Consider the following 99,972-nt stretch of genomic DNA (forward strand, 5'->3'; position numbering starts at 1 on the left):
GGGTCCCCTTGGTTTGTTACGCGTGTTCGGGGGGGGGGGGGGGGGGGGGGGGGGGCCCCCCCCCCCGGGGGGGGGGGGGGGGGGGGCCCCGGCCCCCCCCCCCACCGCGGCGGTCAGGTGGTCAGGCGGTCAGGCGGTCGGTACCGGGGCGTCGGCCGCGATCAGGCGCTCCTCGCGCAGCTCGGCCCAGAAGCCTGCCGGGATCCGCTCGCCGAGCGCGGCGACGTCCTCGGCGATGCGGCTGGGCCGGGTGGCGCCGGGTATGACCGCGGCGGTGGCCCGGTGGGCGAGGGAGAACTGGAGCGCGGCGGCCTTGATGCCGACCCCGTGGCGCTGCGCGAGCGCCTTGATCCGCTCCACCTTCGCGATGATCTCCGCCGGTGCCTGCTGGTACTCGAAGTGGGTGCCGCCGGCGAGGATGCCCGAGCTGTAGGGTCCGCCGACGACGATGTCGACGTGCTGGTCGGCGGCGGCGGGCAGCAGGCGCTGCAGGGCGCGGTCGTGGTCGAGGAGGGTGTAGCGGCCGGCCAGCAGGAACGCGTCGGGCTTCGGCTCGTCCAGGTCGAGGGTGAGCTCCAGCGGCTCGACCTTGTTCACGCCCACGCCCCAGGCCTTGATGACGCCCTCGGCGCGGAGCTTGTCCAGGGTGCGGAAGGCGCCGGTACGGGCGCTCTCGTACTGAGCGAGCCACTCGTCGCCGTAGAAGTCCTGGGCGATGTCGTGCACCCAGACGATGTCGAGCCGGTCGGTCTTCAGCCGGGTGAGGCTGTCCTCGACGGAGCGCATCGTGGCGTCGGCGGAGTAGTCGTTGACGATCTTGTTGGGGCGGCCGTGCTCGAAGAGCCCGCCCTTCTCGCCGAGTTCGCGGGTGGCCGGGTCCTCCACCTCGTCCAGGATCACCCGGCCGACCTTGGTGCTGAGGACGTAGTCGTCACGCGGCTGGGCGGCGAGCACCTCGCCCAGGCGGATCTCGGCGAGACCCGCTCCGTAGAACGGTGCGGTGTCGAAGTAGCGGATGCCGTGATCCCAGGCGGCCTGGACGGTGGCAGCCGCCTCCGCGTCGGGGATGGCGCGGAACATGTTGCCGAGCGGGGCGGTTCCGAAGCCGAGCGGACCGGACAGGAGCGGGGCGATGCCCATGGGGGGATTCCTTACGGAGAGTGCGGGGCGGCACCGTTCCGTACGGCTCTCGGTGAGAGCCTCGGCGGGCCGCCGGTCTGACTTATCCGACATTAGGAGCGATACTTGAGACTGTCCAAGACACGCTTGGACTGACTTGAGTCCCCCGAGGTCTTACATGCTTGACCTGCGACAACTTCGCTATTTCGTGGCCGTGGCAGAAGCGGAACACGTCGGCCGTGCCGCGGAGGAACTGCACATCTCGCAGTCGCCCCTCAGCCGGCAGATCGCCCAACTGGAGAAGAACCTGGGCCTCACCCTGTTCGAGCGCAGCCAGCAGCGTATCCGCCTGACCGCCGACGGGCGGGTCTTCCTCAGTGAGACGCGCGCGCTGCTGAGGCACGCGGACCGCCTGGAGAACCTGGGCCGCCGCCTGGGGCGCGGGGAGGAGGGAGGGCTGTGCATCGGGTACGTCTCCGACGCCATGCACACCGGTGTCCTCCCGGCGGCGCTGCGCACCCTCCAGGGGGAACGTCCCGGCATCCACGTGGCGCTCTACAGCCTCGATCCGGAGGAGCAGTTCGTGGGACTGCGCCAGCGCAGCCTCGACATCGCCCTCGTACCGCGCCCGCCGGCCGAGGACGACCCCGACCTGACGGCCGCCCCGCTGCTTGAGGACCCGCTGCTGCTCGCGCTTCCGGCGGGCCACCCGTTGGCGGACCGGGCGGACATCACGGCCCGGGATCTGGACGGTCAGCCCTGGATCGCCGTCGAGGGTTCGGGCGAGCCGGCCGCCAGGGACGGGTTCGTGGCCGACTGCGTGGCGTCGGGCTTCACCCCGGACATCCGTCTCAGCGCTCCGGAGCCGCTGACCGCCCTGGGGCTGGTCGCCTCCGGTCTGGGGCTGGCGCTGGTCCAGCGGAGCATGGTCCGCGGCGCCACCGAGGGGGTCACGGTCCGTGAACTTCCCTGGCACCGGGGATCGGTGCACCTGTGGGCCGCGTGGCACCGGGTCGATCTGCGGCCGGTGGTGGCGTCCTTCCGTACGACCGTGCTGGACGGCCGCGGCCCGGCGTCACCGGCCGGGTGACCCTGCCGGAGCGGAGCGGGACTTCCGTGGTCACCGCCCGCCTTGGCCCCCGTCCGCCCTCGGCTTCTCCGCCCGTCCGCCCCCGCCTTCGCCGCACCGCCTCGGACGCTCCCGCGCGGGGCTGGTGCGCGCGGCTGCCGGGCAACCGGTCAACTCCTGCGCTTGGAGAGGCTGTACAGCAGCACCAGGACCGCGATCACCATCACCGCGACGTGTAACCACGCGGGGGCGGCCGACGCATCGGCGGCGTTCGTCAACGAGGACATCACTTCTCCGTCCCACTCCCCCGTGTCGAGGGAGGAATACCGGTTCATGTCCCGCGAGCCCGCGGGACCTTGACGTACTCCTGCCCCCGTCCGCCGGATGCAGGCTCCCGCGCCCCGTACTCCACCCCTGCGAAGGACGCGCGCCGAGAATCCCGAAAGGGTTTTCGCGACGGCCGAACGTGCGGGGGCGGACGGACGAGGGTCACGGTCCGGGAGAGCGGGCGACGGCCCGCGTACCCTGTCCGCGTGCCCGCCTCACCCCTGCATCACGTCGCCGTCCTCGTGCTCGAAGGCGCCAAACCGCTCGATGTCGGCATCCCCGCACAGGTGTTCACGACCCGCGCGAGCATGCCCTACGAGGTGCGGGTGTGCGGGGCGGCGCCGGGGCTGGTGACGGGTGGCGACGGGCTCTCGTACCACGTGGCCGACGGCCTCGACGCGCTCGCGTGGGCCGACATCGTCTTCGTCCCCGGATACCGCTTCCCGGACCGCGACGAGCCGCCCCGGGCCGTCCTCGACGCGCTGATCACCGCGCACGACCGGGGGGCCCGGCTCGCCGCCATCTCCACCGGCGCCTTCGCCCTCGCGGCCACCGGCCTGCTCGACGGCAAACGGGCCACGACCCACTGGCACTACACCCGGGCGCTCGCCTCGAAGCATCCGCTCGTCCGCGTCGACGAGAACGTCCTCTTCGTCGACGACGGCAGCGTGCTGACGTCGGCCGGGGCCGCGTCGGGCATCGACCTGTGCCTGCACATCCTGCGCGGCGACCTCGGGGTGGCGGCCTCCAACCACGCGGCCCGCCGGCTGGTCGCGGCCCCGTACCGCAGTGGCGGCCAGGCCCAGTACGTGCCGCGCAGTGTGCCCGAATCCCTCGGCGAGCGGTTCGCCTCCACCCGCGAGTGGGCGCTGCGCAGGCTCGGTGAGCCGCTCACCCTCGACGCGCTCGCCCGGCACGCCGCCGTGTCCTCGCGCACCTTCTCGCGGCGCTTCGTCGAGGACACCGGGTACACGCCGATGCAGTGGGTGATGCGGGCCCGTGTCGACATGGCCCGGGAGCTGCTGGAGCGTTCGCAGCGGGGTGTCGAGCAGATCGCCGCCGATGTCGGGCTCGGTACGGGCGCGAACCTGCGGCTGCACTTCCAGCGCATCCTCGGCACCACCCCGAGCGAGTACCGGCAGACGTTCGCGCGGGGCGAGTAGCGGCTCCCCGCCGGGAGCGGGCCGGTCCATCACTCCCTCCTGCGCGCTGGCACGATCCTTGCGGACCGTGGCGATCGAGCCGCTGTCACCGGCCCGCGCGGCGCGCGAACCTGGTGGTGAACCGCACGACGGACAGCACCGAGGGACAAGGGACACCGCTCATGACTCGCATCGCCATCAACGGATTCGGCCGCATCGGACGCAACGTGCTGCGCGCGCTCCTCGAACGCGACAGCAAGCTGGAGATCGTCGCGGTCAACGACCTCACCGAACCCGCCGCCCTGGCACGGCTGCTCGCCTTCGACTCGACCTCGGGACGGCTGGGCCGCCCGGTCTCCGCCGACGGCGACACCCTCGTCGTGGACGGCCGCCGCATCGCCGTGCTCGCCGAGCGCGACCCGGCGAAGCTGCCGTGGGCCGAGCTCGGCGTCGACATCGTGCTGGAGGCGACCGGCCGCTTCACCTCCGCCGGGGCTGCCCGCGCCCACCTCGACGCGGGGGCCGAGAAGGTACTCGTCAGTGCCCCGGCGGACGGTGCCGACGTCACCCTCGCGTACGGCGTCAACAACGACGCGTACGACCCCGCGACGCACACCATCGTCTCGAACGCCTCCTGCACGACCAACGCCCTCGCGCCGCTCGCCGCCGTACTCGACGAACTCGCCGGTATCGAGCACGGCTTCATGACGACGGTGCACGCGTACACGCAGGAGCAGAACCTGCAGGACGGCCCGCACCGCGACGCCCGCCGGGCCCGCGCGGCGGCCGTCAACATCGTGCCGACCACCACGGGAGCGGCCAAGGCGATCGGCCTGGTGCTGCCGAATCTGGACGGCAAGCTGTCGGGCGACTCGATCCGGGTGCCGGTGCCGGTGGGCTCGATCGTCGAACTCAACACGACCGTCGCCCGTGACGTGAGCCGCGAGGACGTGCTGGAGGCGTACCGCGCCGCGGCGGCGGGTCCGCTCGCCGGGGTGCTCGAATACTCGGAGGACGCGCTCGTGTCGTCCGACATCACCGGGAACCCGGCCTCGTCGATCTTCGACTCGGCCCTGACCCGTGTCGACGGCCGCCACGTCAAGGTGGTCGCCTGGTACGACAACGAGTGGGGCTTCTCCAACCGCGTGATCGACACCCTCGAACTCCTCGCGGCGGGCTGACCCGCGAGCGAACGCGGGCCGTGGACACCCCGGTTGGCCGCCCGGGCCGACCGGGGCGTCCGGGGCGTCCGGGGGGTCCGGGGGGTCCATGACACGTCAACCCGCGCGGGTAGCATCGGATCATGGTCGACGCATGCTTCGGACATCCGCGGCTCGCCGCGCTCTACGATCCGCTGGACCCCGACCGGAGCGATCTCGACGCGTATCTCCGGATGGCGGAGGAGTTCGGGGCGCGCAGGGTGCTGGACATCGGCTGCGGCACGGGCGTGTTCGCGCTTCTGCTGGCGGATCGCGGGATCGAGGTGACCGGAATCGACCCGGCCCGGGCGTCCGTCGATGTCGCCCGCGCCAAGCCGGGCGCCGAGCGGGTGCGCTGGATCTGCGCGGATGCCTCGGAACTCCCCGCGCTCAATGTCGACTTGGTGACGATGACGGCGAACGTCGCCCAAGCCGTCGCCGATCCGCAGATGTGGCAGGAGACCCTGCGCGGCGCGTACGGAGCTCTGCGGCCGGGCGGGCGGCTCGTGTTCGAGACTCGCGATCCCGCCGCGCGCGCCTGGGAGGAGTGGACCCGCGAGAAGTCCCACGGGGTCACGGACGTGCCGGGTGCCGGATCCGTCGAGAGCTGGGTCGAACTCGTCGACGTGCGGCAGCCTTTGGTGACGTTCCGCTGGACCTATGTCTTCGCGGCGGACGGCGAGGTCCTGACGTCGGACTCGACGCTGCGCTTCCGGGAGCGCGAGGAGGTGGGGAAGGACCTGACCGCGCTCGGCTTCACGGTGGAGGCCGTCCGCGACGCGCCCGACCGCCCGGGGAAGGAGTTCGTCTTCGTCGCGAGGCGCCCGTAGGGCGTGTCGCCGAAGGGCCGTCGCCCGGCCCCCGCTCCGGACACCCGACGGAGCCGGCGCACATCCGCCCCGTTCAAGGCGTACGATCGTACGCATGACGACGACGGACTACTTCGCCGACGACCCGCGCACCCAGCTGGAGCGCATGCTCGCCGGGGACCTCTACATCGCCGACGACCCCGAGATCTGGAAGCGCCAGAAGAACGCCATGCGGCTGACGGCCGCCTACCAGGAGGCCTACCTCTCGGACGGCGGCCGGCACGGTGCCGTCCTGGCCGAGCTGCTCGGCTCGGTGGGCGAGGGCGTCGACCTCAGGCCGCCGCTCTTCGTCGACTACGGCAGCAACATCTCCATCGGGGCCCGCACCTTCGTCAACTACCATCTGACCGCTCTGGACGTCGCACGGATCACCATCGGCGAGGACTGCCAGATCGGACCGAACGTCCAGCTCCTCACCCCCACGCACCCGGTGGAGCCGCAGCCCCGCCGGGACAAGCTGGAAGCGGCGCTCCCCATCACCATCGGCGACAACGTCTGGCTCGGCGGCGGCGTCATCGTCTGCCCGGGTGTCTCGATCGGCGACAACTCCGTCATCGGCGCGGGCTCCGTGGTCACCAAGGACATCCCCGCAAACGTCGTCGCGGTCGGCAACCCGGCCCGCCCGGTGCGCAGCATCTGATGGCGACCGGGCAGGCGGATCCGGGGCGGCGCGAGCGCATCCTGGCCGCGACCCTCGATCTGATCGCGGACGACGGCGTGCCCGGCGTCTCCCACCGCAAGATCGCGGTGCGTGCGGAGGTCCCGCTCGGGTCGATGACGTATCACTTCGACGGCATGGACGAGCTGCTGCGCGAGGCGTTCACTCTCTTCGCGAGTCACATCGTGGCCGTCTTCGAGCACCATCTCACCGGTGTGGAGACCGTCGAGCAGGCCCGGGAGGCGGTCACCGACCTCATCCACACCCTGTCCGAGGGCCCCCGCCGCGACCTCGTTCTGGGCCAGGAGCTCTACACCCTCGCCGCCCGTCGGCCCGAGTACCGCGAGCTGACCCACGCGTGGATGCTCCGCAGCCGCGCCCTCCTGGAGCGGTGCTTCGACCCGGAGACCGCACGCCAGGTCGACGCCCTGATCGAGGGCATGACCCTGCACCGCGCGTTGGACCAGGAGCCCCACCCGCGCGCGCTGACGCGCGAGGCAGTCGGCCGGCTGACCGCGGACAGCCGGTAGCGCCGCTCCGTTCGCCCGGACCGGACCGGAGACCGAGTCCCTCGACCCGCCCGGAATCCGAGCCCCTCGACCGCCCGTGAGGCGCGACCTGACGCGCGCCTCACGGGCATTTCCCTGCCCGCTCTCCCCCACTCCTGGTGGGTGGCGGGCCGCGGCCTGCCCCGACGACTTCACCGGACACACCGCCCCTCGCGCCGCCAGGTCCTTCGCCTGGATCACGCCGGCCCGCGCGCCCGGGTGCCGCGCCTCGCTCCCTGATCCAGCCTGATCCACCCCGGCCCGGACTTCGGCATTCAATTGTTCTGTCGAGATGACGGACGGAATTTTCCGCCGGAGCCGGAACACCCCCTTGCAGGCAATCAGCAGGCAAAGCTATGGTTTTCCGGGAAGGGCGGACGAATCCTCCTGGATCACCCCTTCTCCGTTCGTCGGAAAAATCAATCAACACTTGACCGATCATCCGACTGTGCGAAGTCAACCCCTCGCCCCGGACTCCCCCGACGGGCGGTCGCGCCACCTTGACCGGCAGCTCCAGGCCATCACCCCACGGAGAACCAGTAATGACGTACGGAAATGCCCTGCGCCAGGAAATCCAGGAGTCCGGCACGACGCCGCTCATCGGAATTTACGACATGTACTCCGCATCGGTGGCCGCCCAGCATTACAACGGCTTCTTCGTCTCCGGATTCGGATTCGCGGCGTCCTATTACGGCCTGCCCGACATCGGGTTCATCGCCTGGCCCGACATGGCGGCATTCGTCGAACGGCTGCGCGGGGCGTTTCCCCGTCAGCATCTCCTGGTGGACATCGACGACGGCTACGTCGACCTCGAGGTCGCCTGCCACGTGGTGCAGCGCCTGGAGCGCGTCGGCGCTTCCGGGGTGATCCTGGAGGACCAGAAGCGGCCCCGCAGGTGCGGTCACGCGGACGGGAAGGAGGTGCTCCCCCTCGACGAGTACCTGGAGAAGCTGGAGCTGGTGCTGGCCACCCGCAGGGACCTGGTCGTGGTCGCGCGTACGGACGCCACAAAGGAGGCCGACATCCTGCGCCGGGCGGAGGCCCTCGCCGCGACCGACGCCGACGTGGTCCTCGTGGACGGGGTACGCAGCGTCGAGTGGATCAAGCGGATCCGCCGGGTGGTCGGCGACAAGCCGCTGCTGTTCAACCAGATCGCGGGCGGCAAGTCCCCCCGTCTGTCGCTCACGGAGCTGACGGAGCTCGGGGTGGACGCGGCGATCTACAGCACTCCCTGCCTGTTCGCCGCGCACCGGGCGATGGACACGGCGCTGACGGAGCTGCAGTTCGCGGACGGGCGGCTGCCGGAGGCCGGCGCCACCGGCGAGGTCGGGGTCCGCGAGTCGACCGAGCTGCTGGCGCGAAACATCAGCCGCCACCACGCCGCGCGGGAGGCCGTCTCCGCGTGACCGTACGGCCGGGCCGGGGCGGCGGCGCTGACCGCGTCGCCCTGCGACGCACCGCTTCCGACGCCGCGCACTGATCCACCACGCGTCGCAGGACACCCCACAGCACGCGCGTCGGGCCGGAGCCGCGTCAGTCCACCGCGAGAGACCTGTACGGCCTAAAGAAGGCGCGCAGTTCCTCCGCGTACAGCTCGGGCTCCTCGAACGCGGCGAAGTGTCCGCCGCGCGGCGGTTCGCTCACGCGCACGACGTTCGCCGTGCGTTCGAGCCAGGCGCGGGGCGGGCGGACGACGTCACCGGCGAAGAGCGAGAAACCGGACGGCACTTCCACCCGGCGGGCGTGCTGCGCGGGCGCGATCGCGGCGTTCGCACCGTACATCCGCATGGACGAACCGATCGTCCCCGTGAGCCAGTAGAGCGTGACGTTGGTCAGGATCTCGTCCTTGGTGAAGCTTCGCTCGACGTCTCCGCCGCAGTCGCTCCACCCCCTCAGCTTCTCGACGATCCACGCGGCGAGCCCGGCCGGTGAGTCGTTGAGTCCCACGGCGGCGGTACGGGGTTTCGTACTCTGCATCAGGGCGTAGGCCCCCTCGGACGCGCCCCAGGCGGCGGCGTCCCGGAGCCAGGCGCGCTCCTCCGGCGCCAGTTCCGCCGGGTCGCCCGCGTGGCGGGGCAGGCCCGCGTCGGTCCGGTGGACGGCCACGACCCGCTCGGGGTGGTCGAGCGCGAGGTAACGGCTCACATGGCTGCCCATGTCCCCACCCGCCGCGCCGAACCGCCGATAGCCCAGTACGTCCATCAGCTCGGCCCACAGGCCGGCCACCGCGATCGCGTCGAGGGGCGGCCCGACCGGACGGTCCGAGTACCCGTAGCCCGGCATGTCGGGTACGACCACGTCGAACGCGTCGGCCGGATCGGCTCCGTGGGCACCTGGGTCGGTGAGGAGATCGATGACCTTCGTGTACCGCCAGAAGGAGTCCGGCCAGCCATGGCTGAGGACCAGCGGCAGCACCGGTCCGGCCGGGGCGACGGCCCGCGCATGCACGAAGTGGATGCCCAGCCCGCCGAGGGGGATACGGAAGTGCGGAAGGCGGGCGAGCGCGGCCTCCTGGGCCGGCCAGTCGAACCCGTCCGCCCAGTGGGCGACGAGCTCCCGGAGGTAGCCGAGGTCCGTCCCGGTGGCCCATCCCGCGTCCTCGGGCATCTGCGGCCAGCGGGTCGCGCGCAGCCGCGCGCGAAGGTCTTCGAGTGCCCCGGGAGGGGTCTGCGGGGTGAACGGTTCAGGGCGGCGCGGACCGGCGGGGGCGGATGGTGTGGTCGGCATGGACCGCATCCTAGGCAGCCCCGCGAGGGGGCCGCGGGTGCCTCGCGGGGGCGGGGCACGGCTGCGGCGCCCGCGACGGCGTTCCCGGTCTCCGGCTCGGCAGGGGGCCACGCCCGGAGGTTCCGGCCTCGCGTCGGTCACTGCGGCAGATCCGCGGAGAGGAAGGGAGCGAGGAGCGCGAACAGAGCGTCGGCCCGGTCGAGAGGGATGATGTGGCCGCAGTCCTGTATCTGATGTCCCGTCAAATTGTCCGTGATCGGGCGGAGTTGGTGTTCTAGCCCGGCGCCGACGGGGTGTGAGCCGACAGCCAGGGTGGGCACGGTCAGCCGGGTCGTCGCGACGGCCTCCTGGATCTGCTGTGCGCTGGTGGGCAGGGCCCGGTAGTAGGAGAAGGCGCAGCGCAGGGCCTCGCTCCCGGTGTATGCGTGGACGAAGGCCGCCCGGATGTCGTCGGGGACTCCTCGCCCGAGCGTCCCCGAGTCGAGGAACCAGTCGACGTACGGGGCCTCGTTGCCGGCCAGGACGGTCTCGGCGAGGCCGGGGACGGCGTGGAAGCCGAACCACCACGGGGCGCCGCCCGCGAGGCCCTGCTCCGCTCCGGGCAGGCGGCCGAGCAGCGCCTCCATCACGACCAGGCGCCGGACGAGGCCGGGTCGGCGCAGCGCGAGCAGGACGGCGGGGGCGGTGCCCGCGTCGATGCCGACCACCGCTGCCGAGGGCTCGCCGAGTGCGTCGAGCAGCCCTTCGGCGTCGGCGGCGAGCGTGCCCGCGTCGTACCCCCCGGTGGCACGTTCACTGGCGCCGAAGCCGCGCAGGTCCGGGGCTATGACCCGATACCGTCCGGCCAGCCGGCCCATGATCCCGCTCCAGAGTCGCCACGTATGCGGGAAACCGTGCAGCAGGAGAACCGCGGGCCCGTCCCCGGCGACGGCGACATTGAGCCGGACGCCGTTGGCCGTGACGCGGCGCAGTCGGGGTGCGGTGCTTGCGGACATGATGGCTCCTCCGGCTGGTTACCATGGGTGACCACAGCACGATAGGCAACCGTCCGGCCGCTTCCCAGACGGCACTTTCAGGGAAGGTGGTGAGCCGCAGGTGACCACCCGAGGAGCGCGGACCGCCGGTCGCGGGATACGCGGCGACCTGTTCGATCCGCTGTGCCCGACACGGCAGTTGCTGGACCGCATCGGCACGAAGTGGACGTCCATGGCGGTCAAGACGCTCGCCGACGCCGCACCGGACGAGGTGCGTTTCGCGGAGCTGGGACGCCGGATGCCCGGCGTCTCGCCGAAGATGCTGTCCGTGACGCTGCGAAGTCTGACCCGCGACGGGCTGGTGTCGCGCCGGGTCGAACCGACCGTGCCGCCGCAGGTCTTCTACCGGCTCACCGGACTCGGGCTGTCCCTGGAAGCCGCGCTCTCGGGGCTGCGCACCTGGGCGGAGGAGCACATGGCCGAGATCGACCGCGCCAACGAAGCCGCCGATCAGGAGGCCGGGGACGCCGAGCCGGGGTAGGCGGGCCGGTGCCGGGACAAGGCACAGCGGACCTGGGGCGGTCCCGCGACCGCGCGGCGACATGGCCGCGATCGTGCTGGTTCTCACGCGCGGAGCTGCCGTGACGTGGCGGATCGGTGCGCGGATTCGGATACGGTGCATCGCGGCCAAGGCCGTCCCGAAATCCCCGGTGGCTCCGTCTGCGGCGTCGGATGCGGTGCGTCGCGAGGCGGAGGGACGTCCGCGTACTGGATGTACGCGGTGCGTCCCGGCCACGCGGAGAGGTGCCGCGGCTGACGTCGCGCAGCCGCCGGGAGTCGCGGGACACCTTGAGGTGCCGCGGCTGCCTTCGCACACCCGCCGGGGAGTACGGGGGCAGCCCCGGGTGGACACGAGTGACGGGAGCGCAGCAGATGGGCCGGACACGCACGTACGACTGGGAGGACCCGTCGATCTCGGCCGGTGCCGTGGGCACGGCGACCGGACTGGAGGTGCTGCGCGATCTCGTGGCCGGGCGTCTCCCCAGCCCGCCGATCAGCCGGATGATGGGCTTCCGCATCACCGAAGTGGACGTCGGGCGTGCGGTGTTCACGCTGGAGCCGGGCGAGGAGCACTACAACCCGATCGGCAGTGTCCACGGCGGTGTGTACGCGACGCTGCTCGACTCGGCGGCCGGCTGTGCCGTCCACTCGGTGCTGCCCGCCGGGGTGGGGTACACCACCCTCGACCTCAACGTGAGGTTCCTCCGGACGATCACGTCGGACACCGGCACCGTGCGGGCGGTGGGCACGGTCCTCAAGAACGGCCGCACCACTTGTCTGGCGCAGGCGGAGCTGCTGGACGCGGAGGACCGCCTCCTCGCCCACGCGACCAGCACCTGCCTGATCGTGGCTCAGCGAGGCTGAGGGCCCGCGGAGCGTCGGCGTGCCGAAGAGGGCGGGCCCGGCACCGTGCTCCGCCGGACCGTTCGGGGGCGGCCCCGCCCCGGCCGGCCCCACCGCCGGGTCAGCCCGCTCTGACCGCCCTCGTCGCGAAGTAGTGCGACAGGTAGGGAGCGGACGCGTTGGACTGGTGCGGCGCTTCCGCGAAGCCGGTGAGGACGAACCCGGCGGCGAGTTGCCCGCCGATCTGGCCGGTGAGGGTGTGGCTGTATTCGAGGGCGGCGTCCGCGCCGAACTTCGCGGCGCGTTCCTCGGCGGAGTAGTGCGTGACATCGCTGTAGGGCAGCGTGTGCACGACGACCAGCTCGCCGCGCTCGTCGAGCGCCTCGTGGTCGAACAGGTACGCGTCAGGGTTGAGGAAGCCCGCGAGCAGGGTTCCGCCCGGTCGCAGGATGCGGTGGCACTCGCGCCAGACCGGCGCCACGTCGGGTACGAACAGGTTGGAGACCGGGTGGAACACGACGTCGAACGTCGCGTCTCCGAAAGCGCTGAGGTCGCACATGTCGCCCAGGACGGTGCGCAGCCGCAGTCCGTCGCGTGCCGCCACCATCTCGTCCTGGCCGAGCTGGCGGGGTGAGTTGTCGAACACGGTGACCCGCGCCCCGGCGGCGAGGACCGGACCCTGCTGGCCGCCTCCGGAGGCCAGGCACAACACGTCCTTGCCGGTCAGGTCGGCCGGCAGCCAGGAGCGGTCGACGGGCTCACGCCCGATGAGAACGACCGACCAGTCGCCCCGACGGGCGCGCTCGACGTCCTCGGCGCTCACCGGCCTCGACCACTCGTTGCCTTCTTGGACATATCTGTCCCAGGCCGCCCGATTGTGGGCAACGGGGTCGACGACATCGTCCCGCACGTTCAACTCCCTGCTACGGCCGGGCGGACACCCGCGGCGCCGGCGGTCCGGTACTTCCGGGGGGCCCTCAGCCGCGCGACGGCCGCGGGCTCGGGCACCCCCGTCAGAGCTTGCTGCCGCCCGTGGCGTCGATGTACTGACCGGTGATCCACCGGGAGTCGTCGGACGCCAGGAAGGCGACGATGTCGGCGATGTCCTCCGGGCGGCCGATCCGGTCGAAGGCGGAGAGCGCGGCGATCGCGGCGCGCGCCTCCTCGGTGGCGCGCCGGGAGGCGTTCATCTCGGTCTCCACGAACCCGGGCGCCACGGCGTTCACCGTGATGCCGCGGGGGCCGAGTTCCTCCGCCAGGGTGCGGGTCAAGGAGTCGACCGCCCCCTTGCTCATGGAGTACGCGAGGGTGCGCGGCAGAGCTCTCCTGCTCGCGGCGGAGGAGATGTTGACGATGCGGCCCCCCTCCCCCATGCGCGTCAGCGCCTCCTGGATGACGAACAGCGGGGCCCGGGTGTTGACCGCGATCAGCCGGTCGAAGTCCTCGGCCCGCAGGTCCGCGATGCGCGCGGAGATGCTGACGGCGGCGTTGTTGACCAGGATGTCGAGCCCCGGTCCGGCTCCCTGCTCGCGGGCTCCGGCGTCGAAAGCGTCGAACAGGGCCCGGACGTCTCCGTCGACGCCGAGCTCGGCCCGTACCGGGAAACAGCGTCCGCCGTCGTCGCGGATGCCGGCGACGGTCCGCGCGGCGGCCTCCTCGTTGCTCGCGTAGTGGACGGCGACGAGTGCGCCGTCCGCCGCGAGGCGTCTGGCGATCCCGCGTCCGATGCCGCGGCTCGCCCCGGTCACCAGCGCCGTCCTGCCCTTGAGGGTTCCCATGCGTGCCCAGCTCCGTTCGTCCGGCGGCCGGTCCGCCGGTACTCCTGAACCGTACAGGCAGGAGTCGGACGGGTGGTCGCAGAGGGGGAACGGCCGCTCGGACGGGGTGGTCGGACCCCATGGCGGCGGGCGTCGGCCCCGCCCTCGCGCGGGAGGTGCCGGACCGTCATATGCCCTGCCGATCAAGGGAGTCAGGGCCCCCGAGCAGGGGTAACATACCGGCGCGCCTGTTTCGCGCCGTCCTCCTCGCGAGACGCGCCGCGCGCGGCAGGGGACCGGGGGAACGGACCGAAGGAGTCGGGGCATGGCACAGCAGGAGCGGGCCATCAGAACGCGCTACACCGTGCTGGAGGCCGCGGCGGTGGTGTTCGCGTCGAACGGTTACGAAGCATCCACCATCAGCGAGATCATGTCCCTGGCCGGAGTCACCAAGGGGGCCTTGTACTTCCACTTCTCCGGCAAGGAGGCGCTGGCGCACGCGGTGCTGCAGCACGCGGTCATCATCAAACCGGACAATCCGGTGAAGATGCAGGCCATCGTGGACCTGGGCCTGCTCCTCGCGTACCGGCTGCCGCGGGAACCGTTACTCCAGGGGGCGGCGCGGCTGGCCGCCGACCAGAACGCGCGGCCGTTCTTCGGCGGACCGTGGCCGCAGTGGCGGGACGTCATCGCGACCCTGCTGACCGAAGGGCGCTCCCAGGGCGAGGTGTTCGAACACATCGACCCGCTGGAGACCGCGAACGTACTGGTGGGCGCGTTCACCGGATTACAGCTCGTCTCCACCACCGTGGACAGGCCGGACAGCCTGCTCCTCTTCGCCTCCGACCTGTACCGGCTGGTCCTGCCCGGCATCGCCGTACCGGGGGTGCTGCGGGCGCTCTCCACCGATCCGGACCGCGCCCACCGCGTGTTCGACGACCTGGGGCGGCCGAGCTGGGACCTTTCGGTGACGTTCGATAACGTGCCCGGTGCCTCGTTCCCGGCGCTGACCGGGCAGGTGGGCGTTTCTGTCCCCCCGTCGAAACGGTGACACGCATGCACGCGATCCAAGTCCGCAGATCCGGTGGCCCCGAGGTGCTGGAGTACACGGAGGTACCCGACCCCGTCGCCGCGGAGGGGTGGTCGTTGCTCGACGTCGAGGCGGCCGGCGTGAACTTCGTGGACACCATGGTCACCGACGGCACGTACCCCACCCCGGGAGGCCACCCGTTCGTTCCCGGTACGGAGGTCGTCGGGCGCACCGAGGACGGCCGCCGGGTCCTCGCGAGAGTGCGGTCCGGGTACGCGGAGCGGGTGAGCGCGGATCCCGCCGCCATGGTCACCCTCCCCGAGGAACTCGACGCCGGGCAGGCACTGGCCCTGCTGACACAAGGGCTCACCGCCTGGCACCTGCTGAAGTCGGCGGCCCGGCTGGTACCGGGCGAGAGCGTGGTGGTGCACGCCGCCGCGGGCGGGGTGGGCAATCTGGCGGTGCAGCTGGCCCGCGAGTTCGGCGCCGGGCGTGTCGTGGCGGTGGCCTCGACGCCCGAGAAGCGTGCCGCCGCCCTGAAGGCGGGGGCCGACGAGGCGGTGGAGTACCCGCTCGCCGGGAAGGCGGACATCGTGCTGGACGCCTCCGGGGGCGCGCTCTTCGACCAGGGGCTCGCCTCGCTCGCGGAACACGGCAGGATCGTCACCTACGGCAACGCCTCCAGGTCCGCGCCGGCGCCGCTGGACACGACCCGGCTCCTGATGCTGAACGCGTCGGTGACCGGATTCCAGCTGGGCGGCTGGCTCTCGCCTCCGGGCGCCTTCCTGACGGCGCTCGGCGAGCTTCTCGACCTGACGCTCCGGGGCAGGCTGACGCCCCTCACCGGTGGCGTCCACCCGCTGGCCGAGGCCCGGCGCGCGCACGAGGACCTGCTCGCCCGCCGCACCGTGGGAAAGCTGGCGCTGCGGCCCTGAGCCGGAGTGCGCGCGGTCCCCGGCGCGTGACCCGGCGCACGCGCGATCGGGGGCCGCTGCCGCACCGGCTCCGCGCGAGGGTCCTGCCGCCCGTCGGCGCCACGGACATTCACGCCAATTCCTGGCTCCCCAGGCATCGCATGTCGGCCGTTTTTGATTGCTTCCGCACAAGGGGAGGAGGCGTGCCCCCGGGAGAGGCAGGATGACCCCGTGATGGGCAACCCACCCGCCGTCACGACCAGTTTCATCGGCAGAAGCGGTGAGCTGGCCCGGACCGAGCGGGCACTGGACGAACACCGGCTGGTCACTCTCACGGGTCCCGGCGGCATAGGCAAGAGCCGGCTCGCGCTCCATGTCGCGGACCGGACGGCGGGTCGCTTCGCCGGTGGGGTCTGCTGGGCCGATCTCTCGCACCTGCACGGTGACGCGTCGCTGACGACCGCCGTCTGCGACGCGGTCGGTCTGCTGGACCACAGCCGGCGGCGTCCCGTGGAGGCGCTGAGCGCGTGGCTCGCGGATCAGCGGCTGCTGCTCGTCCTGGACTGCTGCGAAAGGGTCCTGACGGCCTGCCGGGATCTGGTGGAGCGGCTGCTCACCGCCGCGCCGGGGCTCACCGTGCTCGCGACCAGCAGAGAACCCCTGGACGTGGCGGGCGAGTACGCCGTGGACGTACCGCCGCTGGCCACCGGGGGCGACGCGCAGCGCCTCTTCCGCGAGCGGGCCGCGCTCACCGCCCCGGCCCGGCGGCTCGACGCGCCGCGGGCGGCGGCGGCCGTGGGAGAGATCTGCCGACGCCTGGAGGGCATCCCGCTCGCCGTCGAACTCGCCTGTGCCCGGTTGCGGGAGTCGGAGGTGGAAGAGCTCCTCGACGCGCTCGCCTCCCGGCTCGACACGCTCGTGGACGACACGACCTGGCCCCGGCGTCACCGGGCGCTGCGGACGACGATCGGCTGGAGCCACGAACTCTGCGCGCCGCTCGAACGGCTGCTGTGGGCCCGGCTCTCCGTCTTCCACGGCGGCATCCGGCTCTCCGACGCGCAGGCGGTCTGCTCCGGGGGGCCGCTCACCCCGGACGAGGTGGCGCGCGGGCTGGAGAGGCTGGCCGCGCAGTCGGTGCTGCAGCGGGACGGCGCCGGCTACCGCATGCTCGACACGCTGCGCGAGTACGGGGCGATGTGGCTGCGGGAACTGGCGGAGGACGGGGTGCTCGCCGACCGGCACGCCGCCCACTTCGCCGAGGTCACGGACGAGTCGCACCGGGGGTGGCTGAGCCCCCGGCAGCTCGCGCGCTACCGGCGCATGGACGAGAGCCACACGGACCTGTCGGCCGCTCTGGACCACCTCCTGGTGGCCTCCCCCGCGCTGGCCCTGCGCATGGCGGGGCAGGCCGGACTGTTCTGGAGCTGCTGCGGCCACCTCCACCAGGCGCGCTCCTATCTGGAACGGGTCCTCGCCCTGCACCCGGGCGGTGGACGGGACCGGACCCGGGCCCTGTGGGCCCTCGGTGTCACCCTCACCCTTCAGGGGGACCACGGGGCGGCGTCCGAGGTCGGGGAGGAGTGCGCCCGCTGCGCGCGGGAGGACGCGGATGCCGAATCGATCCTGTCCGCCGCGCACACGGTGAGCTTCAACCACCTCATGGCGGGCCGCCCGCAGGCGGCGCTGGCGGTGAGCGACGGCGCGCTGCGCGAGCTGCCGGTGGAACCCGCCGTCGCCCCGTCCGTCCTGCGCTGCCGGGTGATACGCCTGTTCGCACTGACGGCCCAGGGCCGGCTGGAGGAGGCGTACCAGGACGCCGTCGGGCTCCAGCGGATCAGTCTGGAGTACGGGGACCGCTGGGCGCGCGGCTACGCGGACCACCAACTGGCGCTCATACACATGATGCGCGGCCGGCCGCGGGATGCGGAGACCCATGCCCGCGCCATGCTCACCAGCAAGCACCAGCTCCAGGACAGCCTGGGGATCGCGCTCGCGCTGGACCTGCTCGCGGGTGCCATCGCCGCCCAGGGCGACGGCGTGGGCGCGGCGCGCACCCTGGGGACGGGTCAGACGTTCTGGCGGATGGTCGGTCACCCGCACCGCGGCACTCCGGAACTGGGCGCGATCCGCGACCGGTGGGAGCGCCTCGCCCGCGAGGCGGCGGGTCATTCGGCGTACGAGACGGCCTACGACCGGGCGCTCAAGGACACCGCGGAGCACGGCCTGGCCCACGCGTTGCGCCCCGAGCGGCGCCAGGCCTGACCTGACCGGCGGTCCCGGGCGTCGAACGGCGGCGAGCAGGGTGCGGAAACAGCGATTCGGTGGTGTGCACGGGCGGCACACCACCGAATCGGGGGTCACGGTCGGGGCATCAGTTCTCTTCGGTCTCCTCGGTCACCTCACCGACGATCGTCCCCTTGGCGGCGTCGATCTCGAAGTCGGTCTGGTTCCAGTCGGAGTCGACGACGTCGACCTGCCAGACGAGGACGTCGTCGTCGTTCTCTTCCAGCCCGATCGACGTCACCCAGCCCTTCTGCTTGTCGGTGGCCACCTTCGCCGCCTGCTCCGGCGTCTGGGTGGCCTTGCCGATCATCCCGGCCAGCCGGCTCTTGTCGTCGGCGGACTGGTTGTCGTCCTCGGTGGTGTCCAGGACCTTGCCGGTGACCGCGTTGATTCGGACGGTGTGCGCGGTGCCGTCCTTCTCCGCGACCTCCGCGACCCACTCGGGGTCGCCGGGGCTCGCGCTGGGACTGGCGCTGCCCGTGGGGCTGGGGCTGCCGGTCGGGCTCGGGCTGCCCGTGGGGCTCGGGCTCCCGGTCGGGCTCGGGCTGGGGCTGGCGTCCTCGTCGTCGTCGAGCCCGCCGAGCTCCAGGTCGACCAGCTTGCTGCCGGAGACCGCGTCCACCGCGGTCCCGGCCGCCTTGTCGAAGGTGATCTTCGTGGCGTCGAGCACGTCCTTGCGCTTCTGCTGCTCCTGCGTCAGCTTCGTCGCGGACGGGCTGGGAGAGGCCGGCGTGGTGGTCGCCTGGTGCGGTACGACCTTGGCGGCCTCCGAAGTCGCCGACGCCGACACGGAGTCACTGTCCGATCCGCAGCCCGTGACCACCGCCGAGGCGAGGACGGCGCACACGACGGCGCCGACCGCGCGGAGCGTGCGGGCACGCGAGAAGACACGGTTCGTCTGTGGGGGATCAAGTCTCATGTGCGCATGCCTAGCCCGGGGGGCGACCAGACATGTTGTGTCCCGGCGCCGAGTCACCCGATCGACCGGACCGCTCCGCCCGTTGGGCTCGCCCGCCGTCCCGTGCCCCGGGCCACGGCGTCGCCGCCCCGGCCGGAAGCCCACTGAGCGGCCGAACCTGCCCTTCCCTTGACCGGGCGCGGAGGGCGACGCTGGGAAACAATGGAATCCAAGGGGTCCGGCGTCCGTCGTGCCCGATCGGGAGGCCCACATGGACTATCCGGAACGTTTCGAGCTGATCTTCCAGACACTCGGCGCGGAGGACGACGTCGTCGTCGTCCGGATGACCGAGCGTGCGGGGGCGGGAGGGCATCCCGTGTACGAGGACGAGACCGGCATCGTCCGCGCCGAGATCAGCGCCAGGGGCGAGGTACGGATGCTGGCCAGCGGCGGCCACCAAGTGCCCGGCGCCCCGCTGCTGGCACGCCCCCTGAGCTCCGAGGTGCCTCCCGAGGAGTGAATATGGGGGCATGAGCGAAGGATGGGACCCGGCCGACCCGGGCATTCTGCGGCTGCCGTCTGGACGCCTCGTGCGGGGCCGGGGGCTGCGTAGGCCGCTGCCCGAGGGCCGGTTCCCACAGTTCTCCGTATGCCTTTTGGGCCGTGAGCCCGAACCGGTGGCGTGGGAGTCGCGCTGGCTGCGCTGGCCCGACTTCCGCCTCCCGGCCGACCGCGGGGCGGCCCGGGCCCTGCTGGAAGAGGTGTGGGCCCGGGCCGCCGACGAGCGGGTGGAGGTCGCGTGCACGGGCGGCCGGGGGCGTACGGGCACGGCCCTGGCGTGCCTCGCCGTCCTGGACGGCGTCAGCCCGGACGAGGCCGTCGGCTTCGTCAGGAGGCACTACCACCCGGGTGCGGTGGAGACGCCCTGGCAGCGGCGCTACGTGCTGCGCTTCGGGGAGTCCGGGTAGCTCGCCCCGCCGTTCGTTCCGTCCTCCGCCGTCCTCCGCCGCCGTCGCACCATCAGGAGCGGGAGCGCGCCGGCGACGGCGAGGCCGCCGGGGACGGCCGCCGACTCGATGCCGGGCCGGGTGAAGGTCGCCGGAATCGGCAGGGTCGCCCAGCGGCCGACCGGCCAGGCGACCACGACGGCCCGTCCGACCACCTCGTCCTCGGGGACCATGCCGCCGTTCTTGTCGTGCTGGTGGTAGCGGGAGTCGGCGGACGCCTGGCGGTGGTCGCCCATCACCCAGATCTTCCCGTCGGGGACGGTCACTTTGAACTCGCCGTCCCCGCCCGGGCTGCACGCGGTGTTGCCGGGGTAGACGTACGGCTCGTCCAGCGCCTCCCCGTTGAGCCGGAGCGGGCCGGTTCCGGAGCACTCGACGGTGTCTCCGCCGACTCCGATCACCCGCTTGATCAGGTCCTTCTCCTGGGCCGACGGCATCAGCCCGACGAAGGTCAGCACCTGTTGCACCACGTTGGGCTGCTGGGCCTCGACGCCCGTGAGCCAGCCGTCGGGGTCGTGGAAGACGACGACCTCACCTCGTCCGGGCTCCGAGCCGAACCAGGGCGTCAGCTTGTCGACGAGGACCCGGTCCCCTTCCTGCAGGGTGTTCTGCATGGACTCGGAGGGGATGGAGAACGCCTGCACCAGGAAGGTCTTGATGAGCAGCGCGAGACAGAGCGCGACGACGACGAGCAGGGGGATCTCCACCCTGAGGGGGCGCTGCTTCTCCGGCCGGGCCTGCCTTCTCGGTTTCCTCCGCAAGACGTCCGTCCCTGTCATCGCACCGCTCCTCGACATACTCACTCTCCGTACCCGCTCGATACGGATGCGTGAGCAGCAACTCTAGTGCCGCGACGGCGTGGACCTCGCCGGTCGCGGCACTGAGCGGTGTCCGGTGGACGCCGCTACGCGACGGATGGTGGCGCCGGTGCGGGTGCGCCCTGCGGTGAGGGCACCATCGCGCCCCTGCCCGCGCGTACGGCCTCGACCACGGTCTGATGGAAGGTGCGGCTCTCTTCTTCGGAGAAGCACGGAACGGGGCTGCCCGCCATGGTGAACCAATCGGAGGATCCGCTGAACTGCACGGCCACGGCCGCCTGCTCGTCCGACCACGTCGTGTGCACGGTCAGATCCCCGGTCACGATGCCCACCTCGGCGGTGCTCACTCCGCCGGCTCCCGCGAAGACGCCACTGGTTGTCCACGATGCCCAGTTCATGACGCCTCGCCTTTCGACAATGCCAAGCCTGCCTACTGGCTCCTTTCGAGTATGGCACCGCGACCCGGAGCTCGCACCGGTGTGCGACGCCTGGGATGCGCACGCCTCTGACCTGGCCTTTATGCCGCACGGGCGATCGATCATCCGCGGTGTGCGCGCCCGAGCGCTCCGCGCACGAAGGCGGCCTGGCCGGCGTGCTGGAGGTCGTCGGCCACCACGCTGACGAGCCGGACGCCGAGGGTCACCGGCGGGGACCACGCCTCGTCGACGATCCGGTCCAGCGCCTTGCCGGTGAGTCCGCCGACGAAGGCCAGGGTGCGCGCGTGGACGGCGTCGTGGTAGCCGAGCAGCAGGTCGGCGGAGGCCACCCGCACGGCGCCCACTTCTTTGCCGGTGTGCCCGTATCCGGTGGCGGCTCGGTCGAACGGGAGGTCGAACCGGTCGGCCCAGCCGTCGGTGAACCAGACCTGGTCCCCGCCGGAGGCGTCCGCGACGTGGTCGTCCTGGACGCGGGTCAAGTGCCAAACGAGCCAAGCGATGGAGTTGGCGCCCTCGTCGGTCCGGGCGTTGAGTTCGTCGGCGGAGAGCCCTTCGGCGGCGGCGTGCACCGCTTCCCGCACGCGGCCGAAGGCGTCGGTGAGCAGATCGGATGTGTTCATCCGTCCACTCTGGCAAGCGGGCCGCCTCGCCGCACCATGACCCGGCCACTCTTCTCGTACGTGAGTACGGCGGGCGGTCCGTCGATCCGCACGTTGACGACAGAAGGACGTCGGCGCACGGATCGGCGCCTCGGTGCGGCCGGCCCACGCGGACCGGCCGCGTGGGCCGGAAGCGTGGGCCGGAGGCGCGGGCCGGAAGCGTCAGGAGCCTTGGGGGGGCGCGTAGGTGACGGTGACCTTCGTGAATCCGAGCGAGGTGAGCAGGCCCCTGAGCATGTTCGCGGTGTTCTTCTCGGCCCGCGCGGTCAGGCCGCTCTCCTTCGCCGCTTCCGCGATGTGCTGGGCCGCCAACTTGTTGACCGCCTGCTCGCTGCCGGGGTTGTCGGAGAAGAAGTCGCCGAGGCGGTCCAGCAGACCGCGCTGCTTGGAGACCGAGTAGGACCGGTCGGGGTCGAGCGCGGGCTTGCCGAGGACCGCGTGGGGCAGGGTGAGCGTGGCCTCCGTACGGTCGTCGTTGACGACGACGCCGTCCTCCGCGACCTTGCCGAGGTCGACGGAGGCGCCGACGGTACCGGCGCCGACGTAGAGGGTGCGCGTCCCCCGGATCGCGTCGGGGAGGAACTTGGCGTCCTTCTCCAGGTCGACGACCACCTGGAAGTTGCCGGAGGCCGCCTCGTACGCGCTCATGTCCTGGATCGACTTGAGCACGGCGGGCCCGGACCGGTCGTTGGTCTTCTCGCCGAAGAGGTCGCCCAGGCCCGGCACGAGGCTGAGCCGGGTCCCGGCGAAGAGGAGGGCCAGCACCACGGCGCAGATGCCGAGGGGCTTGACCCATCCCCGCTTCTTCGCGGCCGGGCGGACGGCGGGCCCGCCGCCGTGCCGCTCGGAGCTGTCTGGTTCCGTACCGGTGGACGTCATACCGTTCGTCTGACCCGTACGCGCCGGTTCAGTCCACCCGCGCGCCCCCAACTCCGGCTGTTCCCGGGGGAGTCGTGCGGGTTTCAGTCACCGGTCACACCGTCCAGCCGTTCCCGCAGCAGGTCGGCGTGGCCGGCGTGGCGGGCGTACTCGGCGATGAGGTGGACGTGTATCAGCCGAAGTGAGTACGTCTCCCCGCGATGGACGAAGGTGTCGTCGAGCGAAGCGGCGGCGACCGTCTCGTCCGCCAGCCGGATCTCCTCCAGCAGCCGTGCGTAGTCCTCCTGGGCGCGCTCGGGGACGAGGTCCTCGAAGTCGGCGTCCTTGCCCTTGGCCGGGTCGTACATCGGGGGCAGTTCCTGGCCGGCGAACCGCTCGCGGAACCAAATGCGTTCGACCTTGGCCATGTGCCGTACGAGGCCGAGCAGGCTGAGGTTGGAGGGTTCGGTGGTCTGCCGCGCGAGTTGCTCGCCGGTCAGCCCGGCGCACTTGCGCAGCAGGCCGGCACGGTAGGAGTGGAGGAACGAGGTGAGGGTCTCGCGCTCCGGCGCGTTCAGCGCGTCGGGGGTGGCTGCCGGTTCAGGTGCTGTCCATGTCATCGGGCGATGATGCCTGGCGGCGGACCGGATGGCGACCTTCTTTTTCGGAGGTCACCGTGCAGCCGGTAGGTGTCCGAGGGCTCGTCGTCGTACGGGGCGGTGGACCAGGTGACGCTGCTCGCGAGACCGAGCACGAGGAAGAGGACGACGAACATCGCGCCCGCCCGGCTCATGATCAGGGGGCGCGTCGCGGAGCCGGTGCCGTACGGGACGACCGGGAGGCTGTCGTCGCCGAAGAGCCCCTTGGGGTAGGCGGGGGTGAGCATCGCGGCGTAGGCCTCGAACCGCATCTGGTAGCGCAGGGTGGCGGCGGTGGCTTCGAACAGGGGCTTCGGCATGCGGCCGAGAATCAGGGTGACCAGCCACCAGACGAAGGAGAGGGCGAACCAGCCGGTGACGGCGAGGGCCTGGACGACCAGCGCGGGGATCATCAGGAGCAGCCGGAAGAGGACGGCGAGCCGGTTGAGCTCGGTGGGGCGGACCTCGACGCGTACCGGGTAGTCCCCCGGCGGGCTGAAGGAGAAGGGCGGGTAACGGTCCACCAGCAGCATCTCGTTGGCGAGGACGCGCGTCTGGTAGCCGAGCCGACCGGCGAGGAAGCGGAAGACGGGTTCGGGCAGGCGGCCGAGGACGAGCGCCGAGAACCAGCCGACGACGACCATGACGGCCGCGACGATCGAGAGGAAGAAGAGGACGACGAAGTGCGGCAGGAGCAGCAGGAACCGGAACAGTACGGTGAGCCGCCGCTGCCGCGCGGGCTCCACGACGTCCAGGACGGGCTGGAACTCCGCCGCCTCGGGCGGGACGTGGCCCGGGCTCCACCGGCCGTCGGCCATACGGCTCCTCCTCAAGCGGGCTGCGAAAGTGGCGTCGTCCGCCCGGAGGCCGGGTCGACCGCGCTGCTTCCGACACACGCCCCGGCGGGTACGCGGCACGCCTCCGGCTCGGTGGACGTCACCGCCAACCTGGCGCGGCGCACCCGTCGGGGCAATCCGCCGGGGTCCGAACGGGTGTCCCCGGCGGGCCAGGGGCGGGCCCGCCGGGGGGTGGAACGGCAGAGGTGCGGGGCGTCCCGTTCAACCCGCACCTCCGCCTGCTCTGATCTCCGCCTGCTCGGATCACTCACTCCGGCAGGTCGGACGGAATCGAGCACAAGGCTTGAACAGGTGGGAGCGCTCCCATCATGGGGAGACGGAAAATCGGAGTCAAGGGACGTGAAGAGTCGAATAAATTCGACTGCTCGCGTGCGGAACTGGCCTGTCGACCTACACCAGTTGACGCTCCAGCGTCGTGGCCGACCAGTGAGAGCGGTTGCGTCAGCCGACGTGCCGTGGGGGGCACCCGGCTGACGGGTGCCCCCCACTTCCCTCCGCACTTCCCTCCGCTCTCCGTTCGCACGCGGTCCGGTCCGCGAGCACGACCCACCCGGCTCCGCGGCACCTGACGGACCGCGGAAACCGCCGACCGGGACGTCCTGCCGCCCCGTCAGCGGCTGCGGAGCCTCTCCAGCAAGGTGCGCCCTCCCCCGGACCGCGCCGCTCCGGCGTTCCCGCCGTCGACCGGAGCCTTCCCGGGGCGTCTGCCCACGACGCCGGCCGCCTTCCCGGCACGCCTGTCCGCCGTCTTCCCGGCACCCTTGTCCGGCGTCTTCCCGGCCCGCGTGCCCGCGGCGGCGGCCGGAGCCTTCGCCGGGCGCCCGGTCCCGTCGGCGGACCGCGCCTTCGCGGTGGTACGGGACACGCCCGCGCGCGCCGATGCCGCCGCCACCCTCGCCCTGAACCCCTTGGCCTCGGCGGGCCGTCCGGTGGATCGCCTGCCGGACGCGTCCCCGGCGGCCGGGGCGACCGCCGAAGCGGGCTCGGTCCGGACCGTCGCGAAGGAGTGGTAGTGGTGGCTGATCCGGCGTCCCACGAACAGGTAACCGAGCAATGCGCCGGTGGTGTTGAGGATGACGTCGTCGATGTCGAAGGCGCGGCCCTCCACGACCGCCCCCTGGGCCAGCTCGACGACCACCATGACCACACCGGTGAGCAGGATCATGCGGAGCATCCGGAGCCGGCGCGGCACGAGGACCGGCAGCAGCACCCCGAAGGGCGCGCCTAGCAGGATGTTTCCGCCCGCCTGCTTGCAGGCCGCGAGGAAGGTGTAGTCCTCGGCGTACTGCCTCAGCGAGCGCCCCGGGGTCATGTTCGAATGGGCGATCCCGGCCGACGCGGGTGACGGAGTGAGCGTCACCTTGGCCAGGACGACGGAGAAGGCGACGAGGCCCACGAAGGCCACCACCAGGATGCCGGCGCGCAGCAGCGTGTGCGCCCAACTTCTCTTCCGCACAGTGCGGTTCGCGTCAGCGGTCATGGCCCTCGAATGCCCCCGCCCCGCCCGGCCACACCCTGATCCGGCCACCCCGCCCGACGAAGTTCGCCCCGGCAGGGCGCGCCGCCCCGGGGCGCCCGCGGTGGGGCGGACGACGGCGGCCGGGCGGCGCCTGACACGATGTCGCCCATGAGCTCATCGAAGAGGGACGAACTGCTCGCCGACGCCGTACGGCTGCGGACCGAGGGCCGCGCGGAGGAGGCCAGGGAACACCTGCTCGCCCTGACCGCGCGATTCCCGGAAGACGCCGAGATCGCCTATCAGACGGCGTGGGCGCACGACACTCTCGGCCTGGAGGCCGAGGCGGTGGCGTACTACGAGCGCTGCCTGTCGGGCGGCCGGCTCGGCGAGGAGGACCGGCGGGGCGCGCTCGTCGGCCTCGGGAGCACGTACCGGGTGCTCGGCAGGTACGGGCAGGCCGTCGAGACGCTACGCCAGGGAGTGGCGGAGTTCCCCGAGGACGGGGCGCTGCACACCTTCCTGGCGATGGCGCTGTACAACACCGGTGAACACCACGAGGCGATGGGCCTGTTGCTGCGGCTCGTCGCGTCGACCAGTGAGGACCCGTACGTGAGGCGCTACCGCACCGCCATCGAGCACTACGCGACCGGCCTCGACGGGACGGTGTGACCGGACCGCCGCCCCCGCACTCCCCGGACACCGCTCCGCCGGGCCGCTCGCCGCGGCTGCCACTCCGACAGCCGGTGCTCCCCGAACGGCCGGTTCGCGTACTCCTGAAGGTCATCCGCGCCTCCTATCGTGCCCATGTTGACGCGTCCGCATCAACTTCGACGACGTGGGTGAGGGTGAGGGTCCATGAAGCAGGGATGGCGCCGGTGGGTGACGGCCGCCGCGGCCGGGTTGTTCTGCGTGGCGGTCTCGGCCGGCAGCGCGCAGTCCGCAACGGGCCAGGGCGGCGGCTCGTACGGCGCGACGACGGGCGTCGGGGTGCACAACGCGTACGAGAAGTCGACGTTCACCTACTTCGCCGACGCGCTCGACTCCGGGGCGGCGATGCTCGAACTCGACGTCTGGACCAACGTGTTCGGCAGTTCGTGGCGCGTCTCCCACAGCAATCCGCTCGGCAACGACAACAACTGCGAGAACGCGGCGAGCGCCGCCGAGCTGCGCAGCAAGCCCCGCAACCAGAACCTCGCCGGCTGCCTCTCCGACATCCGCGCCTGGCACGACGCCCACCCGGGGCACCGGCCCATCGTGCTGAAGGTCGAGCTCAAGGACGGATTCCTCGGCACGAGCGGACGCGGTCCCGCCGAACTGGACGCGCTGCTCACGGCGAAGCTCGGCGACGCGCTCTACCGCCCGGCCGACCTCGCGGGCTCCCACGCCACGCTCGACGAGGCCGTCACCTCCGGGGGCTGGCCCACGCGCGACGCGCTGGCGGGCCGTTTCCTGGTGGAGCTGATTCCGGGCACCGTCGAGGAGGGCAACCCGCTCGACACCCTGTGGACGGACCGCGAGTACGCCACGCGGCTGCGCGACCTGGCCGCCGCGGGCCGGCTGCGCGAGGCCTCGGCCTTCCCCGCCGTGCACACGGCGCAGGCCGGCGACCCCCGCACGCGGTACACCGACGCCTCCCTCCGGCCCTGGTTCGTGATCTTCGACGGTGACGCCTCCGTGTACGCGGGCGGCTCCGTCGACACCGCCTGGTACGCCCGCAACCAGTACCTGGTGCTGATGACGGACGCGAACAACGTGGCACCCGCCATCGACGGCACCAATCCGACGCCCGCACAGGCCCTCGACCGGCTCGGCCTCCTCGCGGGACGGCACGCCAGCATCATCTCGGCGGACTGGCACGCGCTGACCGACGTGCTGTCCACGGTGGTCCCGCGCGCGGCCGGCTGACCGGCCCCCGGACACACGGCCGTACCAACCCCCCCGGCGAGTCCCCGGCGGGTGCGTACGGCCGCGCCGCGTACGCCCCCCGGCACGCCCGGACGCGGGGGTTGCGCGGCGTCCGGGCGCCCGCGCGCCGAGAATGCCCGGGTGTCCTCCTCCTCCCCGCCCCCGCACGGCCCGCCGACCGGGGACGCCCCGTACGGCCGTACCGCCTGGGCCCTGCTGCTGCTCTCGGGAGCCTCCGGGGCGGCCGACGCGTTCGTCTTCCTCTGCGCGGGGCAGGTCTTCGCGGGCGTGATGACCGGAAATCTCGTCCTGCTGGGCGCCTCGGCGACGGGAGCGGGCGAGGAGGGCTCCGCGGCGCACGTGGGCGCCGCGCTCGTGTCGTACGTGGCCGGGGCCGGGTGCGGCGCTCTGATGGCGCGGCGGTGGGGGTGGCCGGTGGCGGCTCTGCTGCTGGTCGAGGTGGCCCTGCTGGGCTCCGCCGCGACGGCGTGGGGGCTGGGACTCGTCGCGTCGGGGACGGACCGGACCTGGCTGCTCGCCGCCGTGGCGGTGGCCATGGGAATCCAGGGCATGGTCCGGGTGACCCCGACCAACTTCTTCACCGGCACGCTGACCTCGCTGGCGGGCCGGCTGGCGCTCGGCCGGCCGGTCCGGGACGACATCCGGGCGCTCGGGCGGCTGGCCGCCGTGGTGGCCGGGGCCGCGCTGGCCGCTGCGGCGACCCGGTGGTGGCCGCCGGGCGCCGCGTCCGTGGCGGTGTTCCCGGCCCTGGGCGCGCTGGCCCTGGAGGCTGCCGGGCGGCCCGGCGGGACGCGCGGTTGAAGGACTCCCCGGACAGCGGAAAGCCCCGGCCGGATCGGGGGAATCCGGCCGGGGCCGTTCAAGAGGTACGAGGGGCGGTCGCCTCTCGGCGGGTTGCTCCATGGGGCTTCAGCCGAACGATCTTCCCCATGGGCGAAAGGTGAGGCCCGGGGACACTGTCCCCCTCGCACCACGTATTGATGAACGATAAACCACTCGCGGGTGTTCCCGTACTCCGGCCTCCGCGGTGTGATCCGGGGCACGGAGACGGCGAACGGCGGGCGACGATACGGGGGACGGAGGCCGACTGGCGCCGGGCCGGTCCGGGACGGCCCGGCCCGGACCCGTCCGCTCCTGGACGGCCGGCACGGAAGTCCCGGCCGTCCCGTCCCGTCAGCGTCCGGCCGCGACGTCTCCGTAACGGCGGTGGAAGCGGTCGATCCGCCCCGCCGTGTCCAGCACCCGCTGCGTGCCGGTGTAGAACGGATGGCTCGCCGATGAGGTCTCGACGTCGATCACCGGATAGCTCCGGCCGTCCTCCCACTCCACGCGCTCGGTCGCGTCGGCGGTCGAGCGCGTCAGGAAAGCGACCCCGGCGGCCCGGTCACGGAAGACGACGGAACGGATGGTGGGGTGGATCTGCTGCTTCATGGAGGTGTTCCTTCCCGTGCGGTACGGCGGATGGTGCGGCTCGCGGACCGTGCGCGGACGCGGGCCGTGCGGTTCGGCAGGCCGTGCGGTTCGGCGGGGCCGTCCGGTGGGGCGCCGCGAGGTTCATCGGGCCGACGGACTCATCGGGCCCTCCCCCGGCGCGCCCCGGTGGTCAGCGCGCCCCCGGTTTCAGCGGGCTTCCCGGAAGACCACGTGATGGCCGGCCACCGGGTCGAACTTGCGCAGTTCCAGCCGGTCCGGGTCGTTGCGGCGGTTCTTCCGCGTGACGTAGCTCTGCCCGGTCCCCGCCGTGGACCGGAGGGTGACGACCGGCCTGAGTTCGCTGCGTGCCATGAATGCCTCCTCCGCTGGACGACTCCCCAGCCCTTGTCCGGGACGGGTGTCGTTTTCATTCTGGTCCGGTAACACGAGCAACCCGACCGGCATTCCCGCCCCCGGACGCCCCTGAATTCCCCCTCGGACCACTCCCCCGACACCCGCGGAACGCGCCCTCCCCGCAGCCCGGGGGCGCACATCCTCCCCGATGCCCCCCGGCGGGCCATTTCACCTCAGACCAACTCCCCACCCACGAAAGGGCGTTCGAAGCACACCCCTTCGCGTCAGCCGCTGGCATATGCCAGACGCAAGAACGCGACGAGTACCGGCAAACCCCTTACGAGCCCCACTCCGCTGTGTCACAGTCATCCTCGGTTCCTCTCCCGTTCCTCCCCGAGAACCGGCAGCAGCGTCTGTATCGGAGTTCGAGATGCCGTCCCCCCTCTTCGCGGACCGCCCGGCGGTACGACCGTCCGAGCGGGACGCCGTCGACGCGATGATCGACCGGGCCCGCCGGCTGCGCGGAGACCTGGACTCGGTGTGCCGGTCCGCGGTGGTCATCGACGAGGACGACCCTCACCAGCGCTGGCAGCGCGCACTCTGCGAGCTCGCCGCCCACCACCTCGACGACCTCGGCGCCCGTCTCGGACAACTGAGGGAGGGACCTCCCCCGGTGACCGCGGACGGCGTTCCCGCCGACGAGGATCAGGGCCCGTTGTCGGGCCGGGCGGGCAGCGCCGAGTGGAACCTCCTCACCGACGACGTCGAATGGTCCACCGAGCTCTTCGAGATCTTCGGCAGGGACGTCGACGCGGGTCCCCTCTCCCTGGACGAGCTGCCCACCGTCCTCGTCCCCGAGGACCAGCCCCTGCTGACCTCCATGGTGACCAACTGCCTGATCGACGGTAAGCCGATGGACGGCGAGTTCCGCATCCGCCGTCCGGACGGCAGGACGCGGACCCTCCACGCCATGGGTGAGCCGGTACTGGATCCCGAGGGCCGCACCGTCTCGCTCTGGGCAGTCCTGCGCGACGTCAGCGCGCTGAACGACAGCCGCCAGCTCGAAGTCCGTACCCGCGACTCCCTGCACCGGCAGGACGACATCGCGCGGACCGAGCACCGGATCGCGGTCGAACTGCACCAGGCGGTACTGCCGTCCCCGCCCGACTCACTGGGACCGGTGCGCGACGGCGGATCGGGCGCCGTCATGGACGTCGCCGCCCGTCTCCTGCCGTCACGGGCCTGCGGCCCGACCGGCGGCGACTGGTACGACGCCATGGCCCTGCCGGACGGCCGTACCCTCCTCACCATCGGCAGTCTCACCGGGCGCGGTATTCCGGCGGCCTCCTCCATGGCCATGGTGCTCGGTGCGCTGCGGGGCATGGCGGTGGCGGGCATCGAGCCCCGCGCGCTGCTGACCCATCTGAACCAGCTCCTCCAGGCATCGGCCCAGCCGACGCTGGGCACGGCCCTGTGCGGGCTCTTCGATCCCTCCGACCACCTCCTGACCTGGGCGCAGGCGGGGCACCCCGCACCCGTGCTGTTCCGTGGCGGCTCCGGGGCCCCACTGCCTCCTCCCGACGGGGCGCTCCTGGGCGCCGCACCGGGAATCGCCTACGGGCAGGAGACCGCGCGGTTGCTTCCCGGTGACGTGCTGCTGCTGCGCACCGACGGACTGGCTCCGGCCACGGAGCGCGGTGCCGCCCCGGAGAAGCTGCTCGGGCTGTCACCGCGGCTCTCCCGGTCCCGTACGGCAGCCGAGTGCGTACGGACCGTCGCCGAGGAGTTCGGCGGGGACGACCGCCCGGTCGAGGGGTGCGTGCTGGTCGCCCGCATCGCCGGCTGACGCCCCCCAGCTGACACCTGACACCCGGCCAACCGACGCCCGGCACCTGACACCCGAGAGCCGACGCCCGGCACCCGGCGGGAGGCCGGTCGGACGCGCGGGGCGAAGCGTTTCGGGGTGGTGGGCAGGCCGACGCGGCTTCAGGCCTCGGTTCCCTTCTCCTTCCTGACCTGGCGGGGCATCACGAGTGCGAGCTCCTCGCGGAGATCGCGGATCGCCGGGTCGTCGGTGTACAGCGCGGTGAGCTCGTACATCTGCTGAAGCCGGTCCCAGGTGCGGTGGGAGGAGGTCTCCCCCATCGACACCATGGCCCGCCGGGCGTAGGTGTTCCCCTGTTCCGGGTCGCCGGCGATGAAGCAGGCCGAAGCGAGCGAGATGAAGTCGAAGAGCTTGGAACGCTGACGTCCGTCGTTCCGCATCCCGAGGGCCTTCTTGGCGTGCTGCTGCGCGAGCGCCGCCGCCGAGGGGTCGTGGTCGGCCAGCGTGCGGAACGCGAGCGCCTGCATGCCGTAGAGGTCGGCCTCGTCGAACATCTGCATCCAGCCCGGCGCCTCCTCGTCGTTCCGGTCGGAGACGAACAGTTCCTCCGCCTCACCGAGGGAGCGGCGCATCGCCTGCCCGCGGCCCATCGACGCGTACGCCCACGCGTCGATGGTGTGGAGCATGGCGCGGGTGCGCGGCAGCGCCTCCTCGCCCGCCCCCGAGTGGGCGAGCTTCATCAGATCGAGTGCCTCGTCCGGACGCCCCAGGTGGACCATCTGGCGTGCCGCCCGCGACAGTGCCTCGCCGGCGCGCGGCCGGTCGCCGCCCTCGCGCGCCGCGTGCGCGGCGATGACGAAGTACTTCTGGGCGGTGGGTTCGAGGCCGACGTCGTGGGACATCCAGCCGGCGAGTACGGCGAGGTTGGCCGCGACGCCCCACAGGCGCTGCTGGAGGTCTGCGGGGTGACGGTAGGCCAGAAGGCCGCCCACCTCGTTGAGTTGGCCCACCACCGCCTTGCGCTGGAGTCCGCCGCCACGCTGGGCGTCCCACTTGCGGAAGATGTCGACCGCGTTCTCCAGGGCGGTGACTTCGGCGGAGCCGATGGGGGCGGTGTCGTAGCGGTCGAACCCCGCGGGGTCCGCGTGGAGGGGGGTGTCGGTCCGGGGCGCGTCGGCCGCCGGAGTGGGATCGGAGTGCAGCCAGTCGTTCAGGGCACTGGTGAGGGTGGGGCCGGCGGCGAGCGCGACGCCCGCGCTCACCAGGCCGCGTCGGTTGAGCATGAGGTCCATTCCCGTGAATTCGGTGAGGACCGCCGCCGTCCGTTCGGGCGCCCACGGAACGTCGTCGGGATGCTCGTCCTTCCCGGCGACCCGCCGTTTTCCCGTGCGCCCGCGTCGGCCGAACCCGAGGTCCTCGATGGTCACGACACGGCCGAGCCGCTCGGTGAACAGAGCCGCCAGCACCTCCGGCACGGGATCGCGCGGGGACTCCCCCATGTCGATCCAGCGCCTGACGCGCGAGGTGTCGGTCGCCAGTTGGGAGTGGCCCATGGCCGCCGCCTTCCGGTTCACCATCCTCGCGAGCTCGCCCTTTGACCATCCGGCCATGCCGAACAGGTCGGAAAGACGGGTGTTGGGTTCTCCGGTCACGTCAAGCCCCCAGGTTCTCGGCTGAGTTGCACACTAACCCCCAGTCAGATGCGCCGCGCATATTCGCCACCCGTTCGCCAGGGCCCGCTATCTGCACTGCCACCGGCCCCGCGGTGTCAGGTAGGAGTGCGCCACCCCGCCCGGCAGCCCTCGGTACTCCCCAGGGTGCCGTACGGCCGCCGGCCGGGGTGGTGCACGCAACTTGTCGGCGCACGAAGGGATCTGTCTCGCCCATGTACACAGCATCGTCCTCCGTGTCCGCTCCGCCCCGGCCGCTCCGTCCGAGGGGAACCGGAGGCGGACCGTATCTCGCCCCCCTCTCCGGCGCTCCGGCACCGGGTCTGGGCCGGGCCCGTCGGACGGCGGGCCCGGGCACCCAACCGCTCAGCGGGAGAATCGACTTGTCGGGTCCCCAGGGTGCGCAGGTGCGCATGGCCATCGCCTCCGTGCAGCGCATCTGCCCCGAGTTCAACCCGGTCCAGGTTCTCCGCCGCAGCGGTCGCTCCGTACTGATCGTGGGCATGACCGGACGCACGACCGCGGTGGCGAAGTGTTTACTCGATCACTCGCCGGCCTGGACCGAACGGTTCCGGCACGAGATAGCGACATACCGCTCGTTCGTCCGGCACCGCCCGCCCGTCCGCGTGCCCCGGCTGATCGCGGCCGACCCGGAGAACTGCACGCTGGTGATCGAGCGGATGCCCGGACGGGTGGCGGCACTGACGCGCCACCCCCTGGAGGCACCCCCCCGTACGGATGTGCGCCAGGTGCTCGGTGCGATCCGCCGGGTCAACGAATGGCGCCCGCCTGCCGGTCTCTTCGACGCCCCGCTGGACTACGCCTCGCGGATCTCCCGCTACCACGAGCTGGGGCTCTTCACCGACCGCGACCTGGGCGACCTGCAGAAGCTGCTGCACGGCCTCGCGGTCGCGGGTGGCCGGCAGGGCATGGGGCAGTTCTGCCACGGGGACGCGCTGCTCTCCAACATCCTGCTGTCGCCCACCGGTCCGGTCCTCCTGGACTGGGAGCACGCGGGCTGGTACCTCCCGGGGTACGACCTGGCGACGCTCTGGACGGTGCTGGGCCAGGACGCGGTGGTGGCGCGGCGTGAGATCAGCAAGCTGGCGCAGGCGCGCGGCGCGGACGCCAGGGACGCGTTCCTGGTCAATCTGATGCTGGTGCTGACACGAGAGATCCGTACCTACGAGACGGCCGTCCAGCGGACCATGCGGGAGCCCGGTCCCGCGGGGGCCTCGCACGACCGTCCGGGCGCCCTGTCGTCCGGCGAGGAACAGCGGCTGCTGCTGCGCCGGCTGCACGACGACTGCGCGATGGCCCGCCGAGCCGTACGGGCGGCCGTCGGCACGCGCTGACCTTGGGCGGGGTCAGGGCGTTCCCGCCCCCAGGGGGAGCGCGCTCGCGGGGCCGGTGCCGACACACCGGCCCGCGGGCGCGCGGTCATGTCCGGGGCAGGCCGTCGTGTCCGGGGCGGGCCGTCGTGTCCGGGCAGGCCGTCGTGTCCGGTGCCGGCGAGCCCGGCCCGTCGGCCCGCCCGCACCGGAGCGCCTCGTCAGCCGGCGCGGACCACGTCCACGTCGGTCGCCTTCACGAACCCGACCCGGTGCCCGATCTGGACGGTCAGGTACTTCTGCGCACCGGCGAAGTACGTGTGGTCGTACGGGGTCGACGCGTCGATGGTCGGCGCGTAGTAGTAACCGGTCGGGGCCTCGCCGCCGCCGGGGAACGCCTGCCCCGCCTTGATGGTGTAGACGAGCGGGGAGCCGGTGCGGGGCGTGAAGCCGGCCGGGTACTCGGCCGCTTCGGGGTAGGCGACGCCGTACACGGGGATCTCGGTCCGGCCCGCCTTCGGCCGGACGACGGTGCCCTTCGTGGGGACGGTGACACGTGTACCGGCGGGAGTGCTGAGCCAGGCCTTCTGCCCGTACCACCAGATCGCCGTCCAGCCGGGCACCCGCTCGGCGACGACGGCCTGCTGGCTGGCGCTGATCTTGCTGCCCCAGTCGGCGGCGCAGTCGGTGCCGGCCGATCCGTCCGGGTGCAGTCCGGGGTCGGAGAAGAGCGGTGCGTCGGCGGAGGGCGCGGTGCGCAGGGGGACGGCGCTGCTGCCCTGGAGCGGCAGGTCCACGCCCTTCTCGCAGTCCCGGAACTCCTGCTTGTTCTTCTCGAAGTCCGGTGCGACGGTGACGAGTTCGCTCTTCTTCGGGCCGGAGGGCCGGGTCTCCTTGCCGAGAAGGGCCATGAAGCGGTTCCAGTCCCAGTAGGGGCCCGGGTCCCAGTGCATGCCCTTCGTCCCGGCGGCGCTGGTGGGCGGGACGCCGTCGTGGCCGAGGATGTGCTGCCGGTCGAGCGGGATGTCGTACTGCTTGGCGAGATGGGCGACCAGCTTGGCGGTGGAGCGGTACATCGCGTCGGTGTACCAGGCGGCCCCGTCGGCGGCGAAGCCCTCCTGTTCGATGCCGATGGAGTGGGTGTTGACGTACCAGTTCCCGGCCTGCCAGGCGATGTCCTTGGTCTTGACCATCTGGGTGACGTGGCCGTCCGAGGAGCGGACGACGTAGTGGGCGGACGTCTTGTTGAGCGGGTTCTGGAAGGTCCGAAGAGTTCCGTCGAAGTCGACCTCGGTGTCGTGCAGCACGATGAACTTGACCGCGTTGGTCTTCGGCCGGTCCGCGGTGTCGTAATTGCCGTACGCGGCCTTGTCGGCCGGGTCGCCGGTCTGCTGGTAGGCCGCCGGTACCCAGTCGCAGGCGAGGCTGCGCGGGCACTCGGGGCGCACCTCGTCGGCCTGGGCGGCCGGGGTGAGCAGGGCGGTGCACAGCGCACCGGCCGCGACCAGCGCGAGTGCGAGTCTGGACCTCTTCTTCGACGTCATGACAACCCTTCTGGGAGCGGGACTTGCTGTGCCGTGGGGCGAGTCGATCTCTCGTACCGTCGTGGCGGCACACTCTCCGACCACGGGTGACGACACGTCAAGAGCGTTGTGGGGAGCGGCGGATGAGCCAGTGGTGCAGACCTCTGGCAGCCGCTGTGACCTGCGACGGGCAGGAACGCCCGGTGCGGGTGACGGGTTTTCGTTACCGGAGTTTTACTCCACCGGGGAGAGCCCGTGGTGATGATGCGACTTATGGCCGCTGTGCGTAGCCCGGATGGCCGAGGGGTAGTGCTGGCGCGCACAACGGGTCCGCGCGAACGGCGCGCGGAGTCTCCTGGAAAGGCCCGACGCACATGGCACAGCCCTTCTCGTTGCCGGACTTCTACGTCCCGTATCCGGCACGGCTCAGCCCGCACCTGGAGGAGGCGCGGCGCCACACCAAGGAGTGGGCGCGGGGCATGGGGATGCTGGAGGGATCCGGCGTCTGGGACGAGAAGGACCTCGACGCGCACGACTACGCGCTGCTGTGCGCGTACACCCATCCCGACTGCTCGTCCGAGGCTCTGTCGCTGGTCACCGACTGGTACGTGTGGGTCTTCTTCTTCGACGACCACTTCCTGGAGCTGTTCAAGCGCAACCCCGACCGGGAGGGCGCGAAACGTTACCTCGAACGGCTGCCCGCCTTCATGCCGATGGAGCGGGGCGCCCCGGCTCCCGAGCCGGTCAACCCGGTCGAGGCGGGGCTCGCGGATCTCTGGGCGCGGACGGTGCCGGGCATGTCGGACGCGTGGCGGGCGCGGTTCGCCGAAGCGACGGAGAACCTGCTCAACGAGTCGCTGTGGGAGCTCGCGAACATCAACGAGGGCCGGATCGCCAACCCGGTCGAGTACATCGAGATGCGCCGCAAGGTGGGTGGAGCCCCCTGGTCGGCCGGGCTGGTGGAGTACGCGGCGAACGCCGAGGTCCCCGAGGCGGTGGCCGGCTCCCGGGCCCTGCGGGTCCTGCGCGACGCCTTTTCCGACAGTGTCCACCTGCGCAACGACCTCTTCTCCTACCAGCGCGAGGTGGAGGACGAGGGCGAGAACAGCAACGGCGTGCTGGTGCTGGAGAAGTTCCTCGGCTGCTCCACGCAGGAGGCGGCCGAGGCCGTCAATGACCTGCTCACCTCCCGGCTCCAGCAGTTCGAGAACACGGTCCTGACCGAACTGGGACCGCTCTGCGCGAGCGAGGGGCTGGATCCGGCGGAGGCCACCGCCGTCCTCGCGTACGTCAAGGGGCTCCAGGACTGGCAGTCCGGCGGCCACGAGTGGCATCTGCGCTCCAGCCGCTACATGAACGACGGGGGCGCGGTGGCGGCTTCGGGCCGTCTGGGGATGGCGGACACGTTCGGCACGGCTGCCGCCTCGATCCGCTTCACTCCCCGCTCGGAGACGGCCCGGCTGCAAAGGCACAGCCATGTGCCGTACCAGCGGGTGGGCCCCTCGCTGCTGCCCGACTTCCGGCTCCCGTTCACGGCCGCGCTCAGTCCCCATCTCGACGGGGCGCGTGTGCGGCTCGTCGACTGGGCGCGCCGGATGGGAATCCTGGAGGGGCAACCGGGGGTGCCCGGCTCGCACATCTGGGACGAGGACCGGATCACCGCGGTCGATCTCCCGCTCTGCGCGGCAGGCATCCATCCGGACGCCTCGCCCGAGGAGTTGGACCTCTCCTCGGCGTGGCTGGCCTGGGGCACCTACGGCGACGACTGGTTCCCGGTGGTGCACGGGCGCACCCGCGATCTGGCGGGGGCGAAGCTGGCCAACGAGCGGCTGTCGCTCTTCATGCCGCTGGACGGCTCGGGAGCGGGCGTGCCGGAGCCGGTGAACGCGCTGGAGCGCGGGCTCGGGGACCTGTGGCAGCGGACCGCCGGACCGATGGACGAGGAGGGCCGGCGGGCCTTCCGGTACGCGGTCGAGTCGATGACGGAGAGCTGGCTGTGGGAGCTGGCGAACCAGGCGCAGAACCGTATCCCCGACCCGGTGGACTACATCGAGATGCGCCGCATGACCTTCGGGTCCGATCTCACGATGGCCCTGTGCCGGCTGGCGCACGGGAAGAAGGTGCCGCCGGAGGTCTACCGCAGCGGCCCTATGCGGTCGCTGGAGAACGCGGCTGCGGACTACGCGGCTCTCCTCAACGACCTGTTCTCGTACCAGAAGGAGATCGAGTACGAGGGCGAGGTGCACAACGGGGTCCTGGTCGTGCAGAACTTCTTCGGCGTCGACTACCCGACCGGGGTGGCGATCGTCCACGACCTGATGAACGAGCGCCTGCGGCAGTTCGAGCATGTCGCCGAGGTGGAACTCCCCCTGCTGTACGACGACTTGGCGCTCGACGCGGGGTCCAGGGAGGTTCTCGCCGGTTATGTGCGGGAGCTGCGGAACTGGCTGGCGGGCATCCTGGTCTGGCACCGGGACTGCCGCCGGTACCGCGAGGAGGACCTGCGCCGGGAGAGAGCCGCCCGTCCGCCGTGGGGCCCGCTGAACGGTCCGACCGGGCTCGGCACCTCGGCGGCCCGGCTGGCGTCGCGCATGGCCGGGGCGCGGGGATAGCGGGGCGGAGCGACGCGAAGACGGCTCGCCCCCGGGTCGTGCGTCGGAGATCCGTCGGCGGTGGGCGGCGGATCTCCGACTCGGGTCACCGGGTGCCCCGCCCCGCTCTCAGCCGGAGAAGAACGCCCCCAGCGAGGCCAGGATCGCCAGCGCGGGCTGTGCGATGTCCGCGCTGGAGGCGAGCAGGGTCCGCAGGCGTTCCACGCGCGTGGTGGCGGCCGGGACGTCCGGTTCCGTCGCCGCGCCGAGGCGGGCGAGGTCGTGGACGGCTGCGGCGGCCTCCTCCCGGTCGGCCGCGGACGTGTCCCGGCTCTCCAGCACGAGCCGGAGCAGCCGCGTCAGCTCCTCGGCGTGGGCGCTGGAGGCGTAGGTGTTCTGGAAGTCCCTGATGACGGTGGACCGTGGGCGGTTGACGAAGGTGGTGTGCTCGCCCTGGAAGTGGAAGTTGTCGGGCACTTCGGCTCCTGCGGTTCGTGGAACGACGACGAAACTGTTGCTGATCGTGATCCCCTCGGGCGGCGGCACCAGTCTCCGCAGCTCCGCCTTGATCCCGTCCTCGGCCTCGCGGAGGGCGTGGAACGCCGCGGCGTCGGAGGCGGGGCCGGATGCGAGGAGGTTGTCGACGGCCTCTGCGGCGGGGGCGTATCCGTCGGTGCGCGGGCGGCGCGCCGCGTAGGCGTACCGGCCGGAGGGGCGCTCCGGCCGCCCGCGGTTCTCCTCCTGTGCCGCCGGTCGCCGGGCGGCGGACACCGCACGGTGCACGGCTCCGAAGAGGGACCTGAAGTAGGCCGTCGACGTGTGCTCGACCGGGAAGACGATCTTCTCGCTCCGCTCGTGGCCGCCGCCGGACGCCTCGAAGAAGACCAGGCAGGGGAGCGCCTCGGGACCGAGCCCGAGCCGGGCGGCCACCTCGTAGGCGCCCTGGGGATCGTACGGCGTCCATCGCAGCCAGTGCATCGTGGACATGACCCGGTAGAGCTCGGGTTCCAGGTGGCGGCGCCAGTACTTCCTCGCCTGCGGCCAGTCGGCGCGGCGTTCCACCACGAAGACCCGGGTGGCGGGCCCGGACAGCACGTTGAGGTCGTCGAAGTGGGTGCGTACGTACGTCGCGAGCTCCACGTCGGCGTCGGTGTAGAGCAGCACGCCCCACAGGCGCGGTCCTCCCGCGGGGGCCGTGGAGTTCTCCGCCAGCTGGAGCCAGCGGAAGAGCTCGTCCGGGTTGCGCGGGGCGCTCATCGAGTAGCACCCGCGGGCGGGATGTTCGATGGAGAGGACCAGCAGGTCCCCGTCGTGCAGCCCGGCCTCCTCCAGCGTGAGCCGTTCCGCCGGTCGCTCGTCCGTCGCGGAGTCCGAGAGCCACACGTCCAGGACGGTGTCCTCGTACCACGCCACCGGCCCCGGAGCGGAGGGGGCCGGTGGCGCGGGTTGCGCCGCACCCGAGCGGCGGGCCTCCGCCAGGCAGAGCTCGGTCAGTTCGCCGACGGTCGTGGCAGCCGCGTCGCCGGGCACCTCGACCACGAAGGTGTCCCGGCCCGTGCGCCGGTCCAGCTCACGCCATCGCGCCGAGTCCGGGGCGGAGCCGAACTCCCCCGCCCCGATCATCTCGTCGAGGATCCAGGAGAAATGCGCGCCGTACGAGCCGTAGGAGACGACGCTCCAGTCCCCCTCGCAGACGTCGATGTGGAAGCGCATGTGCCGTCCTCTCGCCACGCGGTACACCGTCCGGGGTGAAGACGCGGGAGAACCGCTCGCGGTTCGTCCGGGGACCCGCCGGTCCGACGGCCGTCACGACGGCGCGTGCACGCGAGGCGTCCGTCGACGTGACGACCGCACGAGGCCACCACGCCCGGTGCGCCCCGGACGGAGGTCGCCCCACCGGGGCGCTCTCAGAACCTGTCGAGCCACACCACGATCCCGGTGTGCCCCGAGAGCACCGCCGCCGTTCCGGCACGGACGGCCGCCGCGCAGCGGGCGGCGGTGAAGGAGGCGGCGTCGTACGCGGAGGACATGCCGAGCCCCTCGCCCCGGAAGGACGCGCCCGTCCAGTCGACCGCCGTGACGTTCTGGGTGGGTTCGGCGAGTTCGGCGCCCACGACCAGGAACTCCTGGCCGAGGTGGCTCGGGGTGACCGTGGCGAGGGGGTCGACGAGGCTGTTGCCCGCGCTGATGACGAGGTCGGGGTGGAGGTCGACGGCCCTGAGGACGGCGGGGAGGAGGTCGGCGGCGCCGGTCGCCGTCACGGTCCGCAGATCGACGTCCTCGTCCTTCGCCCACTGCTTCACGGCGGTCACCAGGGTCTTGGTGGGCCGGTCGTGGCCGGCGGTGAGCAGGACGACGCGGGCGCCGTCCGAGGGGCGCACCTTCGACCAGGAGCCGGGATCGGGCGTGACGGTGGACTCCGGGGCGGGCGACTCGTCCGGGCCGATGAATCCCGCGCCCAGCGCGCCGATCGCGGAGGGACGCGGGTGCGGTCGCGACCAGTCGGCGCCGGAGGCGCATCCGGCGAGCAGGGCGAGGGCGGCTGCGGTGGTCACGGCGGCGGCCTGGAGCGGGCGGTGCAAGACGATCGTCCTCCGGTAGGGGCCCCGCGGCACGGCTGCGTGCCTGCCCGGCCCCCGGTGGGTGCGGGGCGGGCCGGTCCGGGGCGGCTTTCCGCACATCCTGCGCCGTCGGCTCACCCGATCTCCACGGAACGGACCGCTGTCGAACGTTTGTTTTCCCACACTTCGCTGACCGGCCGCTTCCGGTTCATTCACGGCCTGCACGGTGCACGGGCAACCTCAAGGAGTTCCATGCCTCACCGTGTACGCCGCCCCCTGCTCGCTCTCGCAGCGGCGGCTCTCTTCCTGCTCTGCCTCGCCCGGCCCGCCGCCGCCCACGGCTTCTCGTCGACCGTGTACGCGCACGTCACCGCCGACGGCGACGGACCGCTGCGCACCGAACTGAAACTGGAGTACGACCTGCTCGTCGTCTCGGCCGCCGACACCGGTGACGACGACTCCCTCTTCCGGGCGGGCACCGACGCGTTCGAAGCGGGAGACCCGGCCGCCGAGGCCGCCGCGCTCGAAGCCCACCGCGGGACCGCGCTCGCCTACGTCACCCGGCACCTCTCGGTCAGCGCCGGCCAAAAGGCCTGTACGCCCGCACCGGACGGCGCGTTCCGGATGGGCACCGAGGAGGGCGTGCCGTACGCCCTGCTGAATCTCGACTGGACCTGCGCCGAGCACGGCGCGGGCGACCACGAGGTGCGCGGCACGCTCTTCCCCGACTCCGAGGGATACGTCAAGGGCACCAAGACGATCGTCACCTACGACGTCGGCGGCCACTCCGGGAGTGCCGCGCTCGACGCCGGGCACCCGTCCTTCTCCATCAGCCAGTCCTGGACGCAGCGCTTCTGGGAGTTCTTCCGGCTGGGCGCCGAGCATCTGCTGACCGGCACCGACCACATCCTGTTCCTGCTGGCGCTCATCGCCGGGTCCCGGCGTCCGCGCGAAGTCGTCCTGGCCGCGACCAGTTTCACGCTGGCCCACTCGGTGACGTTCCTGCTGGCCGCGCTGGGGCTGGTGCACGTGCCGGCCGGCCTGGTGGAGCCCGTCATCGCGCTCTCCATCGCGGTGGTCGCGGGCTGGCACCTGTGGCGGATCAGGGGGCGCGGCACCGGCGTGGCGGAGCTCCGGGCGCCCGGCGAGGGCCGGTTCGCGCTGGACCGCGCGGGCTGGACCCGGCTCGGCGTCGTGTTCTGTTTCGGCCTCGTGCACGGGCTGGGGTTCGCGGGCGCTCTCGGGATCGAAGCCGCCTGGTCGTGGACCCTGCTGTGGTCCCTGCTGGTGTTCAACGTCGGCATCGAGGCGGTCCAGCTCGGCATCATCGCCGTGGTGTTCCCGCTGCTCCTGCTGCTCGTGCGCCGCTCGCCGCGGGCCGCCGCGTGGACCACCGGCGGGCTCTCCGCCTGCGTGGCGGCCATGGGGCTCATCTGGTTCGTCCAGCGCGTGGCGGGTGCCTGAAAACCGCACGTGGGCGGTGATGTTCAACCCGCACCAAGATCGCATTCAGATCTCGTTCATCTTGCACGGACAACTTGTGCATCGCCCTTGCATACGCACCGTATGCACACAGAAGAAACGACACTTCATGAGATCGAACGCTTCCCACCAGGCCCGGGGCCCCGTGCGGACCCGTGTGGCCACCGGCGCCACCGCCGCCTTCCTCGGCCTGACCGTGGCCCTCGCGGGCGGAGCCGGCTCCCCCGCCTCCGCGGCCGACGCCTCCGCCCTCACCGGCATCGTCCTGGGTGTCGGCGCCAACGAGACCCAGCGCACGGTCAGCTGGTACTCCTCCGGCGACACCGCCCAGAAGGTGCAGCTCGCCCCCACGGCGCAGCTCGCCGGCGGCGAGTTCCCCGCCGGCGCGGTCACTTTCGACGCGCTGGGCGCCGCCAACCTCGCCTCCAGCGGCGGCTACAACCGCCACGCCACCATCACCGGCCTGAAGGAGAACACCGCTTACTCCTACCGGGTCGGCAGCGAGGGCAACTGGTCGGCCGTCTACGCGTTCAAGACGCAGGACTTCGAGGGCGCGTACGACTTCCTCTTCCTCGGCGACCCGCAGATAGGTTCCTCCGGCGACCTGGCGCAGGACCAGGCCGGCTGGGCGGACACGCTGGACGTGGCCACCAAGGCCAACCCGAACGCCGAACTCCTCGTCTCCGGCGGCGACCAGGTCGAGAGCGCCAACAACGAGGACCAGTGGAAGTCCTTCCTCGCCCCCGACCAGCTGCGCCAGGTCCCGTACGCCGCCACCATCGGCAACCACGACGTCGGCGGCAAGGCGTACGAGCAGCACTTCTCGACGCCCAACACGGACAACTCCGCCTCGAAGTACGCCAACGGCAACCCGGCGTCCAACACCTCGGGCGGTGACTACTGGTACATCTACAAGGACGTGCTGTTCATCGACCTGAACAGCAACAGCTACGCCACCTCGCAGGGCGGCGGAGGTGACGAGGCGCACACCAAGTACGTCACGGACGTCATCAACCAGCACGGCTCCGAGGCCAAGTGGAAGGTGCTCGTCTACCACCACTCGATCTACTCGCCGGCCTCGCACGCCAAGGACGGGGACAACAAGGCGCGTCGGGTCGACTTCCCGACCACCTTCTCCAAGCTCGGCGTCGACCTGGTGCTCCAGGGCCACGACCACAGCTACTCCCGCAGCTACCTCATCAAGAACGGCCAGAAGGCCGATCCCGAGGAGCAGCCGGGCGCGGCCGACGTCTACCCGGGACCCGGCGGCGTCCTGTACGTCACCGCCAACTCCGCCTCGGGGTCGAAGTACTACGACATCACGGCGCCCGACAACAGCGGTACCAGCGGCGCGGGCAACGGCGCCGACCCGCTGAACCCGGGCAACTACTGGTACAACTCGGTGCAGAACCAGGAGCACGTCCGCAGCTACGTCAAGGTCCAGGTGCGGGACGAGAAGCTCGTCGTGGAGAACATCCGCAGCAGCACCTGCGCCGCTCCCAACTCCGAGGTCTCGCACGGCGACTGGTGCAACAACACCGACGCCGCGCAGCCGGTCGGCTCGATCGTCGACAAGGTGAGCGTCCACCCCTACAACGGTGACGGCCAGTCGCTCCAGGTCAACGTGCCGAACGCGGCTCCGGGCGAGTTCGGCTGGACCATCGACGGCTACAACGGCCTGGTGGACCTCGGCACCGCCAAGGAGGAGAACGGTGACCACTTCACCGCCTCCGGCAAGATCAACCCGATCCTCGTGTCGGACACCCGCCGCTCGCTCTCGCCGTGGTCGGTCTCGGCCAACGTGAGCGCGTTCAAGGACGCCGACAAGACGTTCTCCGGCTCCTACCTCGGCTGGACGCCGTACGTGCTCGACCAGGGCGCGGGCGCGCAGGCCGGTTCGCCGGTCGCCTCCGGGTACGACGACCAGGGTGACGGTCTGGCCGTCTCCCGCGGTCTCGGCTCCGCGGAGCAGGGGCACGAGCGCGGCACCTCCAAGCTGGGCGCCGACCTGGATCTCAAGATCCCGGACAGCGTGCAGAAGGGCGGCTACCGCGCGACCCTCACGATCACCGCGCTGAGCAGCTGACCGATCCCGCTCCACCGGTGGGGCGGGCACCGGTCCGCCGGACCTGCCCCACCTCCTCATCAGAGAGACCCCCGAGATGCACGCAGTGGCACCATCCCGCCGTACCCTCCCCGCCGGCCTCGTCCGTGCCGGCGCCCTCGTCCTGTTCACGGTGCTGGCGTTGGCAGGTGTGTTCAGCGCTGCGGCCCGGGCGGCCGACGACGGCGACGTCACCTGGACGGTCCGGACGGCCGCCAACGACTTCGGGGCCGACCGGTCGAGCTTCGGCTACAGCGTGAATCCGGGCGGGAAGACGACGGACGCGATGGTCGTCGCCAACCACGGCACCACCGCGCTGACGCTCGCGGTGTACACCGCCGACGGCTTCACCACCGACAAGGGCCAGCTGGACCTGCTGACCCGGGACAAGAAGTCCCGCTCCGTCGGCGCCTGGGTGCGGGCCGCGCGAGAGACCGTCACGGTGGCCCCTGGCAGGAGTGCCGAGATCCCGTTCACGGTCACGGTCCCGGCGGACGCGACTCCGGGCGACTACGTGGGCGGCATCCTCACCTCGCTCAAGCAGCCCGACGGGGCGGAGGGCATCGCGGTCGACCGGCGCCTGGGCATCCGCATCAAGCTGCGGGTCAGCGGGGCCCTGCGGCCGTCGCTCGCCGTCGAGGACGTGCACGTCTCCTACGACGGCTCCGCCGGGTTCGCCCAGGGCGACGCCACGGTGACGTACAGCCTCCACAACACGGGCAACGCGGTGCTCTCCGGGGCCCAGAAGGTCGCCGTCACGGGTCCGTTCGGCATGTTCAGCACCGATGCCGGCGCCGTCGCCGCGCCGCCGGAGCTGCTGCCGGGCGAACGCTGGAAGGTGACGGTCCCGGTGCACGGCGTCACTCCCGCGTACCGGCTCGCCGCCACCGTCACCGTCACCCCGCTCCTCACCGACGCCGCCGGTTCGACCACCGCCCTCGAGCCGGTCCGGGCCACGGCCCACGGCCTCGCCGTCCCGTGGACGCTGACCCTGCTCGCGGCCCTGGTCCTGGCCGGTATCGTCGCGGCGGTCGTCCTGACCCGGCGCGGGCGGGCCCGCCGCAAGCGGCTGGAGGACGAGCGGGTGCGCGAGGCCGTGGACCGCGCCCTGCGGGAGAAGGCCGGGCACGAGGCCTGACCGGTCCGGCGTACGGCCGGGGGCGTCAGGCGCGGGAGTCCGCGGCGGCGACGATCCAGTTCCGGAACTCGACGGCATAGTGCCGCAGGTGGTGGTCGAGGACCTCGTCCGGGCACGTGACGGGGAAGTAGACCGTGAGGTTCGCGGTGAACCCGTCCGCCGTGTCACCGAACTGGATCAGCGCCCGTCCGATGACGGTGCCGTCGGCCAGGGACAGGTTCGAGGACATCCTGCGCGGAAACTCCGCCTCCGGGAGGAGTTCGTCCGCGTCCTCGGCCCAGGCCAGGGCGTCGGTGCCCCAGCCGCCCATGGAGAAGTCGGCGACGTACGGGCCGATGTTCTCCACCACACGGGCACCGGTCTCGTCGGTGCCCATCACGTAGTGCTCGGGGTGCGCCGCGAGGAGGACGCGCTCGTCCCCCGCGAACGCCTGGTCCATCCAGGCCAGGAACTCGCCCGAGGTCAGCCCCTTCGCCGCGAGCACGGTGGTGCCCCCCTTGAAGGCGCCTCGGGAGGTGCGGGCGCTCTCACGCAGGACCGCGTTGCCCGCCTCGATGTCCGCGGCCAGGAGGTCGAGGAGGCCCTGGCGGCCCAGCAGCGTCCGGAAGCGGTCCACGGCGCGGCGGGCGTAGAAGAGCTCGAAGTCGTCGATGGATCCGGCGCCGGCGGGCCCGGCTTCGAGCGTCACGGTGACGGGCTGGAACGTCCGGTTGTCGGTCATGGTCGAACCTCCAAATGTGAATGTGAATTCGCGTTCGCATCACGAGAGTACGCCGCGGAGTGCGTCGGATGTCAAAAAGTCCTGCTGGGAGCGGTGCCGATACCATGCGGGACATGACCGAAGAGCCGGAGCGCCCAGCGTCCTACCGGGAGCCCCGGCAGGCCCGTAGCGCCGCGACCCTGGCCCGGGTGCTGCGGGCGGCCGAGGAGATCGCCTCCACCTCCGGCCTGGAGGAGATGACGATCGCCGGTGTCGCGCAACGCGCCGGTGTCGCCGTCGGGACGATCTACCGCCGCTTCGAGGACAAGGAGCAGCTGATCGCCGCCCTGACCGAGCGGATGCTGGAACGCCGCGAGGAGTACGTGGCCGAGCGTCTGCGTGCGGCCGAGCCCTCGCTCCCGGGGGTCCTGACCGCCTACGCGCACGCCCTGCTGCAGTCGTTCGCCGACCACAGCAGCCTCTTCCCCGAGCTGCTGCGCACGCGGGGCACCAGGTCGCTGGAGCGAGGGACCTCCACCATCACCGAACTCCACCGCCTCCTGCTCGAAGCGGCGGCCCCCTACACCGGCCAGATCCGCCGCTCCCGGCCCCGGCAGGCACTCGACACCGCCGCCCGCGCGATCCTCGGCGCCTGCTTCCACAACTCCCTGCGCCCCGACGCCGCCACCGGAGAAGAGGCCAGAGCCCGGTACGCCGACGAACTCGGCGACATGGCGCTGGCCTACCTCCTCACCCCCGGCCGGAGCCGGGACGCCGAGGCCTGAGCCCGACGCCCGGCAGCCCGGCCACCCGGCAGCCCGGCTCTGGCGCCGTCCGGGCGGAGGGCGGGCCCGACAACCAGACGTCCCTGCGGCCCACGGACTTCTCCGTGGGCCGCAGGGACGTTTCAGCCTGCTGGGGCGAGTGGGGTCAGCCCTGCTGGAAGAGCTCCGCGGGCAGCGGCTTGAGGAGTGCGTAGAGGTCGTCGGTGATCGGGCGGTCCCAGCTGGCGATCGTGACGAGGACACCGTCGCTGCGGTCGAACTGCACGCAGGCGATGCGGGTCTCGGAGAGCTTTACGCGGCGCACGATCAGCAGGTTGTCGCCCTGCATCACGGGGATGTCCTCGGTGGAGGTGACCTCCACCGGCTCGTCGTTCTCCAGGGCGAGGAGCAGCTGCGCGACCTCGAAGGGGACCTGGCCCTCCTCGGTCTCACGGGCGGGCGAGCCCTCCGGGAGATTTCCGATGATCATGGCCGGACCGCGGCCACCGTAGAGGTCGTACCGGAGGAAGACGCCCTGGCAGGTGCCGTCGGGCGCGGGCAGCAGACCGGCTCCGAGGTTCCCGGGCCAGTCCCCCGGGTCCATGGCGAGGACATCGAAGTCCGGGCCGGCGGGAGTGGCGGCGCTGCGACGGCGGAGGAAGGACATGGAGCCATGTTACGTGGCCCGGCTCACGTCGCGGAGCCGGGCCCGGACGGGCGCGGAGGGAACCGGGGCGCTGACCTCGGGCCGCCACGGCCGGGGCATTCGCCCGAGGAGTCCCGGAGCGGCTACTCGGCCGCGAGCGACTCCAGTACGGTGACGGCCTCGGCGGCCCGCTCGTAGGGGACGAAGAGGTGGTCGTGGTGGTATCCGGCGACCACGTTGCAACTGATGCCCGCGTCCGTGAGCGCCAGGGAGACGGCGGCGGTGAGCCCCACCGCGTCCAGGGCGGAGTGCACCCGCAGGGTGATCCAGCCCGCCACGAAGGCGTGGCTGAGGCCCGCCTGCTTCGCCTCGTACTCGGACAGGACGAGCGTCAGGCCCTCGCGCTCGGCGACCGTGACGACGGGCGAGACGCCGGCCGGTACGGCGTCCCGGCGCACGCTGGTGAAGACGTACCGGCCCTCGTTCAGCTCGGGCCGCAGGGAGCTCAGGAGGGTACGGAGGTCTCGCTCGCCGCTCATGGGGTCATCGTAGATCGGCGGCGGCCGGGTCGCCGTCCCGCTCGGGGGCGTCCGCCGCGACCGCCGCACGGCCGGAGGCCGGGACGGCATGCGCTGCCGTCCCGGCCTCCGGGATGTGGGTGCCGCTCCGGCGTGCGGAGCGCGCGGTCAGGCCGCGTACTTCGGGTTGGGGCCGTGCTCGTTGGCCTCGGCCTTGCCCTCGGACGCGAAGAAGACGAGCAGGATGATCCCGCCGACCAGCGGCACGAGGCCGATGAGGTACCACCAGCCCGAGCGGCCGGTGTCGTGCAGGCGGCGCACGCCGACCGCGAGGCTCGGGATGATCACCGCGAGCACGTAGATGTAGTACAGGAACTGCGAGCCGATGACCTGGCCGATGATGGACAGCACGACGGCGGCGATGAAGTTGAAGAGCACGAACATCCAGAACTCCTTGCGGCGCGCACGTCCGCTGAAGCCCGCGTAGTTCTTGAGTACGCCCAGGTACCAGTTCACAACGATCCCCTCCCCTGGCCCCCGCTGCGGAGGCCCTTACTTTTCAGCCGAGCAGGCCGAAAAGTAGAAGACGGGCGAGGGGTGGGTCAAGGCGGTTCGGGGCTCAGCGGAAACCTACACACAGCTGACGCCGGACCGTGGCCGGTTCGACGCTTAACAGGCCCCGTACAAGCGGTATTTGACCTCAAAACACCCCACTCCGAGCAAGCGGGGCAGGTCGCGCCGAAAGGTTCATTCCGCTTTCCGCGCGTACCGTTCGCGGAGCTCCCGCTTGAGGATCTTGCCACTGGCGTTGCGCGGCAGATCCCGCACGAAGACGACCCTCTTCGGGGCCTTGAAGGAGGCGAGCTCCTCGCGCACATGGGCGATCAGTCCGGCGGCGGTCGCTTCGGAGGCGGAGGCCCCGTCGCGCAGCACGACCACGGCGGTGACGGCCTCGATCCAGCGCTCGTCGGGCAGCCCGACGACGGCCGTCTCGGCCACCTCGGGGTGGGTGTAGAGGGCGTCCTCCACCTGCCGGGAGGCGATGAGGACTCCGCCGGAGTTGATGACGTCCTTCACCCGGTCGACGACGGTGAAGTAGCCGTCCGCATCGCGCACCGCGAGGTCGCCGGAGTGGAACCAGCCGTCACGGAAGGCCTCTTCGGTCTCTTCGGGGCGCCCCCAATAGCCCTGGCACAACTGCGGGGAGCGGTAGACGATTTCGCCGGCCGCGCCGTCCGGAACCTCCGCGCCTGCCTCGTCCACCACGCGCGCCTCGACGAAGAGGACGGGCCGGCCGCAGGAGTCCATCCGGCCTCGGTGTTCGTCGGGGCCGAGGACGAGGGCGAGCGGCCCGATCTCGCTCTGGCCGAAGCAGTTGTGGAAGGCGAGTTGGGGCAGGCGGGCGCGCAGCCGTTCCAGCACGGGCACCGGCATGATCGACGCCCCGTAGAACGCCTTGCGCAGGGCGCCGAGGTCCCGGGTGGCGAACTCGGGATGGTTGGCGAGGGAGATCCAGACGGTGGGCGGGGCGAAGAGGCTGTCGGCCCGGCCCGCCTCCACGAGGTCGAAGATCCTGCCCGGGTCGGGGGCGTCCAGCACGGTGTTCTCCGCGCCGACCGCGAGGTAGGGCAGCAGGAAGACGTGCATCTGCGCGGAGTGGTAGAGCGGCAGCGAGTGCACGGGCCGGTCGGCCGCCGCGAGGCCGAGCGCGGTGACGGCGCTGACGTACTCGTGCACGAGGGCCCCGTGCGTCATCATCGCGCCCTTGGGCAGGGCCGTGGTCCCCGAGGTGTAGAGCAGCTGCACGAGGTCGTCGGGGCCCACGGCACGCTCGGGGGTGAAGGGGCGGGGCGCGGCGAGGGCGTCGAGCAGGGACCCCGGGGCGTCGCGCAGCGTCCGCACCCGGTGCCCGGCGGGGACGCGGTCCGCCAGGTCGGGGTCGGTGAGGACGAGGGAGCTGCCGCTGTCGCCGAGCAGGTGATCCAGGTCGTCGCCCTTGAGGTTCTGGTTGACCGGTACGTGGACGAGACCGGCGCGGGCACAGGCGAGGTAGGCGATCGGGTAGACGTCGCAGTTGTGGGCGTAGGTGGCGACCCGGTCGCCGTGGCGCAGTCCGTGCTCGGCGGTCAGGACGGCGGCGGCGGTGCTGACGGCGGCGTCCAGCTCCGCGTAGGTCCACGACCGGTCCGCGTACCGGAGCGCGGTGCGGCCGGGGGTTCGCCGGGCGCTGCGGGTCAGGAAGCCGTCGACCGTACTGCTGCGTACACCTGTCATGGCCGGAATCCTGTGCGCGCGGGGGCCGCCGGTCAAGGGTGGCGCGGACACCGGAACGGGGAGGCCGGGACCCTTTTTCTGATGCGCCGTCAATTTTCGGTGCGCGCAACCCCGTACGGAACGGCGGCGGCGACAGTACCCTCTCCTTCGGCAACAAGTTTCAGGATCGGACGCTTTTTCGGAAGTTACTTTCACGCAGGTGTCGGACACGGACCGGGAGGGGTCACGGATGACCGGGGACACGAAGGGTTTCGGGATCGGCCGCCGGAGGCTGGGCGGCGGGATACTCGCACTCGGCGGGGCACTCGCCCTGGCGCCACTCCCTCTCGCGGGGGTGGCGGCGGGCGCCGAGCCCGGCACGGGGGCTTCCGGGGCGGAGGCCCGGGACCCACGGGCGGGAACGGGAGCCGGCATGGCGGCAGCGACAGAACGGCCCACCCTGCGCCACGGCTCCGCCGGGCGGGCCGGGCTGATCGAAGAGCAGCTGGACGCGCTCGTCGACGTGGCCGGAAGCTATCTGGAGAACTCCCCCAGCCACCCCTGGTACGCCGGGGCGGTCCTGCTCGCGGCGCGCGGCGGCACGGTCGCCCTGCACCGGCCGATCGGGATGGCGGTCCGGTACGCGGCGTACGACGAGAAGACCGACACCGGCGTGGAGTTCCCCGCCGACCAGCAGGTACCGATGACCGAGGACACCGTCTTCGACCTGGCCTCCGTGTCCAAGCTCTTCACCTCGATCCTGGCGGTGCAGCAGATCGAGCGCGGCCGGCTCACGCTGGAGGCCACGGTCGCCTCGTACCTGCCCGAGTTCGCAGGCGGCGGCAAAGGCGACGTGACGGTCCGTCAACTACTGACCCACACCTCGGGTTTCCGGGCCTGGATTCCCCTCTACAAGGCACCCACCCGGGAGGGGAAGCTCCAACTCGTCTGGGACGAAACCCTCGTCGCCGCCCCGGGGACGGCGTACCTCTACTCCGACCTCAATCTGATCTCGCTCCAGCTGATCCTGGAGAAGATCACCGGCCGGACGCTCGACGTCCTGCTCCGGGAGGAGATCACCGAACCGCTCGGGATGCGGCGCACCCGCTACAACCCGCCCGCGTCCTGGCTGCCGGACATCGCGGCCACCGAGGACGCCCGGCTCCCGTGGTCCGGGCTGGACCGGGGGCTCGTCCGGGGAGAGGTGCACGACGAGAACGCGTACTCACTCGGCGGGGTCGCCGGGCACGCCGGGGTCTTCTCCCGCGCCTGGGACCTGGCGATCCTCGCCCGTACGCTGCTCAACGGCGGGATCTACGGACGTGCCCGGATCCTGTCCGAGGAGTCGGTCGAGCTGATGTTCACCGACTTCAACACCGCCTTCCCCGGCGACGCGCACGGGCTCGGGTTCGAACTCCACCAGCACTGGTACATGGGCGCGATGGCCACCCCCCGCACGGCCGGCCACACCGGGTTCACCGGAACCAGCCTGGTGATCGATCCGACGACCGACTCCTTCCTGATCGTGCTCGGCAACTCCGTGCACCCCGTGCGCAATTGGCGCTCGGGCAGCGCTCCGCGCGTCGCCACCGCCGACCGGATGGCGTGTGCCGTCGCGGTCCGCCCGGCACACGGCCGCACCGCGTGGTTCTCCGGGATGGCGAGCGCGTCCAGCGCCCTGCTGACGCTGCCCGCCCTTCGCCCCGCCTCCGAGCACGCCCAACTGGAGTGCTCGCTCTGGTGGGACACCGAGCCGGACTCGGACGCGCTGTACCTGGAGGTGTCGGCCGACGCGGGCGCCGGATGGCAGCCGGTCCCGTTCTCCACCGTGCCCTCGTCCCCCGGGACGCACGGCACCCCGACCACGCATCCGGCGGGGACGGTGTCGGGCTGGTCCGGCCGGGTCTGGCACACCGTGACCGCCGGCCTCGGCGCCTGGCGCGGCCAGGAGATCCTGCTGCGCTGGCGGTACGCGACGGACAAGCTCTACGTGGGGCGCGGGGTGTACGCCGACGCGATCCGGGTGAGGGACGCGGGCCGGGTGCTTTTCGACGAGACCCGTCCGGCCGACGCGGCCCGCGTCGCGGCCATCGGCTGGGCCCCCTCGGCGGACTGAGCGAGGCCGTGACGCGTGTGCGCGGTGGCCGGTTTCCCGCCCCGTCAGCGCCCCAGCGCGGCCATCGCCGCGTTGTGGCCGGGGACCCCGGAGACGCCGCCGCCTCGCACCGCACCGGCGCCGCACAGCAGGACGTTGGCGTGCGGCGTCTCGACGCCCCAGCGGCCGGTGTGCTCGGTGGCGTACGGGAACGAGAGGTCCCGGTGGAAGATGTGGCCGCCGGGCAGACCCAGTTCGCGCTCGAGGTCGAGCGGGGTCTTCGCCTCGATGCAGGGGGCGCCGTTCTCGTCGCGGGCGAGGCAGTTGGCGATCGGCTCCTCCAGATGGGCGTCCAGCTGCGCCAGGGTGGCGGTGAGGAGGGTCTCGCGGGCGCCCGCGTTGTCGGCGGCGAACAGCCGGGCGGGAGTGTGCAGCCCGAAGAGCGTGAGGGTGTGGAAGCCGCGCTCCGCGAGTCCGGGGCCCAGGATCGACGGGTCGGTCAGGGAATGGCAGTAGATCTCGGACGGCGGTGCGCCGGGCAGCCGTCCTGCCGCCGCCTCGCGGTGGGCGAGGGCGAGCGCGTCGTACCCCTCCGCGATGTGGAACGTACCGCCGAAGGCCGCCCGGGGGTCGACGGACCGGTCGCGCAGCCGGGGCAGCCGACTGAGCAGCATGTTCACCTTGAGCTGGGAGCCCTCGGCCGGGGCGGGCGGTCCGTCGCCGGGTTCCCCGGTGAGTGCGGCGAGCGCCTGGGGTGAGGCGTTGACCAGGACCCGGCGGGCGGCGACGGTGTACTCGCCCCGGTCGTCGCGGACGGTGACCTCGGCCGTCCTGCCGTCCGTCTCGATCCGAACCGCCTCGTGCCGGGTGCGGATCTCGGCACCGGCCGACCGCGCGGCGCCGGCGAGCGCGTCGGTGAGGGCGCCCATGCCGCCGACGGGTACGTCCCAGTCGCCCGTGCCCCTGCCGACGACGTGGTAGAGGAAGCAGCGGTTCTGGCGCAACTGCGGGTCGTGGGCGTCGGCGAACGTGCCGATCAGCGCGTCGGTCAGCACGACCCCGCGCACCAGGTCGTCGGTGAACCGCTCCTCCACGGCGACGCCGAGCGGTTCCTCGAAGAGCGCCCGCCAGGCGGTGTCGTCCCCGATCCGCTCCCGCAACCCGGCGCGCTCGGGCAGGGGTTCGGTGAGCGTGGGGAAGACACGCTCGGCCACCCGCCGCGTCATGCCGTAGAACCGCTGCCAGGCGTCGTACTCCCGGTCGCCGCCGGTGAGCGCGGCGAAGCTCTCCCTGGTGCGGCCGTCGCCGACGAGCAACCCGGTGGCGACCCCGCCGCGCACGGTGGGGGTGTACGAGGAGACCGTGCGCCGACGGGTGGTGAAGCGGAGTCCGAGGTCCCGGACGATCTTGTCCGGCAGCAGGGAGACCAGGTAGGAGTAGCGGGAGAGCCGGGCGTCCACCCCGGCGAACGGGCGGGTGGAGACGGCCGCGCCGCCGGTCGTCCTCAGCCGCTCCAGCACGAGGACGGACTGCCCGGCCCCGGCGAGATACGCCGCGGCCACCAGGCCGTTGTGGCCGCCGCCCACGATCACGGCGTCGTAGCTCTTCTGCGTCGGGTTCCCGGGTTCGGTCATCCGTCTTGGTAACACGCGACGGCCGCGCCCGGCCAGAGGTGCGCGGGTCCATCCGGGTGTCAGCTGGCCCTCAGCCGGGTCCACTGCTGACCCAGGTCCCCCTCGTAGCAGGAGGACCGGTAGATGGCTGTCGTGTTCCCGTCCAGGCAGGTCCCGTCCGCCAGCCACTTGACCATCGCGTAACCGCCCGTCAGTTCGACGTGGTTGATGATGCCGACGTAGACGCAGGACACGGTTGTCACACCGGGGTCCCCGGGTGTGTTGAGGGCGTGGAAGATCCACTCCTCGTTCAGACAGCCACCGCTCCCGCCGTTGACCCAGTTCTTCACGGCGCTGTCCCAGTACCACAGTTGCCGAGTACTGTTCGAACAGACCGACGGATACACCACCCTGTACGGGTCCGACTCCGGGGCGGCCGTGAGGCAGAGGTTCGTCTGCCGGCTGATGAGCTGGAACGCGGGCCCCGTAGTGGCGGCCGGGACCCCGCCCGCCGCGTCGGCGGCCTGCGCGGCCGTCGGCGTGAACACGAAACCGCAGGCGAGCAGGGCGGCACACACCACCAGCCCCTGTCGCAGCCACCGTGCGAGGTGACGCATTCCTGACCACTGATCACGCATGTGCACTTCCACTTCCCATCGGACCGACAGCAGATTGATCGACTCGGCGGGGAGCGCCGGCACGTCCTCCCCCGGACCATGGAGGCGTACCGAGACGTCCGGGAGGAGCCTGTCCGGGCGGAACCCGGGACACCGGCCGCACCCACGCGGGCTTCAGCCTTCCTCGTAACTCCGCTCATCGGACAGGTCACTTCACTGCTCGCCCGCGCTCACCCCTGCTCGACGCCCGGGACGCTGATGTCGTCGGTCAGCAGTGGTCGTGCGGAGGGGTTCCGTGGTCCGGCAGGCCGAAGAGCCGGCCCGCCCTGTCCCTGTTCCGCTGCCGGTGGTGGGTGATCCAGAGACCGAAGTCCCCCGGCCGGAGGTACGGGCAGACGAGGCGGTGCGGAATGCGGCACCGCGCGCCCGGGAGGGGTTCGGCGTCGAAGAGGTTCATGGCCCTGCGGTCCGGCGTGATGATCCAGCGGTCGCGCGGAGGGACCGTGTGGGCGGGGACGATCACGCACGGTTCGAGGAGAACCCAGTGGCCGTCGTAGTACGTGGGAAAGCGGTCCTGGCGGAGGTCGCAGAAGGGACAGTCGGGCGGGTAGGGCGGGCGCGGGGCGACAGCACCTTCGAGGAGGGCCTGGAAGATGTGGTCGGCGCTGTCCGGTCCTGGCGCGGTATTTCCGGTATCCCCCATGTATCCAGGGTCCGCACGGGCCGTCGGCCGCGGTAGGACGCGATCCGGCCGTGCCGGAGGGGCGAGGAGTGCACGAGTGGGGCCCGAGACGTCCGACGAGGCGCACCGCTGCTCACCGGTTCCACCGGGGCAGGCCGAATCCGTACGCCCGCGGGCGCCCCCTCACCGGGGCGACGGCTCCTCGGGGTGGGGAGTCGCGGAAGGTGCGGGAGAACGGCGGGACTCGGCGGCCGATGCTCCGGCGTCCAGCTGCTGGCGGCAGCGGGCCTCGTCGTCGCGGCTCGCCACCGCGTCGGGGTGGGTGTCGCCGAGCACCCGGGTCCGGGCCGCGGCGACCCTCCGGTAGAGGGTGAGCGCCTCCGCCCAGCGGCCGAGCCATCCGAGCGAGACCGCGATCTCCCGGCAGCTGACGAGAGTGTCGGGGTGATCGGGGCCCAGGGTGCGTTCCCTGGCGGCGCACACCGTGCGCGCCTCGGCGAGCGCTTCTTCCCACTGGCCGAGGCGGCCGAGGTTGACGCCCAGGCCGTGGCGGGCGCGGAGCGTCTCCGGATCGTCGGGCCCGCTCGCGCCCGTCCGGTCGTGGACGAGGGCGCGGTAGAGCTCCGCCGCTTCCGCGCCCCGTCCGAGGCGACCGAGGCAGACGCCGATCTCGTGGCGGGTGGAGAGGGTGTCCGGGTGGGTGGCCCCCAGGGCGACGACCCGGCCCCGGGCGACCCGCGTGTAGGTGTCCAGCGCCTCCTGCCACCGCCCCGTCCGGCCGAGGGCGTATCCCACGTCGAAGAGGGTCACCAGGGTGTCCGGGTGGTCGGCGCCGAGCACCCGGGCGCGTGCGTCGGCGACCTCGCGGGACATCCGGTACGACTCCTCCGCGCGGCCCAGCCGGCCGAGGTTGGACGCCATCTCGTGGCGGCAGCCCAGAGTGTCCGGGTGGTCGGGGCCGGCCGTACGCTCCCGGGCGGCGAGCACCGCCGCGTACACCCGGTGCGCTTCGGCGTGCCGCCCGAGGCGTCCCAGTACGTACGCCGTCTCCTGGCGGGCCGCCAGGGTCTCGGGGTGATCGGGCCCGAAGGCCCGGGACCGGCCCTCGCAGACGTGGCCGAACTCCGCCAGCGCCTCGGTGTCGTACCCGGCGCGGCTGAGGCAGACGCCTCGTTCGTACCGGCTGGCGAGCGCTTCCGGGTGGGCGGCCCCGAGCAGCCGGGCGCGCTCGGTCGCGACCGCGCGGTGGATCTCCTCCGCCTCCGCCCAGCGGCCCAGGCGCGCGAGGGCGAGGCCCGACGCGTGGCGACCGGCCAGGGCGCGCAGCGCGTCGGCGCCCGGAACTCCGGGTGCGGCCGGAGGTGTCGCGGCGGGAAGGCCGGTCGTCCACGCGCCCGTGAGGGCGGCGGCGTGGTCGCCCGGTCCGGCGGCCCGGCGCTGAGTGCCGGTGGCCCGGCGGCCGGTGGTCATCGAACGGGTCCAGTCGGGCAGTGCGTCCGGACCGGCGTCCCGGGGCGGTGCGGGGAGGGCGGGCGGGGGCAGCAGGAACCCGGCGGACGGGTGCCGCTCGGAGCGGGCGGGCGGGAGAAGCCCGGCGCGGGCGGCCGGGAGCTCGGGGCGTGGAGCCGGTGCGGGGTACGGGTGTCCGGCGGGTCCGGTCTCGCGTACGTTCCCGGTGTGCGCGGGGGCGATCCGCCGCCGCAGCGAGCCGGCGTCCTCCGGGCGTTCTCCGGGGGATTTGGCGAGCAGGTCGAGCACGGTCCGCTCGAAGAACTCGGGGAGTTCGGCACGGTGGGCGCGCAGGGGCCGGGGCGGCGTGTCGCGGTGGGCGACGAGGATGCCCCAGGCGTCGTCCAGGTCGAACGGCGGTACTCCGGTGGCGATCTCGTAGAGCACGCAGCCCAACGAGTAGAGGTCGCTGCGGTGGTCGACGCCGACTCCGCCGATCTGCTCGGGCGACATGTAGTGCGGGGTGCCCATGGAGATGCCGGTACCGGTCAGCTTGGAGGTGAAGGCGGTGTCCTGGGCGAGGCGCGCGATACCGAAGTCGCAGATCTTCACCGTGCCGTCGGTGAGCCGCATGATGTTGGCGGGCTTGAGGTCGCGGTGCACGATGCCCTGCCGGTGGGTGTAGCCGAGGGCGTCGGCCATCTGTTCGGCGATGTCGATCACGTCGTCGACGGGCAGAGCGCGTCCCCCGTTGTCCTCCAGGAGCTGGCCGAGGTTGCGCCCTTCGAGGAACTCCATCACCAGGTAGAGGACGCCCTCGTGTTCGCCGAAGTCGTGGACGACGGTGACGCCCCGGTGCTGGAGGGCGGCGGCCACCCGGGCTTCGCGGCGGAAGCGCTCCCGCAGGACACGGGCGAAGGAGCGGTCGTGGGGAGGGCCGGAGGGCTTGAGGCATTTGACGGCGACCTGGCGGCCCAACGACTCGTCGCGGGCCCGCCACACCTCGCCCATGCCGCCGCGCCCGATCAGGTCGAGCAGCTGGTACCGGCCCTGGATCAGCCTGGTCTCCGCCATGGTCCGCCGTCGCCCCCGTCGCTCCGATGCATCCGCGCCCTCCCCCGGCCGCTCCAGTATGGCGGCCCTTCTCGGAAGTCGGTGCGGGCCGGGGCCGAGTCGGTCCGTCGCCGTCACGATGCGGCGGGGCGGCGATCGCCGGCCGCGGCGTGGGCGGTGAGGCACGGGCTCGTGGCGTTCGGGGGATCTGCCGGCCGGACTCCTCGGCGACGACGGCGACTTCGTATGACCGGGCTGCGCCGCGGTGGGGCGGCCCCGGGATGCGCCCGGTGGCCGCTCGCCGGGGACGCGGCTGGTCGTGACATCATCGGAGCATGGCCACGACCGGGAAGAAGCGCCGAGCGGCGCGTGCCGGACTCGGGGCCGTCTGCGAGACGACCGACATCCCGCCGCTGCGCGGACCAACCGTGGTCAGCGTCGAGAACGCGGCCGGAGACAGCTCATGACCGACGCCCTGACCGTTTTCGTCCGCGCCCGCTTCGCCGAGGAGCTTGAGAAGGCCCGGTACGCCGGCGATGTGGTGACCAAGCAGCCCGATCGCTTCGGTGTCGAACCCGAGGACGCCGCCAAGCACGCCCGCTTCACCGCCGCCACGGCCGAGGTCCGTCTCGCGCTGCTGGAGGACACCGTGGTGCCGTTCCTGGGGACCGCGGGGCCGGCCGGCCGGAACGCCGAGTACCAGCTCCGGCTCCTCGCCGCGCCCTACATCGAGCACCGCGACTACCCGCACGACCAGGAACCCGCCGGGCGGCCCGACAGCTCCGCGTGACCGTGGGGCTGGTGGGTTCTCTGCGGGCATACGGTTCCGGGGCCGGGCCCCGGCATGCCCTGGCGGTGTGTCGCGTCCGTCAGCACGCGGCCGGGGCCCGCGAGCAGGGCGGCGTCCTCTTCACCAGTCCCGGCTCGCGGTCAGCTCCTCCGCATCCGCTTCCGTGAACCCGTGTGCCGACGCGACGAAGAAGAAATCCTCACAGATCTGCTCCCGCGCAACCGTCTCGATCTCGCTCCCGGCCGCCACGAACTCCCTGTCCAGCAGGTTGAACTCCTCCGTCGCCGCACGGGTGAGTGCGTACAGGCTCTCCAAGTCCGAGGGCCGCTCGGTCTCGACGCGTTCGCACAGCCTCAGCAGGATCGCCTTCCCCCGGTCGACCAAGCGGTCGGGGAAGTACGAATCGTCGTACATCTGCCGCAGGAAAGCGTGTCCCGCTACCTGCTGGTTCGTGATCGGCATGGCACTTCCCCACATCCGTGAAAGGTGACGTGCCGATCATGCGCGCCACCACTGACAACGACGCTTCCTGGGGCCCGGCATCCCGCACCGGGGCCCCTCCATCCGTACGACACCGGGCCCGCGGGTACCACCAGCGCAGTACGGCGGATGACGGCAGGCGCACGACGCCCGCCGGCCGCTGCCCGGAGAGAGTGGAGGAGTCCGCGTCTCTTCGAACGGAAGGCCCGCAACCGTGGCTCGCTTCCTCTACCGCCTTGGCCTCGGGGCCTTTCACAGGCGACTGCTCGTGATAGCCCTGTGGGGGCTGGTCCTGGTCGGCGCCGCCGTCGGTTCGGCCGTCGCGCCGGAGGCCAAGGACTCCGCCACCACCATGCCGGGAATCGAGTCCCAGCAGGCCTACGACCTGATGGCGAAGCGCTTCCCCGGCGCTGCCTCGGACGGGGCCACCGCCCGTATCGTCTTCGTCGCGCCGGACGGGGAACGCGTCACCAGCGCCGGGAACCGGGAGGTCATCGACGAGACGGTGACCGAAGCCGCCGGTGCCGGGGCGGTCGCCTCGGCCATGGGCCCGTTCGCCGCGGGCGCGGTCAGCGAGGACGGCTCCACCGCCTACGCGACGGTGACGTTCAAGGAGACCGCGAACGATCTCACCGACGCGGAGAAGGCGCCCGTCCAGGAGGCGATCGACGACGCCCGCGCGAGCGGGATGACCGTCGAGGTGGGCGGCGACGCGCTGGCAGGCCAGGTGGAGTCGGGCGGCGCCGCGGAAGGGATCGGCATTCTCGTCGCCGCCGTGGTCCTGCTGATCACGTTCGGTTCGCTGGTGGCGGCCGGGCTGCCGCTGCTGACCGCCGTCGTCGGCGTCGGCGTGTCCGTTCTGGCGATCGGCGCCCTGGCCAGCACCTTCGGCCTCTCCTCGTCGACCAGCTCGCTGGCGTCCATGCTCGGCCTCGCGGTCGGTATCGACTACGCGCTGTTCGTCGTCTCCCGCTACCGCGAGGAGCGCGGCAAGGGCCGCGGCGCCCGGGAAGCCACCGGTATGGCGGTCGGAACCGCCGGCTCCGCGGTCGTCTTCGCCGGACTCACCGTGATCATCGCCCTCGCGGGCCTGTTCGTCGTCGGCATTCCGACCCTGACCACCATGGGCTTCGCCGCGGCCGGAGCGGTCGCCGTCGGCATCCTGATCGCGCTCACCCTGGTCCCCGCTCTGCTCGGACTCTGGCCGAACACCGTGCTGCCGCGACGGCTGCGCACGGTCGCGCGGCAGGCCCGGAAGGCGGCACTGCGCACCGCTGCTCCGGGTGAGGGGCGCCGAGCCCGTCGGCGCGCCGCCGCACGGGCGGCCGACGGAGCCGTAGCCGCCGCATCCGCCGAGGGCGTCCACGCGAAGCCGGTGGAGAACGGTGGCAGCCGTTGGGCCCGTTTCGTCACCCGTCGTCCGCTGCCGGTCCTGATCGCTTCGGTGATCGGCCTGGGCGTCGTCGCCCTGCCCGTGCTGGATCTGCAGCTGGGCATGCCGGGTGCCGAGTCGAAGTCCGTGGCCACCACCGAGCGCCGGGCGTACGACGCGCTGGCGGAGGGCTTCGGCCCGGGCTTCAACGGTCCGCTCACCATCGTCGTGGACGCCCAGGGCGCGTCCGGTCCGCAGGACGCCGTGGCGGACATCCACGACCGCCTGGCCGGGACCCGCGGCGTGGAATCGGTGTCCGAACCCCGCTTCAACGCGGCCGGTGACACCGCCGTCCTGTCGGCGGTGCCGTCCACCAGCCCCACCGACAAGGCCACCGTCGAGCTCGTCGACTCCATCCGCGGCGACCGGGGTGCCATCGAGGACGGCACCGGAGCCACCTTCGAGGTGACCGGGACGACCGCGCTCAACATCGACGTCGCCCAGAAGATCCAGGACGCCCTCGTTCCCTATCTGATCCTCATCGTCGGCCTCGCCCTGCTGCTGCTGATGATGGTCTTCCGCTCGGTGCTCGTCCCCCTGAAGGCCACCCTCGGCTTCCTCCTGTCGGTGCTGGCGGCGCTGGGCGCCGTGGTGGCCGTCTTCCAGTGGGGCTGGGCCGCGGATCTGCTCGGTGTGGAACAGGCCGGACCGATCATGAGCATGATGCCGATCTTCCTGGTGGGTATCGTCTTCGGCCTCGCGATGGACTACGAGGTCTTCCTCGTCTCCCGTATCCGCGAGTCCTACGTGCACGGGGAGAGCCCGAAGCAGGCCGTGGTCAGCGGATTCCGCGCCAGCGGACGAGTGGTCGTGGCCGCCGCGCTGATCATGATGTCGGTCTTCGCGGGGTTCGTGACCGCCGACGAGTCGATGGTCAAGACGATCGGGTTCGGCCTGGCGATCGCCGTACTCTTCGACGCCCTCGTGGTCCGGATGGCCTTCGTGCCCGCGGTCCTCGCGCTCCTCGGACGCTGGGCCTGGTGGCTGCCGAAGCCGCTGGCCAGGATTCTGCCGAAGGTCGACGTGGAGGGCGAGAAGCTCGCCGGAGCCGCCGCACCGGCCGAGGACACGGGAGCCGACCCGGAGCGGGAACCCGCGGGCGTCTGAGGCGGCCGGAAGGTACGTACCGGGTTCGGGGCTCCCGTGTCCTCGCGACACGGGCAGCCCGCTCGCGACCCTGTTCGAGGGAGATCATCATGGGACGGACAGCCCGAAGGAGGCCGCTGATGAAGGCTCGGCCCCTCGTCACACGCTGGGAGGAGTTCGTACGGCGGCGCACTCTGGTCGCCGATGGCGTCCTCGCCCTCGTCCTGTTCGCGGTGACGGTCACCGCCGGTGTCGCCACCAGCACGCATCCGGACGACGGCAGCCAGTGGATCTGGGGCGCGGTGCTCGGCGCCGTGGGGAGCGCGGCCCTGCTGTTCCACCGCGGGCACCCGCGCGGCACCGTCGTGGTCACCGCCGTGTGCGCGGCCGTGGCCACGTCCCTCGGGTTCCTGCTGACACCTCTGGTCCTCGGCCAGCTGATGGTGTCGCTGTACTGGTTCGCACGGGACCAGGACCGGCACGAGGCCTTCCGGTGGGCGGCCGGAGTCGCCCTGCTGCTGGTCGCCGTGTCCCTGCTGGAGGACACCGCGAACTACTCCTTCGTGCTCCAGACCGTCAACCCGGTCGCCTGGCTGCTGCTGATGCCCTACATGGGCGGCGCCGTCCAGTTGCGCCGGGCGTATCTCGAAGCGGTGGAGGCGCGAGCCGTGTTCGCCGAACGGACCCGCGAGGAGGAGGCCAGGCACCGGGTGGACGAGGAACGCATCCGCATCGCCCGCGACCTGCACGACGTCGTCGCCCACCACATGACCCTGGCGAACGCCCAGGCGGGCACCGCCGCCTATCTCGCCCGCCTGGGCCCGGACCCGCGGGTCACCCGCGTTCTCGACGATCTCGCGGGCACCACGTCGGCCGCGCTGCGCGAGCTCAAGGCGACGGTGGCGGTGCTCAGGGAGGCCGGTGACACCGACTCCCCCCTCGAACCGGCCCCGGGTCTGGCGGATCTGCCCGCTCTCGCGGAGTCGTTCGCCGCGACGGGGCTCCGGGTGACCCTGCGCGACGAGGGGCAGCCGCTCCCCGTCTCGTCCGGGGTCGGCCTCACCGCGTACCGGATCGTCCAGGAAGCGCTGACGAACGCGGCCAAACACGCGCGCACCGACGCGGCTGCCGTGACCTTGCGCTACGACCGCGACCGCGTCGTGGTGACCGTCACCGACGACGGCCCCGCCGGATCCCATGCGGTGACGGGCCCGGAGGCACCACCCGGGGCACCCTCGGGGTTCGGACTGCTCGGCATGCACGAGCGCGCCCAGCTCGTCGGCGGCACCCTGACCGCGGGACGCCGGGGGACCGGCTTCTCCGTGGTGGCGGAACTCCCCCTGCTGCCGGGCGAGCTGAACACGAACGGCCCTTCTCCCGAACAGGAACCCACCACGTGACCTGCACCGTACTGCTGGCGGACGACCAGGGCCTGCTGCGCGCGACGTTCCGCATGCTCATCGAATCCACCGACGACCTCGTGGTGGTCGCCGAGGCGTCGGACGGCGCGGCGGCGGTCGCCGCGGTGCGCGCCCACCGCCCCGACGTGGTCCTGATGGACATCCGTATGCCGGGAACCGACGGCCTGGCGGCCACCGAAACCATCTGCTCCGACCCGGATCTGGCCCCGACCCGGGTCCTGATCCTGACCACGTTCGAGACCGACGAGTACGTGGCCCGGGCGCTGCGCGCCGGGGCGAGCGGGTTCCTCGGGAAGGACGCGGACCCCGACACCCTGCTCGACGCGATCAGGACCGTGGCCGCGGGAGAGGCACTTCTGTCACCGATGGCGACCCGCTCGCTGATCGCCTCGTTCGTCGGTACACCGCCGCCCTCGCCGCCCGCCGACGCGGACGCGCTGGCCGGGCTCACTCCCCGGGAGCGGGAGGTGGCGGTGCTGGTCGCCGAGGGGCTCTCCAACCAGGAGATCGCCGAACGTCTCTTCCTGAGCCCGCTGACCGTGCGCACCCATGTGCACCGCACGCTCGCGAAGACGGACTCCCGCGACCGGGCGCAGCTCGTCGCTCTGGCCTACCGCACGGGGCTGGTCCGGCCGCCCGCGTGAACCGGCTCCGGTGCTCCGGCCCTGCCCGTCGGGCGGCGGGCGAGGCCGGACACGGGCCGGGGGTCAGCGCTTCACGGCGCGCAGGACCACGAACTTCGGGTCGCCCGCGACGGTGGTGCAGTTGCCGAAGATCCGGCGCAGCTGCGTGTGGTACCCGAGGTGCCGGTTGCCGACGACCCACAGCTCGCCGCCCTGGCGCAGCGCGGTGCGCGCGCCGTGGAACATGTTCCGGGCGGTGGCGTCGGTGGTGGCCAGGTGGGAGTGGAACGGCGGGTTGGTGAGGACGAGGTCCGCGCTGCCGGGCTCGGCGTCCGTCAGGGTGTCCCCGACGACGAACGACGCCTCGCGGCCCGGTTCCGTACCGGCCCGGAAGGTCTCCTCGGCGGAGGCGACGGCCTGGTACGACTCGTCGGTGAAGGTGACGGAGGCGTCCGGGTTGGCGAGGGCCGCCGCGAGGCCGACGACTCCGTTGCCGCAGCCGAGGTCGACGACCCGGTCGGGGCCGGTGCGCGTGGGCAGGTGCTTCAGGAAGAAGCGGGTGCCGATGTCGAGGCGTTCGGCACAGAAGATTCCGGCGTGGTTGACGACCGTGCGGCCGGCGGCGGTGCCGATGTCGGCGGGGAGGTCGTACCGCAGCGGCCAAGGGCTGGGCGTACGGGCCGGGGCCGGGTCGGGGGTCGAGAAGATCAGCCGGGCCTTGCGGACCGCGAGCGAGGTGCGGGTCGGGCCGACGATGCGCTCGAAGAGCTTGAGCGTGGAGGTGTGGATCTCCTTGACCATGCCCGCGCCGATGACCACGGTGCCCTCGTGGAGGGAGGGCGCGAGGCGGTGGAGCTGGTCCTCCAGGAACGCCAGGCTCTTGGGTACGCGTACGAGCAGGACGTCGATCCGGTCCGGCGGGGTGTCGCGCGACGACAGCAGGCGCACCGCTTCGGGGTCGACGCCGTTGCGGGCGAGGTTCGCGCGGGTGGCGCACTGCGCCAGGTAGGAGTCGGAGATCTGTACGGGCCGGTGCCCGGCCAGCACGGTGGAGAGGGCTCCCCAGCGGTCGCCCACCACCACGACGGTGCCGGTGAGGTCCACCGGCCCGGCGGGTCCGGCGGCACCGGGCTCCGCCGGTCCCTCCAGCCTGGACAGGAGGTACTCGTCGGCCGCGTCCCAGGCGCGGAGGGGGTCGCGCGGGTGCTCGGGGAAACGGGCCAGGTCGACGCGGCCCTGTGACGTCGTCAAACAGTTCATTGTGCGTTCAGGCTAACCCGGGCGGGAGCACCCGCCGTGACGCGCACACCCGCTCCAGGTCCCGGCGGTCTCAGGGGAGTCGCTTGTCGATGGCCGAACGCCCTTCCTCGGCGATTTTGCGCCGGGCCCATTCCAGGTTCTCCGGCGTCACGTCCCGGCCCGAGGCGAGGACCAGGTCCTCGGCACTGGGGCGGTCGCTCGCTCCGGTGTGGAGCAGCCGGTCCGGCGTGACCTCTTCCGGCGCGACCGCCCGTGCGTCACGCGTGAGGTATATGGATTCGGGATCTTGGCTCATGCCGCCTCCTCGTCCTTTCGGCAATTCTCGCGCCGCGACGCGGCACGCGCATCCGAGGCCCGGAAGGCGGTGTCCGGCGGGACGGTCGGTGCGGGAGTGACCGGCGGGACCGATCCCCACTTGACCTGCACATGGCCATCACTTTCCGTTCATGCATGAAGTACGGCGCGTATGGAAGGCTGCCGGGCAGATCGCCCTTCATTTGGCCGCCACACCCCCTCCATCCCCCACGAATCAGAGGGTGGCCGCAGCCTTCTCGCGTCCCGGAGAGGACACCCCACATGTCCCGTCGCCCAAGAATCTACGCGCGTCCACTCGTGGCCGCCCTCGCCGCCGTCACCGTTCTCACCGGCACCGCCGCGGCCACTCCGGGCAAGGACGCCCCGGCGCCCGCCGCCCCGGCCGCCGCGTCCGCCACCCTGGACGACACCTACTACGCGAACGCCCTCGGCAAGTCCGGCACCGCCCTCAAGGCGGCCCTGCACACGATCATCAGCAGCCAGACCAAGGTCTCGTACAGCCAGGTCTGGGAGGCGCTCAAGGACACCGACGAGGACCCGGCCAACCCCGGCAACGTCATCCTGCTGTACACCGGGGAGTCCCGGCCCGAGGGCGACAACGGCGGCAACGTCGGCCAGTGGAACCGCGAACACGTCTGGGCCAAGTCGCACGGCGACTTCGGTACGGCGACCGGTCCGGGCACCGATCTGCACCATCTGCGGCCGGCCGACGTCCAGGTCAATTCCATCCGGGACAACAAGGACTTCGACAACGGCGGCAGCCAGGTGTCGGGCGCTCCGGGCAACTACACCGACGCCGACTCCTTCGAACCGCGCGACGCGGACAAGGGCGACGTCGCGCGGATGATCCTCTACATGGCGGTGCGCTACGAGGGCGACGACGCGTGGGCCGACCTGGAGCCCAACGAGAAGGTGAACAACGGCTCGGCGCCGTACATCGGCAAGCTCTCCGTACTGAAGGCGTGGAGCCAGGAGGACCCGCCCAGCGCCTTCGAGAAGAACCGCAACGAGGTCATCTACACGCAGTACCAGCACAACCGGAACCCCTTCATCGACCACCCGGAGTGGGTCGAGTCGATCTGGTAGTTCCCGGGCGCGTCCGGACGGCAGGCCGTTGCCCTTCAGAGCCGACACCGTTCTGGGCGGACGCCGGTCAGGGCGGACGCCGGTCAGGGCCGCCGTCCGTCGCCCTCCCTCGCGCACCGCGCGACGGCCTCGGCGCGCGAGGGGAAGCTCGGCGGGTCCACGAGCGGGTGGTCGACGAGCGGCGGGTCGCCGTCCGGCGGGGCGTCACCACCGGCCGGGGCGCCTTCGCCGCCGGGCGGCGGGGCGCCCAGCCGGCCGGCCGGGTCGGCGAGGGCCACGTGGTGACCGGCCCGCTCCAGCCGGGCCAGCCCCTGGCGGAGCATCGCGTACGCCACCGGCTCGATCCCGTTCACCTGCCGCAGGTCCAGCACCACGGACGGGGCACCTCCGGAGCCGGCCTCGTCGAGTCCGTGGAGCACACGTTCGGCGGCGGTGAAGTCCAGCGCCCCCTGCGCGGCCACGACGGCGACGCGCCCTCGCCCCTCCGGACCGCTGCCGGGCGGGGGCTCCTCCCCCGTGGTGACGAGCGTGACGGTGGAGCCGGGCAGGGCGGGGTTGAGCATCAGGTGGAGGCCGAGGCGTTCCGAGAGGGCGGCGAAGGCGGACCGCCCGCGCACGGAGGTTCCGGCGGCGTCGAGCGGCGGGCTGTAGGAGGCGAGCCCGAACCGGGCGGGACCGGCGGCGATCAGGCCGCCCGACACCCCGCTCTTGGCCGGCAGCCCCACCCGTAGCAGCCACTCCCCCGACGCGTCGTACATCCCGCAGGTCGCCATGACGGCCAGCACCCGGGCCGCGACCTCGTCGGTCACCACCCGTTCGCCGGTCACGGGGTTGACGCCGCCGTGGGCCAGGGTGGCCGCCATGACCGCGAGGTCCACGGCCCTCACCCGCACCGCGCACTGGCGGAAGTACGTCTCGGTGGCGGTGACGGGGTCGACGGGGAGCCGGCCCGCGCTGCGGATGAGATAGGCGAGCGCCCGATTGCGGTCGCCCGTCTCGGACTCGGAGCGGTACACCGCTTCGTCCACGTCCAGTTCCCGTCCCGCGAACCGGCCCAAAAACGCCAGGATGCGTTCGAACCGCGGACGGTCCGGGGTGTCGGGGACCAGCGAAGAGGCGACCAGGGCGCCCGCGTTGACCATGGCGTTGGCGGGCCGGCCGGTTCCGTGCTCCAGGCTGATGGCGTTGAACGCCTCCCCGCTGGGCTCCGCGCTGACCCAGGCGGACACCTCGTCCAGCCCCAGTTCGGCCAGCGCCAGGGCGTAGACGAACGGTTTGGAGACGGACTGCACGGTGAACGGTGTGCGCGCCTCGCCCGCGCTGTAGAGGTGCCCGTCCATGCTGACCAGCGCGAGACCGAAGGCGTCCGGGTCGGCCCGGGTCAACTCGGGGATGTAGGACGCCACTTCGCCGTTGCGGACCCCGGCGAACCGGGCACGCAACTCGCCGAGTGCGGCGGTAACCGCCCCGGCCGCGCCCTCCCCGGCACCGTCGGAGGGAAACGGCGCGTCCGGGGGAGACGGCCCGCCCGAGGGGATCGGCGCGTCCGAGGAAGACGAGACGCCGGGGGGAAGGGGCACTCCCCGCGGCTGCGCACCGGCGGCGCTCACCGGTCCCCGCAAGTCGCTCCGGACCGGACCCCGGCGCCGCCCGCCTCCGCGGCCCCGGACCTCCACACGGCATCGGTGGGCATGCGACTACCTCCCCGGCCTCCGAACACGACACCGACCAATTGGCTCATATTAGGATCAAAAGGTATGAATTGACTCGTCGGGCCATCCGTCGCTGGTACGGGGAAGGGCCCGGGCCCCGCGGGACACCGCGCAGGGCCCCCACCGGAATCGAACCCCCTGGGAGGGAACGATGGACACGGACGCCCTGACCACCGGAGTGCTCAAGGAACTGCGGACGACCCGCCCCTATCCGGTTCTGTCCCTGACGATGCCGACCCACCGCCGCGCCCCGGACAACGCCCAGGACGCCGTACGGCTGCGCAATCTGGTCGCCGAGGCCACGAGCCGGCTGGAGGCGGACCCGAGGGTGTCCCGGGAGACCGCCGCCGCGCTGCGGGCGCAGCTGGACCGCGCGGTGGCCGAGGTGGACGCGCGCAGGGCCCTGGAGTCGCTGGTGCTCCTGGTGAGCACGGAGGAGTACCAGATCTGGCAGTTGCCGCGTACCGCTCCCGAGCGGGTGGTGCTGAGCGACACGTACCTGACCCGCAACCTGGTGGCGGCCAAGGCGCAGTCCCAGCCGTACTGGGCGCTGACCGTCGCCGCCGACCACGCGGCCCTGTGGGGCGGCACCGCGGACTCCGTCCATCTGGAGGAGAAGGGCGGGTTTCCGCTGACCGCGCCGAGCGAGGCGCCGAACCCGCAGCGGATGGAACGGATCGGGGACACCCCGAGCACGTACACCGACGAGGAGACCCGCCAGTTCCTCCGCACGGTCGACGAGAAGCTGCGCGCGGTACTCGCCGCGGACCCGCGCCCCCTGTACCTGGTCGGCCTGCCGCCCGCGCTCGCCCTGCTGGACGACGCCGGCGAGGGCGCCCACGCGGCGGTCGGCCGGGTCGCCAAGGGAGCCCCCGCCGACATCACGCCGGCGGCGCTGCTGGCGGAGCTCGGTGCGGCGATGGCCGAACACGCGGAGCGCCGCGCCGCCGACGTACGCTCCCGGCTCGACGGCGCACGCGGCGCCAAGACCTTCGCGGGCGGGCTCGACGAGGTGTGGACCGCCGTGCGGGAGGGACGCGCCGGGCTGGTGGTGGTGGAGGAGCACTTCCAGGAGACGGCGCGCACGGCCGAGGGTCACCTCGTGCCGGTGGGCGACGAGGAGGTGGCACCGGGCGACGCGACGGTCCGCGAGGACGTGGTGGACGAACTCGTCGAAACGGCCCTCGACAGCGGCGCCGAGGTCGTGTTCCTCCCGGACGACACGTTGAACGAGCACCACCGGATCGCGGCGGCCTTGCGCTACTGAGCGGTGCCGTCCCAGCTCACGGGCAACGCCGCCCGCCCTGGTGGGCGGCGCCGGCCACGCTCCTGAGCGGCGCCGCCCAGGACCGCCCGGTCCGGTTCACGCCCCCAGGAGCCGGACCGGCGATCCGGCGAGGTACGCCTCGATGTCCTCGACCGCGTCGCCGTAGTAGGCCGCGTAGTTGGCGCGGGACACGTACCCCAGGTGCGGGGTGGCCAGCAGGCGCGGGGCGGTGCGCATCGGGTGGTCCGCGGGCAGGGGCTCGATGTCGAAGACGTCGACGGCCGCGCCCGCGATGGTCCCGGCGCGGAGCGCCGAGAGCAGGGCGTCCTGGTCGACGATGGCGGCCCGCGACGTGTTGACGAGGTAGGCGTCCGGGCCCATCAGCGCCAGCTCCGGGGCGCCGATCAGACCCCGGCTGCGGTCGCCGAGCGCCAGGTGGACGGAGACGAAGTCGCTGGTGGCGAGGAGCTCTTCCTTGGAGGCCGCGAGCCCGGTGCCCACCTCGGCGGTCCGCTCGGCGGTGAGGTTCGGGCTCCAGGCGACCACGTCCATGCCGAAGGCGAGGCCGACCGCGGCGACCCGGCTGCCGATCCGGCCGAGCCCGAGCAGGCCGAGGCGCCGCCCGTGCAGGTCGGCGCCGACCGTCGACTGCCAGGGTCCCCCGGTGCGCAGCGCGGTGGCCTCGGGGACGATGCCGCGGGCGAGGCCCAGCAGCAGGGCCCAGGTGAGCTCCACCGGCGGGGTGCCGGCGCTGGCGGTCCCGCACACGGTGACCCCGGTGCGCGCGGCGGCCCCGTAGTCGATGACGGAGTTGCGCATGCCGGAGGCGACGAGGAGGCGCAGGCGCGGCAGCCGGTCGAGCAGGGTGGCGGGGAAGGGGACCCGCTCGCGCAGGGTCACCACGATGTCGAAGGACGCGAGCGCGTCGGCGGTCTCGTCCTCGGTGGCGAAGTGCTCGGGGAAGGAGACCACGTCCACCCGGCCCGCCAGGGGGGACCAGTCGGCGGCGGTGGTCGCGACGGACTGGAAGTCGTCGAGTACGGCGCAGCGCAGTGTCATCGGTTCGGCTCTCCTCGGGCAGGCGTTCGACCCGACCATGATCGCTCACCGCGAGGAGCGTGCGGGGACCGGCCGGGACCGCCCCGGCGCGGGGCGGCCCCGGAGGAAGCCGTCGGCTCAGCCGGTCCAGGTCCAGTCGGCCACCTCCGGCATGTCCTCGCCGAACGCGCGGATGTAGGCGTGGTGGCGGGTCCGTGCGTCGGCCATCGCCTGGCGGACCGCGACGGTGCGGACGCCCAGTCCGGGCACCCGGTCGACCACGTCCATGACGAGCCGGTACCGGTCGAGGTCGTTGCGGACCACCATGTCGAACGGGGTGGTGGTCGTGCCCTCCTCCTTGTAGCCGCGTACGTGGAGGTTGGCGTGACCGGCCCGGCGGTAGGCGAGGCGGTGGATCAGCCACGGATAGCCGTGGTAGGCGAAGATGACCGGCTTGTCGCGGGTGAAGAGGGCGTCGTACTCGGAGTCGGGCATGCCGTGCGGGTGTTCGCCGTGCGGCAGCAGCCGGGTCATGTCCACGACGTTCACCACGCGTACGGCGAGGTCGGGCAGATGGCGCCGGAGGAGGTCGGCGGCGGCCAGCGTCTCCAGGGTGGGGACGTCTCCCGCGCAGGCGAGCACCACGTCGGGTTCGCGGCTGCCGTCCTCCGTACCCGCCCACTCCCACACCCCGGCGCCCCGGGCGCAGTGGGCGCGTGCCTGGTCCATCGTCAGCCAGTCGAAGGTCGGCTGCTTCCCGGAGACGATCACGTTGACGTAGTCGCGGCTGCGCAGCACGTGGTCGGCGGTGGAGAGCAGGGTGTTGGTGTCCGGCGGCAGGTAGACGCGGACGACCTCGGGGCTCTTGTTGAGGATGTGGTCGACGAATCCGGGGTCCTGGTGCGAGAAGCCGTTGTGGTCCTGGCGCCAGACGTGCGAGCTGAGCAGGTAGTTCAGCGAGGCGATGGGGCGGCGCCAGGGCAGCCGGCGCGAGGTGCGCAGCCACTTGATGTGCTGGTTGACCATCGAGTCCACGATGTGGGCGAACGCCTCGTAACTGGAGAAGAGCCCGTGGCGCCCGGTGAGCACATAGCCCTCCAGCCAGCCCTGGCAGAGGTGTTCGGAGAGGATCTCCATCACCCGGCCGTCGCGGGCGAGGTTCTCGTCGGTCGGCAGGATCTTCTCCTGCCACGCCTTGCCGCTCGCGCCGTAGACGGCGTCGAGCCGGTTGGACGCGGTCTCGTCCGGGCCGACGAGCCGGAAGTCCCGGCGCCCGGCGGTCGCGGCCATGACGCCTTCGAGGAGTCGGCCGAGCACCCGGGTGGGTTCGTGGGACGCCGCGCCGGGCTTGTCGACGGTGACGGCGTGGTCGTCCAGCGGGGGCACCGGCAGATCGCGCAGGAGCAGTCCGCCGTTGGCGTACGGGGTCGCGCCCAGCCGGAGGTCGCCCTCGGGGATCACGGAGAGCACCTGCGCGGTGGGGCGGCCGGCGTCGTCGAACAGTTCCTCGGGCCGGTACGAACGCAGCCACGCTTCCAGTTGCCGCAGGTGGTCACGGTTGTCGCGTACTCCGGCGAGCGGGACCTGGTGGGCGCGCCAGGTTCCTTCGACGGGCAGCCCGTCGACCTCTTCGGGCCCGGTCCAGCCCTTGGGCGTACGCAGGACGATCATCGGCCACCGGGGGCGCCCGGTGGACCGGCCGCCCCGGGCGGCGCGCTGGTGCTCGCCGATCCGGTCCAGCGCGGTGTCCAGCGCGGCGGCCAGGGCGCGGTGGACCTCCGCGGGATCGTCGCCGCCGACGTGGAGGGGGTCGTGGCCGTATCCGCGCAGCAGCCGGTCGAGTTCGTCCTCGGGGAGGCGGGCCAGCACCGCCGGATTGGCGATCTTGTATCCGTTGAGGTGGAGGATCGGCAGCACGGCCCCGTCGTGCACCGGGTCGAGGAACTTGTTGGAGTGCCAGGAGGCAGCGAGCGGTCCGGTCTCGGCCTCCCCGTCCCCGATGACGCAGGCGACGAGCAGGTCGGGGTGGTCGAAGGCGGCGCCGTAGGCGTGGGCGAGGGCGTAGCCCAGCTCGCCGCCCTCGTGGACGGAGCCGGGGGTCTCGGGTGCCACGTGGCTCGGCACTCCGCCGGGGAAGGAGAACTGCTTGAACAGCGCTCCCATCCCTTCGGCGTCCCGGCTGATGTCGGGGTACGTCTCCGAGTAGCTGCCTTCCAGCCAGGAGTTGGCGAGTACGGCGGGCCCGCCGTGTCCGGGTCCCCAGACGCAGAGCGTCGGCCGGCTCCGCGCCTTGATCACCCGGTTGAGGTGGGTGTGGACGAGGTTGAGCCCGGGTGAGGTGCCCCAGTGGCCCAGCAGCCTCGGCTTGATGTGCTCGCGGGCGAGGGGCTGCTCCAGCAGCGGGTTCGCCATGAGGTAGATCTGGCCCGCCGCGAGGTAGTTGGCGGCCCGCCAGTGGGCGTCGAGGGCGGCGAGCTCGTCGTCGTCGAGCGCGGTGGTCGAGGGGGCCGGCTGCCCGGCGGTGCTGGTCACGAGGGGGTCTCCTCCTGGAGGGTGGACACGGCGGAAGCGGGCACAGTGCGGGTGGCCGCGGCGCCGACGGAAGCGGCGTGTGTGGGCACGGCGGGGGTGGACGCGGTTTTGGCCCGGGTGCGGCGGCCGGACGGCAGCTGCCGGGGGTGCGGGGGCCCGGTCATGCCCCACCGTCCTCCGTGGGGCCGTACCAGACGGTGGTCGCGTTGCAGAACTCCCGGATGCCGTGGCCGGCGAGCTCCCGGCCGTAGCCGGAGCGCTTCACCCCGCCGAAGGGCAGCGCGGGGTGGGAGGCGGTCATGCCGTTGAAGAAGACGCCGCCGGCCTCCAGGTCGCGGACGCACGCCTCCATGTCGTCCGGGTCGCGGGTCCAGACGTTGGAACTCAGCCCGAAGGGGGTGTCGTTGGCGATCTCCAGGGCCTCGTCGAGCCCGGAGACCCGGTAGAGGGTCGCCACCGGGCCGAAGGTCTCTTCGCGGTGGATCCGCATCTGCGGGGTGATCCCCGCAAGGACGGTGGGTCGGTAGAACCAGCCGTGTTCCAGTCCTCCGCCGAGCCCCTTGGGCCGTCCCCCGCCGCAGAGGGCCCGTGCCCCCTTGCCGAGGGCGTCGTCGACGAGTTCCTCCAGGTCGGCGCGGCCCTGTTCGGTGGAGAGCGGGCCGACGTCGGTGGATTCCTGGAGCGGGTCGCCGACCGTGAGGGCGTCCATGGCGGCGGTGAAGCGTTCGGCGAAGGCGTCGTACACGTCGGTGTGGACGATGAAGCGTTTGGCGGCGATGCAGGACTGGCCGTTGTTCTGGACCCGGGCGGTGACGGCGGTGTTGGCCGCCCGTTCGACGTCGGCGGAGGGCAGCACGAGGTAGGGGTCGCTGCCGCCGAGTTCGAGGACGGTCTTCTTCACCGTGTCCCCGGCGGTCGCGGCGACGGCGCGGCCGGCGGGCTCGCTGCCGGTGAGGGTTGCCGCGGCGATCCGGTCGTCGCGCAGGATCGCCTCGATGGCACCCGAGCCGACCAGGAGGGCCTGGAAGGCCCCGGCGGGGAAGCCGGCCCGGCGGAACAGGTCGCCCAGGTAGAGGGCGGTCCGCGGGACGTTCGAGGCGTGCTTGAGGAGCCCGGTGTTGCCCGCCATCAGCGCGGGTGCCGCGAAACGGACCACCTGCCAGAGCGGGAAGTTCCACGGCATCACGGCGAGGACCACGCCGAGCGGCCGGTAGTGGACCCGGGCGCGGACGGCCCCGGAGTCCTCGACGTCGTCGTCCGCGGGGTGCTCGTCGGCCAGCAGCCGTTCGGCGTGGGCCGCGTACCAGCGCATGGCCTTGGCGCATTTGGCGGCCTCGGCGCGTGCGGCGGCCAGGGGTTTGCCCATTTCGAGGGTCATGGTGCGGGCGATGGCGTCGCGGTCGGCGTCCAGGAGGTCCGCGGCCTTCTCCAGCAGGGCGGCCCGCTCGGCGAAGCCCGTGGTGCGGTAGGTGCGAAAGGTGTCGTACGCGGTGGCGATCCGCCGTTCGATCTCCGCCTCGCCGATCGCTTCGTACGTCGTGAGCGTTTCGCCGTTCGCGGGGTTGACCGTCGCGATGGGCATGGCTGTGGCCTCCTTGCCTGGGTTCTTCGACCGTCCCGCGCCTTCGCGTGCGGCGCAACGCGGGCCCCGTCGCAGCGCCTACCCGGCCGTCGCGGATCATGCGTGCCGAGGGCGCGCGATCCGGACCGGCCGGGCAGGGTGGCAGGAACGGTCAGGCGAGGGCCGAGGCGGGCAGCGGCCGGGACTCGGGAGCGGTGTCCGGCGGTGTACGCGGCAGCAGGCCGGTCGGGCGCGGCACCTCGGCGTACCGGGTGAACCAGACGACTTTGCCGTCATCGGTGCGGCAGGTGCCCCAGCTGTCGCTGAGCGCCATGACCCGGCTCAGTCCGCCGCCGGAGGCGAGCAGCCTCGGCATCCCCGCGCCGTCGTCGGCCACGGCCACCGTCAGACGGCGGCCGGTCCAGCGGAGTTCGACGACGCACGGGGTGTCGCCGCCGACGTGCCGGTGGACGTTGGTCAGCAGTTCCTCCAGCGCCCGGCAGACCGGGCGGACGTGCAGTTCGAGACTCCAGTGGCGCAGGTGCGCCGCGACGATGCGCCGCAACTGGGAAACGCGCTCTGCCGACACCTGCAGTTCGACCAGATAGTGCCGGTCGAGTGGAACGGTCATCGTCGGGGCTCCTCACCGCGAGGCCCACGTGCGTGTCCGTCGTGAACCGACGGCCCCTGAGCACGAAGCGTGAGCGGCCATCACTTCTGCGTCACTCCTCAGGGTGACGCCGCTGGGCCGGGTGCGCAACAGTTGGACCGTCGCCGCTGGTGGAAGGGACTCCTACGGGGTACGGAGCATCGCGGGCACCGCCTATGGCAGGTACGGCAGGACCTTGTCCGGGGTGAGCGGGAGTTCGGTCAGCCGCGCCCCGGTGGCGTGGCGCACCGCGTTGCCGATGGCGGCGGCGGTGCCGACGATGCCGATCTCGCCGATCCCCTTACTGCCCATCGGGTTGAGGTGGGGGTCGTCCTCGTCGATCCAGTGCGCCTCGACGGCCGGGACGTCGGCGCAGGCCGGTACGTGGTAGGCGGCGAGGTCGCTCTCGGTGAAGTCGCCGTACACCGGGTCCAGGGTGCTGCCCTCGGTCAGCGCCATCCCGATGCCCATGACCATGCCGCCGATGAACTGGGAGCGTGCGGTGCGGGCGTTGAGGATGCGTCCGGCGGCGTAGACGCCGAGCAGCCTGCGTACCCGGATCTCGCCGGTGAGCGAGTCGACGGCGGTCTCGGCGAAGTGCGCGCCGAAGGCGTGCCGGGAGTACGGGGACTCGGTGCCGGTCTCCTCGCCGGTGTCGGCGCGCTCCGTGATGCCCTCGGCGGGCAGCGGCCCGGAGTGCGCGGCGAGCCGGGCGGCGAGGGCTGTCGCGGCCTTGTGCACCGCCCACCCCCAGGAGGCGGTGCCGGAGGAGCCGCCGGCGAGCGGCGCGGTGGGCAGGTCGCTGTCACCGAGGGCGACCCGGACCCGGTCGGCGCCGGTGGAGAGCGCCGAGGCCGCGATCTGCGCGAGGACGGTACGGGCGCCGGTGCCGATGTCCGTGGCGTTCACCTCGACGAGGAAGCTCCCGTCGGCTGCGGCGTGCGCGGAGGCCGAGGAGGGCCCGACGAGGACGGGGTACGTCGCCGAGGCCACGCCCGTACCGAGCAGCCAGCGTCCCTCCTGGCGGGAGGCGGGGCGGCGGTCGCGGTGGTGCCAGCCGAAGCGCTCGGCGCCCTCGCGCAGGCAGGCGACGAGGTTGCGGCTGCTGAACGGTTTCCCCGAGTCGGGCTCGGTGGCGGGTTCGTTGCGTACCCGCAGCTCGACGGGGTCGATGCCGAGCGCGCAGGCCAGTTCGTCCATCGCGGACTCCAGGGCGTACATCCCGGGCGCCTCACCGGGGGCGCGCATCCAGGACGGGCTCGGGACGTCGAGGGCGGCCACCCGGTGCGCGGTCCGGCTGTGCGGTGAGGCGTACATGATCCGCGCCGGTACGGCGGCCTGCTCCACGAACTCCTTGACCGTGGAGGTGTGGGTGACGACCTCGTGGCAGAGGGCGGAGATCACCCCGTCGTCGTCGGCGCCGATCCGGACGCGGTGCACCGTGGGCGCGCGGTGGCCGACGACGGCGGGCAGCTGCTTCCTCGGCAGGGCGAGCTTCACGGGGCTGCCGGTGTGCAGGGCGGCCATGGCGGCGAGCACCACCTGGGGGCGCGGCGTGCCCTTCGACCCGAAGCCGCCGCCGACGTGCTCGGAGATCGCGGTCACCCGGCCGGTGTCGATGCCGAAGACGGCGGCCAGCGTGTCGCGGACCGTGCTGGAACCCTGGCTGGAGTCGTGGACGGTCAGCCGGCCGTCCGCCCATCGGGCGGTGGTGGCGTGCGGCTCCATCGGGTGGTTGTGCAGGGGGCCGATCCGGTACGTCGTGTCGATCCGGTTCTCCGCGTCCTCCCAGGCCCGCGTGAAGTCGCCGCGTTCCCGGACAGCGGGGAAACCGCCGTTGGCCGTCTCCGGGGTGTACAGCCCGGGGTGGTCGTCGGTGAGGACGACGTCGTGGGGTTCGACCTCGTACTCGGTGACCACCGCGTCGGCTCCCGCCCTGGCCGCTTCGAGGCTGTCGGCCACCACCAGCGCGACGTACCAGCCCCGGTGCGGGACCCGGTCGTCCTGGAGCACCGCGAGCGTCGGATCGTCGGGGGTGTGCAGGCGGGGCGCGTTGTCGTGGGTGAGCACGGTGTGCACGCCGGGGAGGGCGAGCGCGTCGGCGGTGCGGACGGCGGTCACCCGCCCGCTGGGCACGGTGGCAGGGACGGGCCAGGCGTACAGGCAGCCGGGCGGGGTGTGCTCCGCGGCGTAGCGCGCCGACCCCGTGACCTTCTCCCGGGCCTCGCGGCGGACGACGGGGGCACCGAGCGGCTGGGGGGCGTGGCTCATGACGGGTCCTCGGGCGAGTCGGGGTGCGGGGCGCGGGCGGGTGCCGGCCGGTCAGGCGGTGGCCGGTGCGGTGAGTTCGGTGAGCGCGGCGACGGTCAGCCTGCGGGCGAGGTCCACCTTGAAGGCGTTGTCGCGCAGCGGCCGGGCGGCGGCGAGTTCGGCGGAGGCGGCACGGGCGAAGGTCTCGGTGGTGGCCGTGGCTCCGCGCAGCACGGCCTCCGCCGCGGTCGCCCGCCAGGGGCGGTGGGCGAGACCGCCGAAGGCGAGGGCCGCGTGCTGGACGCGGCCGTCCCGCACGGTGAGGACGGCGGCCACCGAGACGAGCGCGAAGGCGTACGAGGCCCGGTCGCGGACCTTGCGGTAGAGCTGCGCCGAGCCCTCGGGCGGCGCGGGCAGGACCACCCCGGTGATCAGCTCGCCGGGGCGGATCACCGTGTCCTGGTCCGGGTTCTCCCCCGGCAGCCGGTGGAACCCGGTGACGGGTACGGTCCGTTCGCCCTCCGGCCCGTGGAGCACCACGGTGGCGTCGAGCGCCGCGAGGGCGGCCGAGAGGTCCGAGGGGTGGGTGGCGACGCAGCTCTCGGAGTGGCCGAGGACGGCGAGGTCCCGGTGGGCACCCTCGCGCGCGGGGCAACCGGTGCCGGGGGCCCGCTTGTTGCACGGTTTGGACACGTCCTGGAAGTACGGGCAGCGGGTGCGCTGGAGGAGGTTGCCGCCGGTGGTGGCGATGTTGCGCAGCTGGCCCGACGCCCCGGCGAGCAGCGCCTGGGAGAGCACCGGGTACCGCTCGCGCACGAGGGGGTGCGCGGCGAGATCGCTGTTGCGGACGGTCGCCCCGACGCGCAGCCCGCCGTCGGGGGTGGGTTCGGTGCGGTCCAGGGGCAGCCGGGTGACGTCGACGAGGACACCCGGCGTCTCGACGCCGAGCTTCATCAGGTCGACCAGGTTGGTCCCGCCGCCGAGGAAGCGGGCGCCGGGGTGCGCCGCCACCGCGCGTACCGCTTCGGCGACGGAGTCGGGCCGCAGATAGCCGAAGGGTTTCACCGGGCCACGTCCCCGATCGCCTCGACGATGTGCGGGTAGGCGCCGCACCGGCAGAGGTTGCCGCTCATCCGCTCGCGGATCTCCTCGGGCCCGAGGGCCACGGGCCCGCCCGCCGGGAGGGCGGCGGGCTCGGTCGCGTGCGAGGGGAAGCCCTCCTCCGCTTCGGCGAGCATGCCGACGGCGGAGCAGATCTGGCCGGGGGTGCAGTAGCCGCACTGGAGGGCGTCGCGGTCCACGAACGCCTCCTGCAGGGGGTGGAGGCGGCCGTTCTCGGCCAGCCCCTCGACCGTGGTGACGCGGGCACCGTCCTGGGCGACGGCCGGCAGCAGGCAGCTGTTGGCGCGGCGGCCGTCGACGAGGACGGTGCAGGCCCCGCACTGCCCGTGGTCGCAGCCCTTCTTGGCCCCGGTGAGGCCGAGGTGTTCCCGCAGGGCGTCCAGGAGCGTGGTGCGGTGGTCGAGCGTCACCGTCCTGGCGGCGCCGTTGACGTGGAGGGTGACGGTGGAATGGCCGGGGAGGCCGCCGGGCACGCCGTTCTCCGGTTCTCCCTGGGGGATCCGGAGAACGGTCTCCGCGTCCTCGACCAGCCGGTGGGGTTCCATGCGCGGGTGCCTTCCGTTTCTGCCCGCCGGGACGGTGGCGGTGCGGGGGGGGTGGGTCAGCGGCTGGTGAGCCGCATCCTGACTTCCTCTTCCTGGTCCCCCGCCGCGGTGCCGACGGTCTCGACCGAGAACACCTCCCCGAGATGCCCCCGGAGCCGGTCCACCGCCCAGTAGCCGCCCTGGACGTCGAGGGTGACCGGTCCGGCGAGCGCGGCGGGCCCGGCGGCCTCCTTCTTCGTGGAGACGTCGACGGTGGCGGACCAGACGGTCGGGCGGGGCGTGTTCGTGTCGGCGGGCGCGTCCGCGGCGGCCCGGTCGGAGGTGAAGGAGCGCCGGAGCACCTCGAACACGGTGCTCGCGTCGTCGGTCGTGCACTCGCTCAGCGAGACCAGGACGTCGTAGTTCTCCTGATGCTCGGAAGCGGTCTTGTCGCTGGTGTTCACCATGGTTCCTTTCTCGGGAGCCGGACGCGGCGGAGCCGGCCCGCTCCCAGGCTCGCCCCGCGGCCGGAAGTCGGCGACACGGATACGGCAGTCGGCCCAGTGCCTGCCCCGGGTCCTGCCCGGGAAGTCACCGCGTACGCGTGGCGATCACGCGGACCGCCCGCCCGACGGGAGTGGCCGGACACGGCCTACAGGGCGCGGAGCGCGGGCAGCAGCTTCTTCTCCGCCCAGGAGATGAACGGCTGCTGGTGCGCCCCGCCGACCTGGATGAGGGCGATCTCGGTGAAGCCCGCGTCGCGGTAGGCGCGGACCGCTTCGGTGAACTCGTCCACGTCGCTCCCGCAGGGGATCGCCCCGGCCACGTCCTCGGGGCGCACGTACGCGGTGGCCTGGTCGAATCCGTCCGGCCCCGGCAGCTCGGAGTTGACCTTCCAGCCGCCCAGCGACCAGCGGAACTGCTCGTGCGCCCGGGCCACGGCGGCGTTCCGGTCGGGGTCGTAGCAGACGGGGAGCTGCCCGACCGAGGGTTTGCCGGCGCCGCCGTGGCGGGCGAAGGCGTCGAGCAGTTCCGCCTTCGGCTCGGTGGCGACGACGAGGTCCGCCAGTTCGCCCGCGAGGGCGCAGGACTTCGGTCCGGAGACGGCGATCCCGACCGGCACCCGGGTCTCCGGAAGGTCCCACAGCCGGGCGTTCTCCACCTGGAAGTGGGTACCGGCATGGTTCACCACGCCTCCGTCGAAGAGGGCACCGATGATGCGAGCCGCTTCCTCCAGCATGTCGAGCCGGACCCGGGCGCGCGGCCACCCGGCGCCGGTGATGTGTTCGTTGAGGTTCTCGCCCGATCCGAGCCCCAGCCGGAAGCGGCCCTCGGACAGGATCTGGAGTGTCGCGGCCTTCTGGGCGACGACGGCCGGGTGGTAACGCACGGTCGGGCAGGTCACGTACGTCATGAGCGGGATGGTCGAAGTGGCCTGCGCCGCGGCGCCGAGGACGGTCCAGGCGTACGGGGCGTGCCCCTGCTCGGAGAGCCAGGGGAAGGAGTGGTCGGAGGTGACGGAGAAGTCGAATCCCGCGCGCTCGGCGGCGACGACGTCCGCCACCAGCTCCCGGGGGCCGGTCTGCTCGGTCATCATCGTGTAGCCAATTTTCACCATACAAAACACTTATCCGGTCATATAGCTACAAAACATGAAATCGAATGAATGACTGTCTGACGATCCGCATCCGGGGTATCCGGCATGCATGGACGTATCGAACGCAGCCCAGGCCGCCGCATCCTCCACGCTCGCCGTCTCCGGAGCGCTGGGGACCGGCCTCATCATCGCCGCGGTCGCTGTCGTGGCCCTGCTCATCGGCGCCTTCTGGTTCGGCATGCGCCGCCGCGACAAGGAGCTGCCGCCCCCGCGCGCCGACGAACAGCCCATCCCGCCGGCCCACCGCTCGCACATCCAGCAGGAGAACGTGCACGGCGAGGACCGTTTCCCCGACGACGGCCACGCCCTGTCCCCTTACGAACTCGGGGAGCGCGACACGGGAACCACTCCGCCGGAGAGCGACCGGCCCCGTGACTGAGGGGATACGCACCGAGCGCCGCTCTTCCGGAACTCCGCCGGACGTACCCGGCCCGGGGGCGGCGGGCGCGGAGAGCGGGAAGGCCGCCGACCGGCGGACCCGCGTCACCGTGCTCGTCGCCCTCGCGGCGAATCTGGTGATCGCCGCCGCCAAGACCGCGGGCGGCCTCCTCTCCGGCTCCCCGGCCCTGCTGTCCGAGGCCGCGCACTCCGTCGCCGACAGCGTGAACGAGGTCTTCCTCCTCGCGGCGCTGCGGCGCAGCCGTCGCCCGCCCGACGCGCGTCACCCGTTCGGATACGGCAAGGAACGGTACTTCTGGTCCCTCCTGGCGGCGGTGGGGATCTTCGTCATGGGCGGCTGCTTCTCCTTCTTCCAGGGCTTCGAGGCGCTGCGCAGCCACGACCGGGAATCCCCGTCCGGCTACGCGGTCGGCCTCGCCGTCCTCGGTGTGGCACTGGTGGCCGAGGGCACGTCGCTCGTCCGGGCCCTGCACCAGGTGCGGGGCGAGAAGGGCGGCGCGAAGGACCCCGCGCTGCGCACGGTGGTCGCGGAGGACTCCACCGCCGTGCTCGGAGTGGTCCTCGCCATGGCCGGCATGGCACTGCACCTGGTCACCGGGAACGTCGTCTGGGAGGCGTCCGCCTCGCTCGCCATCGGACTGCTGCTGGTGTACGTGGCCTTCCGGCTCGGCCGGGACGCCCGCGACCAGCTGATCGGCGAGTCCGCCGATCCCGCGCTGCGCAAGGACATCGGGGACTTCCTCGGCCGCCAGGCGGAGATCGACAACGTCGAGTCCCTCCTCACCATGCGGCTGGGGCTCGACTCGACCCTGGTGGCCGCGCGGGTCGACCTGTCGCCGGGCATCGACAGCGAGGAGATCGAGCGGGTCTCCGTCCGCATCAGGGAGACGATCAACCGGACCTGGCCCCAGGCCGACCACGTCTACCTCGACATCACCAACGCACCTCCCCGCGGCGGGGTCTGAAGGGGCCGGTCAGGGGAAGCGCCCGGCCGCGTGTTGCGGGACCGGCCCGGTCGGCCGACGCTGGTTCTGGCCCGGCGGCAGTCGGCGGACGGGCCCGCCCGAGCGGACGAAGGCAGTGTGAAAGATGACCGGAAGCGATCCCCGTACGCCCCCCGCCGCCGCGCCGCTGACCGGCGCGGCGGCACCCTGCTGGGTCAACCTGCTGACCCGGGACCTGGAAGCCGCGCAGCACTTCTACGGCGCCGCCCTGGGCTGGACCTTCCACCCCAGCAAACTCGGCCCCGAGTTCTGCGTCGCCCGCCTGCGCGGCGTGCCGCTGGCGGGCATCGGCGGCGTCTCGTCCTCGTACCAGACCGCTGTCGCCTGGCTGCCGTACTTCGCGGTCCAGGACGCGGACGTCGCGGCCGGACGCGTCCGCGAGCGCAGCGCGACGGTGGCGGTGGGACCGCTGAAGCTCAACGAGGGGCGCGGGGTGCTGGCGTCCGACCTGGACGGCGCGGTCTTCGGGCTCTGGGAGCGCCTCTCGGCCCCCTCTCCGCGGTCCGCTCCCGCCGACCGCTCGTACGCCTGGCTCCGGCTGCGTACGCGGAACGCGTTCGACGCGGCGATCTTCTACGGCGGGGTACTCGACTGGGCCAGCGGCCGGCCGGGCAGTTGCGAGGTCTCCTACGAGGAGGACGAGGTCATCGTGCGCTTCGAGGGACGCCCCCTGGCGCGGATCAGCTCCGGGGCGGTGGAGGCCTCGCCCGATCCGGTGCTGCGCCCTCACTGGCAGGTGCAGTTCCTGGTGGAGGACGTGTCCGAGACGGCGGAGGCGGTCCGCAGCTCCGGCGGTACGGTCATCGCCCTCGACGAGGTCCGGGGCGGTACCGAGGCCGTGGTGCGCGACCCCGACGGCGCGGTCTTCGGCGTCACGGACGCCAGCAGCCCGGAGGCGGGCTCGGCCTGAGGCAGTCCGGGCCAAAGGTCCGGGCCGCCCGGCTCAGGGCTCCGTGGGACCGGTGGCGTCCTGCCCGTGGTCACGGGCGATCGCCCACAGCGGGAAGACGAACCAGCAGACGGCGAACCACACCGCCATACCGCCGACGAGCCAGAGCGCCACTTGGTTGTGGAGCGCCACCCGCAGGATGAGCAGCAGCGCGCTGCACATGGTGCAGAACAGCAGGACGAGCCCGAGGACCGTGAGCCGGGAGGCCCAGGTGACGGTCTGCGGCTTCAGCCGGCGTCCGGTGAGCAGCCGGTGGTAGGAGACGGGGCCGATGAGGGCGGCGGCCGTCGAGGAGCCCAGTATCACCGTGACGACGTAGATGGTCCGGTCGGTGGTGCCCAGTTCGGCGAACCGGGGCTGGAACACCACGGCGAGCAGGAAGCCGAAGAGGATCTGTACGCCCGTCTGCGCGACCCTGAGCTCTTGGAGCAGGTCCGTCCACCGCCGGTCCGCCCGTTCCTCGGCGCTCTCCTGGCGTCCGTCGTCCCCCGCGAGCGTCACGGCGGGCCTCCCCTCGTCGGCGTGGACCGCCGGGGCGGTGCGCCGCGGCGGGTTCCTACGCCTTCCCCGCGCCCGTCGCGGCGAATCCTGCGGGGTGACGGGCGCGGAGCCCCGGACGGGCCGCCGTCCCGGGCCCCGCGCCCGTCGCGGCGAATCCTGCGGGGTGACGGGCGCGGAGCCCCGGACGGGCCGCCGTCCCGGGCGGACGCCGTTCAGGCAATGGGGAGCATCAGTTCGGGCCGGTCCCACATCACGTACGGCGGGGTCGCGGGTGCGGTGCCGGTGCGTTCGGCGCCGACGCTGCGGTAGAAGCCCTCGGAGGGCGGGTGGGAGACCACCCGGACGGCGTCGAGGCCGGCGCGGCCCGCCTCCTCGCGCAGGTGCGCGATCAGGCACCGGCCGATCCCCCGTCCCTGGGCGGCGTCGGCGACGAACATGAGGTCGAGTTCGCCGGTGGCACCCGGTGCGCCCGCGTGCCCCGGACCGAGCACGAGGGAGTAGAAGCCGAGCACCGGGCCGCCGTCCCCGTCGACGGCGACGAAGACCCGGTGGGTCTCGATGTAGTCGGGTCCCACGCGGTAGCCCTCGACCATGGGCGCCCAGGGGCCCTCGTACGCCCGCGACGCCCGGACCAGCCGGGTCAGCCGCTTGGCGTCCCGGGCCACCGCCCGCCTGACGAGTACCGCGCCGGGGCCGGTGTTCCACGTGTCCATGGGACAAGTATCGCCGTCGGGGGCAGGAGGGGATCCTGCGGGCGCCCGACGGACCGGCCCTCCGGCGGTCACGGGACGGTTGCCACCGGATCCACTCGTCCCACGTCCGCCCGCAGGACCGGCGGGGCGTCCGCAACGCCCCGCCGTCCCTGACGACGGATGCGGTGCCGGCCCGTCGCCCGGCCGGCACCGCATCCGTTCGACCATCGCCGCGGCGTCGGCCGTCAGGCTTTCAGGCGGGCCGGGCCTCGCCGTCCCGGCCGCCGGTCCGTGCCGCGCGCCATTCCCCGACGGTCTTCTCGACGTCGAAGCGCCCGAGGTTGAGCGGCGGGCCGGGCGGGGGCATCCGAACCGCCTCGTCGATCTTCTCGTTGATCGCGTCCAGCAGTTCCCGCACCCGGCGCTCGGAGACCGCCCCGGTGATCGCGCGACGGACGTCCTCCGCCTCCTTGCGCAGAGCGAGGGCGGGCGGCAGGACCGACAGCCCCTCGCGCTGCATCTTCTCCTTGATCCACCAGTCCTCGTCGTAGGTGCGCCCCAGTCCGGGAAGCGGCTTGCCGAAGCCCGGCAGGGAGGCGAAGTCGCCACGCTGCTCGGCCTCGTGGATCTGCCGGTCCACCCACGAATCGAAACTGACGCCAGGGGGCTTCCGTTCGGTCACGGGACACCTCTTCCGTACTCCGGCCAGGACCCTTTCACGGTACCCGGACGCCGTTGCGCGCAACGACGCTGTCTCGAACTGCTGGTCGGGGGTACACGACTTCACGCACCCCGCTCGGCCGGATCAACCGGCCGAAGCCCGGACCGGAGGGAGTTGACCACTGTGCGAGAGAACTGCGTACCGGACAGCGAACGGGGGGAGCGTCGATCATGACGACCGTACTGATCATCGTCGGTGTCGTCGTCCTCGCGGCGATCGCCGGCTGGCTCCTTCTGCGCGGGCGGGCGACCGGCGGCGCCGGGTTGAAGCGCCGCTTCGGACCCGAGTACGACCGGGTGCTCGCCCGCCATCAGGGCGACGCCAAGCTCGCCGAGCAGGAGCTGGAAGAGCGGGTGAAGCGGCACGGTTCGATCGGCGGACAACCGCTGTCGGCCGAGGCGCGGGAGCGGTACACCGCACGCTGGACCCGGGTGCAGGAGCGGTTCGTCGACGCTCCCGAGGACGCGGTCGCCGAGGCCGGTGACCTTCTCGACGAGCTTTCCCGGGAGCGCGGCTTCCCGGAGGCGGGCAGTGCCGAGGAGCGCGCGGAGGCCCTGTCGGTCCACCACGCCACGCGGGTCGACGCCTACCGCCGCGTGCACGCGGCGCGCGATGGTTCCGGCGGCACCGAGGAGTTGCGCCAGACCCTCGTCGAGGCCCACGGGCTCTTCGACGCACTGCTCGGGAAGCGGACGGCCGAACCGGCCGAGCGGGGCCGGACCACAGACATGAGGAAGCAGCACCACGCGAAGGGAAGTGTGACGTCATGACGTACGGATCTTCTACGAACGGTGAGCGGATGGACGGCGAGCGGACCGGCGGCGAGCGGTCCGGCGGGGCGGCGGACGCCCGGCGCACGGACGACCGGACGCGGACGGCGTTCCCCGAACCCTCCGGCGCGGTCCCCGAGCCCTCCGGCGCCGCCCCGGAGAGCGCCGCGGGTCCCAGGCCCCTACATGCCCCCGAGACCGCCGGGAGCCCCGCCGGCCGCACCGACCGGAACCTCGCGGGGGACCGCGCCGACCGTCCGGCCGACGGTACGGGTACGACGGACGCGGCGGCCCCCGACCGCACCGGCACCCTCGGCGCGAAGCGGGACCCGGACCGCGTGGACGGCGTGGACGGCGTGGGCCGCACGCACGGCACGGACCGTACGGACCCCGTGGGCCGTGCCGGAACACGCCGGGAGGCCTCCGGCGCCCGCACCGCTTCCGGCACCGCCGCGCACGACGGACACGGCCTGGACCACGCCGACGGGGCCCTGCTCGGCGGAACCGACCACGACGAGCTGGAGCGGCGGATGCGCCACGCGGTCAGCGACTTCGTGGAGGACCCGCGGCGCGCGGTCCGGGAGGCCGGCGAGACCCTCGACGCGGTCACCCAGAACCTGGTCAAGGCGCTCACCGACCGGAGCACCGCACTGCGCAGTGAGGAGCAGGCGGACGACGCGGGCGGGCAGAACGGCGAGCGGACGGAACAGCTGCGGATCGTGCTGCAGCACTACCGCGACCTCACCGACCGGCTGCTGGCGGTCTGAGCCACCCGGCTCCGCCCGCCGGGAGCCCGGCCCCGAGGCCCCGGAACACGAGCGGCCGGGAGGAACACGGACACACCGTCCGCGTGCCTCCCGGCCGCCGGGGCGTTCCCCCGTACGCGCCCCTGGGTCTACACCGGTACGCCGACGGGGACGGTCAGCTCCTGGCGCAGCCGCTCCACCACCGGCTCCGGCAGCCTCAGCCCGCTGCGCACATAGCCGTCGAGCCCGCCCCACCGCTCCTCCATGGCGTCCAGCGCCACGTCGAGGTAATGGGGCCGCGCCTCGATGACGGCGGAGGCGATGGCCGGATCGCCTCCCGCGTCGAGGAAGCGCTGCACGGAGGGGGCGAAGGCGAGGCGCACGGCGGGGTTGACCGCGAGGAATTCGGCCCGGACGGTCTCCCGGGACGCCCCCAGGATCATCAGCAGCACCGCGGTGGCCCAGCCGGTACGGTCCTTCCCCGCGGTGCAGTGGAAGAGGACGGGCCGGGCCGAGGCGTCCGCCGCCGTCTCCAGGAAGGCGCGGTAGGCGGCCGACGCCCCCGGGGAGAGCACCATCTGACGGTACGTCTGCGCGAACACCTCCTCCGCCCGGCCCCCGCCCAGCGCCTCCTCGGCGGCGGCCGGGTCGGCGAGCAGGGCCCTGAGCCGGGCCGGGGCGACCCCGGGATTGCCGCCCAGCACGTCGGCGACGAAGAGTCTGGCTCTCGGGGGCAGCCGGTCCGGGGCCCAGTGGCGCTCGTCGGCGGTCCGCAGATCGACGACCGTACGGACACCGAGGGCGGCGACCGCCATGTCGTGCTCGGGATCGAGTTCGCTCAGCTGGCCCGAACGCAGGAGGATCCCCTGCCGCAACCGCTGGCCGTGGCCCAGGGCGATGCCGCCCAGATCCCGCAGATTGACGACGGTGGTGGCCGGGACGGCCCGGGCGGTCTGCACGATGAACTGCCTCTTTCCCGACGTTTTGCGCATTTACGTATCAACGTCGCATGTCAGTGGCGATTCGACGATTCGACAACGGAAAGCGCCGGAGCGGACCGGCCCTTCGGTGACGGGAGCGCGGGCCCCGCGGGCCGCCCGCGGACGGCGGTCCACGCACGCCCCGGACCGCCCCGACGCCGGTTCGCACCGTCGTCGGCCCTCGCCGGGCTCGCCGTCCACGAGGGACGGCCCGGCCCCGATCCGGGCCCAGGCCGGATCAACCGATCGAATGAAGATCCATTGAAGGCGAGCGCGACCGGCGGGGCCCGGCCCGGAACGGGGGCGTCGGGTCGTCCTCGCCGACCGCCCCCGCGACACGCTGTGTGCACGTCCGGACGCGCACCGGAGAGGGATAGGTCACAGCCGAATCCTCTGCTGGTCCCCCGCCGGACTGCCCTAGCATCTGGGCATGACGGTCCTGCCTGCTGACGGGCTCCCCCTGGCCGCCGAGTTCGCTGACGCCTCCCCGGAGCAGTGGCAGACCCTCGTCGAGGGTGTGCTGCGCAAGTCGGGCAAGGACGTCACGGGCGAGGCCGCGCTGGAAGCCCTGTCCACGACGTTGGAGGACGGGCTCACCACCCGCCCCCTGTACACCTCCCGCAGCGACGCACCCCCGGCCGGGCTGCCCGGTTTCGCGCCCTTCGTCCGAGGTGGCGGACCCGCCGGGAACGCGGCGGGCGGCTGGGACGTACGGCAGCGCCACGCGCTGACCGACCCGTTCCGGCTCAACGAGGCCCTGCTCGCCGATCTGGAGAACGGCGTCACCTCGCTGTGGCTCGGCGTCGGCGGCCCCGGCGGTGTGCCGGTCTCCGGGCTCGACCGGGCGCTGGACGGCGTCCTCCTCGACCTCGCGCCGGTGGCGCTCGACGCCGGGGACGACTCCGGCGCCGCGGCGGCCGAGCTGGTGCGGCTGTACGCGGACCGGGGTGTCGCCCCAAAGGCCGTACGCGGCGGGCTCGGCATCGATCCGCTGGGCGGGTCGGCCCGTACGGGTGACACGCCCGACCTGACCACCGCGGTCGAGTGGGCCGCACGGTGCGCCCGGGAGTACCCGGGGCTGCGGGCGCTGAGCGTGGACGCGCTGCCCTACCACGAGGCCGGTGGCGGCGTGGCCCAGGAGCTGGGCCTCTCGCTCGCCACCGGGGTGGCGTACCTCCGGGCGCTGACCGCCGCCGGGCTGTCCGTCAAGGCGGCCTGCTCGCAGCTGGAGTTCCGTTACGCGGCCACCGCCGACCAGTTCCTGACGATCGCCAAACTGCGGGCCGCGCGCCGGCTGTGGGCGCGGGTCGCGCAGGCCTGCGGCGAGCCCGGCGCGGGTGCCCAGCGCCAGCACGCGGTGACCTCGTCGGTGATGATGACGCGGCGCGACCCCTGGGTGAACATGCTCCGCACGACGCTGGCCGCTCTGGGCGCCGGGGTCGGCGGCGCCGACGCGGTGACGGTCCTCCCCTTCGACGAGGCGCTCGGGCTGCCGGACGCCTTCGCCCGGCGGATCGCCCGGAACACCTCCACCATCCTGATGGAGGAGTCGCACCTGGCCCGTGTCGTCGACCCGGCGGGCGGCTCCTGGTACGTGGAGCGCCTCACCGAGGAACTGGCCGTCGCCGCCTGGGCGTTCTTCCAGGAGATCGAGCGCGCGGGCGGCCTGGAGGCGGCCACCGCCTCGGGTCTGGTCGCCGAACGGCTCGCCGCGACCTGGGAGAAGCGCTCCCGCGACCTGGCGCGCCGCAAGGAGCCGGTGACGGGGGTCAGCGAGTTCCCGTACCTGGACGAGCGCCCGGTGGAGCGCGAGGCGGCGCCCGCCGCTCCGTCCGGCGGCCTGCCGAAGGTCCGCCGCGACGAGGCGTTCGAGGCGCTGCGGAGCCGGTCGGACGCCCATCTCGCCACCACGGGAGCCCGCCCGAAGGTCTTCCTGGCGGCTCTCGGCCCCGCCTCGGCGCACACCGCCCGGGCCTCCTTCGCCGCGAACCTTTTCCAGGCCGGCGGCGTCGAGACCGTCCACCGGCCCGTCACCGTGGACGCCGCGACGGTGGCCGACGCGTTCGCCGCGTCCGGCGCAGCGATCGCCTGCCTCTGCTCCTCCGACGCGGTGTACGAGCAGGAGGCGGCCTCGGTGGCCGCGGCGCTGGTGGCCGCCGGAGCCGGCCGTGTCCTGCTCGCCGGCCGCCCCGGCGAGGTGGACGGGGTCGACGGATACGTCTTCGCCGGCTGCGACGCCGTCGCCGTGCTCTCCTCCGTACTCGACCGACTGGGAGTGGCGTGATGCAGAACCCCGAGACCTCCTCGGCATCCGGGAGCCCCACGAGCCCCGTCCCGGACTTCTCCGCCGTCCCGCTGGACGCGGACACTCCCCCGGCGCCCCCGGCCGACCGGTGGCGGGCCGCGGTGAAGGAGTCGACCGGCAGTTCGGTGGACGACCTGCTGTGGGAGACCCCCGAGGGAATCACCGTCAAGCCGCTGTACACCGAGGCCGATCTGGAGGGGATCGACTTCCTCGACACTTTCCCCGGCATCGCCCCGTACCTGCGCGGCCCCTACCCGACGATGTACGTCAACCAGCCGTGGACGATCCGTCAGTACGCCGGGTTCTCCACGGCCGAGGAGTCCAACGCCTTCTACCGGCGCAACCTCGCGGCCGGGCAGAAGGGGCTCTCCGTCGCCTTCGACCTGCCCACGCACCGGGGGTACGACAGCGACCACCCCCGGGTCACCGGCGACGTCGGCATGGCGGGTGTGGCGATCGACTCCATCCTCGACATGCGGCAGCTCTTCGACGGCATCCCGCTGGACCGGATGTCGGTGTCGATGACGATGAACGGCGCGGTGCTCCCCGTGCTGGCGCTGTACATCGTGGCCGCCGAGGAACAGGGCGTACCGCCCGAGAAGCTGGCCGGGACCATCCAGAACGACATCCTCAAGGAGTTCATGGTCCGCAACACCTACATCTATCCGCCCGCCCCCTCCATGCGGATCATCTCGGACATCTTCGCGTACACCTCGCGGAAGATGCCGCGCTACAACTCGATCTCCATCTCCGGCTACCACATCCAGGAGGCCGGAGCCACGGCCGACCTGGAGCTGGCCTACACCCTGGCGGACGGGGTGGAGTACCTGCGGGCCGGGCGGGACGCGGGACTTGACGTGGACGCGTTCGCGCCCCGGCTGTCGTTCTTCTGGGCGATCGGAATGAACTTCTTCATGGAGATCGCGAAGCTCCGGGCAGCGCGGCTGCTCTGGGCCAAGCTGGTCCGGGAGTTCGAGCCGAAAAACCCCAAGTCCCTTTCTCTGCGCACCCATTCGCAGACCTCGGGCTGGTCGCTGACCGCGCAGGACGTGTTCAACAACGTCACCCGCACCTGTGTGGAGGCGATGGCAGCCACCCAGGGGCACACGCAGTCGCTGCACACCAACGCGCTCGACGAGGCGCTGGCCCTGCCCACCGACTTCTCGGCGCGCATCGCCCGCAACACGCAGCTGCTCCTCCAGCAGGAGTCGGGCACCGGGCGGGTCATCGACCCGTGGGGCGGCAGCGCGTACGTGGAGAAGCTGACGTACGACCTGGCCCGGCGGGCCTGGCAGCACATCGAGGAGGTGGAGGCGGCCGGCGGCATGGCGAAGGCCATCGACGCGGGCATCCCCAAGCTGAGGATCGAGGAGGCCGCCGCCCGGACCCAGGCGCGCATCGACTCGGGCCGCCAGCCGGTCGTCGGGGTCAACAAGTACCGCGTGGAGACCGACGAGAAGATCGACGTCCGCTCGGTCGACAACTCCTCCGTGCGCGCCCAGCAGATCGAGAAGCTGCGGCGGCTGCGGGCGGAGCGGGACGAGCAGGCCTGCCAGGACGCGCTGCGCGCGCTGAGCGAGGCGGCGGGGCGCGCCCCGGGCCCGGACCTGGAGGGCAACCTGCTGGCGCTGGCGGTGGACGCGGCACGCGCCATGGCGACCGTGGGCGAGATCTCGGACGCGCTGGAGAAGGTGTACGGACGCCACGCCGGCCAGATCCGTACGATCTCCGGGGTGTACCGCAAAGAGGCAGGAGAGTCCCCGTCGGTGGACCGTACCCGCGCGCTGGTCGACGCCTTCGAGGAGGCGGAGGGGCGCCGCCCGCGCATCCTGGTCGCGAAGATGGGCCAGGACGGCCACGACCGCGGCCAGAAGGTGATCGCTTCGGCCTTCGCCGATCTGGGCTTCGACGTGGACGTCGGCCCGCTGTTCCAGACGCCCGCCGAGGTGGCGCGGCAGGCGGTCGAGGCGGACGTGCACGTCGTGGGCGTCTCGTCGCTGGCCGCCGGTCACCTCACGCTCGTTCCCGCACTGCGGGAGGAGCTGGCGGCCGAGGGGCGCGAGGACATCATGATCGTGGTGGGCGGGGTGATCCCGCCGCAGGACGTCGAAGCCCTGCACGAGGCGGGCGCGGCCTCGGTCTTCCCGCCGGGCACGGTCATCCCGGACGCGGCGTACGACCTGGTGCGGCGGCTCGGTGCCGCACTCGGGCACGAGCTGTGAGCCGCTGACCCGATGGCCCCGACGATCGACATCGAGAGTTACGCCAAGGGCGTGCTCGACGGGAGGCGCGCGTTCGTCGCGCGCGCGATCACCCTCGTCGAGTCCTCCCGCCCCGACCACCGGGTGCTGGCCCAGGAGTTGCTGAGCAGGCTGCTTCCGCACGCGGGCCGGGCCCGGCGGGTCGGGATCAGCGGGGTGCCCGGGGTCGGCAAGTCGACCTTCATCGACGCGCTCGGCACCCTGCTGACGGGTCTGGGGCACCGGGTCGCGGTGCTCGCCGTGGACCCGTCGTCCACCCGCACCGGCGGCTCCATCCTGGGCGACAAGACCCGGATGGAACGCCTCGCGGTGGACCCGCACGCGTTCGTCCGCCCCTCGCCCTCGGCGGGCACGCTGGGCGGGGTGGCGAAGGCGACCCGCGAGTCCATGGTGGTGATGGAGGCGGCGGGTTACGACGTGGTGCTGGTGGAGACGGTCGGGGTCGGCCAGTCGGAGACCGCGGTGGCCCGCATGGTCGACACCTTCCTGCTGCTCACCCTGGCGCGTACGGGTGACCAGCTCCAGGGCATCAAGAAGGGCGTCCTGGAGCTGGCGGACGTCATCGCGGTGAACAAGGCGGACGGCCCGCACGAGCGCGAGGCGCGCTCGGCCGCGCGCGAACTGGCGGGCGCCCTGCGGCTGATGCACCCCGCCGACACCGCCTGGACCCCTCCGGTCCTCACCTGCAGTGCCCGTGAGGCGACGGGCCTGGAGTCGGTGTGGGACACCCTGGAGCAGCACCGCACGCTGCTGGACTCGACGGGGCGGCTGGCGGCGAAGCGCAGCGAGCAGCAGGTGGACTGGGTGTGGAGCATGGTCCGGGACGAACTGCTGGAGAGCCTGCGCTCCGACCCGGACGTACGGGCGCGTGCGCCTGAGCTGGAACGGCGGGTGCGCGCGGGCGAGCTGACGGCCACGCTCGCCGCCGAGGGGATCCTCGCGGCGTTCCGGGGCGGCTCCGCGGGCGGCTGACGGTGGCCGTCGGGGCCCGGACGAGGATCTGACGGACCTGCGGGGCCCCCGCCTTCCGGAGCCGTCGCGCGGGCACCTGTCCGCGCGACGGCTCCGGCGTTTTCGGGCGGGCGTTTCCCCGCGGGCGTTTCCCGGCGGGCGGGGCGGGTGTCCTCTGCGGCCGGGCACGCTCCGCGGCCGAGCCCCGGTGAACCCCGTTCCCTCCGGCCGCTCGTCGTGGTACTCTCCGAAAAGCACTCGTGTACGTCCCCGTCGGGGACGCCGGTGCGGCTTTCTCTTCATCGCTGTCGCAGCTGTCGATTCACGACCCGCGATTCAGCCCCTCCCGAGCAGTTCTTCTTCTCTTCCCGCACGCGTCGATCCGGTCCGCCACCTCCGGGGCCCGTACGCCGCGAGGCGATCCCCGCTCGTCGGGACACCGGTGCACGCGGTGCACGTCGAGGCGTGTGCGTACCGCCTCCCGCCGCCCGCACCGGGCCCGCACTCTCTTCCGTCCTCGAAAGGACATCCCCGTGACCACCACACTCGAACGCCCCGTTTCCGCCCAGCACGCGCCCGTCGCCGCCGCCGGTGTCCTCGACACCTCGCAGGGCGGGCACGGGCTGCTGCGCGGGCCGCACGGGCACCCCGCCCCCGGCGACGTCCGCGTACCGGCCGCACTGATCGGCCGGTACGGGCTGCGCGCGGGCGACTTCGTGAAGGGCGGCTGCGACCGGCCGGGCACGCTCACCGTCGTCGACCGCGTCGACGGACTGCCTCCGGGAGCCCTTCGCTCCCGCCCGCACTTCCACGAGCTGACGCCGTTGCACCCCCGGGACCGGCTCCGCCTGGAGACCCGCGCGGGCGGGCCCGCACCACGCCTCGTCGACCTGATCGCGCCGGTCGGCAAGGGTCAGCGCGGTCTGATCGTCGCCCCGCCGAAGACCGGCAAGACGGTGCTGCTCCAGCAACTCGCCGCGGCAATCGCGACCAACCATCCGGAATGCCGTCTCATGGTGGTGCTGCTCGACGAACGCCCCGAGGAGGTCACGGACATGCGCCGCTCCGTGCGGGGCGACGTGCTCGCCTCCACCTTCGACCGTCCGGCGAAGGAACACATCGCACTGGCCGACCTCGCCGTGGAACGCGGCAAGCGGCTCGTGGAGCAGGGGCAGGACGTCGTCGTCCTCCTCGACTCGCTCACCCGGCTCTGTCGTGCCCACAACAACGCGGCGGGCCCCGGCGGGCGCACGCTGAGCGGCGGCGTCGACGCGGCGGCACTGCACGGCCCCAAGAAGCTGTTCGGCGCGGCGCGGCTGACCGAGGAGGGCGGCTCGCTGACCATCCTGGCGACGGCGCTGGTGGAGACCGGTTCACGCGCGGACGACTTCTTCTTCGAAGAGCTCAAGGGCACCGGCAACATGGAGCTCCGCCTGGACCGCGCGCTCGCCGACCGCCGTGTCTTCCCGGCGCTGGACATCGCCTCCTCCGGCACGCGGCGCGAGGAACTGCTGCTCCCTGAGGCGGAGTTGACGGCGGTACGCGGACTGCGGCGCGCCCTGAGCGGCCGGGACGGCCGGGACGGCCGGGCCACGCTCGAAGCCGTACTGGACAAGATCCGCAAGACGCCCGACAACGCGGCCTTCCTGCGCCAGGTGCACCGGACGGTCCCCGGCGCCTGAACACGGCACCGCGAGAACGCCCTCGGGCCCCGCCGTCCCGGGCCGGACCTGGAAAGGGACGGGCCCCGGGCGAGAATGGCCAGAGACGGCCCAGGCTGCCGGGACCGCAGAGATCCACAGGAGGGCCACTCATGGAGCACAGCTCCTTCGAACAGGAGAACGCCGAGGGCGCGGCTCGCGCCCGGTACACCCAGGACATGCGGCAAGAACGCCACGCCGTGCGCGAGGCGCTGCGCTCGGACCTGCCCGCCGCCCACCTGGGCCTCGGTGCGACGGTCATAGCCCTGATCGTGGTCGCCTGCTTCTCCGGCCCGCGATGGACCTCGATCATCGGCGGCGGCTTCGCCGCGTGGTTCCTTCTCGCACTGACGGTGATTCGCCTCGGCGGCGGTCGCGGCCAGGATGCCGTCCGGCGGGCCCATATCGCCACGTTCGGCTGGGGCAACTGGATCTGAGTGCCCTTCTCGCACCCCGCCCGCGCGTCGGAGCCGGACCACCGGGGCAGGATGGGCTCTTCGGAACACCACTCCCCCGCAGGAGGCACCGCACATGACCCACCGTTCCGCCGTCGCCCTGGCCGGTCTGCTGGCCGGTGCGGGAGCGCTGCACCTCACGGTGCCCCGCCCCTTCGACTCGCTCGTCCCGAACGCCCTGCCGGGGAGCCCCCGCACATGGACGTACGCGAGCGCCGGTGTCGAACTCGCCCTCGCGGCGGGCGTCCTCGCCCCGCGGACCCGCCGTGCCGCCGCTCTCGGGGCCGCCGCGTTCTTCGTGGGCGTGCTCCCCGGCAACGTGAAGATGGCGGCTGACTGGCGCCACCGCCCCGCACCGCAACGCGCCCTGGCCTACGCGCGGGTGCCGCTCCAGGTGCCCCTGGTGCTGTGGGCCCGCCGGGTGGCCCGGCAGGCGTGACCCACCCGTCCGGGCACCACCTCCGTGCGCGGCGGTCCGGGGCGTGCCGCAGCACGCGCTCCAGCTGTCACGTCGTCACTTGAGCGAGGAACGCGGCGAGGTTCGCCGCGGTCCGCTGGATCTTCTCCTCCAGGGTGAGCGACTCGCGCATCCGGGCTCCGGGGCCCGCGTCCTTCTTGCCCCGGACGTAGAGGGAGCAGGCGAGGTCGCTGCAGAGGTAGGCACCCACGGAGTTGCCCTGCTGCCCCGCCTTGCCGGCCTTCGGCGCGACCATCAGGGAGACTCCGCCCGAGTGCGTGGTCAGGCACATCGAGCACATGCTCCGCCGCTGCCGGCCGGCCGCCGTGGCGGAGGAGCGCAGCACGACGGCCTTGGGGCGGCCCTCCGATTCCACGACGAGGTAGGCGCGGTCGGGCGCCTGGGGGTCGCGCCAGCCGAGGAAGTCCAGATCAGCCCACTCGCGTTCCGCGAGGTCGCGCGGAACGGCCAGCCGCTTCGCCTCGCCCTTGCTGCAGTTCACGAAGGCGGCGCGGATCTCTTGCTCAGTCAGCGGATTCATGAACGCTATGCTAATTTACCTAAAGCTTGTAGGCAAATGAATGAACTGATTAGCCAGAGGAGGGGGAGGTCATGGCACGCGCGGGACTCACCGCGGAGAGACTGGTCCGAGCGGGGGCGGAGATGGCCGACACCGCCGGCTTCGACCAGGTGACCCTCTCCGCGCTCGCCCGGCGGTTCGACGTCAAGGTCGCGAGCCTCTACTCGCACCTGAAGAACTCCCAGGAGCTGAGGACGCGGATCGCCCTGCTCGCGCTGGAGGAGATGGCCGACCGGGCAGCCGCCGCTCTGGCGGGCCGCGCCGGACGGGACGCGCTGACCGCCTTCGCCGACGTCTACCGCGACTACGCGCGCGAACACCCCGGCCGTTACGCGGCGGCGCAGCTGAGGCTCGACCCGGAGACGGCCGCCGCGAGCGCCGGACCCCGGCACTCGCTGATGACACGGGCCATCCTGCGGGGCTACGACCTGGCGGAACCGGACCAGACGCACGCCGTCCGCCTCCTGGGCAGCGTGTTCCACGGATACGTCAGCCTGGAGGCGGCGGGCGGTTTCAGCCACTCCGCCCCCGATTCGCAGGAGAGCTGGACCTGGGCCCTCGACCAGCTCGACGCGCTTCTGAGGAACTGGACCTCCCCCTGAGCTTGATCTTCAGCCTTCGGCGTCACCTGCCCCGATCGTCCGGCAGCCGCCGCCCGACACCGCAATCCGCCATCCGCCATCCGCCATCCGACCGACGGGCTGAGCACCTTGAGCACGCAACCGAGCACCTCGCACCGCTGGATCACCACGCCCCTCACCGCCGCACTCCTGCGGGGTGCCCTCGACCTGGAGCACACCGAGCACGGCGTCCTCCCGCACCGGCTGCCCGCATGGGCCCGTGCCCAGTACGCCGACGCCCAGCTGGCCATGGCCGAGTCCCAGCCCTCCGGTGTCCGGCTGGTCTTCCGCACTCCGGCGACCGCCCTGGAGCTGGATACCCTGCCCACCAAGCGGGCCTACGCGGGTGCGCCCCCGCGCCCGGACGGGGTGTACGACCTGCTCGTCGACGGCCGCCCCGCGGGCCGGGCCACCGCGTCCACCGGCAACACGGTGATCGTCGACATGGCCACCGGGTCGGCCGAGCACCGGCCGGGGCCGGTCGCGACGATCCGGTTCGACGACCTGCCCGAGGGCGACAAGGACGTCGAGATCTGGCTCCCGCACAACGAGACCACCGAGCTGGTCGCCCTGCGCACCGACGCCCCCGTCGAACCGGCGCCCGACCGGGGCCGCCCGGTGTGGCTGCACCACGGGAGCTCGATCAGCCACGGCTCCGACGCCGCGGGCCCCAGCGCGATCTGGCCGGCTCTCGCCGCGCGGCTCGGCGGCGCGGAGCTGATCAATCTGGGACTGGCCGGCAGCGCCCTGCTCGACCCCTTCACCGCGCGCGCCCTGCGGGACACCCCGGCCGACCTGATCAGCCTCAAGATCGGCATCAATCTGGTCAACACCGACGCGATGCGGCTGCGCGCCTTCACCCCCGCCGTCCACGGGTTCCTCGACACGATCCGGGAGGGCCACCCCACGACCCCGCTGCTGCTGGTCTCGCCGATCCTGTGCCCGATCCACGAGGACACCCCGGGCCCGAGCGCGCCGGACCTCTCCCGGCTGAGCACCGGGAAGTTGAGCTTCGTCGCCATGGGGGACGCCGCCGAGACCGCGGCGGGGAAGCTGACGCTCACCGTCGTACGTCAGGAGCTGGCCCGGATCGTCGAACAGCGGTCCGCCGACGACCCGTACCTGCACCACCTCGACGGCCGCGCGCTCTACGGCTCCGCCGACTGCGCCGAGTTGCCCCTGCCCGACCAGCTCCACCCGGACGCCGCGACCCACCGCCTCATGGGCGAGCGGTTCGCGGCGCTGGCGTTCGCGGGTGACGGACCCTTCGCGGGCACACGCCGCTGACACACCGCGGTCGTTCCCGGGGAGCGCGTGCGGCCGGCCCCGGACCGGTGGGCCGGCCGCACACGGGTTGTCCGGCCGGGTGTCAGCCCGCGGCGCCGAGGACGGTCGAGACGAGGGCCTTGGCCTCGTCCTGGACCCGGCTCAGGTGGTCGGGGCCCTGGAAACTCTCCGCGTACACCTTGTACACGTCCTCCGTGCCGGAGGGGCGGGCGGCGAACCAGGCGCTGTCGGTGCAGACCTTGAGCCCGCCGATGGCCGCGCCGTTGCCGGGCGCCTCGGTGAGGACGGCGGTGATGGCCTCGCCCGCGAGGGTGTCGGCGGTGACCTGCTCCGGCGAGAGCTTGGCGAGGACCGCCTTCTCCTGGCGGGTGGCGGGGGCGTCGACGCGCGCGTAGGCGGGGTCGCCGAAGCGGGTGGTGAGCTCCGCGTAGTGCTGCGACGGGGTGGAGCCGGTGACGGCGGTGATCTCGGAGGCCAGCAGGGCGAGCAGGATGCCGTCCTTGTCGGTGGTCCACACCTGGCCGTCGCGCCGCAGGAACGAGGCACCGGCGGACTCCTCGCCGCCGAAGCCGAGGCTGCCGTCGAAGAGGCCGTCCACGAACCACTTGAAGCCGACCGGTACCTCCACCAGCGGGCGGCCGAGGTCGGCGGCGACCCGGTCGATCATCGAGGAGGAGACCAGCGTCTTGCCGATGCCGGTGCCGGCGGGCCAGCCGTCGCGGTGGGTGTAGAGGTACTGGATGGCGACGGCGAGATAGTGGTTCGGGTTCATCAGCCCGCCGTCCGGGGTGACGATGCCGTGCCGGTCGGCGTCGGCGTCGTTGCCGGTGGAGATGGCGTACGCGTCCCGCTGGGCGATGAGCGAGGCCATGGCGTACGGCGACGAGCAGTCCATCCGGATCTTGCCGTCCCAGTCCAGCGTCATGAAGCGCCAGGTGGGGTCGGCGAGCGGGTTGACCACCGTGAGGTCGATGCGGTGGGTCTCCGCGATGCGGCCCCAGTAGCCGACGGACGCGCCGCCGAGCGGGTCGGCCCCGATCCGGATGCCCGCGTCACGGATCGCGTCCAGGTTCAGTACGGACGGCAGGTCGTCGACGTACCCGCCGAGGAAGTCGTGGCGTCCGGTCGTCCCGGCGGCCAGCGCACGGGCGTACGGGACGCGGCGCACCTCCTTCAGCCCGCCCGCGATGAGCTCGTTGGCGCGGTCCTGGATCCAGGAGGTGGCGTCCGAGCCGGCCGGGCCGCCGTTCGGCGGGTTGTACTTGAACCCGCCGTCGGCGGGAGGGTTGTGCGACGGGGTGACGACGATCCCGTCGGCCAGTCCGTCCGTCCGGCCCCGGTTGTACGTCAGGATCGCGTGCGAGACCGCCGGGGTAGGGGTGTAGCCGTCCTCGGAGTCGATGAGGACGGTGGCGCCGTTGGCGGCGAGCACCTCCAGGGCGGTGACCCGGGCGGGCTCCGACAGCGCGTGGGTGTCCACGCCGAGGAACAGCGGCCCGTCCGTGCCCTGCCGGGTGCGGTACTCGCAGATCGCCTGGGTGGTGGCGGCGATGTGGTCCTCGTTGAACGCGGTCGCGAGCGCGGAACCGCGGTGCCCGGACGTGCCGAAGGCCACCCGCTGGCCGGGCTCGGCCGGATCGGGGTGGAGGGCGTAATAGGCCGTCACCAGCTTTGCCACGTCGACCAGGTCGTCGGAAGCTGCCGGTTCGCCGGCCCGTGCGTGCACCATCGGTTCTCCTCGTTCGTCGGGGGTGGCCGTCCGCCCTGCGGCCGGGGCGGTGGCCCGGCCGCGGGGGGGGGGGTGACCACGAGGTGTTGCCCGAGACCCAG

At 72.5% G+C, this 99,972-nt stretch carries 93 protein-coding genes; 45 read left to right on the forward strand and 48 right to left on the reverse strand.

Annotated elements, in window-relative coordinates; all coding sequences use genetic code 11:
- Nucleotides 1–129: 129 nt before the first annotated feature.
- A complete protein-coding gene (locus ACFWEE_RS20785) occupies nucleotides 130–1,140 on the reverse strand; it encodes an aldo/keto reductase (RefSeq protein ID WP_386891010.1) in 1,011 nt (336 codons plus the stop codon).
- Nucleotides 1,141–1,297: 157 nt separating this feature from the next.
- On the opposite strand from ACFWEE_RS20785, the gene ACFWEE_RS20790 reads away from it, so the two are divergent.
- From ACFWEE_RS20790 to ACFWEE_RS20820, 7 genes are all read left to right on the forward strand, one after another.
- Nucleotides 1,298–2,209 (forward strand): LysR substrate-binding domain-containing protein, encoded by a 912-nt coding sequence (locus ACFWEE_RS20790; RefSeq protein WP_386891012.1) that lies wholly within the window; start codon nucleotides 1,298–1,300, stop codon nucleotides 2,207–2,209.
- A 512-nt stretch (nucleotides 2,210–2,721) separates the two neighbouring features.
- The gene (locus ACFWEE_RS20795) at nucleotides 2,722–3,678 is read left to right on the forward strand and encodes a GlxA family transcriptional regulator (protein WP_386891013.1); all 957 of its coding nucleotides are present in this window, start codon (nucleotides 2,722–2,724) and stop codon (nucleotides 3,676–3,678) included.
- A 161-nt stretch (nucleotides 3,679–3,839) separates the two neighbouring features.
- Nucleotides 3,840–4,838, forward strand: a complete 999-nt coding sequence (gene gap / locus ACFWEE_RS20800) for a type I glyceraldehyde-3-phosphate dehydrogenase (RefSeq protein WP_386891015.1) — start codon at nucleotides 3,840–3,842, stop codon at nucleotides 4,836–4,838.
- 122 nt (nucleotides 4,839–4,960) lie between these two features.
- Nucleotides 4,961–5,686, forward strand: coding sequence for a class I SAM-dependent methyltransferase (locus ACFWEE_RS20805; RefSeq protein WP_386891017.1), 726 nt, complete (start codon nucleotides 4,961–4,963; stop codon nucleotides 5,684–5,686).
- A 94-nt stretch (nucleotides 5,687–5,780) separates the two neighbouring features.
- Complete coding sequence (locus tag ACFWEE_RS20810) at nucleotides 5,781–6,365, forward strand: sugar O-acetyltransferase (protein WP_386891019.1); 585 nt, start codon at nucleotides 5,781–5,783, stop codon at nucleotides 6,363–6,365.
- Nucleotides 6,365–6,913 carry a TetR/AcrR family transcriptional regulator gene (locus ACFWEE_RS20815; RefSeq protein WP_386891021.1) on the forward strand — a complete coding sequence of 183 codons (549 nt, stop codon included), beginning with the start codon at nucleotides 6,365–6,367 and terminating at the stop codon, nucleotides 6,911–6,913. The genes ACFWEE_RS20810 and ACFWEE_RS20815 overlap by 1 nt, the downstream gene beginning before the upstream one ends.
- Nucleotides 6,914–7,473: 560 nt before the next feature.
- Entirely contained in the window at nucleotides 7,474–8,337 is an 864-nt protein-coding gene (locus tag ACFWEE_RS20820) for an oxaloacetate decarboxylase (RefSeq protein ID WP_386891023.1), read from the forward strand.
- A gap of 127 nt (nucleotides 8,338–8,464) precedes the next feature.
- Here ACFWEE_RS20820 and ACFWEE_RS20825 read toward each other — a convergent pair whose 3' ends face one another.
- Both ACFWEE_RS20825 and ACFWEE_RS20830 read right to left on the reverse strand, forming a co-directional pair.
- On the reverse strand, nucleotides 8,465–9,658 hold the full coding sequence (locus ACFWEE_RS20825) for an epoxide hydrolase family protein (RefSeq protein WP_386891025.1): 1,194 nt from the start codon (nucleotides 9,656–9,658) through the stop codon (nucleotides 8,465–8,467).
- Nucleotides 9,659–9,795: 137 nt separating this feature from the next.
- On the reverse strand, nucleotides 9,796–10,653 hold the full coding sequence (locus ACFWEE_RS20830; protein WP_386891027.1) for an alpha/beta fold hydrolase: 858 nt from the start codon (nucleotides 10,651–10,653) through the stop codon (nucleotides 9,796–9,798).
- Nucleotides 10,654–10,753: 100 nt separating this feature from the next.
- Here ACFWEE_RS20830 and ACFWEE_RS20835 point away from each other — a divergent pair, with 100 nt between their 5' ends.
- Together ACFWEE_RS20835 and ACFWEE_RS20840 are read left to right on the forward strand one after the other, a co-directional pair.
- Nucleotides 10,754–11,173 carry a winged helix-turn-helix transcriptional regulator gene (locus tag ACFWEE_RS20835; protein ID WP_386891029.1) on the forward strand — a complete coding sequence of 140 codons (420 nt, stop codon included), beginning with the start codon at nucleotides 10,754–10,756 and terminating at the stop codon, nucleotides 11,171–11,173.
- A gap of 392 nt (nucleotides 11,174–11,565) precedes the next feature.
- The gene (locus tag ACFWEE_RS20840) at nucleotides 11,566–12,057 is read left to right on the forward strand and encodes a PaaI family thioesterase (protein WP_386891031.1); all 492 of its coding nucleotides are present in this window, start codon (nucleotides 11,566–11,568) and stop codon (nucleotides 12,055–12,057) included.
- A gap of 100 nt (nucleotides 12,058–12,157) precedes the next feature.
- Here the strand turns inward: ACFWEE_RS20840 and ACFWEE_RS20845 are convergent, their stop codons facing one another.
- Together ACFWEE_RS20845 and ACFWEE_RS20850 are read right to left on the reverse strand one after the other, a co-directional pair.
- Nucleotides 12,158–12,946: a class I SAM-dependent methyltransferase gene (locus ACFWEE_RS20845; protein ID WP_386891033.1), complete on the reverse strand. Its 789-nt coding sequence runs from the start codon at nucleotides 12,944–12,946 to the stop codon at nucleotides 12,158–12,160.
- Nucleotides 12,947–13,049: 103 nt separating this feature from the next.
- Nucleotides 13,050–13,814: an SDR family NAD(P)-dependent oxidoreductase gene (locus ACFWEE_RS20850; RefSeq protein ID WP_386891035.1), complete on the reverse strand. Its 765-nt coding sequence runs from the start codon at nucleotides 13,812–13,814 to the stop codon at nucleotides 13,050–13,052.
- A 304-nt stretch (nucleotides 13,815–14,118) separates the two neighbouring features.
- Between ACFWEE_RS20850 and ACFWEE_RS20855 the strand changes: the two genes are divergently transcribed.
- The 3 genes from ACFWEE_RS20855 to ACFWEE_RS20865 all read left to right on the forward strand — a co-directional run bounded on the left by ACFWEE_RS20855 (nucleotide 14,119) and on the right by ACFWEE_RS20865 (nucleotide 17,999).
- Nucleotides 14,119–14,844, forward strand: a complete 726-nt coding sequence (locus ACFWEE_RS20855; RefSeq protein ID WP_386891037.1) for a ScbR family autoregulator-binding transcription factor — start codon at nucleotides 14,119–14,121, stop codon at nucleotides 14,842–14,844.
- A gap of 5 nt (nucleotides 14,845–14,849) precedes the next feature.
- On the forward strand, nucleotides 14,850–15,758 hold the full coding sequence (locus tag ACFWEE_RS20860; protein WP_386891038.1) for a zinc-binding alcohol dehydrogenase family protein: 909 nt from the start codon (nucleotides 14,850–14,852) through the stop codon (nucleotides 15,756–15,758).
- Between the two features lie 213 nt (nucleotides 15,759–15,971).
- Entirely contained in the window at nucleotides 15,972–17,999 is a 2,028-nt protein-coding gene (locus tag ACFWEE_RS20865) for an ATP-binding protein (RefSeq protein ID WP_386891040.1), read from the forward strand.
- 109 nt (nucleotides 18,000–18,108) lie between these two features.
- Here the strand turns inward: ACFWEE_RS20865 and ACFWEE_RS20870 are convergent, their stop codons facing one another.
- Nucleotides 18,109–18,939: a PepSY domain-containing protein gene (locus ACFWEE_RS20870; protein WP_386891042.1), complete on the reverse strand. Its 831-nt coding sequence runs from the start codon at nucleotides 18,937–18,939 to the stop codon at nucleotides 18,109–18,111.
- Between the two features lie 250 nt (nucleotides 18,940–19,189).
- On the opposite strand from ACFWEE_RS20870, the gene ACFWEE_RS20875 reads away from it, so the two are divergent.
- Together ACFWEE_RS20875 and ACFWEE_RS20880 are read left to right on the forward strand one after the other, a co-directional pair.
- Nucleotides 19,190–19,438: a DUF6296 family protein gene (locus tag ACFWEE_RS20875; RefSeq protein WP_386891044.1), complete on the forward strand. Its 249-nt coding sequence runs from the start codon at nucleotides 19,190–19,192 to the stop codon at nucleotides 19,436–19,438.
- A 10-nt stretch (nucleotides 19,439–19,448) separates the two neighbouring features.
- Complete coding sequence (locus tag ACFWEE_RS20880) at nucleotides 19,449–19,886, forward strand: protein-tyrosine phosphatase family protein (RefSeq protein ID WP_386891046.1); 438 nt, start codon at nucleotides 19,449–19,451, stop codon at nucleotides 19,884–19,886.
- On the opposite strand, the gene lepB is transcribed toward ACFWEE_RS20880, so the two are convergent.
- The 7 genes from lepB to ACFWEE_RS20915 all read right to left on the reverse strand — a co-directional run bounded on the left by lepB (nucleotide 19,856) and on the right by ACFWEE_RS20915 (nucleotide 25,672).
- A complete protein-coding gene (gene lepB, locus ACFWEE_RS20885; protein ID WP_386891048.1) occupies nucleotides 19,856–20,704 on the reverse strand; it encodes a signal peptidase I in 849 nt (282 codons plus the stop codon). The genes ACFWEE_RS20880 and lepB overlap by 31 nt on opposite strands.
- A 125-nt stretch (nucleotides 20,705–20,829) precedes the next feature.
- Nucleotides 20,830–21,141: a hypothetical protein gene (locus ACFWEE_RS20890; protein WP_386891049.1), complete on the reverse strand. Its 312-nt coding sequence runs from the start codon at nucleotides 21,139–21,141 to the stop codon at nucleotides 20,830–20,832.
- Between the two features lie 140 nt (nucleotides 21,142–21,281).
- Nucleotides 21,282–21,800, reverse strand: coding sequence for a DinB family protein (locus tag ACFWEE_RS20895; protein ID WP_386891050.1), 519 nt, complete (start codon nucleotides 21,798–21,800; stop codon nucleotides 21,282–21,284).
- A 201-nt stretch (nucleotides 21,801–22,001) separates the two neighbouring features.
- On the reverse strand, nucleotides 22,002–22,718 hold the full coding sequence (locus ACFWEE_RS20900; protein ID WP_386891051.1) for a DUF4230 domain-containing protein: 717 nt from the start codon (nucleotides 22,716–22,718) through the stop codon (nucleotides 22,002–22,004).
- Between the two features lie 83 nt (nucleotides 22,719–22,801).
- On the reverse strand, nucleotides 22,802–23,317 hold the full coding sequence (locus tag ACFWEE_RS20905) for a DinB family protein (RefSeq protein WP_386891053.1): 516 nt from the start codon (nucleotides 23,315–23,317) through the stop codon (nucleotides 22,802–22,804).
- Entirely contained in the window at nucleotides 23,314–24,153 is an 840-nt protein-coding gene (locus tag ACFWEE_RS20910) for a DUF4389 domain-containing protein (protein WP_386891054.1), read from the reverse strand. Before ACFWEE_RS20910 ends, ACFWEE_RS20905 begins: the two co-directional genes overlap by 4 nt.
- Nucleotides 24,154–24,802: 649 nt before the next feature.
- Nucleotides 24,803–25,672 (reverse strand): VanZ family protein, encoded by an 870-nt coding sequence (locus ACFWEE_RS20915; RefSeq protein WP_386891056.1) that lies wholly within the window; start codon nucleotides 25,670–25,672, stop codon nucleotides 24,803–24,805.
- Between the two features lie 147 nt (nucleotides 25,673–25,819).
- Between ACFWEE_RS20915 and ACFWEE_RS20920 the strand changes: the two genes are divergently transcribed.
- From ACFWEE_RS20920 to ACFWEE_RS20930, 3 genes are all read left to right on the forward strand, one after another.
- Nucleotides 25,820–26,320 carry a tetratricopeptide repeat protein gene (locus tag ACFWEE_RS20920; RefSeq protein ID WP_386891058.1) on the forward strand — a complete coding sequence of 167 codons (501 nt, stop codon included), beginning with the start codon at nucleotides 25,820–25,822 and terminating at the stop codon, nucleotides 26,318–26,320.
- 186 nt (nucleotides 26,321–26,506) lie between these two features.
- Nucleotides 26,507–27,556 (forward strand): phosphatidylinositol-specific phospholipase C domain-containing protein, encoded by a 1,050-nt coding sequence (locus ACFWEE_RS20925; protein ID WP_386891060.1) that lies wholly within the window; start codon nucleotides 26,507–26,509, stop codon nucleotides 27,554–27,556.
- Nucleotides 27,557–27,697: 141 nt separating this feature from the next.
- Complete coding sequence (locus ACFWEE_RS20930; RefSeq protein WP_386891062.1) at nucleotides 27,698–28,378, forward strand: YoaK family protein; 681 nt, start codon at nucleotides 27,698–27,700, stop codon at nucleotides 28,376–28,378.
- Nucleotides 28,379–28,750: 372 nt separating this feature from the next.
- Here ACFWEE_RS20930 and ACFWEE_RS20935 read toward each other — a convergent pair whose 3' ends face one another.
- Both ACFWEE_RS20935 and rpmG read right to left on the reverse strand, forming a co-directional pair.
- The gene (locus ACFWEE_RS20935) at nucleotides 28,751–29,008 is read right to left on the reverse strand and encodes a type B 50S ribosomal protein L31 (RefSeq protein WP_386891064.1); all 258 of its coding nucleotides are present in this window, start codon (nucleotides 29,006–29,008) and stop codon (nucleotides 28,751–28,753) included.
- Nucleotides 29,009–29,197: 189 nt separating this feature from the next.
- Nucleotides 29,198–29,362, reverse strand: coding sequence for a 50S ribosomal protein L33 (gene rpmG / locus ACFWEE_RS20940; protein ID WP_266712731.1), 165 nt, complete (start codon nucleotides 29,360–29,362; stop codon nucleotides 29,198–29,200).
- Between the two features lie 412 nt (nucleotides 29,363–29,774).
- Here rpmG and ACFWEE_RS20945 point away from each other — a divergent pair, with 412 nt between their 5' ends.
- Entirely contained in the window at nucleotides 29,775–31,190 is a 1,416-nt protein-coding gene (locus ACFWEE_RS20945) for a PP2C family protein-serine/threonine phosphatase (RefSeq protein WP_386891066.1), read from the forward strand.
- A 140-nt stretch (nucleotides 31,191–31,330) separates the two neighbouring features.
- On the opposite strand, the gene ACFWEE_RS20950 is transcribed toward ACFWEE_RS20945, so the two are convergent.
- A complete protein-coding gene (locus ACFWEE_RS20950; protein ID WP_386891067.1) occupies nucleotides 31,331–32,821 on the reverse strand; it encodes a hypothetical protein in 1,491 nt (496 codons plus the stop codon).
- A gap of 233 nt (nucleotides 32,822–33,054) precedes the next feature.
- Between ACFWEE_RS20950 and ACFWEE_RS20955 the strand changes: the two genes are divergently transcribed.
- On the forward strand, nucleotides 33,055–34,194 hold the full coding sequence (locus tag ACFWEE_RS20955; RefSeq protein WP_386891068.1) for an aminoglycoside phosphotransferase family protein: 1,140 nt from the start codon (nucleotides 33,055–33,057) through the stop codon (nucleotides 34,192–34,194).
- A gap of 197 nt (nucleotides 34,195–34,391) precedes the next feature.
- Here the strand turns inward: ACFWEE_RS20955 and ACFWEE_RS20960 are convergent, their stop codons facing one another.
- The gene (locus ACFWEE_RS20960; RefSeq protein WP_386891070.1) at nucleotides 34,392–35,714 is read right to left on the reverse strand and encodes an N-acetylmuramoyl-L-alanine amidase; all 1,323 of its coding nucleotides are present in this window, start codon (nucleotides 35,712–35,714) and stop codon (nucleotides 34,392–34,394) included.
- Nucleotides 35,715–36,067: 353 nt separating this feature from the next.
- Between ACFWEE_RS20960 and ACFWEE_RS20965 the strand changes: the two genes are divergently transcribed.
- On the forward strand, nucleotides 36,068–38,305 hold the full coding sequence (locus tag ACFWEE_RS20965) for a germacradienol/geosmin synthase (RefSeq protein WP_386891071.1): 2,238 nt from the start codon (nucleotides 36,068–36,070) through the stop codon (nucleotides 38,303–38,305).
- A gap of 108 nt (nucleotides 38,306–38,413) precedes the next feature.
- On the opposite strand, the gene ACFWEE_RS20970 is transcribed toward ACFWEE_RS20965, so the two are convergent.
- Nucleotides 38,414–39,997 (reverse strand): hypothetical protein, encoded by a 1,584-nt coding sequence (locus ACFWEE_RS20970; RefSeq protein WP_386891073.1) that lies wholly within the window; start codon nucleotides 39,995–39,997, stop codon nucleotides 38,414–38,416.
- 194 nt (nucleotides 39,998–40,191) lie between these two features.
- Nucleotides 40,192–40,866, reverse strand: coding sequence for a hypothetical protein (locus ACFWEE_RS20975; protein ID WP_386891074.1), 675 nt, complete (start codon nucleotides 40,864–40,866; stop codon nucleotides 40,192–40,194).
- A 231-nt stretch (nucleotides 40,867–41,097) separates the two neighbouring features.
- On the opposite strand from ACFWEE_RS20975, the gene ACFWEE_RS20980 reads away from it, so the two are divergent.
- From ACFWEE_RS20980 to ACFWEE_RS20990, 3 genes are all read left to right on the forward strand, one after another.
- Nucleotides 41,098–42,309, forward strand: a complete 1,212-nt coding sequence (locus ACFWEE_RS20980) for a HupE/UreJ family protein (RefSeq protein ID WP_386891076.1) — start codon at nucleotides 41,098–41,100, stop codon at nucleotides 42,307–42,309.
- A 127-nt stretch (nucleotides 42,310–42,436) separates the two neighbouring features.
- On the forward strand, nucleotides 42,437–44,413 hold the full coding sequence (locus ACFWEE_RS20985) for a fibronectin type III domain-containing protein (protein ID WP_386891078.1): 1,977 nt from the start codon (nucleotides 42,437–42,439) through the stop codon (nucleotides 44,411–44,413).
- A 76-nt stretch (nucleotides 44,414–44,489) separates the two neighbouring features.
- Nucleotides 44,490–45,569: a WxL protein peptidoglycan domain-containing protein gene (locus ACFWEE_RS20990; RefSeq protein ID WP_386891080.1), complete on the forward strand. Its 1,080-nt coding sequence runs from the start codon at nucleotides 44,490–44,492 to the stop codon at nucleotides 45,567–45,569.
- A 25-nt stretch (nucleotides 45,570–45,594) separates the two neighbouring features.
- Here ACFWEE_RS20990 and ACFWEE_RS20995 read toward each other — a convergent pair whose 3' ends face one another.
- Nucleotides 45,595–46,290, reverse strand: a complete 696-nt coding sequence (locus ACFWEE_RS20995; RefSeq protein WP_386891081.1) for a hypothetical protein — start codon at nucleotides 46,288–46,290, stop codon at nucleotides 45,595–45,597.
- Nucleotides 46,291–46,403: 113 nt separating this feature from the next.
- Between ACFWEE_RS20995 and ACFWEE_RS21000 the strand changes: the two genes are divergently transcribed.
- Nucleotides 46,404–47,054: a TetR/AcrR family transcriptional regulator gene (locus ACFWEE_RS21000; RefSeq protein WP_386891083.1), complete on the forward strand. Its 651-nt coding sequence runs from the start codon at nucleotides 46,404–46,406 to the stop codon at nucleotides 47,052–47,054.
- A gap of 145 nt (nucleotides 47,055–47,199) precedes the next feature.
- On the opposite strand, the gene ACFWEE_RS21005 is transcribed toward ACFWEE_RS21000, so the two are convergent.
- From ACFWEE_RS21005 to ACFWEE_RS21020, 4 genes are all read right to left on the reverse strand, one after another.
- Complete coding sequence (locus ACFWEE_RS21005) at nucleotides 47,200–47,700, reverse strand: hypothetical protein (protein WP_386891085.1); 501 nt, start codon at nucleotides 47,698–47,700, stop codon at nucleotides 47,200–47,202.
- Nucleotides 47,701–47,822: 122 nt separating this feature from the next.
- Nucleotides 47,823–48,218, reverse strand: a complete 396-nt coding sequence (locus ACFWEE_RS21010) for an ACT domain-containing protein (RefSeq protein ID WP_386891086.1) — start codon at nucleotides 48,216–48,218, stop codon at nucleotides 47,823–47,825.
- Between the two features lie 147 nt (nucleotides 48,219–48,365).
- Entirely contained in the window at nucleotides 48,366–48,713 is a 348-nt protein-coding gene (locus ACFWEE_RS21015; protein WP_386891087.1) for a DUF805 domain-containing protein, read from the reverse strand.
- A gap of 231 nt (nucleotides 48,714–48,944) precedes the next feature.
- Nucleotides 48,945–50,471 (reverse strand): fatty acyl-CoA synthetase, encoded by a 1,527-nt coding sequence (locus ACFWEE_RS21020; protein ID WP_386891089.1) that lies wholly within the window; start codon nucleotides 50,469–50,471, stop codon nucleotides 48,945–48,947.
- A 229-nt stretch (nucleotides 50,472–50,700) separates the two neighbouring features.
- On the opposite strand from ACFWEE_RS21020, the gene ACFWEE_RS21025 reads away from it, so the two are divergent.
- Nucleotides 50,701–52,566 (forward strand): serine hydrolase, encoded by a 1,866-nt coding sequence (locus ACFWEE_RS21025; RefSeq protein WP_386891091.1) that lies wholly within the window; start codon nucleotides 50,701–50,703, stop codon nucleotides 52,564–52,566.
- 44 nt (nucleotides 52,567–52,610) lie between these two features.
- Here ACFWEE_RS21025 and ACFWEE_RS21030 read toward each other — a convergent pair whose 3' ends face one another.
- From ACFWEE_RS21030 to ACFWEE_RS21045, 4 genes are all read right to left on the reverse strand, one after another.
- Nucleotides 52,611–54,179 (reverse strand): phytoene desaturase family protein, encoded by a 1,569-nt coding sequence (locus ACFWEE_RS21030; RefSeq protein ID WP_386891092.1) that lies wholly within the window; start codon nucleotides 54,177–54,179, stop codon nucleotides 52,611–52,613.
- 59 nt (nucleotides 54,180–54,238) lie between these two features.
- The gene (locus ACFWEE_RS21035; protein WP_386891093.1) at nucleotides 54,239–54,775 is read right to left on the reverse strand and encodes a hypothetical protein; all 537 of its coding nucleotides are present in this window, start codon (nucleotides 54,773–54,775) and stop codon (nucleotides 54,239–54,241) included.
- Nucleotides 54,776–55,043: 268 nt separating this feature from the next.
- Entirely contained in the window at nucleotides 55,044–55,478 is a 435-nt protein-coding gene (locus tag ACFWEE_RS21040; RefSeq protein WP_386891095.1) for a DUF6083 domain-containing protein, read from the reverse strand.
- A gap of 162 nt (nucleotides 55,479–55,640) precedes the next feature.
- Nucleotides 55,641–57,980: a tetratricopeptide repeat protein gene (locus ACFWEE_RS21045; protein WP_386891096.1), complete on the reverse strand. Its 2,340-nt coding sequence runs from the start codon at nucleotides 57,978–57,980 to the stop codon at nucleotides 55,641–55,643.
- Nucleotides 57,981–58,294: 314 nt separating this feature from the next.
- On the opposite strand from ACFWEE_RS21045, the gene ACFWEE_RS21050 reads away from it, so the two are divergent.
- Nucleotides 58,295–58,426 (forward strand): hypothetical protein, encoded by a 132-nt coding sequence (locus tag ACFWEE_RS21050; protein ID WP_386891098.1) that lies wholly within the window; start codon nucleotides 58,295–58,297, stop codon nucleotides 58,424–58,426.
- The gene (locus ACFWEE_RS21055; RefSeq protein WP_386891099.1) at nucleotides 58,423–58,749 is read left to right on the forward strand and encodes a hypothetical protein; all 327 of its coding nucleotides are present in this window, start codon (nucleotides 58,423–58,425) and stop codon (nucleotides 58,747–58,749) included. Before ACFWEE_RS21050 ends, ACFWEE_RS21055 begins: the two co-directional genes overlap by 4 nt.
- Before the next feature lie 120 nt (nucleotides 58,750–58,869).
- Here ACFWEE_RS21055 and ACFWEE_RS21060 read toward each other — a convergent pair whose 3' ends face one another.
- Complete coding sequence (locus tag ACFWEE_RS21060) at nucleotides 58,870–59,211, reverse strand: DUF5713 family protein (RefSeq protein WP_386891101.1); 342 nt, start codon at nucleotides 59,209–59,211, stop codon at nucleotides 58,870–58,872.
- A 232-nt stretch (nucleotides 59,212–59,443) separates the two neighbouring features.
- Between ACFWEE_RS21060 and ACFWEE_RS21065 the strand changes: the two genes are divergently transcribed.
- The 3 genes from ACFWEE_RS21065 to ACFWEE_RS21075 all read left to right on the forward strand — a co-directional run bounded on the left by ACFWEE_RS21065 (nucleotide 59,444) and on the right by ACFWEE_RS21075 (nucleotide 63,812).
- Nucleotides 59,444–61,768, forward strand: a complete 2,325-nt coding sequence (locus tag ACFWEE_RS21065) for an MMPL family transporter (RefSeq protein WP_386891102.1) — start codon at nucleotides 59,444–59,446, stop codon at nucleotides 61,766–61,768.
- A 119-nt stretch (nucleotides 61,769–61,887) separates the two neighbouring features.
- Nucleotides 61,888–63,147: a sensor histidine kinase gene (locus ACFWEE_RS21070; protein WP_386891104.1), complete on the forward strand. Its 1,260-nt coding sequence runs from the start codon at nucleotides 61,888–61,890 to the stop codon at nucleotides 63,145–63,147.
- The gene (locus ACFWEE_RS21075; protein ID WP_386891106.1) at nucleotides 63,144–63,812 is read left to right on the forward strand and encodes a response regulator; all 669 of its coding nucleotides are present in this window, start codon (nucleotides 63,144–63,146) and stop codon (nucleotides 63,810–63,812) included. Before ACFWEE_RS21070 ends, ACFWEE_RS21075 begins: the two co-directional genes overlap by 4 nt.
- Nucleotides 63,813–63,875: 63 nt before the next feature.
- On the opposite strand, the gene ACFWEE_RS21080 is transcribed toward ACFWEE_RS21075, so the two are convergent.
- Nucleotides 63,876–65,051, reverse strand: a complete 1,176-nt coding sequence (locus tag ACFWEE_RS21080; protein ID WP_386891108.1) for a methyltransferase — start codon at nucleotides 65,049–65,051, stop codon at nucleotides 63,876–63,878.
- A 70-nt stretch (nucleotides 65,052–65,121) separates the two neighbouring features.
- A complete protein-coding gene (locus ACFWEE_RS21085; RefSeq protein WP_386891109.1) occupies nucleotides 65,122–65,346 on the reverse strand; it encodes a hypothetical protein in 225 nt (74 codons plus the stop codon).
- A gap of 281 nt (nucleotides 65,347–65,627) precedes the next feature.
- Between ACFWEE_RS21085 and ACFWEE_RS21090 the strand changes: the two genes are divergently transcribed.
- The gene (locus ACFWEE_RS21090) at nucleotides 65,628–66,452 is read left to right on the forward strand and encodes an endonuclease I family protein (RefSeq protein ID WP_386891111.1); all 825 of its coding nucleotides are present in this window, start codon (nucleotides 65,628–65,630) and stop codon (nucleotides 66,450–66,452) included.
- An 83-nt stretch (nucleotides 66,453–66,535) separates the two neighbouring features.
- Here ACFWEE_RS21090 and glsA read toward each other — a convergent pair whose 3' ends face one another.
- Nucleotides 66,536–67,894, reverse strand: coding sequence for a glutaminase A (glsA, locus tag ACFWEE_RS21095; RefSeq protein ID WP_386891113.1), 1,359 nt, complete (start codon nucleotides 67,892–67,894; stop codon nucleotides 66,536–66,538).
- A gap of 421 nt (nucleotides 67,895–68,315) precedes the next feature.
- On the opposite strand from glsA, the gene ACFWEE_RS21100 reads away from it, so the two are divergent.
- A complete protein-coding gene (locus tag ACFWEE_RS21100) occupies nucleotides 68,316–69,431 on the forward strand; it encodes a chemotaxis protein (protein ID WP_386891115.1) in 1,116 nt (371 codons plus the stop codon).
- A gap of 96 nt (nucleotides 69,432–69,527) precedes the next feature.
- On the opposite strand, the gene ACFWEE_RS21105 is transcribed toward ACFWEE_RS21100, so the two are convergent.
- From ACFWEE_RS21105 to ACFWEE_RS21150, 10 genes are all read right to left on the reverse strand, one after another.
- The gene (locus ACFWEE_RS21105) at nucleotides 69,528–70,490 is read right to left on the reverse strand and encodes a D-2-hydroxyacid dehydrogenase family protein (RefSeq protein ID WP_386891117.1); all 963 of its coding nucleotides are present in this window, start codon (nucleotides 70,488–70,490) and stop codon (nucleotides 69,528–69,530) included.
- A gap of 117 nt (nucleotides 70,491–70,607) precedes the next feature.
- Nucleotides 70,608–73,001 carry a phosphoketolase gene (locus ACFWEE_RS21110; RefSeq protein ID WP_386891118.1) on the reverse strand — a complete coding sequence of 798 codons (2,394 nt, stop codon included), beginning with the start codon at nucleotides 72,999–73,001 and terminating at the stop codon, nucleotides 70,608–70,610.
- The gene (locus tag ACFWEE_RS21115; RefSeq protein WP_386891119.1) at nucleotides 72,998–73,165 is read right to left on the reverse strand and encodes a hypothetical protein; all 168 of its coding nucleotides are present in this window, start codon (nucleotides 73,163–73,165) and stop codon (nucleotides 72,998–73,000) included. The genes ACFWEE_RS21110 and ACFWEE_RS21115 overlap by 4 nt, the downstream gene beginning before the upstream one ends.
- Complete coding sequence (locus tag ACFWEE_RS21120) at nucleotides 73,162–74,583, reverse strand: NADP-dependent succinic semialdehyde dehydrogenase (RefSeq protein ID WP_386891121.1); 1,422 nt, start codon at nucleotides 74,581–74,583, stop codon at nucleotides 73,162–73,164. Before ACFWEE_RS21120 ends, ACFWEE_RS21115 begins: the two co-directional genes overlap by 4 nt.
- A gap of 151 nt (nucleotides 74,584–74,734) precedes the next feature.
- Nucleotides 74,735–75,193, reverse strand: coding sequence for an ATP-binding protein (locus ACFWEE_RS21125; RefSeq protein WP_386891123.1), 459 nt, complete (start codon nucleotides 75,191–75,193; stop codon nucleotides 74,735–74,737).
- A gap of 192 nt (nucleotides 75,194–75,385) precedes the next feature.
- Entirely contained in the window at nucleotides 75,386–77,482 is a 2,097-nt protein-coding gene (locus tag ACFWEE_RS21130; protein WP_386891125.1) for a xanthine dehydrogenase family protein molybdopterin-binding subunit, read from the reverse strand.
- 51 nt (nucleotides 77,483–77,533) lie between these two features.
- On the reverse strand, nucleotides 77,534–78,526 hold the full coding sequence (locus tag ACFWEE_RS21135; protein WP_386891127.1) for an FAD binding domain-containing protein: 993 nt from the start codon (nucleotides 78,524–78,526) through the stop codon (nucleotides 77,534–77,536).
- Nucleotides 78,523–79,128, reverse strand: coding sequence for a (2Fe-2S)-binding protein (locus ACFWEE_RS21140; RefSeq protein ID WP_386891129.1), 606 nt, complete (start codon nucleotides 79,126–79,128; stop codon nucleotides 78,523–78,525). The genes ACFWEE_RS21135 and ACFWEE_RS21140 overlap by 4 nt, the downstream gene beginning before the upstream one ends.
- A gap of 56 nt (nucleotides 79,129–79,184) precedes the next feature.
- Nucleotides 79,185–79,574, reverse strand: coding sequence for a hypothetical protein (locus tag ACFWEE_RS21145; RefSeq protein ID WP_386891130.1), 390 nt, complete (start codon nucleotides 79,572–79,574; stop codon nucleotides 79,185–79,187).
- 185 nt (nucleotides 79,575–79,759) lie between these two features.
- The gene (locus tag ACFWEE_RS21150) at nucleotides 79,760–80,725 is read right to left on the reverse strand and encodes an LLM class F420-dependent oxidoreductase (RefSeq protein WP_386891131.1); all 966 of its coding nucleotides are present in this window, start codon (nucleotides 80,723–80,725) and stop codon (nucleotides 79,760–79,762) included.
- 88 nt (nucleotides 80,726–80,813) lie between these two features.
- On the opposite strand from ACFWEE_RS21150, the gene ACFWEE_RS21155 reads away from it, so the two are divergent.
- From ACFWEE_RS21155 to ACFWEE_RS21165, 3 genes are all read left to right on the forward strand, one after another.
- Nucleotides 80,814–81,143 (forward strand): DUF6479 family protein, encoded by a 330-nt coding sequence (locus ACFWEE_RS21155; protein WP_386891133.1) that lies wholly within the window; start codon nucleotides 80,814–80,816, stop codon nucleotides 81,141–81,143.
- Nucleotides 81,144–81,252: 109 nt separating this feature from the next.
- Nucleotides 81,253–82,128, forward strand: a complete 876-nt coding sequence (locus ACFWEE_RS21160) for a cation diffusion facilitator family transporter (protein WP_386891164.1) — start codon at nucleotides 81,253–81,255, stop codon at nucleotides 82,126–82,128.
- Between the two features lie 124 nt (nucleotides 82,129–82,252).
- Complete coding sequence (locus tag ACFWEE_RS21165) at nucleotides 82,253–83,077, forward strand: VOC family protein (RefSeq protein ID WP_386891135.1); 825 nt, start codon at nucleotides 82,253–82,255, stop codon at nucleotides 83,075–83,077.
- A gap of 33 nt (nucleotides 83,078–83,110) precedes the next feature.
- Here the strand turns inward: ACFWEE_RS21165 and ACFWEE_RS21170 are convergent, their stop codons facing one another.
- The 3 genes from ACFWEE_RS21170 to ACFWEE_RS21180 all read right to left on the reverse strand — a co-directional run bounded on the left by ACFWEE_RS21170 (nucleotide 83,111) and on the right by ACFWEE_RS21180 (nucleotide 84,991).
- Entirely contained in the window at nucleotides 83,111–83,617 is a 507-nt protein-coding gene (locus tag ACFWEE_RS21170; RefSeq protein WP_386891136.1) for a DUF6328 family protein, read from the reverse strand.
- Nucleotides 83,618–83,829: 212 nt separating this feature from the next.
- Nucleotides 83,830–84,330, reverse strand: coding sequence for a GNAT family N-acetyltransferase (locus tag ACFWEE_RS21175; RefSeq protein WP_386891138.1), 501 nt, complete (start codon nucleotides 84,328–84,330; stop codon nucleotides 83,830–83,832).
- Nucleotides 84,331–84,562: 232 nt separating this feature from the next.
- Nucleotides 84,563–84,991 (reverse strand): DUF1992 domain-containing protein, encoded by a 429-nt coding sequence (locus tag ACFWEE_RS21180; protein ID WP_386891140.1) that lies wholly within the window; start codon nucleotides 84,989–84,991, stop codon nucleotides 84,563–84,565.
- A 209-nt stretch (nucleotides 84,992–85,200) separates the two neighbouring features.
- Between ACFWEE_RS21180 and ACFWEE_RS21185 the strand changes: the two genes are divergently transcribed.
- The gene (locus tag ACFWEE_RS21185; protein ID WP_386891142.1) at nucleotides 85,201–85,800 is read left to right on the forward strand and encodes a hypothetical protein; all 600 of its coding nucleotides are present in this window, start codon (nucleotides 85,201–85,203) and stop codon (nucleotides 85,798–85,800) included.
- A complete protein-coding gene (locus tag ACFWEE_RS21190) occupies nucleotides 85,797–86,567 on the forward strand; it encodes a hypothetical protein (RefSeq protein WP_386891144.1) in 771 nt (256 codons plus the stop codon). The genes ACFWEE_RS21185 and ACFWEE_RS21190 overlap by 4 nt, the downstream gene beginning before the upstream one ends.
- 128 nt (nucleotides 86,568–86,695) lie before the next feature.
- Here the strand turns inward: ACFWEE_RS21190 and ACFWEE_RS21195 are convergent, their stop codons facing one another.
- Nucleotides 86,696–87,505 (reverse strand): tyrosine-protein phosphatase, encoded by an 810-nt coding sequence (locus ACFWEE_RS21195; protein WP_386891165.1) that lies wholly within the window; start codon nucleotides 87,503–87,505, stop codon nucleotides 86,696–86,698.
- 451 nt (nucleotides 87,506–87,956) lie between these two features.
- On the opposite strand from ACFWEE_RS21195, the gene ACFWEE_RS21200 reads away from it, so the two are divergent.
- The 6 genes from ACFWEE_RS21200 (at nucleotide 87,957) to ACFWEE_RS21225 (ending at nucleotide 95,637) form a co-directional block, all read left to right on the forward strand.
- Nucleotides 87,957–89,810, forward strand: a complete 1,854-nt coding sequence (locus ACFWEE_RS21200; protein ID WP_386891146.1) for a methylmalonyl-CoA mutase family protein — start codon at nucleotides 87,957–87,959, stop codon at nucleotides 89,808–89,810.
- Nucleotides 89,810–92,053 carry a methylmalonyl-CoA mutase gene (scpA, locus tag ACFWEE_RS21205; RefSeq protein WP_386891147.1) on the forward strand — a complete coding sequence of 748 codons (2,244 nt, stop codon included), beginning with the start codon at nucleotides 89,810–89,812 and terminating at the stop codon, nucleotides 92,051–92,053. The genes ACFWEE_RS21200 and scpA overlap by 1 nt, the downstream gene beginning before the upstream one ends.
- A gap of 12 nt (nucleotides 92,054–92,065) precedes the next feature.
- A complete protein-coding gene (gene meaB / locus ACFWEE_RS21210; RefSeq protein ID WP_386891149.1) occupies nucleotides 92,066–93,064 on the forward strand; it encodes a methylmalonyl Co-A mutase-associated GTPase MeaB in 999 nt (332 codons plus the stop codon).
- A gap of 512 nt (nucleotides 93,065–93,576) precedes the next feature.
- Nucleotides 93,577–94,725, forward strand: a complete 1,149-nt coding sequence (rho, locus tag ACFWEE_RS21215; protein WP_386891151.1) for a transcription termination factor Rho — start codon at nucleotides 93,577–93,579, stop codon at nucleotides 94,723–94,725.
- Nucleotides 94,726–94,856: 131 nt separating this feature from the next.
- The gene (locus tag ACFWEE_RS21220; RefSeq protein ID WP_386891152.1) at nucleotides 94,857–95,180 is read left to right on the forward strand and encodes a hypothetical protein; all 324 of its coding nucleotides are present in this window, start codon (nucleotides 94,857–94,859) and stop codon (nucleotides 95,178–95,180) included.
- Between the two features lie 94 nt (nucleotides 95,181–95,274).
- The gene (locus tag ACFWEE_RS21225; protein WP_386891154.1) at nucleotides 95,275–95,637 is read left to right on the forward strand and encodes a hypothetical protein; all 363 of its coding nucleotides are present in this window, start codon (nucleotides 95,275–95,277) and stop codon (nucleotides 95,635–95,637) included.
- Between the two features lie 67 nt (nucleotides 95,638–95,704).
- On the opposite strand, the gene ACFWEE_RS21230 is transcribed toward ACFWEE_RS21225, so the two are convergent.
- The gene (locus tag ACFWEE_RS21230) at nucleotides 95,705–96,196 is read right to left on the reverse strand and encodes an FBP domain-containing protein (protein WP_386891156.1); all 492 of its coding nucleotides are present in this window, start codon (nucleotides 96,194–96,196) and stop codon (nucleotides 95,705–95,707) included.
- A gap of 71 nt (nucleotides 96,197–96,267) precedes the next feature.
- Here ACFWEE_RS21230 and ACFWEE_RS21235 point away from each other — a divergent pair, with 71 nt between their 5' ends.
- Together ACFWEE_RS21235 and ACFWEE_RS21240 are read left to right on the forward strand one after the other, a co-directional pair.
- Nucleotides 96,268–96,837, forward strand: a complete 570-nt coding sequence (locus ACFWEE_RS21235; protein ID WP_386891158.1) for a TetR/AcrR family transcriptional regulator — start codon at nucleotides 96,268–96,270, stop codon at nucleotides 96,835–96,837.
- A gap of 108 nt (nucleotides 96,838–96,945) precedes the next feature.
- Nucleotides 96,946–98,142, forward strand: coding sequence for an SGNH/GDSL hydrolase family protein (locus ACFWEE_RS21240; protein ID WP_386891160.1), 1,197 nt, complete (start codon nucleotides 96,946–96,948; stop codon nucleotides 98,140–98,142).
- An 82-nt stretch (nucleotides 98,143–98,224) separates the two neighbouring features.
- Here the strand turns inward: ACFWEE_RS21240 and pgm are convergent, their stop codons facing one another.
- Nucleotides 98,225–99,871: a phosphoglucomutase (alpha-D-glucose-1,6-bisphosphate-dependent) gene (gene pgm, locus ACFWEE_RS21245; protein WP_386891162.1), complete on the reverse strand. Its 1,647-nt coding sequence runs from the start codon at nucleotides 99,869–99,871 to the stop codon at nucleotides 98,225–98,227.
- Nucleotides 99,872–99,972: the final 101 nt, after the last annotated feature.

This window comes from Streptomyces sp. NPDC060184 (assembly GCF_042728795.1).
In the GTDB taxonomy this organism is placed as follows: domain Bacteria; phylum Actinomycetota; class Actinomycetes; order Streptomycetales; family Streptomycetaceae; genus Streptomyces.

What these genes read in the sequence shown, in the direction of transcription:
- ACFWEE_RS20785 (WP_386891010.1), bottom strand. Translation starts at nt 1,140, where the DNA reads ATGGGCATCGCCCCGCTCCTGTCCGGTCCGCTCGGCTTCGGAACCGCC.
- ACFWEE_RS20790 (WP_386891012.1), top strand. Translation starts at nt 1,298, where the DNA reads ATGCTTGACCTGCGACAACTTCGCTATTTCGTGGCCGTGGCAGAAGCG.
- gap (WP_386891015.1), top strand. Translation starts at nt 3,840, where the DNA reads ATGACTCGCATCGCCATCAACGGATTCGGCCGCATCGGACGCAACGTG.
- ACFWEE_RS20805 (WP_386891017.1), top strand. Translation starts at nt 4,961, where the DNA reads ATGGTCGACGCATGCTTCGGACATCCGCGGCTCGCCGCGCTCTACGAT.
- ACFWEE_RS20810 (WP_386891019.1), top strand. Translation starts at nt 5,781, where the DNA reads ATGACGACGACGGACTACTTCGCCGACGACCCGCGCACCCAGCTGGAG.
- ACFWEE_RS20815 (WP_386891021.1), top strand. Translation starts at nt 6,365, where the DNA reads ATGGCGACCGGGCAGGCGGATCCGGGGCGGCGCGAGCGCATCCTGGCC.
- ACFWEE_RS20820 (WP_386891023.1), top strand. Translation starts at nt 7,474, where the DNA reads ATGACGTACGGAAATGCCCTGCGCCAGGAAATCCAGGAGTCCGGCACG.
- ACFWEE_RS20825 (WP_386891025.1), bottom strand. Translation starts at nt 9,658, where the DNA reads ATGCCGACCACACCATCCGCCCCCGCCGGTCCGCGCCGCCCTGAACCG.
- ACFWEE_RS20830 (WP_386891027.1), bottom strand. Translation starts at nt 10,653, where the DNA reads ATGTCCGCAAGCACCGCACCCCGACTGCGCCGCGTCACGGCCAACGGC.
- ACFWEE_RS20840 (WP_386891031.1), top strand. Translation starts at nt 11,566, where the DNA reads ATGGGCCGGACACGCACGTACGACTGGGAGGACCCGTCGATCTCGGCC.
- ACFWEE_RS20850 (WP_386891035.1), bottom strand. Translation starts at nt 13,814, where the DNA reads ATGGGAACCCTCAAGGGCAGGACGGCGCTGGTGACCGGGGCGAGCCGC.
- ACFWEE_RS20855 (WP_386891037.1), top strand. Translation starts at nt 14,119, where the DNA reads ATGGCACAGCAGGAGCGGGCCATCAGAACGCGCTACACCGTGCTGGAG.
- ACFWEE_RS20860 (WP_386891038.1), top strand. Translation starts at nt 14,850, where the DNA reads ATGCACGCGATCCAAGTCCGCAGATCCGGTGGCCCCGAGGTGCTGGAG.
- ACFWEE_RS20865 (WP_386891040.1), top strand. Translation starts at nt 15,972, where the DNA reads ATGGGCAACCCACCCGCCGTCACGACCAGTTTCATCGGCAGAAGCGGT.
- ACFWEE_RS20870 (WP_386891042.1), bottom strand. Translation starts at nt 18,939, where the DNA reads ATGAGACTTGATCCCCCACAGACGAACCGTGTCTTCTCGCGTGCCCGC.
- ACFWEE_RS20875 (WP_386891044.1), top strand. Translation starts at nt 19,190, where the DNA reads ATGGACTATCCGGAACGTTTCGAGCTGATCTTCCAGACACTCGGCGCG.
- ACFWEE_RS20880 (WP_386891046.1), top strand. Translation starts at nt 19,449, where the DNA reads ATGAGCGAAGGATGGGACCCGGCCGACCCGGGCATTCTGCGGCTGCCG.
- lepB (WP_386891048.1), bottom strand. Translation starts at nt 20,704, where the DNA reads ATGACAGGGACGGACGTCTTGCGGAGGAAACCGAGAAGGCAGGCCCGG.
- ACFWEE_RS20890 (WP_386891049.1), bottom strand. Translation starts at nt 21,141, where the DNA reads ATGAACTGGGCATCGTGGACAACCAGTGGCGTCTTCGCGGGAGCCGGC.
- ACFWEE_RS20895 (WP_386891050.1), bottom strand. Translation starts at nt 21,800, where the DNA reads ATGAACACATCCGATCTGCTCACCGACGCCTTCGGCCGCGTGCGGGAA.
- ACFWEE_RS20900 (WP_386891051.1), bottom strand. Translation starts at nt 22,718, where the DNA reads ATGACGTCCACCGGTACGGAACCAGACAGCTCCGAGCGGCACGGCGGC.
- ACFWEE_RS20905 (WP_386891053.1), bottom strand. Translation starts at nt 23,317, where the DNA reads ATGACATGGACAGCACCTGAACCGGCAGCCACCCCCGACGCGCTGAAC.
- ACFWEE_RS20910 (WP_386891054.1), bottom strand. Translation starts at nt 24,153, where the DNA reads ATGGCCGACGGCCGGTGGAGCCCGGGCCACGTCCCGCCCGAGGCGGCG.
- ACFWEE_RS20915 (WP_386891056.1), bottom strand. Translation starts at nt 25,672, where the DNA reads ATGACCGCTGACGCGAACCGCACTGTGCGGAAGAGAAGTTGGGCGCAC.
- ACFWEE_RS20920 (WP_386891058.1), top strand. Translation starts at nt 25,820, where the DNA reads ATGAGCTCATCGAAGAGGGACGAACTGCTCGCCGACGCCGTACGGCTG.
- ACFWEE_RS20925 (WP_386891060.1), top strand. Translation starts at nt 26,507, where the DNA reads ATGAAGCAGGGATGGCGCCGGTGGGTGACGGCCGCCGCGGCCGGGTTG.
- ACFWEE_RS20935 (WP_386891064.1), bottom strand. Translation starts at nt 29,008, where the DNA reads ATGAAGCAGCAGATCCACCCCACCATCCGTTCCGTCGTCTTCCGTGAC.
- rpmG (WP_266712731.1), bottom strand. Translation starts at nt 29,362, where the DNA reads ATGGCACGCAGCGAACTCAGGCCGGTCGTCACCCTCCGGTCCACGGCG.
- ACFWEE_RS20945 (WP_386891066.1), top strand. Translation starts at nt 29,775, where the DNA reads ATGCCGTCCCCCCTCTTCGCGGACCGCCCGGCGGTACGACCGTCCGAG.
- ACFWEE_RS20955 (WP_386891068.1), top strand. Translation starts at nt 33,055, where the DNA reads ATGTACACAGCATCGTCCTCCGTGTCCGCTCCGCCCCGGCCGCTCCGT.
- ACFWEE_RS20960 (WP_386891070.1), bottom strand. Translation starts at nt 35,714, where the DNA reads ATGACGTCGAAGAAGAGGTCCAGACTCGCACTCGCGCTGGTCGCGGCC.
- ACFWEE_RS20965 (WP_386891071.1), top strand. Translation starts at nt 36,068, where the DNA reads ATGGCACAGCCCTTCTCGTTGCCGGACTTCTACGTCCCGTATCCGGCA.
- ACFWEE_RS20970 (WP_386891073.1), bottom strand. Translation starts at nt 39,997, where the DNA reads ATGCGCTTCCACATCGACGTCTGCGAGGGGGACTGGAGCGTCGTCTCC.
- ACFWEE_RS20980 (WP_386891076.1), top strand. Translation starts at nt 41,098, where the DNA reads ATGCCTCACCGTGTACGCCGCCCCCTGCTCGCTCTCGCAGCGGCGGCT.
- ACFWEE_RS20985 (WP_386891078.1), top strand. Translation starts at nt 42,437, where the DNA reads ATGAGATCGAACGCTTCCCACCAGGCCCGGGGCCCCGTGCGGACCCGT.
- ACFWEE_RS20990 (WP_386891080.1), top strand. Translation starts at nt 44,490, where the DNA reads ATGCACGCAGTGGCACCATCCCGCCGTACCCTCCCCGCCGGCCTCGTC.
- ACFWEE_RS20995 (WP_386891081.1), bottom strand. Translation starts at nt 46,290, where the DNA reads ATGACCGACAACCGGACGTTCCAGCCCGTCACCGTGACGCTCGAAGCC.
- ACFWEE_RS21000 (WP_386891083.1), top strand. Translation starts at nt 46,404, where the DNA reads ATGACCGAAGAGCCGGAGCGCCCAGCGTCCTACCGGGAGCCCCGGCAG.
- ACFWEE_RS21005 (WP_386891085.1), bottom strand. Translation starts at nt 47,700, where the DNA reads ATGTCCTTCCTCCGCCGTCGCAGCGCCGCCACTCCCGCCGGCCCGGAC.
- ACFWEE_RS21010 (WP_386891086.1), bottom strand. Translation starts at nt 48,218, where the DNA reads ATGAGCGGCGAGCGAGACCTCCGTACCCTCCTGAGCTCCCTGCGGCCC.
- ACFWEE_RS21020 (WP_386891089.1), bottom strand. Translation starts at nt 50,471, where the DNA reads ATGACAGGTGTACGCAGCAGTACGGTCGACGGCTTCCTGACCCGCAGC.
- ACFWEE_RS21025 (WP_386891091.1), top strand. Translation starts at nt 50,701, where the DNA reads ATGACCGGGGACACGAAGGGTTTCGGGATCGGCCGCCGGAGGCTGGGC.
- ACFWEE_RS21030 (WP_386891092.1), bottom strand. Translation starts at nt 54,179, where the DNA reads ATGACCGAACCCGGGAACCCGACGCAGAAGAGCTACGACGCCGTGATC.
- ACFWEE_RS21035 (WP_386891093.1), bottom strand. Translation starts at nt 54,775, where the DNA reads ATGCGTCACCTCGCACGGTGGCTGCGACAGGGGCTGGTGGTGTGTGCC.
- ACFWEE_RS21040 (WP_386891095.1), bottom strand. Translation starts at nt 55,478, where the DNA reads ATGGGGGATACCGGAAATACCGCGCCAGGACCGGACAGCGCCGACCAC.
- ACFWEE_RS21045 (WP_386891096.1), bottom strand. Translation starts at nt 57,980, where the DNA reads ATGGCGGAGACCAGGCTGATCCAGGGCCGGTACCAGCTGCTCGACCTG.
- ACFWEE_RS21050 (WP_386891098.1), top strand. Translation starts at nt 58,295, where the DNA reads ATGGCCACGACCGGGAAGAAGCGCCGAGCGGCGCGTGCCGGACTCGGG.
- ACFWEE_RS21055 (WP_386891099.1), top strand. Translation starts at nt 58,423, where the DNA reads ATGACCGACGCCCTGACCGTTTTCGTCCGCGCCCGCTTCGCCGAGGAG.
- ACFWEE_RS21060 (WP_386891101.1), bottom strand. Translation starts at nt 59,211, where the DNA reads ATGCCGATCACGAACCAGCAGGTAGCGGGACACGCTTTCCTGCGGCAG.
- ACFWEE_RS21070 (WP_386891104.1), top strand. Translation starts at nt 61,888, where the DNA reads ATGAAGGCTCGGCCCCTCGTCACACGCTGGGAGGAGTTCGTACGGCGG.
- ACFWEE_RS21080 (WP_386891108.1), bottom strand. Translation starts at nt 65,051, where the DNA reads ATGAACTGTTTGACGACGTCACAGGGCCGCGTCGACCTGGCCCGTTTC.
- ACFWEE_RS21085 (WP_386891109.1), bottom strand. Translation starts at nt 65,346, where the DNA reads ATGAGCCAAGATCCCGAATCCATATACCTCACGCGTGACGCACGGGCG.
- ACFWEE_RS21090 (WP_386891111.1), top strand. Translation starts at nt 65,628, where the DNA reads ATGTCCCGTCGCCCAAGAATCTACGCGCGTCCACTCGTGGCCGCCCTC.
- ACFWEE_RS21100 (WP_386891115.1), top strand. Translation starts at nt 68,316, where the DNA reads ATGGACACGGACGCCCTGACCACCGGAGTGCTCAAGGAACTGCGGACG.
- ACFWEE_RS21105 (WP_386891117.1), bottom strand. Translation starts at nt 70,490, where the DNA reads ATGACACTGCGCTGCGCCGTACTCGACGACTTCCAGTCCGTCGCGACC.
- ACFWEE_RS21115 (WP_386891119.1), bottom strand. Translation starts at nt 73,165, where the DNA reads ATGACCGGGCCCCCGCACCCCCGGCAGCTGCCGTCCGGCCGCCGCACC.
- ACFWEE_RS21120 (WP_386891121.1), bottom strand. Translation starts at nt 74,583, where the DNA reads ATGCCCATCGCGACGGTCAACCCCGCGAACGGCGAAACGCTCACGACG.
- ACFWEE_RS21125 (WP_386891123.1), bottom strand. Translation starts at nt 75,193, where the DNA reads ATGACCGTTCCACTCGACCGGCACTATCTGGTCGAACTGCAGGTGTCG.
- ACFWEE_RS21130 (WP_386891125.1), bottom strand. Translation starts at nt 77,482, where the DNA reads ATGAGCCACGCCCCCCAGCCGCTCGGTGCCCCCGTCGTCCGCCGCGAG.
- ACFWEE_RS21140 (WP_386891129.1), bottom strand. Translation starts at nt 79,128, where the DNA reads ATGGAACCCCACCGGCTGGTCGAGGACGCGGAGACCGTTCTCCGGATC.
- ACFWEE_RS21145 (WP_386891130.1), bottom strand. Translation starts at nt 79,574, where the DNA reads ATGGTGAACACCAGCGACAAGACCGCTTCCGAGCATCAGGAGAACTAC.
- ACFWEE_RS21150 (WP_386891131.1), bottom strand. Translation starts at nt 80,725, where the DNA reads ATGGTGAAAATTGGCTACACGATGATGACCGAGCAGACCGGCCCCCGG.
- ACFWEE_RS21155 (WP_386891133.1), top strand. Translation starts at nt 80,814, where the DNA reads ATGGACGTATCGAACGCAGCCCAGGCCGCCGCATCCTCCACGCTCGCC.
- ACFWEE_RS21165 (WP_386891135.1), top strand. Translation starts at nt 82,253, where the DNA reads ATGACCGGAAGCGATCCCCGTACGCCCCCCGCCGCCGCGCCGCTGACC.
- ACFWEE_RS21175 (WP_386891138.1), bottom strand. Translation starts at nt 84,330, where the DNA reads ATGGACACGTGGAACACCGGCCCCGGCGCGGTACTCGTCAGGCGGGCG.
- ACFWEE_RS21185 (WP_386891142.1), top strand. Translation starts at nt 85,201, where the DNA reads ATGACGACCGTACTGATCATCGTCGGTGTCGTCGTCCTCGCGGCGATC.
- ACFWEE_RS21190 (WP_386891144.1), top strand. Translation starts at nt 85,797, where the DNA reads ATGACGTACGGATCTTCTACGAACGGTGAGCGGATGGACGGCGAGCGG.
- ACFWEE_RS21200 (WP_386891146.1), top strand. Translation starts at nt 87,957, where the DNA reads ATGACGGTCCTGCCTGCTGACGGGCTCCCCCTGGCCGCCGAGTTCGCT.
- scpA (WP_386891147.1), top strand. Translation starts at nt 89,810, where the DNA reads ATGCAGAACCCCGAGACCTCCTCGGCATCCGGGAGCCCCACGAGCCCC.
- meaB (WP_386891149.1), top strand. Translation starts at nt 92,066, where the DNA reads ATGGCCCCGACGATCGACATCGAGAGTTACGCCAAGGGCGTGCTCGAC.
- ACFWEE_RS21220 (WP_386891152.1), top strand. Translation starts at nt 94,857, where the DNA reads ATGGAGCACAGCTCCTTCGAACAGGAGAACGCCGAGGGCGCGGCTCGC.
- ACFWEE_RS21225 (WP_386891154.1), top strand. Translation starts at nt 95,275, where the DNA reads ATGACCCACCGTTCCGCCGTCGCCCTGGCCGGTCTGCTGGCCGGTGCG.
- ACFWEE_RS21230 (WP_386891156.1), bottom strand. Translation starts at nt 96,196, where the DNA reads ATGAATCCGCTGACTGAGCAAGAGATCCGCGCCGCCTTCGTGAACTGC.
- ACFWEE_RS21235 (WP_386891158.1), top strand. Translation starts at nt 96,268, where the DNA reads ATGGCACGCGCGGGACTCACCGCGGAGAGACTGGTCCGAGCGGGGGCG.
- pgm (WP_386891162.1), bottom strand. Translation starts at nt 99,871, where the DNA reads ATGGTGCACGCACGGGCCGGCGAACCGGCAGCTTCCGACGACCTGGTC.